The organism is Massilia sp. Masssp93, assembly GCF_059491295.1.
In genome coordinates, this window is the sequence record NZ_CP168502.1 from 2,925,705 (window position 1) to 3,041,047 (window position 115,343).

Here is a 115,343-nt window from a genome sequence, read left to right on the forward strand (position 1 = left end):
TCGGCCATCAGTTCCAGGCGCACGAGCTTCGCGGGCCCGGCGTCCGGGCGCACCTCGATGCCGGTGGCGGTCTGTTCGAAACTGCCCGCGAGGGCGGAGGCGCCGGTGGCGAGCAGCAAGGCTGCGGTTGCGATTCGGGTTAATTGCATGGTCGTCTCCATTTAGTACGTCCCCATCCTTACCTTCAACACGGTCGGCGTGGCCGGCAGGTTCAGGCCGTAGTCGGTCTGGTCGCCGTTCCAGTTGCGTTCCATGATCCATTTGCCGTCGGCGTCGAAATGGCCCTCTTCCACCCGCGCGAACATCGCGGGCTTGCCGGCGTTGGGGCCGGTGCCGGACAATTTGACGCGGATCTGCTGGCCCACGAGGACGAATTCGTCCGGGCCGATCTGCGCGATCGCGACGCCGCCGGACGGATGTTCCGTGCCCTCGGCGTATTCGTTCTTGTCTTTCAGGTATTCGCGTTCGCCGAACTGGAATTCGCGGAACGACAGCTGCGCGTCCCAGCCGTTCATCGCGACGGTCTGCGGCTTGCGGTCGTCGCCCTCGGCCGCGCCGTACGTGCGGCCCTCGTACGCCCATTTCGCCCACACGCGCTGCATCGGTGCGAACACGTCGTAGACCTTGGCGAACGGCTCGACCATGCGGTGGTCGGTAAATTTCGAGCCGAGCGGGTAGTTGCTGTACATGGCATAGTCGATGCCGAACGGCGCCACGCCCAGCGCGCCCTTGCCGATGATCTGGTAGACGTAGCGCGCATAGCCCGCCGCATTGCCCATCTCCGGCACCATCAGCGGATTGTCCGGACGCTGGAACAGCTGCAGCGTGGCGCTGACCTTGTTCGACTCCGGCATGTAGATGTCCGGGCCGGCGAAATCGATGTGCGGCGCAGCCGCCTTGTAGATGCCGATCACGTCGTAGGTCGGACCGCCGCTGGCGAAGTCCGCCTTCCATGGCGGCGTCGCTTCGTTCAGGTGCGGCTCGCGCAGCGCATTGTTCACGTACATCGGCAGGTCGTACACGGCGCGGCCGGCCTTGGCGATGTCTTCGATGTAGCTGGCGATGGCCCAGGTGTGGAAATACTGGTCGGCGTAGTCGCCGTACACCTCGCTCCACGTGCCCTGCTTCGCCCGGCCCTTGGGCGGCGGCTGGTGCGCGAGGACGCTGGCCGGCACCGGCTGCCCGAACGCGGCCTGGGCCCGCGCCGCATAGTCGCGCGCGACGCCGTAGGTGCCGACCTCGTTCTCGACCTGCACCATGATCACGGTGCGCTTGTCGGCGTCGATCTTCCTGATGTGCTCCATCAGCGCCACGAACGCCTTCTTGTCCGCCGCCAGCGTGGCCGTGCCGAACGGCGACAGGCAGTAGCTCGTCTTGCCGTCCTTGGCGATCATGCGCGGAAAGCGCTTGTTGTCGAACTTGACCCACTCCGGCGCATAGGCCGGGCCGGTATTCTTCCAGGTGCCGAACCACAGCAGCACGAGGCGCATCTTGTGCTCGCGCGCCTCTTGCACGAGCTTGTCGACGTAGCCGAAATCGAACGTCCCCTCTTTCGGTTCGATCTGCTCCCATGCGACCGGAATCTCGAGCGTGTTCGCATGCGCATCCTTGAGCGCGGCCCAGACCTTCGGCAAGGCGGCCGGGTAGTTGCTGGAATTCTGGGCCTGGCCGCCCAGTACGAGGAACGGCGCGCCGTCGACCATCAGGGCGTAGTGGCCGTCCTTGCCGACGATGCGGGGCAATTCGGGGGACGGCGTCGCCGCGTGCGCGGCCTGGACGGCGAGGAGCAGGCTTGCCGCCAGCAGGCGGAAGGATACGGTTTTCATGCGCGAACGGGTCTCCAATCGTTATCGTGGTTGAAAAGACGGGCGGCCACGCGGCCGCCCGTCCGCGACTCGCTTAGAACGAGTAACGCAGCGACGCCGTGTAGCGGCGGCCGGACACGAAGACCGCGCGGGTCATCATGCCGATCGACTGCTGCATCAGCTGTCGGTATTTGGCGTTCGTCAGGTTTTGCGCCTCGACGCCCAGCGACAGGTTCTCGCTGATATTGTAGAAGACGGAACCGTCCAGCTGGCCGTAACTGTCGGACCACGTCGGCAGCGCCCACGCGACGCTATGCGTACCGACGGTCGGGCTGGCCGGATTGGTGTCGGTGCCGTCGCCGCCGTTGGTGCCGTTGACGTTCACGTTTTGCAGGCTCTTCGAACGCCACGCGTACGCCAGGCGGGCCGATACCTTGCCCTTGTCGTACAGCAGGGCCAGGTTATACGACTGGCGCGACAGGCCTTGCAGCGGCAGGTCGCCGAACGTCGTGCCGTTGGTGTCGCAGCCGTTCAGGTTCAGGTTGTAGTTCGCCGCCGAGCTGCTGCCCGAGCAGTAGGCCGAGAACACCGGGTGGTAGAGGTCCTGCTTGCTGCCCACATACGTGTAGTTGGCCTGCACGCCGAAGCCCGACATCCAGCCCGGCAGCTTGTCGAAGTACTGCTGGTACGCGATCTCCGCGCCGCGCGCATGGCCGCGCGCGCCGTTGACCGGGCCCGTCACCGTGAACGTGTACGGCTTGCCGTCCGTGCCGGTCACGTTGTAGCCGTAGGACTGGTTGATGATGATGTCCTTGAGCTGCTTGTTGAAGACGGCGAACGTCAGCGAACCGGCCGGCGCGAAATACCATTCGGCCGACAGGTCCATCTGGCGCGACTGGATCGGCTTCAGGTTCGGATTGCCGCTGCCCGTGCCGGTCAGCGTGACGTTATTCACGTGCAGCGTGTTGGTCGGCGTGTCCATCGTCGAATCGACGTTTTCCGACAGCGTCGCATAGCTCTGGAGCTGCGAATAGTCCGGCTTCGAGATGCCCATCGCAGCGGCGAAGCGGAATTGCAGCTTGTCCGTCGCCTTCATGCGCAGGTTCAGGCTCGGCAGGATGTTGTGGTAGCTGTTGCTCGCATCCTGCGCGGCCGAGAAGCCGGCGATGTTCGGGATGGCCGGACCGACCACCGTGGTGCCGGCGGACGGCTGGGTGTAGGTCGGATTGAACACCGTGTAGCCGCGTGCCTTCAGCAGCGTCTGCACGTAGCGCACGCCGATGTTGCCGTCGACCGGATACTTCAGGTCGTCGAAGCCGAAGCGCAACTGCGTGTAGAACGCGCCGGTGCGCTCGGACAGGTCATTCGTGCCTGCCGGATCGGTGCCGAACGTCGCCGGCGCCCAGGGCGTGCACGGGTTGGACGAGCCGGTATCCTTGTTCGCCTGCTGGCACAGGATGTCGTGGTAGCTGTGCAGCGTCGCGTAGCTGCCCGGATAGCCGGTGGCCAGCGCCACGTTCGGGAACACGAGCGCCGGGACCGGCGTGTCGTTGTTGAAGAAGTTCGTGAACTGGTGGAGCTGCGTCTGGTTCGAGAAGCGCGGGTCGCCCAGGTAGGCGAGCTTGCCGTTGACGTCGCCCTGCCACGGCTGGCTGACCGCGGCCCAGTTGAAGCTCGGATTCGAGTTCGTCGTCGTCGAATCGGCCTTCGTCAGGCGCACGCCGAAACGCACGTCGCGCAGGACCGGACTGTCGAACGTGTACTTCGCATCCGTCTTCCACGCCCATTCGCCCGCGTGGCTGTCGTCGAAGTGCTCCTGGGTGAACGCCCAGTAGTAGTTGTTCGGATCGGCCAGGTACGCCGTCTGGTACTGATCGAACGTGAGCTTCGGCACGGAGCCGGACAGGTCGACGTTCTCGTACGGCATCTTGACGGCGGTGGCGACCGTCGAGTCGAAGCTCTTGCTCGTCGCGCGCACGCGCTGCACGTCGGTGTCGATCTGCCAGTCGCTGGTCGGACGCCAGGTCAGGTGCCACGAGATGTCGGTCGTGGCGGAATTGCGGTTCGCGGCGCGCGTGTCGGCGCCGAAGTCGATGCCCTTGTCGGCCGTGTCGGTCAGGGTGCCGGTCAGCAGCTGGCCGTTGGCGCCATAGATGCCGTTCGTGACGCCGATATTGTACGGGCTGGCGGACGAGAAGATCGCCTGTTCGTCCCACTGCATGCGGTACTTCGACTTGAAGTACGTGAGCGTGGAATTCAGCGTGGCGTCCTTCTTCCACTGCAGGGCGCCGTAGATGCCCTCGCGCTTGCGGTCGAAGTTCAGCGTGCGGTATTGCGAGCCTTTCGGCACCCACACGTTCTGGCCGGCGGCGACGTCGCTGCGCGGGTAGTAAGGCTCGACCTGGAAGGCGTCCGTGCGGGTGCCGCTTTCCGAGTACGCGAGGTCGACGAGGGCGCCGACTTCACCGAAGCCGGTCTTCCAGCGGTCCGAGAACATGAAGGAGCCGGACGGCTGGCGCTTGCCCTTCTTGAGTTCCGAATAGGTGTCCTGCAGCGACGCGGCCATCTTGCGGCCCTTGAAGTCGAACGGCAGCGCCGTGCGCAGGTTCACGAGGCCGCCGATGGCGCCTTCGATCTGCTCCGCCGACGGGTTCTTGTAGATGTCGATGCCGGCCATCAGTTCCGGCGGGACGTCTTCGAAGTTCAGCGCGCGGCCGCCGTTCGCGGAGAACGAGTCGCGGCCGTTCAGTTCCGAACGGGTGTACGACAGGCCGCGGATGGTCACGCCCGAACCTTCGACCGAATAGTGTTCCGGGTCGCCCTTGGACATCGTGCGGTCGATGGTGACGCCCACGACGCGCTGCAGCACTTCCGTGATCGAGCGGTCCGGCAGCTTGCCGATGTCGTCCGCGACGATCGAATCGACGATCTCGTCGGAATCGCGCTTGATCGCCTGCGCCGAATCCAGCGCCTTGCGCTGGCCCGTCACGACGACGACATTGCTTGCCGTCGGCGCCCCGGGTCCCGTCTGCGCGACCGCCATGCCGCTGGCCAGCAACGCGATTTGCGTGGCCGCCAGCGCGATGGCCGTTTTCTTGAACTGATACATTCACATCTCCTCTTGACAAACAACAGGGCCCATCGAATGACGGCGCCCGCTCACTGCAAAAAGGCGACCTCTCGGGGTCTGCCTTTGAACTTCTTAAAACTGCGCCGCGTCCAGATGCCGGCTCTCGCCCGGCCGCAGCGTCAACCCCACGGTCCGGTCGCCGTAGCGCACCTTCGCGGTCCCGCCGCCCGCGACCGAACGCACGGCGGCGTCGACGAGGCGGCCGCGCTGCCAGCGCATGTCCACCTCGAATCCGCCGCGTGCACGCAAGCCCTTGACTTCACCGTCCGGCCACGCGGACGGCAGCGCCGGCAGCAGCTGGATCACGCCGGCCTGCGACTGCAGCAGCATCTCCGCGATGCCGGCCGTGGCGCCGAAATTGCCGTCGATCTGGAACGGCGGGTGCGCATCCAGCAGGTTCGGATAGGTGCCGCCCGCATTGTTGTGCTCCGAGCCGGGCCCCGCCTGCTGGGCCGCGCGGGCGCCGGGGCTGGCCAGCAGGCCGCGCAGCATCGTATAGGCGTGGTCGCCGTCGTACAGGCGGGCCCAGAACGCCATCTTCCACGCCATCGACCAGCCGGTGCCGGCGTCGCCGCGCGCTTCCAGCGTGCGCTTCGCGGCCGCGGCCAGCGCGGGCGTGCGCGCGGGGCTGATCTGGCGGCCCGGGTACAGGGCGAACAGGTGCGAGACGTGGCGGTGCGTGTCGCCCGGCGTGTCCAGTACCGGGTCCTTCTTCTCGTCGAGCCACTCGAGCAGCTGGCCCCAGCTGCCGACCTTCGGCGCCGCCAGCTTGTCGCGCATCTGCGCGAGGCGCGCGCGCAGCGGCTTGTCGACGCCGAGGATGCCGGCCGCCTCCACCGTATTGTTGAACAGGTCCCAGACGATCTCCTGGTCGTACGTGACCCCGTCCTCGACCGGGCCGTGCTCGGGCGACCAGCCCTGCGGCGCGACGAGGCGGCCGTCCGGCAGTTCCTTCAGGTAGTCCTGCCAGAACGCGCTGGCTTCCTTCATCATCGGATACGCGACGTTCGCCAGGTAGGCCTTGTCCTGCGTGAACGCGTAGTGCTCCCAGAAGTGCTGGGCATACCAGGCGTTCGCCGTCTTGTTCCACAAATAGCCCATCGCGCCGAACGGATTCGATTCCGTGCGCAGGGTCCAGCCGCGTACCGGCTTGCCGTCCCTGGTCTTGAATTCGGCCGCCGTCGCCTGGCGCCACACCGGCGCGACGCTCGTGACGAAGCCGAAGAACGGCTGCGCCAGCGCGGACAGGTTCGTCACCTCGACCGGCCAGTAATTCATCTGGATGTTGATGTTCGTGTGGTAGTCCGAATTCCACGGCGGCGTGAGGCTGTTGTTCCACAGGCCCTGCAGGTTGGCCGGCAGCGAGTCGCGCGAACTGGAGGCCAGCAGGTAGCGGCCGTACTGGAAGTACTGTGCCTCCAGTTCCGGATCGTTGCCCGCTTTCGTATAGGCCAGCACGCGGGCATCCGTCGGCAGCGCGCGGCGTTCCGGCGCGCTGGCGCCCAGATCGAGCGTCACGCGCCCCAGCAGGCCGGCGACGTCGCGTTCGTGTTCGGCGCGCAGGTCGGCGACGGGCCGCGCGGCCGCGGTCGAGACCTGGGCCGTCACGCGCGCCAGCGGCGCCTCGCCGTTGAAGTGCCGCGCGGCGTCCGCGACATAGCTCGTGCCCGCGCCGAGGATCACGGTGAGCGCATCGCAGCCGCTGAACACGACGCGGTCGCCCTCGACGGCCGCCTTGCCGCCCTCGTTCACGACCTGCACCTGGCTCGCGTAATCCAGCGCGTTCGTGCTGGGCGCCTGGCCCGGCAAGGTCCAGCCGGCGAGCGTGCCCGTCGCGTACAGGCGGTTGTGCGCGGCGGCCAGGTGCGCGCCGTGGCGGTCGGACAGCGCGATCGAGCCGCTGTACTGGCCGGGCCGGTCGGCCGTCAGGCGCAGGACGATCACCTGCGCCGGGTGGCTGGCCCACGTCTCGCGGCGGAAGTGGACGCCGCCGTGCGTGTACGTGACGGCGTGGATGCCGTGCTCGAGGTCGAGCGTGCGGCGATAGTCGCGGGCGTCCGCGTCATGGCCCGGCAGGTCGACGACGACGTCGCCGAACGGCTGGTACGCCCCCATCGTCGTGGCGTCGCCCGACCACAGCGTGATGTCGTTGAACTGCAGGTGCTCGCGCGCCACGCCCCCGAACACCATCGCGCCGATGCGGCCGTTGCCGATCGGGAGCGCCTCGCGTTCCCAGCCCTGGTCGTTGTCCTGGGCCGGGCGGTCGTAGCGCAGCACGAGGCTGGGCGCCGCCAGTGCCGCGCACCCGATGCTTGCCAGCGCCAGCGCGAGAATCGTCTTGTGCGCGGCCTTGCGCGCGACCGTGAGCATTCGAGTTGGCATCATGTTATGAAATCGATTACAAAGAAAGGCCATAAAAAATCGCTGTGCAAGCGCCGTCAATGCGCGGCGGGTCGGCCGTAGACGATGCCACGGCCGGCCGTGCTCATATAGACGACGCCGTAGCGGTTCATGTCGCCCACGATGAACTGGCCGTCACCCGGTCCGCCGTACTGGTGGGCGTCGTCGTTGATGCGCATCCAGCTGGCGCCGGCATCGATCGACCGGTGGATGCCGCGCACGCCGCCGACGTCGCCCCAGATGTAGACGGCCGGGTAATCGTGTCCCGGTGCGGCCTTGCCGAAACCGACGGCGCCGCAGTAACGCACCGGGCCCAGGGAAGCGAAGTGCGCGCCGCCGTCGACCGAGCGTACCAGGCCGCCGTTCTTGAGCGCGACCCACACGTCCCCCTTGCGGCCGGGCGCGACGCGCACGCGGTGCGAACCGCCCGCGGGCAGGCCGGCACGCGGCGCGAACGTCGCGCCGCCGTCCGTGCTGGCGAGCAGCGCCGCTTCGTCGTAGACGTAGAACACGTGCGCGTCGAGCGGGTCGGCCACGGGCCGCATGTCCGGCTTCGCGAGGCCCGCCACCCGCGTCCACGTGGCGCCGCCGTCGCCCGAACGCCAGACGTCCCTCGCCTTTTCGGGCGCGTGCAGGATGACGGCGCCGTCGGCCGACAGCGCGACGTGCCCGCGCCGGCCCATGAGCGCGGCCGTCCTGTTCCAGCCGGCGCCGCCGTCGTGCGTGACGAGCATGCTGTCGCCCACGCGCACCATCGTGCGAACGTCTTTTGCCGCGACGGCGAGGCCGGTCGTGGTGCCGATCTGCGGATCGTGGATGCGGCCGTGGCGCGCCGGGTCGTCGTGCAGGAAGCCGTCGTAATCGCCGATCGCCGACACGAGCGGTCCGCCCGGAATGCTGGCGAGGTCCAGCGGCACCGTCTCTTCCAGGCCGTCCACCGTGAAGGTCCACGTCGCGGGCGCCGCATCGATGTCCGCGGTGCGGAACACGCCGTTGCCGGACGTAACCCACACGGCGTGGGTGTCGGCCGGATCGAATTCGACCGAGCCGGCCCAGTGGATCGCATGGCCCTTCAGCCACGGCACGCCGGCCGCGTCGCGCACGAAGCCGCGCGCGATCACGTCGGTCCAGGAGGCGCCGCCGTCGTGCGAGAGGAAGATGCGGTCGCCCTTGGCGTCGCCCTGCGGCAAATACGTGTTGATGGTCGAGACGACGAGGCGCCGCGGATTCTTCGGGTCGACGCTGATCCCGGCGAACGGCCGCGTCCAGCCGGCCGGCGTGATGTTCGTCCACGCGCCGCTGCCGATCGCGTACTTCCAGACCTGGCCCCGGTCCATCGGTTCGCGGCCGCTGCGGTCCGGATGCGGACCCGCGCCGTTCGCGAACGTGACGATCAGGTTCCCTGCGCCGTCCGGCACGGCGCGCTGCGGCATCAGGTCGACGGGCGCGCCGGCCACCGGTGCGAACGTGGCGCCGCCGTCATCGCTGCGGTACAGGTTGGGCCCGACGGCGCCGAAGCGCGACACGCCGGCGAACACGCGGCGCGCCTGGCCGTCGCGCACGCTGGCCGGATCGGGCACGACGAGATCGATGCCCACGTCGTTCGGCGTGATCGTGACCGGCAGGCCGGCCACGCGTGTCCACGTGCGGCCCGCGTCGACGCTCCTGAACAGGCCGTCGCGGCGCGTGCCGACGTACAGCATCCTGCTGTTGCCCGGATCGACGACGAGGCGCTCGCCGTCCTGGCGGCCCATGCCGTTGCCGTGGGTCTTGAACTGGTGCGTGACGTCGACGACGGAAAAGGTCTTGCCCGCGTCCGTCGAATGCAGGATCGCGGTGCGGCCGCCGTTCAGGTAGGCGATGCCGGCGAGGAGCCAGATATTGTCGGCGTCGCGCGGATCGACGGCCAGCGAATCGATGCCGAGGTAGCCCGTCTGGCCTTCCGCCACCCAGTCGAGCAGCGCCGACCAGCGCTTGCGGCGCGGGTCCCAGCGGTAGGCGCCGCCCACGTCCGTGCGCGCGTACGCGACGCCGGGCGCGGCGCGGCTCGGCACGACGGCCGTCACGAAGCCGCCGCCGCCGATGACGACGCTGTCCCACGCGTACGGCGCCTGCTGCGCGCCCGCGCGGCCCGCCGGCAATGCCAGCGCGAGCGCCGCGACCAGCGCGGACAAATGCGGGGCGAGCTTCAGCGACTTCATCGAACCGTCTCCATCACGCGTACATACACCTTTTTAGCTCTTGAAAACCCGGAAGCTGTGCGCCGGGATCACGACGTCGCTCACGGTGTCGCGGCCGGCGCCCGGCACCCGCTCCGCCGCCGGACGCCGGTCGCCCGGCGCCGCGTGCTTCACCACCTTCACGGTCGTCGCCGTATCGCGGAACGACTCGATCACATACGCGCCGTTATCGTAAGTGAACAGGCTCACGCCGGCCGGCGCCTCGATGCGCACGGGTGCGTCGGCCATCAGGTATTTCTTCACGCTGTTCATCACGCCTGGCGGCATACTATACAGGTCGCCGATATTGCTGGGAATGGACAGGATGTAGAGAATGCCTTTCGAATACCGGTTCATCAGCAGCACCGGGAAACCGCGCGCGCCCGCCACGCCGCGCACGATGGGCCAGGCGTCGTTCGTGAAGTAATGCAGCTCGGGGAACAGCACGTCGCGCGGCGCCACCTTCGGATCGTCGCGCAGCGATTCGCCGTTGCCCGCGCCGTAGCCGTTGTAGTAGTCGTTCAGCAGCACCTGGTTGCCCGTCGCGTAGACCTCGACGAGGTCCTGGAAACCCCGGTCCTTGCGCCTGGGGTCCTGCGTGGCCTTGACGAAGCCCGACGTCACGAACACGGACTTCCCCGCTTCCAGCTGGCGCTTCACTTCGTTCAGCACGTCCGGATCGCTGGCCGAGGCCTGCGTCAGCAGGATCGTCTGCGCATCGTGCGGGAAGCGCGCCGTCAGCGCGATCGGGATCCCCACATTGCCCAGGTAGTTGGGCAGGAAGTCCTCGGCGGACGACGAGTTGGCGGGGCGGTAGGTCGGGATGCCGGTCGGATTGCCCAATTGGTCGAGCGCGGCGTCGATCTGCTTCAGCGCCGCGCCGGCCGCGAGGCCCCAGCCCGGCGGCGCTTTCGCGTCCGGATGGGCGGACGTCCAGTCGGCGACGATGCGGTCCCAGTTGAAGCTCGTGTCCTCGTGCGCCCACGGCCGTTCGCCGGCGACGGCCGGGGTATCCTGCGCGGCCGGGTGCCAGTTGAACAGCGTGATCTCGGGCGCCTTTGCCAGCAGCGTGTCCCACAACTGCTCGGCGTAGCGGTCGACGTAGCGGATCGAATACGTGTCGACCCAGCCGCCGCCGTTCTTTCCGTCGCGACGCAGCGTGCCGTAATAACGGATGATGTTGTACGACTCGTATTGCTGCAGCAGCTGGTCCGTGATGACGGGGTCGCGCGTTTCGGTGCCGGCGTAGATCCCGTCGAACATCTCTGGCTGCTGCGCGAGGTCGAAGCCGAGGCCCTCGAAATGCTCGTACCAGTTCGGGTACTTGATGACGACCTTGACGTTCGGGTTGGCGGCGCGCGCCGGCGCGAGGATCAGGTCTTGCGACACCTTGCGCATCGTCGCCAGCCGATAGTCCGTCCACGTGCGCGCGCCCTTGGCCTTGATGTCGGCGTCCGACTTCGACGTGTAGAACGTGAAGTCGTCGAGGATCACGTGGTCGAAGTGGCGCGCCATCAGCGCCATCGCGCGCTTGCAGGTGTCGCGGTCCTGCGGCGATTCGTAGTCGAAGGTCATGAACTGGCCATTGAAGCCGCCCGCCGCCAGGGTGACGCCGCCCGCGACCTCGATGCCCTTCGCCTGGAACTGGCGCTTGACCGCCTCGATCTCGGCGTCGCTGGCGAAGTGGCGGTCGCGGTAGCCTTCGATATACACCTTGTCGAACGGGACCTGGCTCATGGCGCGCGCGAACTGGTGCTCGAAGACCTGCGGGTCGGCGAGGCTCTGCGTGACGTTCACGGGGATGTAGATCGCGGTCCTGAAGTGCTTGTAGTGACCGGTGCCGGTGGCGGCGGCAGCCTGGACAGGCACTGCGGCGAGCAGGGCCAGCGCGGCGGCGGTGGCGCCGGCAAGGCGGGTGAACGTGGTGCGCATGGCGTCTCCGTATATTTTTCGAGCACTACTTATTGCTATGCTAAGCGAATCGATGTTAGCGACGCAAGGAAAATGTTCGCGCTAACAAGCCGTAACGTCTCCCGGCGCTGTGTTTAGTGTGTTTAGTTGTCCTCCCCGGATACACTGCGCGACGCTGTAAAAAGATAGCGCTTTCAGGTCACAATTGTTGTATTTATCTCACGTACGGAAAATTTTTTTGACGGCCATGAAATCGATTGCGTATAACATTGAATCGTGATCTTACTGCTGGGAACGATTGTGTACGCTATCAGGGCCGCCATCTGAAAATTGCCGTTTTCACTCGCAAATTCAGTACCTTGCCAGCGGTCGGGCGGCGCGCCCTCCCCACCGCGCCGCCCACCAGAGCGAGGACCTTGCGGTGCTGTCTTTTCCACCACACGCAGGCAACAGCGTGTTGCGTTGTCATAAAACATACACGCACGTCAGCTAAGGGGAAAAGATTTATGGTAGCGTACAACAACCAGTGTTAGGCATCACAACAACCCTGGCTTTGTTAGAGCTTGTTATAAAAACACTACCTGTTATCGGGGGAGACAATGAGGAAGTTCCAGAAGACCGCAATCGCGGCTGCGGTTGCGCACGTAGCCGTCCTTTCCAGCGCCGCGGCATGGGCCCAGACGAACGGTGACGCCAACACCGATCCGAACGCCGCCAAGGCTGCCGTCGTCGTCGTCAGCGGCCAGCGCGCCGCGCTGCAGTCGGCACAAAAACTCAAGCAGGATGCGGACGAAGTCGTCGACTCGATCGTCGCCGAAGACATCGGCAAGCTGCCGGACCGTTCGGTGACCGAGGTGCTGCAGCGTATCGCCGGCGTCACCATCGACCGCAACATGGCGGGCGACCCGAACCGCCAGTCCGTCGAAGGCTCCGGCGTGTCGGTGCGCGGCCTGACCTACGTGCGTTCGGAAATCAACGGCCGCGACGCGTTCTCGGCCGGCGGCGGCCGCTCGCTCGGCTTCGCCGACGTGGCGCCGGAGCTGATGGCCGGCGTCGACGTCTACAAGAACCCGTCCGCGGAACAGATCGAAGGCGCCGTCGCGGGCCTGGTCAACCTGCGCACCGCGATGCCGTTCGACTACAAGGGCTTCAAGGGCTCGCTGGGCGCGTCGGAGACGTATTCCACGCTGCGCAAGGGCGCCCCGTCCCCGACCGGCACGATCCTGCTGTCGAACCGCTGGAAGAGCGACACGTTCGGCGAATTCGGCGCGCTGGTCGATTTCGCCAAGGCGAAAAGCCCGACCCGTTCGGACGGCGTGGGCGTCGACCCGTACTGGCCGCACGTGAATTCGACCGATCCGGCCAAGTACGATCGTTCCAAGACGCAGTGGATTCCGCTGGGCGTCGGCTACCGCTCGCAGAATTTCGACCGTGACCGCCGCGGCGACTATGCCGCCTTCCAGTGGCGTCCGAACAAGGACCTGACGGCGTCGCTCACCTATTTCAAGACGCACTACACCGAAGACTTGGACGAGCACGTCGTTTCCTCGTCCGAGGACAAGTGGTACCAGCAGGTTGCCAGCGCCGACGCGGTCTTCAACAGCAATGGCGTGTTCCAGAGCGGCACCATCTCGAACCCGACCTATGGCGGTTCGCCGTTCAACAGCTCGCAGCGCATCAACAAGCGTGTCAACGGCACGGCGGACACCTCGCTGAACCTGCAGTGGCGCGTCACGCCGGACCTGACCTGGACCAACGACTTCCAGCATGTCCGTTCGACCACCGAGGGCTTCGACGCCGACGTCTCGACCGGCTTCATCATGCCGAACCAGACGATGGACATGACCGGCAGGGTCCCGCAGATCACGCTCGGTTCGGCCGCCTACATGGCGGATCCGAACAACTACTACTGGGCCTATACCCAGGAGGCGCTGGACCACGCCCTGGCGACGCAGAACGCATGGAAGTCGGACTTCAGGTACACCTTCGACAACCCGGTGCTGCGCGACGTGCGCTTCGGCGTACGCCTCGCCAACCGCGAGGGCGAGAACCACAAGGCCCAGAAGTTCTACAACTGGCAGGCGATCACGTTCCCGTGGATGGAAGGCTGGCAGATCCCCCACGTTGCCCGCCTCGGCGATCCGCGTTTCGCCGGTGGCGCGTCGCTGCAGCAGATCGACAACTTCTTCGGCGGCAAATACAACCTCCCGCCGATGCTGTTCGCCGACGAGTCGACCGTGCGCGGCTTCCCGGACGAATGGGCCAAGATCCACGCCTACCACGACGTGCTGTGCAAGGAACAGGGTTCGACCTGCGACCCGTGGAAGGCGGCGACCTTCAACGATCCGGCCGCGACCAACACGCAGAGCGAGAAGACCCGCTCCGCCTACGGGCAGCTGCGCTTCGGCTGGGATGACCTGAAGTACCCGATCGACGGTAACATCGGCCTGCGTTACGTGCGGACGAACGACTCCGGCAGCGGCTACGTCGCGTACACGCCGCCGTCCACCATCACGGCGACGGATGGTGCCGCCTTGTCCGGCCAGGAAAACCTGATCACCATCGCCCCGTTCGCGCAGCAGATGTCGGTCCACAATTCGTACAGCAACTGGCTGCCGAGCCTGAACCTGCGCCTGAAGTACAGCGACAAGCTGCAGTTCCGCTTCGCCATCGCCAAGGCGATGTCGCGCCCGGACTTCGGCCAGTTGCAGGTCCAGACGACGCTGAATGCCACGAACCTCCAGACGACCACCAAGGACGCTTCGGGCAAGACGACCGCGGTCCATATCGACGGCACCAGCCTGACCGGCACCAGCGACGGCAATGCCATGCTGAAGCCGACCACGTCGACCAACATCGACCTGACCGCCGAGTGGTACTTCGCCAAGGCCGGTTCGCTGACCTTCGCGGTGTTCAACAAGGACCTGAAGGACATCATCACCACGCAGGCGTACAACTACACGGCGACCGACGTGGCGGGCAAGCCGCAGACCTTCGTCGTCACCGGTCCGGTCAACGGCGCCAAGGGCTTCGCCCGCGGTTTCGAGATCGCGCACCAGCAATACTACGATTTCGTCCCGGACTGGCTGAAGGGCATCGGCACGCAGGCAAGCTGGACCTATGTGTCGAGCGAGCGCACGTTGAATCATCCGGTGTACAACGCCTGGTGCCAGGGTAACGACGCGTCGTCCAACTACAACCTGTTCATCAACGGTTGCGACACGGACGGACGTGCGTTCGGCAAGACGCCGCTGCAAGGCCTGTCGCGCCACACGATCAACCTCGCGGTCATGTACGAGCAGCACGGCCTGTCGATGCGCCTCGCGTACAACTGGCGTTCGCGTTACCTGCTGGGCGTGACCCAGTGGGGCAGCCGCGGCAACAACGGCCTGAACACGAACCCGGACGCACCGGCCGACAAGTACCTGATCCCGACGACCGTCAACGACCAGGCATTCGGCCTGCCGCTGTACCAGGCGCCGTACGGTCAGCTGGACGGTTCGATCTTCTACGACTTCACGGACAAGTTCCGCGTCGGCCTGGAAGCCACGAACCTGACCAATGCGTACACGCGCCAGATCATGGAGCAACACGCGGGCAATTTCACCCGCCAGGTCTTCATGAGCGGCCCGCGCTACACGATCCAGGCGCAGTACTCGTTCTGATGAAACGATTCCCGCGCCGACGGGAATCCGCCTGATTCGATACAATCGACGTTCGATCGCACCGCACCGCCGCCGCGGCCGACAAGGCCCCGGCGGCGCTTTTTTTTAGAGACAGACAAGGAGTCCTCATGACCATCCAAGGCGAAATGATCATCGGTAACCAGGCCGTGCGCGGCACCGCCGCGACGCTGCGCGCCTTCAACCCGGCCACGCGCGCCGAGATCGAACCCGTGTTCGGCGCGGCCACCATGGACGACCTCGCGGCCGCCTGCCTGCTCGCCGAGCAGGCCTTCGACGCCTATCGTGCCGCGCCGCTCGAGCAGCGCGCACGCTTTCTGGAGACCATCGCCGACCGCATCATGGACATCGGCCCACTGCTGATCGAGCGCGCGTCCGCCGAATCCGGCCTGCCTGCGGCACGCCTGGAAGGCGAACGGGGACGCACCTGCAACCAGCTGCGCCTGTTCGCCAAGGTCGTGCGCGACGGGCACTTCCTGGAAGCGACGCTGGATTCCGCCCTGCCGCAGCGCACGCCGCCGCGGCCGGACCTGCGCATGCGCAAGATCGGCCTCGGCCCCGTCGCCGTGTTCGGCGCCTCCAACTTCCCGCTCGCGTTTTCCGTCGCCGGCGGCGATACGGCGTCCGCGCTGGCGGCCGGCTGCCCGGTCGTCGTGAAAGCCCACAACGCCCACCTGGGCACGTCGGAGCTCGTCGCCAAGGCCATCCGCCAGGCCGGCGTCGATTGCGGCATGCCGGAAGGGACGTTCTCCATGCTGATCGGCACCGGCTTCGAGATCGGCCAGGCCCTCGTGTCGCACCCGGCCATCAAGGCGGTCGGCTTCACGGGCTCGCGCGCGGGCGGGCTCGCGCTCGTGAACGCGGCGGGCGCGCGCAAGGAACCGATCCCGGTGTACGCCGAGATGAGCAGCATTAACCCGTTCTTCCTGCTGCCGGGCGCCCTCGCCGCGGACGGCGCGAAACTGGCGCAAGGCTTCGTCGATTCGCTGACCATGGGCGTGGGCCAGTTCTGCACGAACCCGGGCCTCGTGATCGGCCTGGCCGGCGCCGAACTGGACGTGTTCCGCACCGCCGCCACCGAAGCCATGGCCGCCAAGGGCGCGGGCACGATGCTCACGGCCGGCATCCACCAGACCTATGTCGACGCGGTGACGCGCCGTTCCGGGCTCGCCGGCGTGGAACTGGTCGCGCAAGGCAGTGCCGACGGCTGCGGCTGCGCCGCCCAGGCGGCCCTTTACGAGACCGACGCCGCGACCTTCCTCGCCAACAGCGCGCTGGAAGAAGAGATCTTCGGCCCGACCTCGCTGATCGTGACGTGCAAGGACGAGAACGAACTGCTGGAAGTCGCGCGCCACGTCGAGGGCCAGCTGACGGCGACGATCCACGCGACGGCGGCCGACCGCGCACTGGCCGGCAGGCTGATCCCGACCCTGGAACGCAAGGCCGGCCGCATCCTGTTCAACGGCTTCCCGACCGGCGTCGAAGTGTGCCACGCGATGGTGCACGGCGGCCCGTTCCCGGCCACGTCGGACAGCCGCACCACGTCGGTGGGCGCCACCGCCATCGAGCGCTTCCTGCGTCCGGTGTGCTACCAGGACGTGCCGGCCGAGCTGCTGCCGGACGCGCTGCGCGACGACAATCCGCTGGGGTTGGCGCGCATGGTGGACGGGACGCTGCAGGTCGCGCGCTGAGGCGCCTGCGCGCGTGACGTCATCCGTCGACGCGGTGGCGTGACGCGCGGCGCGGCATCCCGGGATGCCGCGAGACGCAGCAGCCTTGGGCCCCTGCCTTCGCAGGGGCGACGGTCCTGCTTCCGGCGACACCAGTCGGCCGGAAGGAACTAGTGCACGGCGCCCGGCGCCACAGCGTCCGCCGGCGCGGCGTCGGCCAGGTGCACGATCTGGCCGCGGCTGGCGGCAAGGGCCACGCGCACCGTGGCGCTGCCGGTCCGCGCCTTGAGCCACTCGTTGATGCGCCGTACCTCGCTCGCGCGCGGCAGCCGGCGGCAGTCGGCACTGAGGATGGGAACCCCGCCCTCCTTGGCGTCGGGCGGCACGGCGGTACCGAACAGGACGTTCCCGCACTGCGGATACTGGGCTTCGAATTCACGCGTCACGGCAGCGGCCTGCTGCACGTGATCCTGCTGGGTCGTCAGCTTGCCCTTGAGGGCGGCGATTTCCGCATCCTTGTCCTGCACCGTCTCTTGACTGCTGCGTACGATCTCGGCGAGGATGTCCGCCTTGAGGCTGCCGACGTCGATCTTGTTGGTGTCGCCGGGTTCGGCCTGGTGCACGCGCAGGCGCGCCTGCTGCAATCCGCCCGCGGCGAGCCGCCCTTCGATCGCCTTGATCGCCGCCGGCGGCATGGGTGCGCCGATCAGGGTGACTTCGATGTCGCGCGACCCCGGAGCCACGCGCGTCTCGAGCACATGCACCTGGGGCGCCGCCTTGAATTCCCTGCGCACGAACTCGCGTGCGCGGCTGCTGAACAATTCGTTGTCGACCAGGCGCGCGGCCAGGAATATGCTCGGCAGGCCAGTCAGCAACACGATGCACAACAAGGCGCGCTTGACCCGGCGCCCCTTGGTGCCATCGACGAATTCGTGCCGCGGCAGGCGCAGGAATTCGATGACGATCACGACGGCGAAGGCAATGAAAACGCAGTTGATCGAGAACAGGTAAAACGCCCCGCCGAACACCGCCCAGTTCCCGTTCGCCAGCCCGAAACCCGCCGTGCACAACGGCGGCATGAGCGCGGTCGCGATGGCCACGCCGGGAATGACGTTGGATTTTTCGCGGCGCGTCTGGCCGATGATGCCGGCGAGGCCGCCGGCCAGCGCGATCAGGACATCCCACAACGACGGCGTGGTCCGTGCCAGCAATTCCGACTGGGCTTCGGCCAGGGGCGTCACCATGAAATACAGGGTGGACGTCAGCAGGCTGATACCGGCCGCGATCGCGAGGTTCGCGAGGGAACGGCGAATCAGTGCGAAATCGAAGATGCCGATGCCGTACCCGACCCCGACGATCGGGCCCATCAGCGGCGACACCAGCATGGCGCCGATGATCACGGCCGTCGAATTGGTGTTCAGGCCGACGGATGCGATCACGATCGCGAGCATCAGGATCCACGGCGTCGCGCCGCTCAGCTCCACGCCGGCGCGCAGGCTGCGGTCGATGTCGGCATCGTCGGCCTTGTCGTCGAGGAGGCTGAAGCGGTGCGCGATGGCGGCGCGCAGGGACGGGTGACTGGGCTTGGTCGAGTGCTCGGGTGCGTTCATGAACTTCGGTTGGCGGCTGAAAAATTCAGCCGAGGAGTCGTTGAGCGGCAATTTTCACCGAGATTCCGCAGGGGCACAAACGTTTTCGTGCCCACGGGCAAATGGCGCCGCGTGCGCGCCACAGCCATTTTGTCATCATTTCCCGCGTCGACAGCGCGAATCCTGGCACTGCCTGCTCCCGGCAGCGTCACGCCTCGCGTTCGCGCAACACGCTGTCCGGCTCCGGTCCGGCCGCGGCAACGGCCGCGAGAAAGTCGTCGCCCCAGCGGGCGACATCGTGCTCGGCCACGATCATGCCCATGCGCGCCGTGCGATAGGCGCGCTCGTCCGCGCCCATCGTCAACGCCTGGTGCAGCGTCGCCGTCATCGCGTTCGCGTCGTAGGGATTGGTGAGCAGCGCGCCGTGCAGTTCGACCGCCGCGCCCGCGAACTCGGACAGGACCAGCACGCCGGACGCGCCGGCCGCCCTCTTGGCGGCGACGAATTCCTTCGCCACCAGGTTCAGGCCGTCGCGCAGGGGCGTGATCCAGGCGACGTCGCAGGCCGCGTAGTGGGCGATGACCTCGTCGAACGGCAGCGAGCGATAGAAGTAGCGTACCGGCACCCAGTCGAGCGTCGAGAAGCGGCCGTTGATGCGGCCCACGGTGCGGTCCACTTCCTCGCGCAGGCTTGCGTAGATTTCCATGCCTTGCGCGGCGGGCGTGATGATGTTGAGCAGCGTGACCTTGCCGATATGTTCCGGGTGCGACTCGAGCAGGCGCTCGAAGGCCTGGAGCTTCTCGAGCGTGCCCTTGACGTAATCGAGCCGTTCGATCGACACGATGCCGGTGGCGCCGCCCAGGTAGTCCTGGATGGCGGCCGTGCGCTGTCGTACGTCGGGCGTCGCGACGACGCGCGCGACCATCGCCGCATCGGTGCCGACCGGATGGGCGCCCAGGCTCACGCGGCGTCCGCCCACTTCCACGGCGGTCGTCATGGTGTCGACGCCGAGCGCGCAGCCATAGGTGAGGAAACGCGGCGCGCAGGCGGCCGTCCCGCACACCTCGACCGGCGCGAACGAGCGCACCGCGTCGACGAAATTCTCGACGTAGCGCGGGATGTGGAAGCCGATGTAGTCGCACTGGAGCAGGCTGCCGATGATGTCGCGCCGCCACGGCAGGATATTGAAGACGTCGCTCGACGGGAATGCGGTGTGGTGGAAGAATGCGATCCGCAGGTCCGGGCGCAGCGGGCGCAGGTAGGCCGGCACCATCCACAGGTTATAGTCGTGGACCCACACGACGGCGCCGTCGGCGGCCTCGCGCGCGGTCTGCTCGGCGAACAGCCGGTTCACTTCCAGGAAGCGTTCCCAGTGCGCCTGCCGGAACTCGGCCTTGTCGGGGAACGAGAAAATGATCGGCCAGAAGGCTTCCTTGGAGAACTTCTTGTAGAACACGTCGACGTCGTCGGCCGTCAGGGCGATGCGCGCCGCCTCCAGATTCGGGTAACGTTCGCGGTCGACATGGACGTGGGAGACGAAGCCTTCCGGGCTCCGGCTGTCCTGCTGCGACCAGGCGACCCATGAGCCGGCGCGGCTGCCGGCGAAGAAGCGCAGCAGCGTCGGGATGATCCCGTTCGGACTCTTCGGGCGGCGGTGGTGCAGCACGCCGTCCTCGACCGCTTCGTCGTAGGGCAGGCGGTGGTAGACCATGACGAGCTCGGCTTTGCCGGACGGGACCTGCGCCGCCGCCTCGGCCCGTTCCTCGCGCAGCGCGCCGTGGTGCGCCAGGCCTTCCAGGATGCCGTCGCAGCCTTCCCCCGCCGCGATATGGACGAGCGGACGCTTGCGCACGCGCTCGACCAGTGCGGGTTCCGCGCCGCCGACGACGATGCCGCGCAGGCCGGTCTCGAACATGGACAGGTCGTTGAGCGTATCGCCGGCGACGACGATGTTCGCGGGCGCGATCCCCGCCGCCTGCGCCAGGCGCAGCACGGCCTGGCCCTTGGCGACGCCGCGCGGCAGCACGTCGAGGTAGCAGCCGGCCGACAACAGCAGATCGCAGCCGAGCGCGTCGACCGCGGCATGCAACTCGGGCGTGACGTCGCTTTCGCTGACGAGGAACGAACAGCGCCGCTCCTGCGGCACGCTCTGGCGCCGCAGGCCCGGAAAACCGGCAAGCGCTCTCAACACGGCTTGCGACCCCGGCCAGCGTGCGGCGATTTCCTGCTGCAATTCGTCGACCGGGCTCAGGTCGCCCCGCACGATGGTGGCGCCGACGTCGGCAATGATGTAGTCCGGTGCCGGGATCGTGGGGTCGCTCAGCAGCGGCAGGATCGATTCGAGGCCGCGGCCGGTCACGAACACGAGGCGCGCGCCGCGCGTCGATTCCGCGGCGGAAAACAGCTCGCGCACGCGGCGCCGGGCCTCGACGCCACCCGCCAGCAAGGTGCCGTCGAGATCGGTCGCAAGAACAAAGTTATCGGGAGACAGGCGTTGGGCCAGCCTGGGCGGAAATGGAAGAGTCATCGTCTTCGGCCTTTCGGATCGATGTGCTCGGCGCTGGCGCGCCGACCTGGTGGGTGCCGGCGCTGCCGGCACAAGGCGAACACAGTCGGGTGCGGCATGGCGCGCTTGCGCCTGCACCTGCGACTGCCAGGGGGATGGACGCGAAGGGCAACGCCGCCGCATCCGGACGGGAACAGGATTCCCGGTTAGAAGCTTGGATTATAGCAAGTTAACAGCATTTGCACAAATGCATATAACATTCACCGCCGCAAGTGCGTGGGCGCGGCGACCGCCTTCCCGCCGACCAGGCGATGCGCTACAATGTTGCAAGGGTGATCATACTGCTCCGGTATGACAGGATTTGCGCTGGTCGGGCCGCCACGCGGCTCGAACACGACCGCATGTCCATCTTTCACTTACTCATTGCCCAGTCACCCGCTTCCCGTCCGGGACCGCGCTCCACGTTTTTCAACGGGAGCCGTCATGGCGATTGACCTCCCGCTATCGGAAGCCTTCAAGGAATTCGCCGCGTCGGGCAAGGCCGGCGGCGCCGTGCTGATCTTCTGCACGCTCGCGTCGCTGGTGCTCGCCAATTCGCCGCTGGGCCATGCCTACCTCGACGTCTGGCATCTGCCGCTCGCCGGCCTGAGCATCGAAAACTGGATCAACGACGCCCTGATGGCCGTGTTCTTCCTGCTGATCGGGCTCGAACTGAAACGGGAGCTGCGCAACGGCGAGTTGTCGGACCTGAAGAATGCGACGCTGCCGATCGTGGCGGCCGCGGGCGGCATCGTCGTACCGGCATGCATTCATTTCAGCATGAACCACGGCACGCCGGCGCAGGCAGGCCTCGGCATCCCGATGGCGACCGACATCGCCTTCGCACTCGGCGTGCTCGCCCTGCTGGGCAATCGGGTGCCGGCGTCGCTGAAGATCTTCCTCACCGCGCTCGCTGTCATGGACGACCTGGGCGCCATCGTCGTGATCGCGCTGTTCTACACGGCGCAGTTGTCGATCGGTTATCTCGCTGCGGCGCTGGCCGTGTTCGTGCTGCTGGCGGGGCTGAACCGCCTGGGTCGCGTGAGGTCCCTGCCCCTCTACCTCGCCGGCGGTGCGCTGATGTGGTTCTTCATGCTGAAGTCGGGCGTGCACGCGACGATCGCCGGGGTGTTGCTGGCGTTCGCGCTGCCCGACGCGGCCACGCGCGACGCTCCCTCCCTGTCGGATCGCCTCGAACATGTCCTGCACAAGCCGGTCGCTTTCGCGATCCTGCCGATTTTCGCGCTCGCCAATACCGGCGTCGTCATCGGCCCCGGCTGGGCGCAGGCGCTGGTCTCGTCCAACAGTCTCGGCATCGTCCTCGGCCTGGCCGTCGGCAAGCCGGTCGGTATCGTGGCCGCCACTGCCGGGGCGGTCGCGACGGGCTTGTGCCGCCTGCCGTCCGACCTGGCCTGGCGGCACGTGCTGGGCGCTGGGCTGCTGGGCGGTATCGGCTTCACGATGTCGATCTTCATTACCAACCTCGCGTTCGGCGACCAGGCCGGCGTCGTCACCGCATCGAAGATGGCCATCCTGCTGGCGTCGCTGGCGTCCGGCCTGGCCGGATTCGCCTGGCTGAAGTGGCATGGCGCGCCGCTGGCCGCCGGCGCGGATCGCGACACCAGCGCATGACCGGCGGCGGTCGCGCCGGGCTCACGGCGCGGCGTTGAAGCGGTGGCCGGGCACATCGGGCGCGACCTTCGCGAACGGGACGAATGCGCCGCTCGTTTCGATGAAGCGGTACAGGCCGTCCTCGAGCGAGACCACGCAGCCGCCGTCGTCGGCGCGCAGCAGTGCAGGCGGCGGCCCTTGATGTCGACGAACCGGGCCAGCTGCTGGCCGGCATCCCACAGGACGCCCTCGCCCAGCGCGGCCACGTCTTCCATTTCCACGCGCCCGGGGATGCACTGGCCGGCCAGGATGCGGGCCTCTTCGTCCGGAACGCGCTCGCTGGTCATCCGCTGCGCGAACGGCGGCACGGCCGCGCGCACCGTGAGCGTCACGCTCAACGACGTCGCTAGCAACGTCGCCTTCCCGGTTACCGGCTCGTGGAACGACTACCAGCAGATGCCCCTCTCGACCCCGCTCAACAGCGGCACGACCAATTCGGCCAGATCCAGTCGACCGGCCAGGACGGACCGGACATCGACGAGATCGGGACGCGCTGGGACGGCCCCGGTAACGGCAGGCGCCCACTTCAGTGAACCGCCCCCAAAAGCCGGACGCCGGCTTTTGGGGATTCGACGCAGCCATCAGTGGCGTCCGCGTGGTCCTTACGCCTTGTCCCGGCCACCTTGCACGATTTGCTTGCACGATCCTTACGTCGACGTGACGAATTAACAACTAGAAGCGGTTGGACCAATTGCCGTCTTTGTTAAACGGTGTAATTATCTTGTCGGACCAGTTCACGAGGCAGGTCCGACCAATTTTCAACGATGGAAGCTGGTCGACGCCCCAGGCCATGCGGAATCCGCGCCGGCGCCTGCACACGGCGACACAACCAATATAAAAAAACCGGAGACCACGTTGAAACGTTCCAACCACTTCACGACCACGCGCCTGGCGCTGACTTCCATCGCCCTGGCGGCGTTGACCCTCGCCGACCAGGCCGGCGCCCAGGTCCAGGAGACGATGACCCGCGTCGAGATCACGGGTTCCTCGATCAAGCGGATCGCGACCGAGAACGCACTGCCCCTGACCACGTACAAGGCCGAGGAACTCGAGGCGCAAGGCCTGACGACGATGTCCGAAGTCGCGGTCTCGCTGGTGACCGCGTCGACCAACGAACCGGTCGGCGGCGGTGGCAGCGGCACCATGATCAACATGCGCGGCCTGAACACCAACCGCACCCTCGTGCTGTTGAACGGACGCCGCCTCCCGAACGAGGCGATCGGCGACAGCTCGATCAACGTCGACGTCGTGCCGATGAGCGCCGTCGAGCGCGTCGAGGTGCTGCGCGACGGCGCCTCCTCGATCTACGGCACCGACGCCATCGCCGGCGTCGTCAACTTCATCACCAGGCGCAGCTACACGGGCGCCAAGGTCGTCGCCGGCTACGTCGACCCCGAGCGCCACGGCGGTGGCCAGCAGCCGAAGCTCTCCGTCATCGGCGGCAAGGGCGACCTCCAGAAGGACGGCTGGAACGTCTATGCCGCCATCGATTCCCAGCGGCGCAACACGCTGATGCAGCGCGACCGCCCGAACATCTGGAACCCGCAGGACATCGTCGCCCTGGGCGGCACGGCGTTCTCCACCAACACCTCCGGCTCGTCCTCGGCGCCCGCCAATTTCACCGTCTATAACAAAGGCAAGGCCACCAGCACCACCGGCAATCCTTACTTCGCCACCGGCTGCACGAGCAATTACGACGCCCGGTACAGCCTGGCCTCGACCAAGGCCTCGGGCTCGGGCACCAAGACCTGCATCCTGGACCCGACCCTGTATCCGCAACTGCTGCCCGAGGCGATGCAGACCACCCTGATGACCAGGGCCTCGCTGCGCCATGGGGACAGCGGCGTGCTGTCGGTCGAGCTGCTGACGACCGAGTCGTATATCGACGCGCTCAACCCGCCGCAAGTGTTCGGCGCCCAGACCGACTACGACAAGCTCCATCCGGGCGTGCGCAAACCCTTGTTCATCCGCAGCGGCAGCAAGTGGTACCCGGGCGGCAGCGGCGGCGTGCCGGCCGTCGCCGGCGTGACCGGCCAGGACCTCGCGCTGACCTGGAGCATGGACGAACTCGGGCCGGCCGGCACCGACGACCGCCAGAACACCCATCGCATCGTCGTCAACGACGAAGGCGTGATCGGCGCCTGGGACTACCGCGTGGGCTTCAACGCCGCGATGAGCCGCCGCCGGGTCGGCTGGAAGACGGGCTTCTCATCCACCCCGGGGCTGTACGCGGGAGTCGAGAACGGCATCCTGAACCCGTTCGGCAAGCAGGACGAGGCCGGCCAGCAGTACCTCGACAGCATCAGCATGGACGGCCAGACCTATCGCAGCGCGCGCGTGCGCTACTTCGGCCCGGACTTCAATCTCTCGCGCTCCCTGATGGATCTGGGCGGCGGTGCGCTGGCGGTCGCCGTCGGCGGCGACCTGCACCGCGAGATGTACGAGGACAGCACCAGCATGGACGCCAACCTGGTCACGTACAAGGTCTCCGGCAGCCCCGGCGCCAGCCCGTCGGGGGCACGCACCGTGGCCGGCCTGTACGCCGAAGTCGATGCCCCGATCACCAAGGGCATCGACCTGACCGGCGCCGTGCGCGTGGACCACTTCAGCGACTTCGGCTCGACGATCAACCCGAAGCTGAGCGTGCGCTGGGAAGCGCACAAGCAGGTGATGTTGCGTGCGACGGCCAGTACCGGCTTCCGCGCCCCTACCCTGCCGGAACTGTATGGCACCCCGCGCGTGAAAACCCCGTCGACCCAACGCTGGGACGACCCGCTGCTGTGCCCGAGCGCGACGCCGTCGCAGCCGAACACCGGCTCGGTGACCACCGATCCCCGGTACGCGGGCCTGAACCTCGACCCGGCAACCGTCTGCAACACGACGCTGCCGATCCTCACGGGCGCGAACCCGAGCCTCGATCCCGAGAAGTCGCGTACGTTCACCGCCGGCGTCGTGATCGAGCCGGTCAAGAACGCAATGGTCTCCTTCGACTTCTGGGACATCCGCATGAAGGGTACGATCGCGCAGCAGACCGAGGACACCATCTTCGGGGATGTGGCGAAGTACCAGAACCTGTTCGTGCGCCTGCCCGACGGGCGGCTGGACTACATCGTCGTCACCCGCCAGAACATGGGCGGCCTGCACACCCAGGGCATCGACACCAGCTTCAATTACCGTATCCCGACCGCGGCGATGGGCAAGTTCGGCATCGCCCTGGACGGCACCTACGTGCGCAAGTACGAGGGCCAGAACGATGCGGGCGGTCCATGGGAAGACAGCGTCGGCCAGCCCGGCGCGCTGGCGACCGGCTCGACCTCGGCCAATACCTACGTGTTCCGCTGGCGCCACAACCTGCGCTTCTCCTGGACCCTCGGCGGCTTCGGCGCGACGCTGACGCAGCAGTGGACCTCACACTACATCGACACCAATGCGCTGCCGACCCAGAAACCCGGCCAGCCGTTCTACCACGTGATCTCGCCGTACAAGCTGTACAACCTGAGCACGAACTACAAGTTCAACAGGCACCTGAAAGGCACGTTCGGCATCAACAACCTGTTCGACGTCGATCCACCGCTGTCGAACCAGCGCCTGTCGTCGCGCGTGGTGTTCGCCCAGAACATCGCCAAGCCGATCGGCCGCACCTGGGTTTATCGCGCCGAGTACACGTTCTGATCTTGCTGTATCAACCAGAAACAAAAAGGAGGAGAGATGAAAAGATTGTTATCCGCCTGGATCGGTACGCTGGTCCTCGCAAGCGGTTTGGTGGCATGCGGCGGGGGCGCCCGGGACGACGGCTCCGCGAGCGGTACCAGGCTGTTATCGACGATGGGTTCGGTCTCGGCGTCGACGGTCCCGACCATTCATATGCTGGGCGACTCCACCATGACGGCCTATACGGAAGACCGCCGTCCGCAAATGGGATGGGGCGAAGCGATGCCCCAGTTTTTCGACGCCGGCGTCAAGGTCGACAATTGGGCCCTTGGCGGCCGCAGCTCGCGAAGTTTCTACTATGAGGCGACGCGCTGGCCCGCCATCCTGCCGAAAATCGCCGCGGGCGATTACGTCATCATCCAGTTTGCCCACAACGACCAGAAAGCCGGGGGCGACTACGCCCAGTTCGGCACCTATGCGTTCTGCAGCGACGGCTCGAGTAATGGCGAGGCCTGTACGGGCCGGCCGGACAAGGTCGATCCCACCGTCGATATTTCAGAGCACTCTTATTACCAGTTCCTGAAGAAATACGTCCTGCAGGTTCGCGCCAGAGGGGCGACGCCGATTCTGATGTCGCCGATCGTGCGCAAATATTTCAGCGGCACGACGATCACGCCGCAGGGCCAGCACAATGTCGGTATCACGGCAAACGAGGCCTATGCGCGCGGCGATTATGTCGCCGCGATGAAGGCGGTCGCCACCAGGTATGGCGTTGCTTTCGTCGACATCACCGCCGAGACCAAGAAGATCGTCGAAAGCTACGGCAACGCGGCGGCGACGGCAAACCTGTACATCGCTGCCGACAGCACTCACCCGCAAGTGCTTTTTGCGAACCTGATCGCCAAGCGCGCCGTCGAAGGCATGCGGGGGCTGAACATCCTTGCCAACCATATGGTGCCCGTCACCTCGCTCATTCCCAGTCCCGGCACGCTCGACTGGTCGACGCGCTACGTGGGCATGCCGACGACCAGGACGGTCACGCTGTCCGCATTCGACCTGATGCCGGCGCAGGGAACGATGACGATATCCGCCCCGGCCAATTTTGACCTGTCGCTCGATAACAGCGTCTGGTCGCGCAACGTGACCGTCGACTATACGAATGGCGCTTTTACACAAGCGCTGTATGTCCGTTTCACCCCGAGCGAAGCAAGGATTTACAGCGGCAGCGTCAGCTTTGCGATCGGCGGCGCCGCCCTGCCCACGACCATCGCCCTGCACGGACAAGGCGTATCGGCCGCCGGCGGCATCGCCTCGTATGCCAGCTGGTTCAAGGCCGGATTCGCATTGGCGCCGGCGACGGACGGCCTGGTGAGCGCGGACGACGCCGTCGTGCACGGACTGGCGGCGTCGACGGCCAAGGTCATCGCGGTGGATGGGCAGGACACGACGGTCGCCCGTTACGTGGCGAATTCCCCCACGCGCGACAACAACCAGTACCTGCAATTCGCCGTCCACGCCGGGACGGCGACACTGTCCGTCGACACGATTTCCGCCTATCTCACCAGCAGCGGCGGTTCGACCGTGGTGGCCGACATCGAGTATTCGCTGAATCCGGACTTTTCCGGTTCGACCAGGCTGAATACCAGTCCGCTATCGTTTGTGAAGGATACGTTCACGGCGAAACTGAGCTACCCCGTCGTCGTTCAGGTTCCCCCGGCGGCAACCCTGTATGTCCGCGTCTATCCGTGGAATTCGGCTGGCGTCACCGGCAAAACGCTTGCCGTCTACGGTGTGACGGTGTCCGGCAGCGCGACCAGCAAACAGTCGACGCCCACTGTCGTCGACGCCACGTCCAGTTTCTCGCTGCTGCGTTCCGGCCTGGCCTGGAACCGTATCACGAACAAATACAGCGCGTCGATCACGCTGACCAACACCAGCGGCGCGACGCTCGACGGGCCGTTCCAGCTGGTCTTCGACAACCTCACGGCAGGCGTCACGCTCGACAATGCGAGCGGCGTGCGCGACGGGGCGCCTTATATCGCCATGACGGGCACGCCGATTGCCGCGGGCGCCTCGTTCACCGTGCCGCTCACCTACAGCAATCCCAACAAGATTGCGATCGGTTACACGAACACGATATTTGCCGGTACTTTTTGAGATCAGGATGCGGACCATGTTCAATTTGAAGACTCTCCTGGCGCAATGCTGCTGCGGGCTCGCCCTGCTCGCGAGCCATGCCGCCCACGCCGTTCCCACTTATCACGTCAGCATCGACACGGCCGGCCTGGCCGGCCACGGACTGATGGACTTCACCTTCCTCGCCAACGCCGGGGCGACGCCGGCAACCGCCGTGTTGAACAACTTCAGCGGCGCCTTCGGCGCGACGTTCGACCGCACGGCCGGCGCCACCGGCGGCATCCCGGACGGCATCGTCCTGGGCAACCAGAACGGCGGCGACTACCTGACCCAGTTCGTCGACCTGGGCGGCCTGTTCAGCTTCGACGTCCGCTTCGACGGCGATTTCGCCACCACCGAAAATATCGACGAATCGCAGTTCGACGCGACGCTCTACAACGACGACCTCACCGCCTACCTCGGCGGCACCGGCAGTTTCGCGGAATTCGTCCTCGTACCGCAGCTGGGCGGTATTCCAGGCGCGGTCCTGGCGTCGTCCCCGACCGGACTGGCGAACGTCACCCAGGCTGCGGCAGTGCCCGAGCCGTCCTCACCGCTGCTGGCGCTGACCGCGCTCTGCATGCTGGGGTTCGTACGCGGCCGGCGTTCGTTCAACCGGCATCACTGAGAGCCCGGCGCCAGGTTCCACTCGACGTCGTCGGCCAGCGCGCCGGCCTGCGCCTCGATCCGGTTCGCACCCGGCGCCAGGCGCACCTGCCAGCGCGCGATGTGGCCGTCGACGGCCTTTTCGCCCAGGTCGACGCCGTTCACGCGCAGGCGCACGCCCGGCTGGTTGCTGTACACCTTGACCTCGACGTCGGCCACGGTGCGCCGCACCGCCCGGCGCGACGTGATGTACACCATCGGCTTCTTCGACCAGTTGGCCTGGTACCAGTAATACGCATCCTTCCTGACCTGGCGGTCCATGCTGACCAGGCCCTTGTCGTTGATGCCGGTCGCCGCGCCCTCGTTGCGGCCGCTGGACGCGAAATCGAAACCCGTCCACACGAAGGTCGCCCACAGCCACGGCGCCGCCTCGATCTGGCGCCACGCCGCTTCGTGGTACAGGGCCTGGTACTGCTCCGGATGCCAGCGGCTGTTGGCCACAGGACGGCGCGGCGGGTCTTCCTGCTGCTGCGCACTCGCACCGGCACCGTATTCGCTCAGCGCCTCGGGCGTGTGCGGGCGCAGTGCGTGATTGGACGCGAGGAACGGTGCGAGGTCGGCGAACTCCTTGTCGTACCAGCCGAAATACACATTCGACGCGATGGCATCCGTGTGCATCGCCTGCGGTCCGTCCAGCGGCACGCAGCAGTTCGCGTACACGGTCGGCCGGCTCGGGTCCTCGTCGTGCACGAGCTTCTGCATCGCGTCGAGCAGGCGGCCGCTCACGTCGTCCACCTTGTAGATCTCGTTGCCGAGTCCCCAGACGAACACGGACGGATGATTGAAGTTCTGGCGCACGAGTTCGCGCGCCTGCTGGGCGGCGTTGGCCGCGAACGCCGCGCTTGCACCGACTTCCGACGTCAGCGGCAGCTCCGTCCACACCAGGATGCCGTTGCGGTCGGCCAGCGCGTAACTGTGCGCATTGTGCTGGTAGTGGGCGAAGCGCAGGCCCGTCACGCCGAGGTCTTCGAGGATGCGGTAGTCGGCATCGATGTCCGCGTCCGCCACCGCCGTGCCCTTGCCCGGCGCCCAGGTCAGGTGCACGTTGACGCCGTGGACGCGGTACGGACGGCCGTTCAGCAACAGGCCGCGCTCCGCGTCGAGCCGCACGGTGCGCACGCCGACCTCGTCGTCCACGCGGTCGAGCGGCGCGCCGCCGCCGGCCCGCGCCACGGTCACGTCGCTCGTGTACAGATACGGATCGTCGACGCCCTGCCACAGGTGCGGCGCGGCCAGCACGGCGTCCATGTCCACCGGCGCGACGCCGTGCGCCGGCACGGCGACGGCCTGCCGCGCCGTTGCCACGACGGCGCCCGCGGCGTCGCGCAGGCGCGCCGTCACGACCACCCGCTCGGCCCGCGCGCGCTCGTTGGCCACGCGCGCGCGCCAGTGCAGGCGGGCCTGCTTGTCCGTCACGTCCGGCGTGCTGAAATAGACGCCCGGCCCGCCGGCATCCAGCATGTCGATGTGGACGTCGGACGTCGTCACGAGCCGCACGCTGCGATACAGCCCGCCGTACAGCGTGTAGTCGCCGCCGAGCGGCGCCACGTCCGGCTGGCGGGCGTTGTCGACCCGCACCGACAAGGCGTTGGCGCCCGGCTTCAGGTGCGCCGTGACGTCGAAGCGGAAGCGCGCGAACCCGCCTTCATGGCGGCCGATGTGCGCGCCGTTCAGCCACACGTCGGTCGTCAGCGCGGCGCCGTCGAATTCCAGGTACACGCGGCCCGCCCCGGCGGCCGGTGCCACGATCGTGCGCCGATACCAGCCGGGCCCGCGGTACGGATGCGGCGTCGTGCCGTCGTCCGCGTTGAACGTGTGGGGCAGCGTTATCTTTGTCCAGCTGCCCGGCGCCGGCGCGACCGCGTCCGGCGCGTCGCCCTTGATGAATTCCCAGCCGTCGTCCAGCGCGACCGTGGCGCGCAGGGATGCGGCGGGGATCGGTGCCGCCGCGTGGGCGGCGGCCATCCAGGTGCAGGCCAGCGTCAGCGCGAGGAGCCGGCAGATGCGAATCGCGAAAGCGCGCATGCGAATATCCGATATAAAAAAAGGGCCCGCGAACGGGCCCTGGTGTTGAACAGGACGATCAGTGGTTATGCCGCGGCATGTCGTGCCCGACGCCGCGATACGGCAGCGCGAGCTCCATGCAGGCGCCCGTGTGCAGCTGGCCGACGGTGGCGCGGTAGATCTGCTGCCACGGCGTCTGGTTCGGCGGGATCGCCGGCGGCGCGTCCTTGCGGCGCGCTTCCAGTTCGGCGTCGGCGATCAGCACGTCGCAGCGGCCCGTGTTCAGATCCACGCGCACGACGTCGCCCGTGCGCAGCAGCGCCAGGTTGCCGCCCGCCGCGCTTTCCGGCGACGCGTTCAGGATCGACGGGCTGTCCGACGTGCCGGACTGGCGGCCGTCGCCCAGGGTCGGCAGCGCCGTGATGCCTTTCTTGATCAGCGCATCGGGCGGCTGCATGTTGACGACTTCCGCCGAACCGGGCCAGCCCACCGGGCCGGAACCGCGGATCACGAGCATCGTGCGCTCGTCGATGTTCAGGGCCGGATCGTTGATGCGGTGGTGGTAATCGTCCGAACCGTCGAACACGACGACCTTGCATTCGAACGCGTTTTCCGACCCCGGTTCCGACAGGTAGCGCTGGCGGAACGATTCCGAGATCACGCTCGTCTTCATGATCGCGAAGTCGAACAGGTTGCCCTTGAGGACCATGAAGCCGGCCTTTTCCTTCAGCGGCGCGTCGAACGGGTAGATCATCTCGCGGTCGATGCTCTCGCGGCCGACGAGGTTCTCGGCCATCGTCCTGCCGGTGACGGTCGGGCGCTGCGAGCGCAGCATGCCCTTCTGCTCCAGTTCCCACATGATGGCGGGCGTGCCGCCGGCGCGGTGGTAACGCTCGCCGAGGTATTTGCCGGCCGGCTGCATGTTCAGCAGCAGCGGCACGTCGTAGCCGTATTCCATCCAGTCTTCGGTCGTGATCTCGACGCCGGCGTGGCGCGCCATCGCGACGATGTGCGGCTGGGCGTTGCTGGAACCGCCGATCGCGGCGTTGACGACGATGGCGTCGATGAACGCCTCGCGCGTGAGGATCTGCGACGGGCGCAGGTCTTCGAACGCCATGCCGACGATGCGCTTGCCCGTTTCATACGCCATCTGGCCGCGCTCGCGGTACGGCGCCGGAATGGCCGAGCAGCCGGTCAGCGACATGCCCAGCGCTTCCGCGACGGCGTTCATCGTCGACGCCGTGCCCATCGTGTTGCAGTGGCCGGCGGATGGCGCCGACGCGGTCGCGATGTCGATGAATTTTTTCTCGTCGATCTCGCCCGCGGCCAGACGGCGGCGGCCCTTCCAGATCGCGGCGCCGGAGCCGACCAGTTCACCCTCGAACCAGCCGTCCAGCATCGGACCGCCGGACAGCACGATGGCGGGGATGTCGACGGTGGCGGCGGCCATCAGCTGGGCCGGCGTCGTCTTGTCGCAGCCGGTCGTCAGCACGACGGCGTCGATCGGGTAGCCGTGCAGGATCTCGACCAGGCCCAGGTACGCGAGGTTGCGGTCCAGCGCCGCGGTCGGGCGGCGGCAGTTCTCGAAGATCGGGTGCAGCGGGAATTCCATCGGGATGCCGCCGGCGTCGCGGATGCCGTCGCGCACGCGCTTGGCGAGGTCGAGGTGGATGCGGTTGCAGGGCGAGATGTCGCTGCCGCTCTGGGCGATGCCGATGATCGGCTTGCCGGAGCGGAGTTCCTCGGGCGTGATCCCGTAGTTCATGAAGCGCTCGAGGTACAGCGCCGTCATGTCGATGCGCTCCTCGTTGTCGAACCAGTCCTGCGACCGGAAGCGCTTCGGTTTGCTGTTCTGTTGTGTCATTCCGTATTACTCCTGCAGCGCCAGCACGTGGTGCGGCAATCCGGCCGTCTCGGCGCGGAAGGTGAACAGCGCGCCCGCGAGCGGCTGCTGGGCCAGTGCCTCGGCCGACAGGCCCTTGCGCGCCGACGTCGCGTACACGGTGCGCAGGTCGTCGCCGGCGAAGGCCAGCTTGGTGATGTTCGAGCACGGGAAGCGCACTTCCCCGACCTTGCGGCCGGCGGCGTCGCGGCGCTCGATGCGCCAGCCGCCGAACACCGCGATCCATACGTGGCCGTCGGCGTCGACCGCCATCCCGTCCGGATGGCCGCCGTCCGTGATGTCCGCGAACAGGCGCTTGTTCGACAGGCTGCCATCAAGCGCGAGATCGAAAGCATACACCCGTTTGTCCAGCGTGTCGGTGTGATACAGCGTGCGCCCGTCCGGGCTCACGGCCGGGCCGTTGGTGATGATGTAGCCGTCGTCCATGCGCACGACGTGCTTGCCGTCGAAGCGGTACAGCACGCCGGTCGGCTCGGCCTCGCCGTCGTCCATCGAACCGAACCACAGGCGGCCCTGCGCGTCCACGTGGCCGTCGTTGAAGCGGTTGCCGGGCACGTCGGCCTCGACCTTCGCGAACGGGACGAATTCGCCGCTCGCTTCGATGAAGCGGTACAGGCCGTCCTCGAGCGAGACAACGAGGCCGCCGTCGTCGGCGCGCACGACGAAGCTCACCTGGCCGGGCGCCGCCCAGCTGCGGCGCGCGCTGCCGTCCGGCGCGCAGCAGTGCAGGCGGCGGCCCTTGATGTCGACGAACCAGACCAGCTGGTGGTCGGCATCCCACAGGACGCCCTCGCCCAGCGTGGCCTCGACTTCCCACAGCGGCGTGGGTACGGTGGCGATGCTGCTCATGCGCCGTACCAGCCCGCGTCGACGAAGTATTCGCGGCCGCTGATGTGGCGCGCGTTGTTCGATGCCAGGAACAGCGCCAGCGCGGCCACGTCTTCCATTTCCACGCGCTCGGGGATGCACTGGCCGGCCAGGATGCGGGCCTCTTCGTCCGGGTTGTGCCACAGCGCCTTCTGGCGCGGCGTCACGACGGCGCCCGGCACCACCGTGTTGGCGCGGATGCCGTGCGGGCCGAATTCGCGCGCCTGGCTGCGGGTCATGCCTTCGATGGCGGCCTTCGCCATCATGTACAGGCCCAGCTGGGTGTGCGGCAGGTGCCACGAAATCGAACCGAAGTTCAGCAGCACGCCGTACTTGCGTTCCTTCATGCCCGGGATCACGGCCTGCGCGCAGAAGTACTGGTGGCGCAGGTTCACGTTCATGCGGCTTTCCCAGTACGCCGGCGTCACGTTCTCGATGTCGTGGCGGTCGTCGTTGGCGGCGTTGTTGAGCAGGATGTCGACGCCGCCCGCCTCTTTCTCGATGCGGGCGAAGGTGGCCTTCAGCTCGTCGATATTGGTCAGGTCGCACTTGATGAAGGTCGGCGCGTGGCGCGAGTTCGCCAGCGCGGCTTCCAGCGTGCGCGACGCTTCCTCGGCGATGTCGAGGAAGTACACGCGGGCGCCCTGGCCGGCGAACGCCGTCGTCAGTTCGCTGCCGATGCCGCTGCCGCCGCCGGTGATCACGACCCGCTTGTCGGCGAGGTCCGGGTACGTCGCGTAGACGAATGCTTGGTTTTGTTCAGACATGTAGTTCTCGTTATATTCGGTTCAAAGCAGGCCGCGTTGGGCCAGGTTGGCGTACAGCGCGCGCACGCCGAAGGTCCACGGTGCGATCGCGTCGCTGCGGTGGACGGTGTTGACCAGGGTCCCCAGCGACGGCGTGGAGATACTCACGCGGTCGCCCGGGTGGTGGGTGAAGCCGCCGCCTTGCGCATCGCGGTCCTTGATCGGCGAGAACATCGTGCCGAGGAAGAGCATGAAGCCGTCCGGGTACTGGTGGTGCTTGCCGCACGTCTGGCTGACCAGGTCGAGCGGGTCGCGGCTGATCTCGCGCATGAAGCTGCGGCCTTCCAGCTCGAAGCCGTCGTCGACGCCCTCGATCAGCATGCGCACTTCCGCGCCGCGCAGCGTGTCGATATCGAAATCGCCGTCGAACAGGCGGATGAACGGGCCGATGGCGCAGGAACCGTTGTTGTCCTTCGCTTTACCGAGCAGCAGCGCGCTGCGGCCTTCGATGTCGCGCAGGTTGACGTCGTTGCCCAGCGTGGCGCCGACCACTTGCGCGCGGCTGTTCACGGCCAGGACGATTTCCGGTTCCGGGTTGTTCCAGTGCGAACTCGGATGCAGGCCGACGGCCGCGCCGTGGCCGACCGCCGACATCGGCTGCGACTTGGTGAACACTTCGGCGTCCGGGCCGATGCCCACTTCCATGTACTGCGACCACAGGCCGCGTTCCGACAGTTCGGCCTTCAGGCGCATCGCGGCCTCGCCGCCCGGTTCCAGCTCCGACAGGTTGGTGCCGATCGTCGCCTGCAGTTGCGCGCGCAGCGCATTGGCGCGGGCCGGGTCGCCCTTGGCCTGTTCCTCGATCACCCGCTCCAGCAGGCTGACGGCGAACGTCACGCCGCAGGCCTTGATCGCCTGCAGGTCGCACGGCGCCAGCAGGCGCACGGGTGCGCCGTCGTCGCCCTGCAGCGCGGCCGCGACCAGCGCGTTCACGTCGCCCAGGTCCTCGCCCTCCGCGCCGCGCACGATGGCGACGAGATCGTCGCGCTCGAGCAGTTCGGACACGGTCGGGACATGGCGGGTGATGTCGACCACGCGGCCCTTGCGCACGGCGACCACGGCGGGTCCCGCGATGCCGTTGTCGTTCTGGGCGGCGCGCCAGACGCGGCCGACCATCAGGGCCTGGTCGAGGTCCTGGGGCAGCGGATTGGCTTGGATAGCTGTCATGTTGTTCTCTCTAGGTTTATGCCACCGTCAGCGTCGTTTTTTTCAGGTCGGCGCTGTTCGGTCCTGCGAAAATGGTGAACGTCCCCGGTTCCACGACGCGTTTCATGTCGGCGTTGTAGAACCACAGGTCGGAAGGCTTGATGTCGAACGTAACCGTGCGCTTTTCGCCCGGTTCGAGCGTCACGCGCTGGAAGCCCTTCAGTTCCAGCAGCGGGCGGGTGACCGAGCTGACGTCGTCGCGGATATACATCTGCACGACTTCGTCGCCGCGGACCGCGCCGGTGTTGTGCACGTCGACCTGCACGCGGGTGCTGCCGCTGGCCGCGATCCGCTCCTTCTCCAGGCGCGGCGCGGAAATCTCGAAGCGCGTGTACGACAGGCCGTAGCCGAACGGGTACAGCGGCGTCGTCACGTCGTCGATGTAGCCGCGGCGGCTGCTCGGCTTGCGGTTGTAGAACATGGGCAGCTGGCCGACGTCGCGCGCGATGGTCACGGGCAGCTTGCCGCCCGGGCTCACGCGGCCGAAGATCAGGTCGGCGACGGCATTGCCGGTCTCCTGTCCCATGTACCAGCATTCCAGCAGCGCGCCCGCGCGCTCGGCCAGCAGGTTCACGGACAGCGGACGGCCGTTCAGCAGCAGCACGACGGTCGGCTTGTTCAGCGCGAAGATGGCGCGCGCCAGGTCGTTCTGCTGGCCGATCAGGTCGAGCGTGGTGCGGTCGCCCAGGTGGTTGTCGGCCCAGGCCTCGCGCGCCGTCTGTTCGTTGTCGCCCAGGACCATGACGATGGTGTCGGCCGATTTCGCCGCTTCCACCGCCTCGGCGATCAGGCGCGCGTTGACTTCGGGCTTGGTCCACACGATCTCGTCCTGGCCCCACACGTGGCCTTCCGTCAGGCGCACGCCTTCGGCATACGCCAGCGGGAAGCCGTGGGCCTGCGCCTCTTTCTGCAACGCCTCGTAGACCGAGACGACGTGGCGCGGCTTGTCCGAATAGCCGCCGATCGGCGTGTCCTTCGCGTGCGTGCCGACCAGCAGCAGCCTGCCGACCTTCTGCGGCGCCAGCGGCAGCAGTCCCTGGTCGTTCTTCAGCAGCACGGCGGTGCGCTGGGCGGCCTTGCGCGCGAGCGCGATGGCTTCCGGCGTTGCCGTGCGGGCGTCGGCCTGGGCGGCGTCCGCGTACGGATTCTCGAACAGGCCGGCCTCGAACTTCAGGCGCAGGATGCGGCGCACCACCGTGTCGATCTCGCGTTCCGTGATCTTGCCTTCCTTGACCAGTTGCGCCAGCGCCGCGTAGCCCGCGGGGTCCGGCGTCTCGATATCGACGCCCGCCTTGAACGCGCGCAGGCCCGCTTCCTGCACGGACGCGACCAGGTGGTGGCGGCTGCCCAGTTCGGCGATGGCCATGTAGTCGGACACGGTCAGGCCCTGGAAGCCCCATTCCTTGCGCAACACGTCCGTCAGCAGCCAGCGGTTGGCGTGCGACGGGATGCCGTCGATCTCGTTATACGACGGCATCACGGCCGCGATCTTCGTTTCCTTGATAATCTTTTCGAACGGCGGGAAGAAGTCCTCGCGCAGCGCGCGCTCGCCCACGTTCGCCGGGCCGATGTTGGTGCCGCTTTCCGGCTGGCCGTGACCCGTCATGTGCTTCAGCGTGGCGTAGACCTTATCCTTGGCCAGCGGCAGCGTGTCGCCGGAGAAGCCCAGCACGGCGGCCTTGCCCATGGTGCCGCACACGTGCGGATCTTCGCCATAGGTCTCCTCGATGCGGCCCCAGCGCGGCTCGCGCGCCACGTCGACGACCGGGGCCAGCGCCAGGTTGGCGCCGCGCGCGCGCATTTCCTTCGCGGCGAACGAGAAGATCTGCTGCACCAGCTCCGGGTCGAACGTGGAGGCCAGGCCGATCGCCTGCGGGAAGCTGGTCGCCTCCGGCGCCACGTAGCCGTGCAGCGATTCCTCGTGCATGAAGGCGGGGATGCCCAGGCGCGTCTGTTCCAGCGCCCACTTCTGCACGGCGTTCACGTATTCCGCCGTTTCCTTCGGACCGCGGTTGCCGACGGCGCCGGAGTTGCCGGCGTTGTTGTCGGCGCCGACCTGGCGGTCGGACGGGCGCGCGAACATGCCCATGCCGTTCGGGTGCACGCGGCTCGCCTTCTCGTGCGAAAAACTCGTGTCGGGATTCTGCAGGTCCTTCTTGGTCAGCCACACGCACTGCATCTGCGCGATCTTTTCGTCGAGCGTCATGCGCCCCAGCAGATCCTCCACGCGCGCCGCGACGGGCGCGCCTGCCTGCTTGTACACCGCCGCGCCACCCTTCACGGCCTTCGCCGCCATCGCGCCCGGCACGACGGCCATGCCGGCCGCACCGCCCACGGTGGCCAGAAACTCCCTGCGTTTGATACCCATCGACTTGTGTCTCCTGCTTGTTTTTGTAGGTGCCGCCGTCGGCGCCGGCGGACTGGTTTGCCTGGCATGCGCTCAACATTCCAATAACAGAAATGTTACCGCAACCATTCCAGTCTAATCGGCAAATTTAGGCCTTGTCAATCAATTATTCGGAAGATGTCCGCCAGAGGCGACGTGACGGGTGCAATACAGGCGCCCGGGGACCCGCGCGATGGCAGAATCGGGTGGGAATGCGGCGAAACGGGATGTTAGCGTGAACAAGCGGCAATGCCCGAGCGGGCGCCGCGCATCATGCGGGATGGGTGATGAAGGAGACGGGCCGGCGCCGCCGGCCCGGAAAATCAGCCGGCGCGCTTGCCGGCGGCCAGCGGCAACAGCGCCGACGGGCGGGTGCGCGGCGCGGCGTCGGACTGGCGGCGCACCAGCTCGAAGTCCATGCGCACCTGTTCCGGCTCCGCGGCCTCGCCTTCGCGCAGCGCGCGCACCCGGCGCACGAGCGACTGCACGGCTTCGCGCGCCATGCCGGCGATGGGCTGGCGCACCGTCGTCAGCTCCGGCCAGATGGTGGTGGCCAGGGCCGTGTCGTCGAAGCCGGTGACGGTGAGGTCGCCCGGCACGTCGAGCCCCAGGCGGTGCGCGACGGCGACGGCGGCCGCCGCCATGTCGTCGTTGCTGGCGAAGATGGCGGTGGGGCGCTCTTCCAGCGCCAGCAGGTGTTCCGCGGCGTCGAGGCCGGAGCGGTAGGTGAACATGCCCTGCACGATGAGCTCTTCGGACGCGTCCGCGCCCTGCTCCGCGATCGCCGCGCGATAGCCTTCGAGGCGGCGCGCGCTGGCCGTCTGGTTCGGATGGCCGACGACGAAGCCGATGCGGTGGTGCCCCAGGTTGATCATGTGGCGCGTCATCGCGTGGGCCGCCTCGAAGTCGTCGATGCTGACGGCGCCGACGCGGCTGTCCGGCAGGCCGCAGGCCACCACGACGGCGGGGATGTTCGCGTCCGCGATGGCGGCAAGCACCTCTTCGCTGTCGCACAGGGGCGGCGGCAGGATGATGCCGTCCAGGCCATTCTCGACGAGGCGCCGGGTCTGCTCCGCCTCGTGCTCGCCGGCCTCGCATTTTTCGACGAACAGCTGGACGTTGTTCAGGCCGGACTGGCTCAGCAGGCCGACGAGGAACTCGCTCAGGTAGGCCGCGCTCGGGTTACTGTACAAGAAGCCGACGCGGATCGGCTTGGAACCGGCGAGATTGCGCGCTTCCTGGTTCGGCGTGTAGTTCAGCGCAGCCACGGCTTCCGCGACCTTGCGCCGCGTGCTTTCGCGCACGAGGCCCTTGCCGTTCATGACGCGCGACACCGTCATCGCGGACACGCCGGCGAGCTTGGCCACGTCGGCCATCGTCGGCTGACCCCGGCGTTCCGCCTCTTCCTGGACGGACTCTACTTTGGCTTTGGTCATGTTCTCCCGGTTCCCCATCCTTTTGTTTGCGCTATCTTAACACTTCACGGGCACGCAAGGATAGCTGTAAAGATAGACGTAAACACCCAGAAATCGATTTCCCATTTCGAAAGTTTGCGCTAACATTCTTGCGCCGGACGGGCCGCCGCATCCGGCAACCATAAATACAACGGAGACTACGATGCAGCATTTCCTGCGCCATGCCCGCGCATGGCTGACGGCGGCGCTCGCGCTGACCGCCCTCCTCGGGCTGCCCTGCGCCCACCTCGCCCATGCCGCCGACGAAGACGGCTACGACCTGTGGCTGCGTTACCGCCCCCTTCCCCCCGCCGCGCAGGCCGCGCTGGCGGCGTCCGCCACCGGCATCGTCGCGGCGGACGACGCCCCGACCGTCCACGCGGCGGCGAACGAACTGCGGCGCGGCCTGGCGGGCCTGCTCGGGCGCGCGCAGGACGCGATACCGTCCGCCACGCAGCCGCGTGCCGGCGCCATCGTCCTCGCCCGCGCCGCCCTGCCGGCTGGCCTGCGCGAGGCGGACGCGGTGCGCCGCGAGCTCGCCACGCTCGGCGCCGAAGGCTATGTCGTGCGCCCGGCGCACATCGGAGGCGCCCCCGTCACCCTGGTCGCCGCCAACACGGACATCGGCCTCCTGTACGGCAGCTTCGCATGGCTGCGCCAGTTGCAGCTCGGCGTCGCACCGGCCCGTATCGCGCTCGTCGACAAGCCGGCGTTGCCGCTGCGTGTGCTGGACCACTGGGACAATCTGGACCGCACCGTCGAACGCGGCTACGCGGGCGAATCGATCTGGAACTGGTGGGAGCTCCCCAACATCGTCGACCCGCGCTACACCGATTACGCGCGCGCCAACGCGTCGCTGGGCATCAACGGCACGGTCCTGAACAACGTCAACGCGAAGGCGGAGGTATTGAGCCCCGCGTTCATCGCCAAGACGGCCGCCATCGCCGACGTGCTGCGGCCATACGGCATCCGCGTGTACCTGTCGGTGCGCTGGTCGACGCCGCTGGAACTCAAGGAGACGAAGACGGCCGACCCGCTCGATCCGGCGGTCGCCGCCTGGTGGGCGCGCAAGGCCGACGAGATCTACCGCAGCATTCCCGACTTCGGCGGTTTCCTCGTCAAGGCCAATTCGGAGGGCCAGCCCGGCCCGCAGGACTATGGCCGCAACCACGCGGACGGCGCCAACATGCTGGCGCGCGCCCTCGCGCCGCACAAGGGCATCGTCATGTGGCGCGCCTTCGTCTACAGCCCGCCGGCGCAACCGAACCAGGTCAGCGACCGCGCCGCGCAGGCCTACGACCAGTTCAAGCCGCTGGACGGGAAGTTCGACAGGAACGTGCTCGTGCAGGTGAAGAACGGCGCCATCGACTTCCAGCCGCGCGAACCGGCGCACCCGCTGTTCGGCGCCATGCCGGCCACGCCGCTGATGATGGAATTCCAGGTGACGAAGGAATACCTCGGCTTCGCCACGCACCTCGTCTATCTCGGCGCCCTGTTCCAGGAAACGCTGCGCTTCGACACCCGCGCCGGCAACAAGCCGATGACGGTCGCGCGCGTGCTGGAAGGCGCACAGGCCGGCCGCGTGGGCGGCATCGCCGGCGTCGCGAACATCGGCAGCAGCCGTAACTGGACGGGCTCCACGTTCGACCAGGCCAACTGGTACGCCTACGGCCGCCTCGCCTGGAACCCGGACCTCGACAGCCGCGCCATCGCGCGCGAATGGGCCGGCCAGACGTTCGCGCCGGACGCGCGCGTGGTCGATCCGGTCGTCGACATGATGATGCGGTCGCGCGAAGCGGCCGTCGACTACATGACGCCCCTCGGCCTGCACCACATGATGGGCACCGGCCACCACTACGGCCCCGCGCCGTGGGTCGACGACCTGGCGCGGGCGGACTGGAACCCCGTGTATTACCACCGTGCGGGCAAGGACGGCATCGGCTTCGACCGCACGGCCACGGGCAGCAATGCCGTGGCCCAGTATGCGCCGGAAGTCGCGCGCCGCTTCGCCGACCCGGCCACGACGCCGCCCGAACTGCTGCTGTGGTTCCACCACCTGCCGTGGGACTACCGCATGCCGTCCGGCCGCACCCTGTGGGACGAGCTGGTCGCACGCTACGACCACGGCGTGGCCGAGGTGGATGCGATGCAGGCCGAGTGGCAGCGCCTGCGCCCGTTCGTCGACGCGCGCCGCTTCGCCGACGTCGCCCAGCGCCTGGCCCAGCAGCGCCGCGAAGCGCAGTGGTGGCGCGACGCGTGCATCGCCTACTTCCAGCACCAGTCCGGCCTGCCGCTGCCGGCCGGCGTGCGTGCGCCGGCGCAATCGCTCGACTATTACCGCAAGCTCGAATTCCCGTTCGCGCCCGGCCACGGATAGACACGCAATTGCCACCGTCATACCACCACACAAAACAGAAGGACTACACACAATGACATCGAGACGAGAGATCATCAAGGCGCTCGCCGGCGCCGCCCTGCTGCCGTCCGCGGCGCCCCTCGCGCGCGCGCAGGGGCCGGCGGGCGAGACGCTGAAGGACGCCGCCGCGCGCAAGGGCATGCGCTTCGGCACCGCCATCAGCCACGGACGCAACCAGTTCGGCGACCCGGCCTACCGCGCCCTCGTCGAACGCGAATGCAACCTGATCGTCCTGGAAAACGAGATGAAGTGGCAGGCCGTGGAGCCGGCGCCGGGCAAGCCGAACTTCGGCCCGGCCGACGACGTGATCGCGTGGGCGAAGGACAAGGGCATCGCCGTACGCGGCCACAACCTGTTCTGGCAGGCGGAAAAATGGCTGCCGGCGTGGGTCGCCAAGCAGAACTTCGGCGCCCAGCCGGGCAAGGCCGTCGAGCAGCTGATGCGCACGCATGTGAGCACCGTGTGCGGCCACTTCGGCAAGGCGATCAAGAGCTGGGACGTCGTCAACGAAGCCGTCGACCCGGCCGACGGCAAGCTGCGCCAGAACGCGCTCACGCGGCCGCTGGGCGCCGTCGAACAGATCGACCTGGCATTCCGCCTGGCGCGCGAATACGCGCCGCAGGCGCAGCTGGTCTACAACGACTACATGCGCGGCGACGCCGGCAGCGCGCGCCATCGCGCGGGCGTCCTGTCCCTGCTCGCCGAACTGAAAAAGCGCGGCACGCCGGTGGGCGCGCTGGGCTTGCAGAGCCACATCGGCTCGTGGGATGAAACGGACCGCGGCCGTGCGGACCTCGTGGAATGGCGCAAATTCCTCGACGAGGCGAGCGCGATGGGCTACGACCTCCTGATCACGGAGCTGGACGTGAACGACCGCCGCCTGCCGGGCGACATCGCCAAACGCGACGCCGGCGTGGCCGCCGCGACCCGCGACTACCTGGACGTGACGCTGTCCTACCCGCGCCTGCGCGACATCCTCGTGTGGGGCCTGGCCGACAACGTCAGCTGGCTCCAGACCTGGGACGAGGCGCCGCGCAAGGACAAGCTGCCGATGCGCCCGACGCCGTTCGACGACCACCTCAAGGCCAAGCCGATGCGCCAGGCCATCATCGACGCGATCAAGGCGGCGCCGGCGCGCCGGGCCTGAGCGGCGCGATATCGGTTTTGGGATCGGTCGGCACAAACAAGTGATTGGTGCGCCGGCCGATCCGTCCCTATACTCGCGCGAACCCTTTCAACCACCTGACCTGCCAATGGATTCCAACCGCCGCCGCCTGCTCTCCGCTTCCCTCGCCACCGCCGCCGTCGCGAGCCTGCCCTCCATCGCCGCCGCCGCGTCCAGGACCGCGCCATCCGGCGCGGGTCTCGCGCCCACGCCGCCCATGGGCTGGAACAGCTGGAACTCGTTCGCCACGACGATCACCGAAGCGCAGACGCTGGAAACCGCGGACATCATGGCCGCCAAGCTGCTGCCGTTCGGGTACAACGTGCTCACCGTGGACATCCAGTGGTACGAGCCGAACGCGACCAGCTATGAATACCGCAAGGATGCCGAGCTGACGATGGACCAGTACGGCCGGCTGCTGCCCGCGCCGAACCGGTTCCCGTCCGCCCGCGACGGTGCGGGCTTCAGGAAGCTCGCCGACCAGATCCACGCGCGCGGCATGAAGTTCGGCATCCACGTCATGCGCGGCATCCCGCGCCAGGCCGTGCGCCTGAACACGCCGATCCTCGGCACGAACCTGCACGCGCGCGACATCGCCGACACCGAATCGATCTGCGCGTGGAACCGCGACATGTACGGCGTCGACATGACGAAGCCGGGCGCGCAGGCCTATTACGACTCGGTGTTCAAGCAGTTCGCGGCGTGGGGCGTCGACTTCGTCAAGATGGACGACATGTCGCGCCCGTACGAAAAGAACTGGCGCGAGATCGAGGGCGCGCACAAGGCCATCGTGGCCAGCGGCCGCCCGATCGTCCTGTCGCTGTCGCCGGGCGAGACCGACCTGCGCTGGGCCAGCCACGTGCCGCATTACGCCCAGATGTGGCGCATCTCGGACGACTTCTGGGACGAGTGGCGCCTGCTCGCCGAACAGTTCCAGCGCCTGGAAAACTGGAACCCGACCATGCGCGAGAACGCCTGGCCCGACGCCGACATGCTGCCGCTCGGCCGTCTCGCGCTCGGCGCGCGCGACACCAAGTTCACGCCCGACGAGCAGCAGACCCTGATGACCCTGTGGAGCATCGCCCGCTCGCCGCTGATCATGGGCGGCGACCTGCGCCACCTGGACGCGAAGACGCTCGCCTTGCTGACGAACCCGGAGGTGCTGGCCGTGAACCAGCGCAGCCGCGAGAACCGTCCGCACCGCGCGGATGCCGGCACGCGCATCTGGAGCGCGCGGCCCGTGGACAAGCGCGGCCTGCAGTACCTGGCGCTGTTCAACACGGCCGATGCGCCGGCCGACATCGTGTTCGACCTGTCGCGCCTCGACCTGGGCGGCCGCACCGTTGGCGTGCGCGATCTGTGGGCGCGGCGCGACATGGGCAAGGTCAAGGGCGCGATCCGCGCGACCTTGCCGCCGCACGGGTCGACGCTGCTGGGCATCACGGCTTGAGTGACAAAGGGTGGATATCCGCGCCGCATGAGCGTGGGAGAATAGCGACGGTATAAAAATTAGAACATGATGGCTGCGCGGGACACCGTCCCCTGATAAGATCACCCGGCCATCACCGTTCCGTCCGTCGACTCATGAGATTCCACCCGCTCACTGGCGAGTTCGCGCTGCCCGCGAACGAAGCCGCGTTCCTCGTCCACAAACTGCCGCAGACCCGCGCCCTGCTCGTGTTCACGCTCGTGTTCTGCACGGTGTTCTACCTGGCGTTCACCGTCTCGGACCTGACCGCGCTGGGCTACGGTCCGGGCTTCGTGCGGTTGTGCGCGGCGCGCGCGGTCGTCGCCGCGACGGCCGGCACCTGCGCCTGGCTCGCCTACCGCCGGCCGCTCTCCGTCGCCGCGACGCGCAGCGCGGCGTCCGCCGCGGAAGCCGTCGCGCTGGCGTGCTTCATGTTCATCGCGGTGCAGCGGCCCGGCGAATTCCACTGGCACGCGATGTCGCTGGCGATCATGCTGATCGTGATCTACCTGTACATCCCGAACAGTTTCGCGGGCGCCCTCGCGCTGGCCTCGATCGCGACGGTCGCGTTTCTGGGCCTGGCCCTGAAATACGGGCGGCTGACGGCGGCCGACGTCGTCACGATGATCATGCTGCTGGTGCTGGCGAACGCCTTCGGCGCGCTCGCGGCGCGGCGCTTCAACCAGGTGTCGCGCGAGGAATACCTGGCGCGCGCGCAACTGCAGCACGCGGCCGCGCGCGACCACCTCACGGGCTGCTTCAACCGGCGCCACCTGCACGACAACCTGATGCGGCCCGGCCAGGTGCGCACGCCGCACGGCGGCGGCCTGGTGACGGTCGTCCTGTGCGACATCGACAATTTCAAGCGCATCAACGACACCTACGGCCACGCCAGCGGCGATGCCGTGCTGCGCACGTTCGCCGAACTGCTGACGCAAATGACGCGCGACGGCGTGGACAGCGTCGTGCGCTACGGCGGCGAGGAATTCCTCGCCATCCTGCCCGACACGGATCTCGACGGCGGCATCGGCCTCGCCGAGCGCCTGCGCACGCGTTTCGCCGGCACGAGCGTCGCGACGGACGACGGCACGGCGCAGGTCCGTACGACCGCCAGCTTCGGCGTCGCCTGCGCCGACCTCACGGCCGGCGCAGGCGACAACGTCGTGCGCGACCTCATCGCCGCGGCCGACAAGCTGATGTACGACGCCAAGCGCGGAGGACGCGACCGCGTGCACGCGCGCTGCGTCTGCGACGGCGGCGCGGGCCGGGCCGCGCCGCTCCGCGCCGGATCCGTCAATAGGCGGTGACGGAGAAATTCCGCGCGGCGTAATCCATGCCGCCCGACGACGACGTGATCTCGAAGCCGTACTGGACGTCGCCGACGGTAACGTTGCCCATCCAGCCGAGGTTCTGCAGATAGCGCATGATGGCCAGGACGTCGACGGTCGTGTTGTTGGTCTTCGACGTGCGCAGGAACGAGAACACCATGTTGCCGCCGTTATTGCCGCGATAGACGTTCCACGTGGCGCCGCCGACGTTCACGTTCGTGTACACGGGGATCGCACAACCTTGCGCCGTCCAGTTGTACGAGACCGGCTTGACGTTGCCGCAGCCGGCCGACGTGCCCGTGTAATTCAGCCACAGCATGATCTCGTTGGCGTGGTTCGAGTCCCAGATGTCGTACGTCGATTCCCATGCGCCGCCGGACGGCGTCGTGGCCGACACGACGGACGTCAGGCGCGACAGCGAACTCAATGACTTGCCGACGTAGTAGCCGATATGCGGATAGGACTTGATGCCGCCGGTGTTCGGCTGGTTCGACCACACGCCCCAGTCGGTGGGCGAGTTGGCCCACAGCGTCTGCGGACCGGCCCCCGCGCCCCACACGTCGTTGTTGAAGCTGTACGCGCCCATCGTGGTCGACCCGTACTGCGCGGAAGTCGCCCAGGTTGCCGCTTGCGCCGGGGCGGCCAGGATGGCTGCAAGTACTACTGCGGACATGCAAAATGTCTTCTTCATATAGTCTCCTTGATGTTCGCCCCGCATAGGGCGGACCGGGCGTGCCGGTATCCGCGGGCGGCGTCGGGGGCGTTGGCGCCGCATTCTTATGATATCGATTTCATCGTAAGGACACTGATACGGGGAGTCAATCGAACTAACAGTTTTGTTAACCGCTATCATCGAGGCATGCCATCTTCGTATGGCAAATGCGGATTTCGATATGGCTGAATGGAACGGTTACTCGCGCACCTTGCCGCGCAGCGCCTTGACCTGGCCGCTGCGCGACTTGGCCTCGAGCCTGCGCCGCTGCGAGCCGCGCGTGGGACGCGTGGGCTTGCGCACCGTCGGCACCTCGGCCGCCGCGTCGACCATGGCTTGCAGCCGCGCGAGCGCATCCTCGCGGTTGCGCTCCAGGCTGCGCGCGCGCTGCGCCTTGATGACGACGACGCCCTCGCGCGTGATGCGCGCGTCCGCCAGCGCGCGCAGGCGCTCTTTCACGAACGAAGGCAGCGACGACGCGCCGATGTCGAAGCGCGCCTGCACGGCGTTCGACACCTTGTTCACGTTCTGGCCGCCCGGGCCCTGGGCACGGATCGCGCTGAACTCGACGTCGTCCGGATCGATCACGATGGCCATGCCCGGGTCCCGCGCGTCAACGAACCTGCGTGCCCAGGACCGCGCCGTTCGCCGTGCCGTAGACGTACGGGCCGTTCAGCGACGACCCGTCGCCGAAGGTCTGCGCGCTCTGCTGCGTCCAGTCGGACAGGTTGAATGCCGCCTGCACCTTGAAGCTGTACAGGGGCGCGGCCGGATACGGCGACGGCTGCGTGGGCTGGGCGCTCAGACGGTACACCTGGATGCCGCTGTTGTCGTTCAAGGGCAGTCTGGCGGCGCATTGCGACGGCGCGCGGACGATCCTGGCGAAGTAGGCGGAGTTCTGCGGCGTGTATGGCGCGGTGGTGTTCTCCGCGTTGTACGGGTTGGCGACCAGCTGCGCCCTGGCGCTCCCGCGCGGGCCGGACACCAGCACGGCGGTCTCCTCGTCGATGCCGATGCCCAGCACCGAACCGGACGCCTCCAGCCCGCCGGGGCAACCGTTGCCGATGCGCGCGACGAAGCCGAACAGCCGGCCCAGGCGGTCGCGCGTGTTGAAATGGTCGTCCGTGATCGTCTTTTCCAGCGTCGGGATGGCGAGGAAGCTTCCGGTCTGGACGAACTTCTTCGACGAAGTATTGAGGGGATCGATCGTCATGTATTTGTTGAACGGATCGGCCAGCGCCTGGTCCGACGTGACGCTGCCGTTCAACGCGGCGAACGCGTACTGCCCCAGCATCGCGTTGCCGGCGCTCGTGCCGCCGACCGGAATGCCGGCGTTCACCGCCTGCTGCAGTGCCGTGTCCAGCGCGGTGCCCTGCCAGTTGTTGTAGTAATCCGCCTGGTCGCCGCCGGCGATGAAGATCGCGCTGGCCCTGGCGATCACGCCCAGCACGAACGGGTCGGCGGCCGCCTTGCGGGTGGGGATCACGAGCGTCTCGACCGACGTCACGCCCAGGTCGATGCCGCCGACCGTTTCGTAATTCCTCGGCGTCGTCGTATCGACCTGCCCGATCCGGCTGTAGATGTACGGATTGTACGCATCGGTCCCCGTCGCGCGGATGATGACGAACCGGCCGCCCGTGGCGCGCGTGATGCCCGCCCGGGCGATCATCCAGCGGAACGCCTCGGCCACGTCGTAGCCGCCGCCCATCAGCACGACGGACGGGGTGCAGGCCGTTCCCCAGCACGACGCCGGCTTCGCGCTCACGGGCGCGGACGGCGTGCCGAGATAGCTGTAGGTGTAGGTCGAGCCGGCGACGGCGGGCTGGATGGCGAGGAACGGCACAGCCGCGAGCAATACCTGGCCGGCCTTCGTTCTGAGATTGGATGTCATGCGGGCTCCGTGTGGTTGGCAGGCCCAGCATATTATCTTTTTCATACCGTTGGAACCAGCGTTTCGATGTATCGTCACGTCTGGCCCCATTTTTCACCGAAAGCACCACACGATGAGTTACGACCTGATGGTATTTGCCCCGGAAGCCGCGCCGGCCAAGCGCCCCGACTTCCTCGACTGGTATGACGAACAGACGGAGTGGGACGACGATCTCGCCTACGACGACCCGGCCGTCGCCACACCGGCCCTGCAGGCGTTCTACGCCGACCTGGCCGCCGAATTCCCGCCGATCACGGACGACGGCACCGACGCCGACGGGGCAGCGGACTACACGATCGCCCCCGCCCTGATCTACATGAACTTCGTCGACTGGGACCGGGTGGACGCGGCCTGGGAGGCCGTGCATCGCCTCGCGGCGAAGCACGAACTGGGCTTCTTCGACGTCAGTTCCGACCTCGGCGAAGTGTGGCTGCCCGACCGCAAGGGCGGCCTGCGCATCGCGAGTTCCGATTAAGCGCGCGGATCAATTCGCGCCGACGCGCGGGCTCTCCTGCGGCCCGAGATAGCTCGGCTTCAGGCCGCCCGCGTCGATCACGAGCCGCTGCAGCACGAGGCCGGGGTCGAGCGCCCAGAACTTCAGCGTGTGGCGGCCCGGCGCCTTCACGTCGAGCGCCGTCGTGAACTGGGCCACGCCGTCCGACACGATCCTTTCCCAGTGCCGCTGCGATTCGTCGGCATGCACGTCGACGATCTGCGGCGCGTCGCCATCGATCGAGACGGCATACCGGAAGCCCGCGCCCGGCCGGAATTTCAGCGTGGGCGCCAGCGTCGCCTGCACGTTCACCTTGCCCCCTTCGAACAGGTACACGTCGTATTCCAGGTGCATGCCGTCGGCGAGCGTGGCCGCGGATGCATCGACGGGAAGCGTCGTCATGCCGGACAGCGTGCGGCCCAGGCCCGGCACGCGCAGCCATTCGCGGCCGTTCGGCGCGAACGCGCGGCTGTAGTGCTCCGCCTCGATGGCGACCGTGCCGCCCGTCTCGACGAAGCCGGCCACGTCGGCGCCGCGCTGGTCCGCATGGCGCAGCACGACGTCGACGCTCGCGCTCTGCCCGTCCGCGCCGCTCACGATCACGTGGCCGGCCGTCGCTCCCGCCGGCACCTGGTCCCAGCGCACGTCGACCGGGATCCGCTTCGTCCCGGCCGTCGTCCCCGCGGACTCGCCCAGCACGATCCAGGGCTGGTCCGCACGGGCGCTCCAGGCCAGTGGCGCCGCGCCGCGGTCGAACACCTCGATGTAGCGCGCCGATTTGTCGAACGGCTCGAACGCCGGCAGGCGCAGGCCGGGGGCGGCCGGCCACGCGGCCTCGCTGCCCTCCGCCGCCACGCCCAGTGCCGCCGCGGCGGGCAGCGCAATCTCGCGCACGTCCGGCATGATGTTGGTCGCGGGATCGCGCCAGCTGGTGTAGCCGATGTGCGTCTGCGCCATCATGTGATTCCACTTGCCGCCGTTGATCTCGTGGTACTCGCGCGAGATCGCGGCGTCCCGCGCGAACAGGTCGCGGGCCCGCGCCGCGAGGTCGTTCGTGTCGGCGCGGCCCTGGGCGGCGTGGATGCGGTTGGCCTGCACCGTCGCATACAGTTCACCGAGCGTGCCGGCCGCGCGCACGGGATGTTCGACGAGCTGGAAAAAGGCGTCGCGCTGGGCCGGCGCCAGTTTCGCTTTCACTTTCTCCGCGCGTGCGGCCAGGTCGCGCCAGTCGGCGACGATGCGCTCGGACTCGCGGTAATTCGTCGCGCTGTACGTGCCCGGCTCCAGCTGCTCCGGTTTGCGGCGGCCGTTGTAGCGGGTGTACGTCGCGACGATGTCGGCGATTTCGGCGGCATCGTCGGCGCCGAACTCGCGCGTCGCCCACAGCTTCAGGTACTCGGGCAGGCGCGCCGCCGGCCACGCGGCCGGGTTCCACGCGTAGGTGAGGAAGAATTCCGTCGGCACTTCCATCGGCTTGAGATCGCCCACGTTCACGACCCACAGGCGGTCCGCGCCGAGGCGCCAGGCCAGGTGCATCTGTTCCCAGACCTTGGGCAGCGGCGTCACGTTGATCCACTTGTACGAACGCGGGCCGCCGACGTAATCGAAGTGGTAATAGATGCCGGCGCCGCCGCTGCGCTTGCGCTCGTCGGGTGTGGGCAGGCGGCGGATATTGCCCCAGTTGTCGTCGCACCACAGCAGGGTGACGTCGTCCGGCACGCGCATGCCCTTCTCGTAGTACTCCTGCACTTCCTTGTACAGCGCCCAGACCTGCGGCACCGCGGCCAGCGGCTTGCCCGTCGTCTTCGCGATCATCGCGCGCTGGTCGGCCACGATCTTTTCCAGCAACGCGACGTTGGACTGTTCAGACATCGGCTCGTCGCCGTCGCCGCGCATGCCCAGCGTGATGACCTTCTCGAAGTCCTTCGAGCGGTCCAGGCCCTGCTGCCAGAATTCGCGCAGCACCTGCTCGTTGCGGCTGTAGTCCCACGGCCCCTTGCCGTACCTGGCCCATTCCGCGTGGGCGCGCATCAGCGGTTCGTGGTGCGACGTGCCCATCACGATGCCCATTTCGTCGGCCAGCGGGCCGTTTTCCGGATCGTCGTCGTAGAACGCATTGCCCCACATCGCGGGCCACAGGTAATTCCCGCGCATGCGCAGGATCAGTTCGAACAGCTTCCCGTAGAACTTGTGATTGAAGCCGCCGAATTTTTCCTTGGCCCAGCCGGACAGCGCCGGCGCCTCGTCGTTCAGGAAGATGCCGCGGTAGCGCACGACCGGGGCGTCGGCGACGCGCGTGCCGGCCGCCACGGCCAGCACGTCGTGATGCGGCGCCGGCACGTCGGCCCACCAGTTCCACGGCGAGACGCCGATCTGCTCGGACACCGTGTACAACCCGTAGATCGTGCCGCGCTTGTCGCTGCCCGCCACGACGAGCGCGCGGGCGACGCCCGGCAGCGGATTGCGCACGGTCTGCACGAGATAGCCTTCCCACTTGCCGCGCAGCCGCTTCGCGTCGATCTTGCCTTCGCGCGCGAGGCGGTCGACCAGCGCGCTTTTGCCCAGCGTACCCACGATGACGACGTCGCTGCCGCGCGCCACCGCGCCGCCCGCGTCCAGCAGCGCGGGACGGGTGCCCGACACGCGCGCGATGTCGCCCTGCAGGTCGGCCGCCGCCCGGCGCACGCCGGCGAAATCGTTGCGGTCGACGACGATGCGCGCGGCCTGGCCGGCGCGCGCCAGCACGACGGCGTCCTTGCCCGCATCGAACGTCACGAAGGGGTGCTCGCCCAGCGCCCATGCCGGGTGCGCGGCCACGAGCGCCAGCACGGCGGCGGCGACGAGTGATTTCATAAGTCTCCTGATGTGATGGGTGTTCGTGCGGCGGTCAGCGCGCGCCGATGTGGCATGCCTTGAGCTGCTCCAGCGGCACGGCGTCGGCCATCGCCTGGTAGCCCGCCGGCGCCGACGGATGCAGACCGTCGTTGTCCAGCGCCTTGCGCAGATGGTCGGGGCGGGCCGGATCGCGCAGCGCCGCATCGAAGTCGACGACGCCGTCGACGACGCCGGCGCTGCGGATCCAGCGGTTGTACGCGAGACGGTCCGCCTCGTTGTCGGGACCGGGCGCGTAATAGCCGCTGCCGCCGTACGGCGTGATCGTGGCGCCCAGCACGCACACGCCGCGCTCGTGGGCGCGCGCGACGATCTGGCGGTACGCCTGTTCGAGGTCGCCCACCAGGCGCGCCCGTTCGGCCGGGCTGTCTTCCTTGTTCCGGTGCTGCACCCCGAAGTCGTTCACGCCGATCATGACGATGGCGTGCGACACGCCCGGCCGCGCCAGCACGTCGCGTTCGAAGCGCGACACGAGATTCGGGCCCAGGCCGTCGCGCAGCATGCGCCCGCCGCCGATGCCCGCGTTGACGACGCCGACGTCCGTCATGCCGGCGGCGCGCAGGCGCGTGGCGAGGCCGTCGGTCCAGCGGGCATAGGTGTCGGGCTGGACGCCGTAGCCGTCCGTGATGGAGTCGCCGATCGCGACGACCGTGTGCGCAGCGGGGCCGGACAGCACCTCGACGCCCGCAATCTGGTACCAGCGCGTGAACGTGTCGGCATGCGGCCAGCTCGCGGCCTGCACCTGGTTGCCCGGTACGCGGAAGCTCGTCGCGCGCGCGCCGGGGTGGCCGGTCTGGCGCGCCGGCGCCTGGGCGAAGTGCAGCGAGATGGCGAGATCGGCGCCCGCCGCATGCGGCAGGTCCACCGGATCGCTCAGGTATTCGCCGCCGGCGGGAATCGTCACGCTCGCGCCGCCGCCGAATCGCAGCGCGCGCAGGCTGGCCGCGTCGACGTCGGCGCGGCCGGGTGCCGTCGCCAGCGCGACGCTGCCGGCGTCGATCACGAGGGGCGCCGTGCCGAACGCGTTGCTCAGCTTGACGCGCAGTTGGCGGCCGCCCAGCGACACGCGCACGACCTGGCGCAGGCTCGCGTCCTGCCATTGCGCGGCGGGCAGCTCGTTCTGGCCCTCCGGCACCAGTTGCGCACTGCCCCAGGAAGCGACCCAATGCTCGCCGGCGGGTGGTTGGGAAGCCGTTCCGCCAGCGAGGGCGGCGCAGCCGGCGAGGGATACGGACAGGAGGCTGGCAGCCAGAATCGATTGACGCGACATCGTTATTCCTTCACACTGGGAAAAAATGGTTGCGCTACCATTCTAGTGTAGATAAATGTTACGAGCAACCGGATATATCGATCATTTATGCCGGTTATTACCAGGAGACCCCCATGACCCCGATCCAGCGCGCCGCCAGCCCGACCATCACCGCCATGCAGGTGATCCCCGTGGCCGGCCGCGACAGCATGCTGCTCAACCTGTGCGGCGCCCACGCACCCTACTTCACCCGCATCCTCGTCCTGCTCAAGGACAGCGCCGGCAACACCGGCATGGGCGAAGTGCCCGGATCGGACGGCATCCTCCGCGCGCTGGAAAAGCTCGTGCCGCTCGTCACGGGCACGGAAGTGGCGCGCTACAACCGCACCTTGAACACGCTGCGCGCCGCCATCTCGGGCGTCAGCCACCAGGTGACGTCGAGCGCCGAGGAAGCCGTCATGAAGCAGCCGCACGAGATCAACCTGCGGCTGGAAAACGTCGTCACGGCCGTGGAAGCGGCGCTGCTCGACCTGCTGGGCCAGCACCTGGGCGTGCCGCTGTGCGAACTGCTCGGCAACGGCCAGCAGCGCACCCACGTGACGATGCTGGCGTACCTGTTCTACATCGGCGACCGCGCGCGCACCGACCTGCCCTACGACGGCGGCGCCGCGCCGGACGGCTGGTATCGCATGCGCGACGAGGAAGCGTTGACGCCGGAGCAGATCGCCGACCTCGCCGCCGCCGCCGTCGACAAATACGGCTTCCGCGACTTCAAGCTCAAGGGCGGCGTGATGCGGCCGGAAGAGGAAGTGGCCGCCGTCGCGGCGATCAAGCGGCGCTTCCCGGACGCGCGCGCGACGCTGGACCCGAACGGCGCGTGGTCGCTGGCGGAAGCCGTCGCCGCCTGCAAGGGCCACGGCCACGTGCTGGCGTATGCGGAAGATCCGTGCGGGCCGGAGAACGGCTACTCTGGCCGCGAGATCATGGCCGAGTTCAAGCGCGCCACCGGCATCCGCACGGCGACCAACATGGTGGCCACGGACTGGCGCCAGATGGCCCATTCGCACCTGCTGGGCGCCGTCGACATCCCGCTCGCCGACCCGCACTTCTGGACCATGCAGGGCTCCGTGCGCCTCGCGCAGCTGTGCCACGACTGGGGCCTGACGTGGGGCTCGCACTCGAACAACCACTTCGACGTCTCGCTGGCCATGTTCACGCACTGCGCCGCGGCCGCGCCGGGCGCCATCACGGCGATCGACACGCACTGGATCTGGCAGGAGGGCCGCGAACGGCTCACCACGGAGCCGCTGCGGATCGTCGGCGGGCAGGTCGCCGTGCCGGAGGCGCCGGGCCTCGGCGTCGCGCCCGACATGGCGCGCATCGAGGAAGCGCACGCGCTGTACAAGAAGGTCGCCGGCGGTGCCCGCGACGACGCGATGGCGATGCGCTACCTCGTGCCCGGCTGGACGTACGATCCCAAGAAGCCCAGCTTCGCGCGCTAGGCCGCGCCGGCCGGCGCGCCGGCACAGAGCTCGTACACCCAGCGCCGCAGCCAGCGGTGCGCCGGGTCGGCTTCCATGCGCGGGTGCCACATCATCGACACGGTCAGCGCCGGCGTCGCCACCGGCAGGTCGAACGTGTGCATGCCGTCGCGCAGCCGGGCCGTGTGGCGCTCGGGGACGTTGGCGACGAGGTCGGACGCGCGCGCCAGCGCGAGCGCCGTCGCGAACGAGCCGACCATCACGGCCACCGGCCGCTCCAGCCCGAGCGGCGCCAGCGCCGCATCGATGGCGCCGCGCTCGCGCCCGCGGCGCGACACCGAGACGTGCCGGCAGGCCGCGTACCGCGCCGGCGTCAGCGCGCCGCTTGCCAGCGGATGGCCGCCCCGCACGGCGCCCACGAAGCGGTCGCGGAACAGCGCGCGCGTGCGGATCTCCGGTCCTGTTTCTTCCCCGATCACGCCGATTTCCAGGTCGATGAGACCCTCGCGCAGCGGCGTGCTGTCCTTGTTCACCTTTTGCAGGAAGCACAGGCGCACGCCGGGCGCGTCGCGGTCCAGCCGCGCCAGCAGCGCCGGTCCATAGTTTTCCACGAAGCCGTCGGTGACGCGCAGCGCGAACACGCGCACGATCGTGGCCGGATCGACGTCGTCGAAGGGCCGCAACATGTGGCCGGCTTCCTGCACCAGCCGGCCGGCCTGTTCGCGCAATGCGAGCGCGCGCGGCGTGAGCACGAGGCCGCGGCCCGCGCGCACGAGCAGCGGATCGCCGGTCGCCGCGCGCAGCCGGGCCAGTGCGCGGCTCATCGCCGACGGACTCAGTTTGAGGCGCCGCGCGGCGCCGGCCACGCTGCCCTCGGACAGCAGTACGTCGAGGGTCAGGAGCAGGTTCAGGTCGGGCATCGTCATCCGCGCACGATAGCACAGCCGCCGCGCCGCGGCGGCCACATGGCGCCGCACGCACGGTGTCATTGCGTCGGGCGCGCCTTCCGCCCGCGCGCCGCGTGGCCTACGCTAGAGGCCATCGCAGACCAGGAGCCTTCATGCCCACCTCGACCACCCTTTCCCTGCCCGTCCGGACACGCACACCGCTGCCCGGCCTCGCGCTGTGCGTGCTGCTGGCGTCGTTCGGCGCGAGCAGCGCCAACGTCGCCCTGCCCGCCCTGCAGCGCGCGTTCGGCACCGGCTTCGCGGCCGTGCAATGGATCGTGCTCGCCTACCTGCTGGCGGCAACGGCCGCCGCCGTCGGCGCGGGCCGCCTCGGCGACATGATCGGCCGGCGCCGCGTGCTGCTCGGCGGGATCGCGCTGTTCGCGGCGGCATCCGGCCTGTGCGCGCTGGCGCCCACGCTGCCGCTGCTCGTGGCCGCACGCGCGCTGCAGGGCCTGGGCGCCGCCGTGATGCTGGCCCTCGGCATGGCGCTGGCCGCCGCCAGCCTCCCGCAAGGCCGCACGGGCAGCGCGATGGGCCTGCTGGGCAGCATGTCGGCCGTCGGCACGGCGCTCGGGCCGGCATTGGGCGGGCTGCTGCTGGCGGGTCCGGGCTGGCGCGCCGTCTTCGGCGCGACGCTGGCGCCGGCCGTGCTGGCCCTTGCGCTGGTGCGGCGGCTGGCGGACGACGCGCCGGGCCGCGCGTCCGCGCCGCGGCCCCCGTTCGACCTGGCCGGCCTGCTGCTGCTCGTCGCGGCGCTGCTCGCGTTCGCGCTCGCGGCCACCGGCGCCGGCACGCTGTCGCGCGGCTGGCTGTTCGGCGCCGCCGCGCTGGGCACCGGGCTGTTCGTCCAGACCGAGGCGCGCGCCGCGGCGCCCCTCGTGCCGCTGGCGCTGCTGCGCGACCGCGTGCTGGCGTCGGGTTTCGCCATGAGCGCGCTGGCGATGGCATTGATGATGACGACGATGCTCGTCGGCCCGTTCTATCTCGGGCACGCGCTCGGGCTTGCGCCGGGCGGGGTCGGGCTCACGCTGGCGGCCGGTCCGTTCGTCGCGGCGCTGGCGGGCGTGCCGGCCGGGCGCCTCGTGGACCGGCGCGGCGCGCGCGCGGTGTGCGTGGCGGGGCTCGCGGCGATGGCGCTGGGATCGGGCCTGCTGGCGCTGGCGCCGCTCGCGGCCGGCGTCGCCGGCTGGATCGCGCCGCTGGCCGTGCTGACGGCGGGCTATGCGCTGTTCCAGGCCGCGAACAACACGACCGTGATGGAAGCCGCCGGCGGCGCCCGGCGCGGCGTGGCGGCGGGACTGCTGAACCTCGCGCGCCAACTGGGTCTGATCGCCGGGTCGGCCCTGCTGGGCGCCGCGTTCGCGGCCCGTCCGCGCGGGACGGCGCTGGAAGTCGCGGCCGCGGCCCACGCGACGTTCGCGCTGGCCACGCTGCTGCCGCTGCTGGCGCTGGCCACGGCCCGGCCGGGCAGGCGGACGCGCGCGGAATGACTCAGGCGGCCATGCTGCCGGGGACTTCGCACTGCAGGAATTTGTCGAATTCCGGCAGGGCCATCGGGCGCGCGAACAGATAGCCCTGCGCTTCGTCGCAGCGGCAGTCGCGCAGGGTCTCCATCACCTCTTCCGTCTCGATGCCTTCCGCGACCACCTTCAGGCCGAGCGCATGGGCCATGTGGACGAGGGCCGCGACGATTTCGTCGCCGTTGGCGTCCTGCGACTGCTCCAGGAAGAACGAGCGGTCCAGCTTGAGCACGTCGACGGGGAAACGCTTCAGGTACGACAGGCTCGAATAGCCGGTGCCGAAATCGTCCAGCGCCAGCGTCAGGCCCAGCCCCTTGAGGCGCCGCAGCACGTCGACGGATTGTTCGGTGTCCTCGATCAGCGCGCTTTCCGTCAGCTCCAGCTCCAGCGCGCGCGCCGGGAAACCCGATTCGCGCAACGCCTGCTCGACCTCGGCCACCAGGCTCGCCGTGCGCAGCTGGCGGGCCGACACGTTCACGGACACGTGGAGCTGCGTCCCGTATTTGTCGCCCAGGCGCTTGCCCACGCGGCAGGCTTCGACCAGCACCCATTTGCCGATCGCCTCGATGTGGCCGCGCTCTTCCGCGATCGGGATGAATTCGAGGGGCGACACCTGGCCGAGCTCAGGATGCTTCCAGCGCAGCAGCACTTCCACGCCGCGCAGGCGCAGGGTGCGCACGTCGATGCGGGGCTGGTAATGAAGTTCGAACTGGCCCAGTTCCAGCGCGCGCCGCAGCGCGGCCTCGATCTGCAGGCGGCGCCGCGCCTCCACGCTCATCTCGCGCTCGAAGAACTGGTACGAGCTCTCGCCCAGCGCCTTCGCCTTGTACATCGCCGTGTCCGCGTTCTGGAACAGCAGTTCGGGCGTCGGCGCATCCTGGCCCGACAGGCTGATGCCGATCGACGCGCCCACGCACATCTCCAGGCCGTCGATGTAGAACGGGACGGTCAGCGTCTTGAGCAGCCGCTGGGCGATGCCGGCGGCGGCCTCGCGGCCGGCGCAGTGGGCGGCCACGACGAATTCGTCGCCGCCCAACCGCGCCACGACGTCGCCCGGCCGCATGCACGATTGCAGCCGCTGGCCCACCTGCTGCAGCAGCACGTCGCCGGCCGCGTGGCCCAGCGAATCGTTGACTTCCTTGAAGCGGTTCAGGTCGATGAACATCACGGTCGTCGCCGCCTGGCTGCGCGCCTGCCCCAGCATCGCCTTCAGGTGGCCGTTGAGCCAGGCGCGGTTCGGGAGGCCCGTGAGGTCGTCGCGCGTGGCCAGCTGCTCGAGGCGCTCTTCGGCGCGCTTGCGGTCCGAGATATCGTGGAAGAACACGGACAAGCCGTCCTCGCGCGCATAGACGCGCAGGCTGAGCCACACGCCGGCGGGGTCGTAGAACGCTTCGAACGACGTGTTCTCGCGCCGCTCCATCGCGCGCCGGTAGGTGCTGGCGATCCCGGTGCCGGCCAGTCCTTCGGCCAGGTCCCACAACACGCGGCCCGTCGACGTGCCGGGCGTGACGCCCGCGAACACCTCGGCCAGCGTGTTCGCGTACGTGATCTCCCAGTTCCGGTTGACGGAGAAAAAACCGTCCTCGATGCTTTCCAGGACCGTGCGCACGTGCGCATGCGCGTGCTCGACCCGGTGCAGCATCTCCCGTTCGCGCGTGATGTCGCGCGAGACCAGCACGGCGCCGAACACGGCGCCGGTCGCGGGGTCCGTGACCTTGCGCACCTTCGTGCCGAGCGAGACGTAGTGGCCGTCCCGGTGCTGCTTGCGGACCTCGATCACGTCGTCGATGTCGCCGCCGGCAAGGATGCGCGCGAGCGCCGCGGTGGCCGCGCCCCGGTCGTCGGGATGCAGGAAGCACGTCACCAGCTCCCCCACCATCTCGGCCGCCTCGCGTCCGATCACGGTCTCGTACGACGGCGATACGTAGATGTAGCGGCCGTCGATGCCGCAATGCGCGATCAGGTCCATGCTGTGGTCCACGATCAGCCGGTGTTCCGCCTCGCTCCTGAGCGCGCGGTCGAGCGTCGCTTTCTGTTCCGTGACGTCGGCGAAGGCGCCGCTGAAACCCGCGCAACGTCCGTCGGCTGCGACGCGCGGCAGGCCGGACACGACGACCCGGCGCGCGCGCCCGTCCCCGCACCGGACCTGGACTTCGTGATCGAACGGCGCATGCCGCGCCAGCGCATCCGCGACGCCGCGCGCGGCCTCGTCCCCGGCCGCGTCGCCGCAGCCGCGCAGCCAGTCCAGCAGGCTCGCCGCGGCGGCGAACGGCGGCAGCACGTCCGGCCGGTGGTCGACGACCGACGTGCAGTTGCCGTGGAGATCCGTTGTCCAGATGCTCGCGATGAACGATGTGGGCTGTGCCATGGGATTCGAAAAAGGTGGGAACCGGAGGTTTTAGCCACCATTATGCGGCAGGGATGTTGCCGCATGAAAACTCTCACCGAGAATCTGTGGAAGCTGTTGCCCGGCTACAACTCAACAGGCAAGGCACGCGGACGCCCGCCGGCGCGACGGCGCGGGCCGGTCGGAGGGAGGCGTCGTGGAGAGGCGCGGCCCGGCCACCGGGGCCGGCACCGCGTGGCGGAGGGATTACTGGCGCAGCAGCGTGCGCAGCGTGCGCGACAAATCCTCGGCCGAGAACTTGGCGACGTAGGCGTCGGCGCGCACGTTCTTGACGTGTTCCTCGTTCGTCGTGCCGGACAGCGACGAGTGGATCACGACCGGCATGTTGCCGAAGCGCGCGTTGGACTTGATGTTGCGGGTCAGCGTGAAGCCGTCCATCTCCGGCATCTCGAGGTCGGTCAGCACGAGCGCGACCTTGTCGTGCACCGTCTTGCCTTCGGCCTCGGCGGCGGCGGCGATGTGGTTCAGCTGGTCCCAGCATTCCTTGCCGCTCTTGGTCATCACGAACGGCAGGCCCATCGCGTCGAGGCCCTGCTCGATCAGCGCGCGCGCGACGACGGAGTCGTCGGCCGCCAGGATCACGGCACCCGGCTTGAGCTTCATCTTGGCGCCGACCGCCTGTTCGATGTTCTCGCCCTCCGACTCCGGATTCAGGTTGCGCAGGATCGTCTCGACGTCCAGCACCTGGGCGAGGCGGGCCGGCTGGCCGTCGAACGCTTCGAGGCGCGCGATGCTCGTGACCATGCCGCTGCCGGCGCTCTTCTCGGCCGACATCACCTGGGTCCAGTCGAGGCGCACGATCTCTTCCACGCTTTCCACGGCGAACGCCTGCGTGGTGCGCGCGAATTCCGTCACCAGCATGATGTTCAGGCCGGTCTTGGGCGTGACGCCGGCGATGCCGGGCAGGTCGAGGACCTGGATGATCTGGCCGCGCAGGTTGACCACGCCGAGCACGTGGTCGGGTGCGCCGGCCACCTTGGTGATCGTCGGCATGGCGACGATTTCCCGGATTTTAAAGACGTTGATGCCGAACAGCTCGCTGTGCTCGCCGCTGGCGTCGCCGCCGAGACGGAAGAGCAAAAGCTCGAATTTGTTCGTGCCCGTAAGGTTGCTGCGCTCGTCGACTTCCTGCTGAACCGATTTCATGTCCCATCCCAAAAAGGTTGATTCTTTTGGGAAATTTTAGACGTGAACCGGCCGGCGGTGTAAAGACCAGCTTGAATCTTGGTAACTTTCTGGCGATTCCGTTCCAAAAAACCACACACATTTGACGAAATCGTAACGGGCCGGCGCGGCGGCCCCGGCTTTCCGCTCAATGCCCCGTGTAAGGCAGATAACTGATTCCGTTTTCGAGGGTGCCGACGAGCGCCGCCACGTTTTCCGGGCTTTCGCTGAACTTGACGAGCACCTCGGCGACGGTGGCCAGGTGCTGGTCCAGCGCGTTCGTCCAGAACGCCTGCCCCGTCGCGTCGGGCGCGCGGTGCAGGATGTTGGCGTAGAACTGGTTGACCAGCGCCCCGTTGCCGCTCAGGGACGCGTACCTGGCCTTGAACTCGTCGGATGCGACGAACGCGTTCGCCACGTCGGTCAGGGCGACGCCCATGTCGAGCCGGCTGATCCAGAAGCCGATGCCGAAGTCGTCGGGCGTCCGGTCGAACGCGGCCTGGTACAGCCGGTACGCCTCGCCGGCGGCGCCGTCCACGTCGAATGCCGTCCCCGTCGTGCCGAGCACGACCCGCTCGACGTTCACGAGGCTGGCCCCGTACCCGCCTTCGTCCCACACGTTGGTCGTGCCCACGCCCGGGCCGGGCGTATGCAGCATGTACAGGCCGGCGCCGATGAACGTGTCGACGCCGCTGCCGCCGTCGACGGTGCCGAGCGTGCCGCCACTCTCGAGGATGGTGTCGTTGCCGGCGCCCAGGTCGATGGTGTCGCCGGCGTTCAACGCGACGGTATCGGCCGCGGCGCCGCCGAACACGAGCCGGTGATCCTCGACGTAGCCGCGGTTGTCCGCGTATTCGACGCGCGCGCGCAGCAGTTCCGACGCCGCGGCGCCCACGGCGAAATCGGGGCCGGTGGCGCCGGGCAGCGCGGTCCAGGTCTTGCCGTCCGTGCTGCTCTCCCAGCCGTAATACACGGTGCCCAGCCCGTCCGCATCGGTCGCGGCGGCGTGCAGGGTCTGGCCCGGCGCATACGTGCCGGAAATCGCGACGCTGCCCCAATGATTGTTGTAGATGTTCAGGACGTCGTCGCTCGCCACGGATTCCGCGTGGCCGCGGCCATCCACGTAGCTGGCGACGACCGTGACCTTCTTCCCGACCTGGTCGGGCGTCATGGTGAAGTCCGTGCCGGTGGCACCCGCGATCGCCTGGCCGTCGACTTTCCACTGCCAGCTGACCGTTCCGACGCCGTCCGCGTCGTCCAGGCCGTTGAAGACATGCACCAGGTTCGGATCGGTCTCGGCAGGCACGACCCAGACGACGCCGGTCGGCCGGTCGTTGACGTCGAGCACGGACAGGCTGTTGCTGCCGTCGACCTGATGCGCCGCGCCGGCCGGGTCGGTGTACAGCAGCTTGACGGACATCGCCTTGCCGACCTGCTGCTCGGCCGGGTAGAACGTGGCGCCGTCCGTCGTGGCGACGACCTGGCCGTCGGCCAGCCATTGATAGCGGACCGTCCGCACATCCTCCCCGTCCGTCGTCAGGCTGGCGGTCAACGCCGAGTTCTCGAAAACCATGCCGGCAGGAATGCCGCCTAATGTCACCTTGATCAATGGATCCTCCCGATATGCGTGTTGCGCGACGGCGCGAAGACCCGCATTGTTACATCGGGCGCCACCGAAAAGTTGCACACATTGTCACACCGCGGACCCGACGGCGCTGCCCGCATCGACCTCGCGCAGCGCCTGCCGGGCCATCTCGAGGATGCCGTCGAACGATTTGGCAGCCGCGATGAAGCGCCCGTTATGGCAGAAGCCCGCGTCCGGCACGCCCGTGACGGCCGCCAGGTCGGCGTCGCGCAGGCCGGCCCAGGCCGCCGGCAGGTCGGCGCGCGCGTCGAAGCTCTCGGCGCTGACGGGCACCGTGTGGATCATGTGGCGCTGCTCGGCCAGGTTGTAGCTGATGACGAACAGGACCTTCGGCATCTCCTTGCGCACGACGGCCGTCCACGGCAGCGCCGCATTCCTGAGGAACAGCACGCGGCCGCCCTCCAGCACCTCGGCATGGCGCACCTGCTCGACCGCGAGCACCGCGCCCACGCGGTATTTGACGGCATTGATCATCAGGTCCGTCAGCAGGCCCAGCACGCGGCGGAACTGCGCGTCGCGGTACGCTTCCGCCGCGGCGCCATAGCCGAGGCGCTGCTCGTCCATCCAGTTCGGATTGAAGCCGGACACGATGGCCGACAGGCCGTAGCTGCCGGGCGCGTTGCGGGCCGCGCCGACGTCGGACAGGTCGAGGTATTGCACGACGTCGGCGTCGATCGCGTACGCCATCTGCTGGGCGGCCTCGTCCGACAGTCTGTGGCCCGCGTGGCGCTCGGCCAGCAGGGCGACGCAGCGCGCGCCGTGTTCGCGCCACACGAGGCCGGCGCTGGCATACGGCACGCCGCTGACGCGGGCGCCGTCGAAGCCTTTCTGGTGGTGGTCGAAACGGCCCGCGGCCGGGTCCCACACGCCGCCCACGTCGATCGCGACGTCGGCCTTGGCGATGATGGCCGGGTCGCGCGTGCGCACGAGTTCGGCCTCGGGGTACAACAACATCAGGACGGCCACCGCCCACGCATCGTCCGCGTGGAATTTGCCGCCATGGGTCACGATCAACATGCTTGCTCCAGTGTGAATGCCCGGCACCGCGCCGTCGTGCACACGCCCGGCATGCGCACCGCATGCCAGATGATACCGGCTTTGGCCGCAAGGCCGGGCACGGGTATGATGACAGCAAAGGAGGCGCCATGCCGATCCGCTTACCCGTCCTGCCCCTCGCCTTCATGCTTGCGTTCGGCCTGGCGCCCGCCGCCGCGCGCGCGGACGCGCAGGCGGGCGCCGGCGCGGCGAAGGGCTCGCTCGTGATCGCCGGCGGCGCCCTGCGCGCCGACAACGCCCCGGTCTGGAAAAAGATCGTCGAGCTGGCCGGCGGCCCCGGCGCGCGCATCGCCGTGTTTCCGACGGCGTCCGCGAATCCGGAGCGCTCCGGCCGCGCCACGGCCGCGATCCTGGCGGACTACGGCGCCCGGGCCTTCGTCGTGCCGGTGTCCGCGCACCTGGCCGGCACCGACGTACGGCGCGCCGCCGACGATCCGCAACTGGCGGCCAGCGTGCGCGCGGCCGGCGGCGCGTTCTTCGTCGGGGGCGACCAGGGCCGCATCACGGCCGCGCTGCGCCACGCCGACGGCACCGACAGCGCCCTGCTGGACGCGCTGTGGGACATGTACCGGCGCGGTGGCGTCATCGCCGGCACGAGCGCCGGCGCGGCCATCATGAGCAAGACGATGTTCTACGAAGGCCGCGCGCCCCTGCCCACGCTGCGCGACGGCGTCACGGACGGCCGCGACATCGCGCCGGGCCTCGGCTTCATCGGCGACGACGTGTTCGTCGACCAGCACCTGCTCATCCGCGGCCGCTTCGCGCGCATGCTGCCCGCGATGCTGGCCAAGCACTACCGCCTCGGCCTGGGCATCGACGAGAACACGGCGGCCGTCGTCGCGCCGGACCGCTCGATCGCGGTCATCGGCTACAAGGGCGCGCTGCTGCTCGACCTCGGCCAGGCCAGCGTCGACCCGGCGCACGCCGGCTTCAACGTCGCCGGCGCCCGCATCAGCTACCTCGACAGCGGCGACCGCTACGACCCGGCCAGCGGCCGCTTCACGCCCGGCCCGGACAAGGAGCACGTCGACGCCGCCGACCCGTCGTACCGCGGCCCGCTGTTCGCCCCGGACATCCTCGGCAACACGGCGGTCGTCGACCTGCTGATGAAGCTGTGCGACAGCGATCAGGTGCGGGCCACCGGCATCGCGTTCGGCGACCCGGCGGGCGCCGCGCCCGAGCGCGGTTTCGAATTCACCTTCACGCGCACGCCGGAGAGCGAAGGCTGGGAGTCGAACCGGGCCGACACCTATTCCGTGTACCGCGTGCGCATGGACGTGCGGCCGGTGCGGCTGGCGTTGCCGCTGTACCGCGTCGAATGACGCTCAGCGCGCGATCGACACGGCCAGCGTTTCCTTGACCTCTTCCATCACGACATAACTCTTCGACTGGCCGCCGTCCGCCACGTGCAGGATCTCGCCCAGCAGCCTGCGGTATTCCGTCATCTCCGGAATGCGCGCCTTGATCAGGTAATCGAAATCGCCCGACACGAGGTGGCACTCCATCACCTCGGGCAGCGCCAGCATCGCGCGCCGGAAGCGCTCGAACGCCTGCTCCGATTTCTGGCGCAGGGTGATCTCCACGAACACGAGGATCTGCAGCCCGAGCAGGCGCGGCGCCACGCGCGCGTGGTAGCCGGCGATGACGCCGTCGCGCTCCATCCGCTTGACCCGTTCGATGCAGGGCGTCAGCGACAGGCCGACGCGCTCGGCCAGGTCCTTCATCACGATGCGGCCGTCGTCCTGCAGGATGGACAGGATGTGCAGGTCGATGCGGTCCAGCACACGGTTCGAGTCTTTTTGCACGCGCATGATTTTTCACTAAAAAGTAAATCGCAAACCGAAACTATTATGGCAGTCCCACAACTAAAATGAAAACATATTCTAATTCCTAAACAACTAGAGACACAGGGAAAGCTATGCGCGTCATCGTACTCGGCAGCGGCGTGGTCGGCGTGACCACCGCTTACTATCTGGCCAGGGCCGGCCACGACGTCACCGTCATCGACCGCCAGCCGGGTCCGGCCCTCGAGACCAGTTTCGCCAACGCCGGCCAGATCTCGCCGGGCTATGCGTCGCCCTGGGCCGCGCCGGGCATTCCGCTGAAAGCCTTCAAATGGCTGTTCCAGCGCCACGCGCCGCTGGCCATCCAGCCCGACGGCTCCCTCTTCCAGCTGCAATGGATGTGGGAGATGTTCAGGAATTGCGACGCCGGCCGCTATGCCGTCAACAAGGAACGTATGGTACGCCTCGCGGAGTACAGCCGCGATTGCATCCGTGCGCTGCGCGCCGAGACGGGCATTGCGTACGAAGGCCGCCAGCAAGGCACCCTGCAGCTGTTCCGCACGCAGGCGCAGTTCGACGGCGCCGCCAAGGACATCGAGGTGCTGAAGGAGGCCGGCGTGCCGTTCGAGGCGCTGACCCGCGACCAGCTAGCCAATGCCGAGCCGGCGCTGGGCCACGTGCGCGACAAACTGGTCGGCGGCCTGCGCCTGCCGAACGACGAAACGGGCGACTGCCAGCTGTTCACGACGCGCCTGGCGCAGATGGCGCGCGACCTCGGCGTGCGCTTCCAGTTCGACACGGCGATCGAACGCCTCGACATCGCGCACGGCCAGGTCGTCGGCGTGCAGACGGACAAGGGCCGCGTGACCGCCGACCGCTACGTGCTGGCGCTGGGCAGCTATTCGCGCCTGCTGCTGCAGGGCCGGTTCCGCGTGCCGGTCTACCCGCTCAAGGGTTATTCGATCACCGTGCCGATCGTCGACGCGGCCAGGGCGCCCGTGTCCACGATCCTCGACGAGACCTATAAAATCGCCGTCACCCGCTTCGACGACCGCATCCGCGTGGGCGGCATGGCGGAGATCGCGGGCTACAGCCGCGTGCTGAATCCGCGCCGCCGCGCGACGCTTGAACTGGTCGTGAACGACTTGTTCCCGGGCGGCGGCGACGTGTCGCGCGCCAAGTTCTGGACGGGCCTGCGTCCGATGACGCCGGACAGCACGCCGATCGTCGGCGCCACGCCGCTGTCGAACCTGTTCCTGAACACGGGCCATGGCACGCTGGGCTGGACGATGGCATGCGGCTCGGCCAGCGTCATCGCGGACCTGGTCAGCGGCAGGGTCCCCGCGATCCACGCCGACGACCTGGCCGTGTTCCGCTACGCCGGCACGCGCACGGCCGCCATGCGCCCGGCGCTGGCCAAGGCATGAACGCGGCCGCACACCCCGCCCACGTGGCCCGGGCTGCGCGGGCCGGCGCCGTGCTGACGGTCGACCTGGATGCCGTCGCGGCCAATTATCGCTTGCTGGTGGAACGCGCCGGCGGCGCCGTCGTCGCCGGCGTGATGAAGGCCGATGCCTATGGCCTCGGCATGGCGCACGTGGCGCCGGCCCTCGTGCGCGCGGGCTGCCGCGTGTTCTTCACGGCCCACGTCGAGGAAGGCATGCGGCTGCGCGCCATCGTCCCGCCCGACCTCACCGTCTACGTGCTGCACGGGCCGCCGCCAGGCACCGCGGCCGACTTCATCGAACACGGTTTGATCCCGGTGCTGAACGACCCCGGCCAGGTGCGCGCGTGGAGCGCCGCGTGCACGCGCGCGGGCCGGCGCCTCGCCGCGGCGGTGCAGGTCGACAGCGGCATGTCGCGCATGGGGCTGTCTCCCGCCGACCTGGAGGCGCTGGGCGACCCGCGCGACTGGCTGGCCGCATTCGAGCCGGTCCTGCTGATGAGCCACCTGGCCTGCGCGGACATGCCCGGCCATCCGCTGAACGCGCGCCAGCGCGCGCGCTTCGACGCCATCCGCGCGCGGTTCCCGGCCATGCCGGCGAGCCTCGCGAATTCGTCGGCCATCTTCCTCGGGCCGGACTTCCGCCATGACCTCGTGCGTCCCGGCGCCGCGCTGTACGGCATCAATCCGCAACCGGGACATGCGAATCCGCTGCGCCAGGCGGTGTCGCTGGATGCCCGCATCGTGCAGGTGCGGACGATCGGGGCCGGCGACGCCGTCGGCTACGGCGCCCGCTACGTGGCGGACGGCACGCGCCGCATCGCCACCATCGCCGTCGGCTACGCGGACGGCTGGCTGCGCGCGCTGTCCGGCCGCGGCTGCGCCTGGATCGACGGCGTGCGCGTGCCCATCGCCGGCACGGTCTCGATGGACAGCATCACGCTGGACGTCACCGGCATCCCCGAGGCGCGCCTGCAGCCGGGGATGACGGTCGAACTGCTCGGCGCGCACCAGCACGTGGACGCGGTCGCGGCCGACGCCGGGACGATCGGGTACGAGGTGCTGACGCGCCTGGGCAGCCGCTTCGAACGGCGCTACTCGCCGATGCGCTGATCCAGGATGTCCGTGCCGTAGGAATTGTCGACCGTGCACACCCAGCGCGCGCCGGCATCCCTGCGGAACACATAGGTGGCGCGCCGCCTGGCGCTCACCTTCTCCCCCGCTTCCAGATAATCGAGCGTCGACTCCATGATGACGAGGGCGGTATCGCCGCCCTCGATCACGTCGATGCGCCCCTGCCCGACCACGAGGCTGTGCCGGACGTGCTCGGCGATCTTCACGAACGCCGCGCGGATCTTGTCCTTGCCCGTGACGTGCAGGCCGGGCTTGACGACGAGCGTCGCGTCGTCGGCGTAAAAATCCATCAGCGCGTCGAAATCCTCCGCCGTGATGGCGGCATCGGCGGCGCGGATGACGTGTTCGAGGGGATGGGAAGCCATGGTGTCTCCTTGTGGACGGGCCGTGGAGACTGGCTTGCTGCAGACCCGCCTCCAGGCGGGTTGCAATAAAAAGCGCTAACCCACCATCCGGTTGATGGTGGTAATAATCGCTTGAGGGGTAAGACGTACTCGGTTCATGACACGATACTAACAAAGAGATGTGCCGGAAGCAACGCCGACCCGTTGCGGCCATGAGTCGACCCAAGTGCAAATCGACGAACTATCCTTACATATTTCGGACACGATCCGGTTTATATTGTCGTCCACGCAATTCCATTTTCCCGACAACAAAGGAGTCTTCCAGCATGATGAAGCGTTTCTTGATCGCCGCCGGCGCGGCATGTGTCCTCAGCGCGTGCGCCCAGGACCCGGGCACCGAGGGGCAAAAGCTCTCGCGCGAGGACCGCGAGGCGCCGACCGGCAGCATGCTGCCGCGCCGCCACGCGCCCAACAATGCACAGGTGATCAACAAGGACCAGATCGACACCAACCAGATCCTGAACCCGGGCGCCATCCAGCCGCACGTGAAGCCCTGAGCGTGCGCTTCCGATCGGCCGGACCTGTCACAAACGTCCGGCCCGTTCCGTCTAATGGACAGGAGGCTGCATTTCGCACCCCGTCCATTCGAAAGGAACCATCATGTCGCACGCTGCCCGCCTCAATCTGTTCGCCCTGCCCACGCCCGGCCTGAAGGCCATGATCAACCTGTCCCAGGCCGTCAAGCAGGGCGCGCTGGGGCCGCGCCTCGTCGAACTCGTCAACCTGCGCGTGTCGCAGCAGAACGGCTGCGGCCTCTGCGTGGACATGCACTGGCGCGACCTCGTGAAGCAGGGCGCCGACCCGCGCCACCTGAACAGCGTGGCCGCCTGGCGCGAATCGCCGTTCTTCAGCGAGCGCGAACGCGCGGCGCTGGCCTGGGCCGACGCCGTCAACGCCCTGCCCCGCCGCGACGACACCGACGCCGCGTGGCCGGCCTTGCGCGAGCATTTCACCGAGAACGAGATCGCGGAACTGGGCTATACGATCGCCGTCATCCGCGGCTGGAACGCCATCAACCTGTCGGTGCGCACCCAGATCCCGGTCGAACCGCCGGCCGGCATGTGATCAGCGTACGGTCGCGGCGTCGAACAGCGGATTCTCGATGAGCCCGAGGACGTTGCCGAACGGGTCCTTCAATTCCGCCACCTTGATGCCCTCGCCCACTTCCTGGATGGCCGCGTGGACGGTGGCGCCCAGGCCGACGATGCGCTCGACCTCGGCCGCGATGTCGTCCACGCCCCAGAAGGTCGTGGAGCCGGCCGTGCCAGGCGTACCGTCGGGCACGAGGCCCAGTTCGAAGCCGCCGACGGCGAAACCGGCGTAGAACGGCTGGTCGAAATATGGCTGGACGCCGAACACGGCGGCGAACCAGGTCTTGGCGCGGCCGAGGTCGGCCACGGGGTAGGTCACGGTACGCAGTCCCTTGATCATGGAAGTCTCCTGTCGAAAACCGACATGATGCCTGTTCCGCGCGGCCGTGGATTGGAAAAATGGAAGATGCGTTCCTTCACATCGGCCGGCCTCAGTTGCTGTAGAGCAGACCGCGGCCCGTTCCGGTGACGTAGATGCGGCCGTAGGTGTTCCAGTCGCCGGCCATCACGCCGATGCCGCCGAACTGGTGCGCGTCGTCGTTGAAGCGCGTCCACGTTGCGCCGGCGTCGTCGGAGCGGTACACGCCCCACACGCCGTTCATCGTGCCCACCACGTACACCGCGGCCGTGTACCTGGCGCCGGATCTGGCCTTGCCCAGGGCGATCACGCTGGCGCCCTGCGCGCCGGCGCCGGTCGCAAAACCGCTCAGCTTCGTCCAGGTCGCCCCCGAATCCACCGAGTGGTAGACGGTGTTGCCGTCGGCCAGCCAGACGTCGCCCTCGGCGTTCGGATTGACCGCCATCGAGGTGGCCCACCAGGCGTTGGGCGCCAGGTTCGCCGTCGTCGCGCCCTGGCTCGCCGTGAAGGTGTGTCCGCCATCGGTCGAGACGTAGACCTTGCCCGCCGTGCCCCACGATGCGCCGCCCGAATCGTACGCATAGACCTTGTTCGGGTTCTTGCGGTCGGCCGCCAGGCGATAGGCGCGATCCCAGCCGGAGGCGACGCTGGGCAGCGACGGCAGGTTGGTCGGGACCCAGCTGGCGCCATTGTTCGTGGTGTAGGACGGCACCGAGTTGGCCGGCGCCCAGACGGCATTGTTGCGAGCCGTGACCACGAGGTTCCCGGTGCCGCCCCGGTTCGACTGGGCGCCGGCCGGCAGGGCCGCGAAGTTCGACCACGTGTTGCCGCCGTCGCCGGACCAGAAGCCGAAGGCGGTGGAGGACCCGTTCAAGACGCCCGTACCCGCGATGTAGAGCGGGTCGGCCCACGCCACGTCGGCCGAATTGCCGTTGCTCCATTGGGTGGTGGGGCCCTTGGCCGGCTTCGCCGCGAGGTCCGTCTGGACCCATGTGCCGATGTCGCCGGCGCTGTTGACGAACTTGTACGATGCGCCGGCCGGCGGCGTGACGACGGCCTGGGTGGCGGTCTCCTCGAGGCCTGCGACCGCGTCGCTCCAGCTCGGCGTGGCCGACGAGGCGTTCCTCGTTTCCGTGACGCCGCCGCCGGTGATGTGGGAGATGTGGTCGCGGTTGGCCGGATCGATCTCGATGTCGTCCACCCAGCCCCCGCCGGTGCCGGCCGGCGTGTGCGGCATGCCGGCCTCGATTTCGCGCCAGGTGCTGCCGCCGTCGTCCGACAGCTGGACGACCTGGCCGAAGCCCCAGGTGTTGGAGACGCCCAGCGCGATGCGGGTCGTGGCGCCGCTGCCGTAGACCGACAGGCCGCCGTAGCCCGCGGAATCGTTGCTCGCGAGCAGGGTCCAGTGGGTGCCGTCGAACTTGTACAGTTTGGCGGGACCGGCGACCGAGGGGCCGGCGCCCTGGCTGAACGGCACGTACAGCATGCCGTCGGCGGCGCGCACCATGTGCGGGATGTGGTAGCCGGAGACCGGGACCGCGACCGGCTTCCACGACGTGCCGCCGTCGGTGGACTTGTACAGGTTCGAGGCCAGCCCCGCCGCCGCGACGTAGTCGGGCGCGATGGCCGCGTAGATGGCCTGGGTGGCCGTGCCGCCGCCCTTGGTGCCCGTGTCGAAGACGATCGTCTCGACGCCCATCGCGGTGCCGCCCGCGGCATTGATCTGGTCCTGCGTCATCGTCACGGACGACAGCGACGTGACCTGCGCCCAGGTGCGGCCCGCGTCGGTGCTCTTCCACAGGCCGGCCGTGCGCGAGCCGTAGAACAGCGTCGACGGCTTGTTGGGGTCGACCATCAGGCGTTCGCCGAGGGCCCGGCCGGGATTGTTGCCGCCCAGCGCGAACGGCAGGTCGTAGTGGGTCCAGGTGGTGCCGCGGTCGCTGGAGACGTAGATGCGGCCGTTGCCTTCGAACGTGTACATGCCGGTGGCCATGTAGACGAGCTGGTCGTTGTTCGGATCGAGGGCGATGCTTTCGACGCCGTGGAACCGGCTCTCGACCCCGCTGAAGCCCACGCCGTCGGTGATGGGCGTCCACGACATCGTGGCCTGGTTCCAGCGATACGCGCCGCCGATGTCGGTGCGGGCATACAGGACGTTCGCGGACGTCGGATGATAGACCAGGCCGGTGACGTAGCCCCCGCCGCCCCACTTCACGCTCGTCCAGGTGGCCGCCGCGGCGCTCGTCCCGCCCTGCGCGGCCGTGCCGGCCGGGTCGGTCGCGGTGCCGGTGCTGCCCGTGCCGCCTGTCGTGCCCGTGCTGCCTGTGCCGGCCGTCGCGCCGCTGCCGCCCGCGTTGGCCGCGGGGCCTGTGCCGGCCGTCGCGGGCGCGCTTCCCGTGCCGCCCGAGCCGCCGCCGCAACCCGCGGCAATGGTCATCGAGAGAATCGCCACGACGACGACACGTTTCCTGTAATTGTTCATGATGTCACTTCCCAGAGGAAAAGTAATCGGCCGTCGGGGAATCCGGCTTTGGCGCGATGACGGCATCCAGTCGTCGCGGGCATTGTGCGAGACGCCGCATGCGTCCGCAATTATCAAGACCGCCAGAACGCTGAATGAAATTTCACAGGACGCCGGCGCGCCCGGCTTGCGATCAGCGTGCCGGCCTGACGAACGATTGCGGCGGCGCGCCGGCGAACTGGCGGAACGCGTGGATGAGGTGGGACTGGTCGTAGTAGCCGCAATCGCCGGCCAGCCGCGCCCAGTCGACGGCGGCCGGCTGGCCGCGCACCGCGGCGTGCGCCGCGCGGAAGCGGCACACCATCGCGAACGTCTTGGCGCTCAAGCCCACGCGTTCGCGGAACAGCAGCGCCAGGTGCTGGCGCGTGACGCCGAGGCTGGACGCCAGCGCTTCGACGCGGACGGCGCCGCGCGTCGCTTCCATGCGCGCGACGGCCGCCCGCGCCAGCGTGTCCGCGCGCACGGGCGCGTGCGTGCGGACGCGCGCGAGCAGTGCCCGTTCGATGATGCCGAGCCGCTCGGCCGCCGTCCGCTCGCGCTCCCACAGCAGCGCCGCCAGCGCCTCCGCCTGCGCGCGCGGCCACAGGTCGGCCAGCGCCGGATGGCCGTCCTGCAGCTCGCACAGGGGCAGGTCGAAGAAGGCGCGCGCGGCGCCGGGCAGGAAGCGCACCGCGACCGTCAGCAGCGGCGCGGCCATCTCGACGTGGTGGGGGCGCGACATCATGCCCGCCACCTTGCCCAGCGGCGCGCCGTCCTGCCACAGGATGTCGATGCAATTGTCGGGCAGGACGCGCGTGCGCACGCGTGCGCCGTCCGGAACGGCGTGGCTCGTCCACAGGCAGGCCACGTGGCCGGCGAGCGCGGGATGCGGGGGGAATTCGCGGTACAGGTGCATGGGGGCGTCAGTTGCGACCGCGCCGCGCGCCCGCGCAGCCCAGCGCGAAGCCGATGCCGGCCAGGCCCCAGGCGATCGCGGCGACCACCTCGAATGTGTTGCGCAGCGCGGGATGCAGCACGGCCAGCGGCGGCAGGAGCAACGCGCGTACCAGGCAGATCGCGGCCATCACCGCCAGCCCGGTGCGCAGCAGGGGCGGCCGGCGCACCATGTCCAGCGCCGCGCACGCATACCACGCGCAGGTCGCCATCAGGCCGGCGATGGCGACGGCGCCCACCGGCGCGGGCCAGGTGCCGGCCCGCGCCGACGCCACGACGGCCGGCGGCGCGCCGAAATACGCGTACCAGGACGGGCCGGCCGGAATGGCCGCCACGTGGATGAGCGCTCCGACGGTCGCGATGGCGGCAGCCAGGAGGATCCACGGCCTGGAGGATGCGGTCATGCTGTCTCCCGATGTCGAAACCGCCATGATGTCACGGCAGCCACCGGCAAAGTGCGCGCATTGTCACGCCCGCCCTATCAGAATCGACGGGCCCGCCGTGCTGGCGCCGCCGGGCCCGCCGCCTATACTGGGTAGATTCGTCCGTTGCGGATGCGCCGGCCGTACCGCGGCGCTTGTCCTTTCCCACAGGAGACACAGCATGCACGCCACCCACCCGACCCGCCGTCCCACCTGGCCGGCGATCGCACTCGCCCTCGCCGTCGTGGCACCCGCCGCGGCCGCGCCCGACATCGACTCGGACGCCGCCTCGGCCCTGAGCGACACCAACAGCCGCGCCATGCGCGGGCGCGAGATCGTGCCGCCCGGCGTGATCCTGAACCTCAAGGGCAAGCAGCGCAACCTCGTGTGGCAGGGCAGCTACATCGTCAACACGTCGGGCTGCATCGACTGCCACACGCATCCGAGCTATTCGCCCGGCGGCGATCCGTTCCAGGGCCAGCCCGAGCGCGTCAACGCGGAACAGTACATGTCGGGCGGACGCCAGTTCGGTCCCTTCACGGCGCCGAACCTCACGCCCGACAACGCGGGCCGCCCGGCCGGCCTCACGCGCGACGAATTCGTGCGGACGCTGCGCACCGGCCACAATCCACACGACCCGGCCGGCCAGATCCTGCAAGTGATGCCGTGGCCGGCCGTCGGCAAGCTGACGACGCGCGACCTGTACGCCGTCTACGAATACCTGCGCGCGATCCCGTCACTGCCGGACAACCCGAATCCGGGGCCGTGACGGGGCCGGCGGTCACTGCATCGTGCAGGTCTGCAGGGCCGTATCGACTGCGTAGTTGCGTGCCGTGTCCCAGTACGTGAAGCTGTAGCGCACCACGTCGCCGATCTTCAGCCCGCCCGCGCTGTACGTATTGGTCGTGCCGTCGAGCCGCATGCGCACGTTCTGCTGGGTGCCGTTGTTCACGGTGTAGTGGACGTCGGCCCAGCTGCCCGTCGTCGTCGTGAACTGCAGCGTGGTCGCCGACGTCTGCGTCGCGTACGTCGGTCCGGACGGCGGCGGCGGCGGCGCCGTCGTGCCGGAATCCCACACGATGTCGTCGATGGCGAACTGGAAGGTCGATGCCGGCAGCTTGTTCGCGTCGCTCGAGATCATGAAGACGTCGAGCAGCGACTGCAGCGCCACCTTGGGCCCGATCAGCGTCGACACGGGAATGCTCCCCTGCGCCCAGTCGCCGTTGCGCACGAGGCCATATTGCGTCGTGTTCGCCGGGAAGTTCACCCAGTTCTGGTTCGTGTAGGTGTCGCCCACGCCGATGTTGAACGAGACGTTGGCCGGGATCTTGATGCGGAACTTCATGGTCCCGTTGCGGTAGTTCGTCAGGTCGTGCGCCTGGCGCGCCTGCACGCCGCCGCCGAACCACTGGCCGGGCGCCGTGTAATTCCAGGCGATGACGTTGGCGCCCTCGTACGGCGGCGTGTTGCCGGCGCCGGACGAGGCGCTGTTCCACAGGAAGATGTCGGAACTCGTGCCGGCCACCAGCTTGCCGTTCACGGCCGTCGTGTCGGTGAACACGCCGAACTTGCCCGCCACCTCGGGGACGGTCTGGTTGCCCAGCTTGACGGTGCCCTTGCCGTCCAGTTGATAGACGCGGACGTAGTCGACGTACATCGTGCCCGGCAGCGGCGCCGTCACCTGGCCCGGCGTGGCCGCGTCGGTGAAATTGCCGCCGACGGCGAGGTTCAGCAGCAGGTAGAACGGCGCCTGCAGCGCCGTCGAATTCACCGGCAGCGGCGCGTCGTACATATCGTGCTCGACGCCGTTGTCGACCGTCGTGAAGCGCATCTGGCTCTCCGTCCAGTACAGGCGGTAGGTGACGAAGCGGTTCGCCAGCGACGTCGCCGGCACGTACCAGTTCTTCGTCTGCCAGGCGGTCGAGGCGGCGCAGCTCTCGTTGCCGGGCACGCAGGCGGCCTGCTGCCACGTGATCACGTTCGAGCCGACGAAGTTGTTGGCCGGCGGCGACCCGGCCGCCGTGCGCGCCGACGCCTTGTGGCCCATCTCCATGATGTCGATCTCGCCGTTGCGCGGCCACGTCTGCGGGCTCGTGCCCAGCATCCACCCGGCCGGCCACAGCCCGGTCGCGACGTTCGGGGTGCTCATGCGGATCTCGATCATCCCGTACTGCACCTGCACCTTGCCGTGGCTGTCGATCTTCCCGGACGTGAAGACGTTGCTGCCCACCGTCTGGTTCTGCGCGCGGATCGCGAGCGCGCGCGTGCCCGGTTCGAACGGCACGTCGGCGATCGAGACGTTGTTCGGGCTGTAGTACTCCAGTTCCGCATTGCCGTAGCCGCACAGGTTGATCTGGCAGCCGTTGCCGTCGGTGGCGGTCCAGCGCGACGTGTCCAGGCTCGGGCCGTTGAATTCTTCCGACCACAGCAACTGGCCGATGGCCGGGCTGGTGACGCTCGCCGATGCGTGCATGCCGCACGCGAGCAGCAGCCCGGCCGTCGCCGCGTGGAAAGCTTTCCATTTCAAGTGATATTTCTGGTTTTCTTTATTCACTTCGACTCCTCTGTTTCACTGCGAAGAATTGTGGACGCCCTTGCCGGACGCACCACGCCGGGCCGGCTCGGTCGCCGGTCTTGTTGGGATTCTTGTGGAGACTGGAGTTGGAAACGTTTCCAACGCGGAAACGAAAATATAGTCCTGTTTTGTCGAGGCGTCAAATCATATCGTGCGGGCGACGGCCGACGCCCGCCTGCTCAGGTGACGATCGTCCCCTGGTGGTAGATCGCCTGCCATTGCCCGTCGCTGCGGCGCCATACGGTCAACCTGCGCGTGACGCGGCCCGGCTGGTGCAGCGTGTAGGTGAGCAGATAGTGATCGGCGCCGGCCGGTGCGACATGAAAATCCTCGGCGCGCCAGTCTTCCGGCTCCGGCCCGGCGGCGCGCTCGCGCAGGACGCCGAGCACATACTCCCTGCCATAACGCCGTCCCGATGCGCCGACTTCCCAGAACGTGGGCGCGGCGATACATTCCGCATCGTGTCCGGTGTGGAACAACGGTTCGAGCAGGCGCAATTCTGCAAGAACATGCGTCAATCCGGGCGGCGTGGCGGGTGTGGCATCCATCATGAATCGCCCGGGACGCTAGCGCCGCAACGACGGAAACAAACGATTCGTGCGCAATTTATAGTCCGCGTACGCGTTTCCAAAATGGGCCAGCATCATGTCTTCTTCACGATCGATCCTGGAAAAATACAGGAGCCCGAACGCGATCAGGAAAGCCGGACCCACGACAAAATTCCCGATCAACAGCAGTTGCGCGGCCGCGATGGCGTAGACGGCCGTGTACATCGGATGCCGGATCTTGCTGTAGATGCCGTCTGAAATGAGGTGATGCGCTTCCTTGACCTCGAGCGTCGGCGAAAACTGGCGGCCGAGATCGCGGTGCGATTTCCAGAACAGGAAAATGCCGACCACTGCGAGCGCACTGCCCACGAGGCCGGGACCTGTTGCGACTTCGTAGTCGGCGAAATCGAACAGGCGGGTAAAGAGGTATAACAACGGCATGGTCGTCGAGCCGGTCAACACCAGGATCAGGCAGAATTTGCCGAATGCGCCTTCGCGCGATTCGACGGCCTTGATCTTCTTGTTCCGGTATTCCAGCGGCGCGCGGATGATGAAACACAGCGCGAACATTGCGATGAAAACGGCGTCGAAGATCCCGGCATGATGCATGGCAGCTCCCTTGTTGTACGGACTGCGCAGGATAGTAGCATCCGGACCGCCTTGCGGATAAACTCGTGCGCGTCAAATGTCATCGATACCCGAACAACATGAAGCATACAAACAGCGGCCTCGTATATTCCACCGACGGCGGACGCATGTGCCCCGATTGCCGCCACCCCGTCGCGGCGTGTGCCTGCAAGGCCGCGGTCGTGCCGACCGGCGACGGCGTCGCGCGCGTGTCGCGCCAGACCAGGGGCCGCGGCGGCAAGACCGTCACGCTCGTCAAGGGACTCGCGCTCGATGGCGCCGCGCTGATGGCCTTGGGCAAGCAGTTGCGCACGGCATGCGGTTGCGGCGGGACCGTGAAGGACGGCGCGATCGAGGTCCAGGGCGACCACTGCGACCTCATCATGGAAGTGCTCGGAAAACACGGACTTCATGCGAAGCGCGTCGGCGGGTAAGCCGGCTCGAAGCGAAGGTGCCCGTCCGGTTCGGGGCCGGACCATTCGTCGGCCCAACTGATCAGAACAACGCCCCCTGCGGGCTGGTCAGCCGTGCGAAGCTGTCGTCCAAAAACGGCAGGATGCCGTCCGCGACGGGTTCCAGCTGCTTCGTCAGATAGTGTTCGTAGTCGATGGGCGTGCGGCGGGTGTCCAGCGTGTCCAGCGGTTCCGGGCCCGCCGTCGTCATCACGTAGCGGATCCAGCCGCCGTTGCGGTAAGGCGCGGGCCGGCCCTGGCGCACGTGGAACTCGTCGGCCGCGCGCGCCGCGCGCACGTGCGGCGGCACGTTGCGCTCGTACTCGACCAGCGGCCGGCGCAGCCGCTTGCGGTACACGAGCTGCTCGTCGAGCTCCCCCCGCAACGTGCGCGCCACATAGTCGCGCACATACTCCTCGTACGGTTCGCCGCGGAACACGCGGCCGTAGAGCTCCTGCTGGAACGCCTGCGCCAGCGGCGTCCAGTCCGTGCGCACCGTCTCCAGGCCCTTGAAGATCACTTCCTCGCTGCCGTCCGCCCGGCGCACGAGGCCCGCGTAGCGCTTCTTGCTGCCCTCCTCCGACCCGCGCACGGTCGGCATCAGGAAGCGCCGGAAGTGGGTCTCGTATTCCAGCTCCAGCGCGCACTCCAGTTGCAGTCCGGCGCGCAGATGGTCGCGCCACCAGCCGTTCACGTGGTCGACGAGCGCGCGCCCGATGCGCTCGGCTTCAGGCCCGTCGTGCGCGCGCCCGAGCCACACGAACGTCGAATCCGTGTCCCCGTAGATCACCTGGTAGCCCTGCGCCTCGATCAGCTCGCGCGTGCGGTGCATGATCTCGTGGCCGCGCATCGTGATCGACGACGCGAGGCGCGGATCGAAGAAGCGGCATCCCGTCGTGCCCAGCACCCCGTACATCGAATTCATGATGATCTTGAGGGCCTGCGACAGCGGCGCGTTGCGTTCGCGCTTGGCGGCGTCGCGGCCCTGCCACACGCGCGTGACGATGCCGGGCAGGCAGTGCCGCGTGCGCGAAAAGCGCGCGCCGCGAAAGCCCGGCACCGTGTCGCTTTCCGGCTCCTCGAGGCCGGCGACGAGGCCCACCGGATCGATCAGGAAGGTGCGGATGATCGACGGGTACAGGCTCTTGTAGTCCAGCACGAGCACCGAGTCGTACAGGCCGGAGCGCGAATCCATCACGAACCCGCCGGGGCTGTCCGCGCCCGGCACGTCGCCGATGTTCGGCGCCACGCGCCCGAGGCGGTGCATCAGCGGCATGTACGCGTGCTCGAACGCGGCGACGGAACCGCCGCTGCGATCCGCCGCGAGGCCCGTCACGCTGGCGCGCTCCAGCAGGAAGGTCATCAGCCCGGACTTGGCGAAGATGCGCGTGACGAGCACGCAGTCCTGCAGGTTGTAGCGGGCCAGGGCCGGCTTGTCCTCGGCGAACATGCGGTCGATTTCCGCCATGCGGTCGTACGGGTTGTCGATGGACTTGCCTTCGCCCAGCAGGCTTTGCGCCACGTGCTCCAGCGAGAACGACGGGAAGCTCCACGTGGCCGAACGCAGCGCCTCGATGCCGTCGATGACGAGGCGCCCGGCGATCGCGGCGAACCAGTGTTCCTGGCGCCCGCCGTGCTCGCGCCATTCGATCGCGCTGCCGTCGCGGCCCAGGCGCAGCGGGCGCTGCATCTGCTGCGCGTGCTGTTGCAGGATGCGCAGGTCGAACTGCACGAGGTTCCAGCCGATGATGGCATCCGGGTCGTGGCGGCGGACCCAGTCTTCCAGCCGGTCGAGCAGGTCGCGCCGCGTCGCGCACACCTCGTAGTCGAAGTCGAGGCCGGACGCGTCGCCGTTCGCGGGGCCCAGCATGTACACCTGGCGCTGGCCGCAGCCTTCCAGCGCGATCGAGCGCAGTTCGCCCTGCATCGTCGTCTCGATGTCGAGCGAGACCGTCGACAGCGCCGGCCGGTAGTCGTCCACGGGTTTCAGATGGGCGTCGACGAGGAGCCGCGGATCGGCGGCATCCAGCGTGCCCGCGTACGCGACGGGGGCCATGATGAAGCGCTCCATCAGGTAGCGCTCGGGCGGGCGGACGTCCGCTTCGTAGACGTCGACGCCATGCTCGCGCAGCCGTTTTTCCAGGCGCAGCAGGTGGCGGTACTGGGTGCAGTACAGGCCCAGCACGGGACGGTGGCGGAAGTCGCACAGCGCCAGTTCGCGCAGTTCGGCGCCCCGTTCGCGCTGCAGCAGCAGGCGCGCGGTGTCGCCCTGCTCCACCGGGATGAACGCGACGGCCGGCTGCGGCGCGAGGCGCACGCGGCGCGGCCCGTCCGGCGTCGCGAGCCAGAACTCGACCTCGACGCCGGCGTCCGTGTCGCGCCAGTGGCGCGTCAGCAGGAAGCCCTGCGCGTCCATGACGTCAGGCACCCGCGAAACGGGCGAGTTCCGCTTCGGTAAAGCCGGCCTGGCGGCGGGCGTCGACGTTGAACGGTCCCTTGAGCACGGGCGCCCTGTACTGCACCGTCAGCGCGTCGTACGTGGCCACCGGCTCCAGGCCGCGCAGCGCGCACAGGTAAACATACCAGCGGTTGCCGATCTCCACGTGGCCCACCTCGTCGCGCAGCAGCACGTCGAGGATGCGCGCGGCCGCCTCGTCGCCGGCCTGCGCCAGCTTGGCGCGCAGCGGCGGGATGGCGTCCAGGCCGCGCGCTTCCATCGTGCGCGGCACGAGGGCCATGCGCGCGAGGATGTCCCCGCTCGTCTTCTCGACCATCTCCCACAGGCTGTCGTGGCCGGGAAAGTCGCCGTAGGCCCAGCCGAGCGTGCGCAGGTGCGCCGCCAGCAGGGTGAAATGATGGGCCTCCTCGGACGCCACGCGCAGCCAGTCGCCATAGTAATCGTCCGGCATGCCGGGGAAGCGCCAGACGGCGTCCAGCGCGAGGTTCACGGCATTGAATTCGATGTGGGCGAGCGCGTGGACGAGCATCGCGCGGCCTTCCGGCGTAACCATGGAGCGGCGGCCGACGAGGCGCGGCGGCACCAGCTCCGGCCGCGCGGGGCGGCCCGGGATGGCGGCGGCGTCCGCGTCGAGGACCGCGGCCGCGTCCAGCGTGCAGGCGCCGGCGCGGCAGCCTTCCGCAAGCTGCGCCACGCCCTGCGTCTTGGCGACCGGATCGGTCTCGATCAACAACTCGAGCGCGCGTACGCGCAGCGCCAAAGTGAGCGCCATCGTGGTCCCCTGCGACAAAAGCCGGCAGTTTACCACCCGGCGCCCGCCGGGGCGAGGACGGCCCCCTACTGCTGCTGCACGGCCGGCGAATTGCCCTGCGGCGGCTGCGCCGGTGCCTGCATGTCCTGCTCGTCCATGCGCGGCGGCGGCAGGCCGCTCGTCTGGCCGCTGCTCGGCGGGACCGCGTCGTCCTTGCCGCTCACGCTCCCCGCACCCGAGCCGGTGGCGCCCGTGCTCGAGCTGCCGTAGGCGGTGGCGCCCGGCTCGGCGGTCGTCGCGGGCGTGGCCGGCGTCGTGGACACGACGCGCTCCGTCACCTCACCCCTGGGCGCCGCGGCCAGCAGTTGCGGCGCGTGCGCCATGTCGTGCTGGTAGACCTGGCGTGCTTCCTTCAGGCAGCTGGCGCGGCTGCCCGACGACTTGTGTCTGCACGCCGACTGCTGCTCCGCGTACGCGGCGTTGATCTCCTTCTTCAGCGTGGCCATGCGCTGGGCCTTCGTCTTGTCGCCGGTGGTCCAGCGCGCCGGGTCTTTCGCGGCCTTGGGGTGACTGTCGGCCAGTGCGGGCACGCTGGCCGCGCACAGCGCGCATGCGATCCACGCGCCCCGCAGGATACTTGATGCTTTACTCATCTCGACCTCCTGATACCGTAGAAAAAGCGACGCCGGACGGCGTCAACCGAAACACGGGTTCAGTATAGTGCCAGCGGGCGGATGACCTGCGTTCCTTTCCTCTTGTCAAATAAACAGCTGAAGTTTCAACCGAAACAACGCCGCCATACGAATATTTCATAGGAGACGCGAAAAATGAATGGGGTCGGCGGCGCGATTCCTGCCTAGAATCCGGGGCTTAGTGGCTTGACAATAACAATCCCGGAGACCGATGAAGCATTTTCTTTCCGCCCTGGCGGCCGGCCTGGCGCTGGGTTCCGCCCCGGCGCACGCGGACCCGCACCCGACGTTCGCCAAGGGCGCCGACGTCGGCTGGGTCAGCGAAATGGAAGCGTCGGGACGCGTCTTCCGCAACCGTGACGGCAAGGCCGAAGACCTGTACGCGATCCTCAAGGAACAAGGGATGGACGCCATCCGCCTGCGCGTGTGGGTGAATCCGCAGGACGGCTGGAACGGCGTCGCCGACGTCGTGGCGAAGGCGAAGCGCGCGCAGGCCGCCGGCATGCGCATCATGATCGATTTCCATTACAGCGATTCCTGGGCCGACCCGCAACAGCAGACGAAGCCCAGGGCCTGGGCCGGTTACACCGCGCCGCAGCTGGCCGCCGCCGTCGCGGCGCACACGCGGGCCACCCTCGGCGCGCTGCGCGACGCCGGCGTCGCGCCCACGTGGGTCCAGGTCGGCAACGAGACGCGCACCGGCATGCTGTGGCCCGAGGGCGACGCGACGCGGCACATGGACAACTATGCGCGCTTCGTCGACAGCGGCTACGGCGCCGTCAAGCAGGTGTTCCCGGACGCGATCGTGATCGTCCACGTGGACAACTGCCACGACAACGCCACGTTCCGGTGGAACTTCGACGGCCTCAGGGCGCACGGCGCGCGCTTCGACATGATCGGCGCGTCCTCGTACCCGACGACGGCGAAGAACCTGACGTGGCAACAGGCGACGACCGCGTGCCTGGCCAACCTGAACGACATGGTCCACCGCTACGGCAAACCCGTGATCCTGTCCGAGGTCGGCGTGCCGTGGGACCACCCGGACGGCAAGGCCGTCATCGCCGACCTGATCGCCAAGGCCCGCGCCGTCGATGGCGGCGGCGCGGGCGGCGTGTTTTATTGGGAGCCCGAGGCTTACGACTGGAAGGGCTATCCGATGGGCGCCTTCGACCGCGGCGGCAAGCCGACCGCGATCATGGACGCCTTCCTGGAGCGCTGATCCCCGGCGCGCCATTTACGTTTCTCCGTTTGACGAGACAAACTCTATGAATCTGATTTCCCGCCTCGACTTAATTGTCTTCCTGTTCTACTTCATGGTCGTCGCCGGCTACGGCCTGTGGGTCTACCGCCGCAAGAAGAGCGCGAACACGTCCGCCTCGCACGACTACTTCCTGGCCGAAGGCTCCCTCACCTGGTGGGCCATCGGCGCGTCGCTGATCGCGTCCAACATCTCGGCCGAGCAGTTCATCGGCATGAGCGGCTCGGGCTTCCGCATCGGCATGGCCATCGCGGTGTACGAACTGATGGCCGCCGCCACGCTCGTCATCGTCGCCGTGTTCTTCATGCCGGTGTACCTGAAGAACCGCATCTACACGATGCCGCAGTTCCTCGAACAGCGCTACGGCAAGGCCGTCGCCACGACGATGGCGCTGTTCTGGCTCGGCCTGTACGTCGTCGTCAACCTGACCTCGATCCTGTACCTGGGCGCGCTGGCCATCGGCAGCGTCACCGGCGTCGGCGTGCTGCCCTGCATGCTGTTCCTGGCCGTCTTCGCCGCCATCATCACGCTGGGCGGCATGAAGGTCATCGGCTACACGGACGTCATCCAGGTGACCTGCCTCGTCATCGGCGGCCTCGTGACCACGTGGCTGGCGCTGGACCTCGTCGCCAAGCTGGGCCAGGGCCACGGCGCGCTGCAGGGCTTCTCGACCCTGTACAACACGACCCGCGACCACTTCGAAATGGTGCTGGGCCGCGACAACAAGAACTACATGGACCTGCCGGGCCTGTCGACGCTGATCGGCGGCATGTGGATCGTCAACCTGAACTACTGGGGCTGCAACCAGTACATCACGCAGCGCGCCCTCGGCGCCGACCTGCCGACCGCGCGCAAGGGCCTGCTGTTCGCCGCGTTCCTCAAGCTCCTGATGCCGATGATCGTCGTCATGCCGGGCATCGCCGCGTTCGCGCTGGACCGTGCCGGCGTGCTGGGCGACGCCATGCGCGTCGGCGGCGAACTGAATCCGGACCGCGCCTACCCCACGCTGCTGGCGATGCTCCCGTCGGGCATCAAGGGCATCGCGTTCGCCGCGCTGACGGCCGCCGTCGTCGCGTCGCTGGCCGGCAAGGCCAATTCGATCGCCACGATCTTCACGCTCGACATCTACCAGAAGCGCCTGCATCCGGACGTCAGCGAGAAGAAGATGGTGTGGATCGGCCGCATGACCGTCATCGTGTCGATGCTGCTGGCCATCGTGATCGCCCCGTTGATGGGCATCGACAAGAAGGGCGGCTTCCAGTACATCCAGGAATACACGGGCTTCGTCTCGCCGGGCATCCTGGCCATGTTCCTGCTGGGCTTCTTCTGGAAAAAGACAACGGCGGACGCGGCGATGTTCGCGACCGTCGGCGGCCTGGTGTTCTCGATCATCCTGAAGTTCCTGCCGACGATGATGGACCTGCACTTCCTCGCGCCGATCGGCTTCGCCGTCGACAACGGCACGGGCGTGTACGAGATCCCGTTCCTGGACCGCATGTTCATCGTGTTCTGGCTGGTCGTCGCCGGCATGGTGCTGCTCAGCACCGTGTTCGCCCGCGGCAAAGTGAAAGCGCTGATCGTCGACACCAAGCTGTTCAAGGTCGACGGCGCGTTCGCCTTCGGCTCGGCCGTCATCTGCGTGGCGCTGGCCACGATCTACGGGATGTGGTGGTAACGATCCGCCGATCGTCGTAGGGCGGGCTCCCCGAGCCCGCGCGGACGTTCGCGTCACGCATACGCTACGCGTGGGCACAGGGTGCCCACCCTACGTACTGTAACCCGTCGTCCCCGCGCAGGCGGGGATCCAATCTTGCAAGCGTTTCGATGCGCGCAAAACTTGGGTCCCCGCCTCCGCGGGGACGACGTTTTTTACGTATATGAACTTCGTATACACACGACCAAAAATCCTAATGGTTGTGCATGCGACAACGCGACAGAATGCCGGTCAGTCGCCTGATTGGTTCGCTGCGCGCACCAACGACGACACACACCAATAAGTCTAAACGACAAAAGCAAGGAGATTACATGCAGCCAAAGACCCTGAGCGTACTCGTACGCTCGCTTTTCCCATTGTTCGTCCTCCCCGCCATGCCGGCGGCCTTCGCCCAGCAGGCGCCGCAGACCGCACCGGCCGAAACCGCCGCGGGCGGCGACACGGCCGTGCAGCAGGTCGTCGTCTCGGGCATCCGCGCGTCCGTGCGCAGCGCGCTCTCCGTCAAGGAGAATTCCAACAGCATGGTCGAAGTGGTCGCTTCCGAAGACATCGGCAAGCTGCCCGACACCACCATCGCCGAATCGCTCGCGCGCCTGCCCGGCCTCGCTGCCGGTCTGGATCGCGGCAACGCGAGCCAGATCGTCGCGCGCGGCATGGGCGAGCGCTTCATCGGCGCCACGCTGAACGGCCGCGAACTCGCGTCGTCCGAGCCGAATCGCGCCGTGCGCTTCGAGCAGTTCCCGTCCGAGTCCCTGTCCGGCGCGATCGTCTACAAGACGCAGAACGCCGACCTCGTCGAAGCCGGCGTCGCGACGACGATCGACCTGCAGACCGTGCAGCCGCTGAAGTACCACGGCCGCCAGGCATCGATCAAGGCCGACGCGCTGTACTATCCGCTGGCGAAGGACGTCGACGCGCAGTCGGTGCGCCCGCGCCTGGGCGGCAACTGGATCGACCAGTTCGCGGACAGGACGATCGGCGCGGCGCTGGCGTTCAGTTACCAGAAGCAGCCGTCGATCGAGGAACGCAAGAACCACTGGGGCTTCAACGAAGACCATTCCGCCGGCCTGAATGGCGACGGCAAGGTCGACAAGACCCCGTGGGGCTTCGAGGATGAACTCAAGCGCGGCACCAATGAACGCAGCAGCGTGCTGGGCAAGCTGGAATGGAAGGCCAGTCCGGACGCGCTGATCACGGCCGACCTGTACTTCGCCCGCGACAAGATCCGCGAGCCGAGCGTGCAGCACTGGACGGGCGACGTCGGCAACTGGGACGGCTGGCAGACCGCGAATTACGCGAACGCCGACATCCGCAACGGCTACGTCGTCGGCGCGACCGTCAAGGACGTGGGCCTGTCGACGCACAGCACGCGCTGGATCCAGGACATGGACAACGTCGCCGGTGGCCTGAACGGCAAGTTCAACGTGGGGGACTGGAAGGTCGAGGCGGACGTCGCCACGTCGCGCGCGAGCCGCGCCAGCCAGTGGGCCGACGTGCGCAACTCCACCGCGAACAACGGCACGCTGTCCTGGGCCTTCACCGGCAACGAACAGCAATCGTATTCGTTCAGCGAAGACACCGGCAACCTGGCCAACTTCGGCGCGCCGCAGCTCTATATCGACAACGACGGCCATGTGCACGACCGCCTCGACTCGGCCCAGCTGAGCGCCGCGCTGCCGCTGGAGCTGGGGCCGCTGAGCCGCATCAAGGTAGGCGCCCGCTTCGCCGACCGCGAGAAGTCGTACCACCAGACCACGTGGAACATCTCGCCGGCGAACGCGGCGATCCCGGGATCGGCCTACACGACCATCAACGTGCCGGGCTACTTCCCCGCGCTGATGCTGAACGATTTCGAAGGCACCGTGTCCTCGACATTCGGCGGCGGCGCCCTCGATCCGAGCGGCCGCACGCAGACGGCGAACGACCTGCTGGCAGGCTGGAAGGTCAAGGAACGCACGAGCGCCCTGTACGCACAGGCCGACCTGGACGGCGAACTGTTCGGCCTCAGATACCGCGGCAACGCGGGCGTGCGCCTCGTGCACACGCACCAGACGGGCAGCGGCATGGAATCCGTCAACGGCGCGGCGCCGACGCCGCTCGAAGGCGGCGCATCGTACACGAAGGCCCTGCCGAGCACGAACCTGATCTTCAGCCTCGACCAGGAACAGCAGCACCAGCTGCGCTTCTCGCTGGCCCGCGCCATGTCGCGCGCACCGATGGACGAGATGCGTGCGTCACGCCAGATTTCGATCGACACGACGCCGGGCTCGCAGCAACCGCTGACGGGCAGCGCCGGCAATCCGGGCCTGCTGCCGATGATGGCCAACCAGGCCGACCTGGCGTACCAGTGGTACTTCGACAAAGGCTCGCTGTTCTCGGCCGCCCTGTTCTACAAGCAGATCGGCAGCTACATCGGCATCACGACCGACAACACGACCATCGACGGCCGCCAGGCCGTGATCACGCGCTCCGTCAACGGCGAAGGCGGCTACGTGCGCGGCCTGGAGCTCGTGTACCAGCACGCGTTCACGCGCCTGCCGGCACCGTTCGACGGCCTCGGCGTCGCCGCGAACTGGTCGTACAACGAGAGCGACATCCACGAGTACACCAACAACTACCCGATGGAAGGCCTGATGCGCAACAACGGCGGCGTCACGCTGTGGTACGAGAAGAACGGCTTCGAGGCGCGCCTCTCGGCCAACTACCACAGCCCGTTCGTGCGCATGCCCAAGTGGACGGCCGGCTACATGGCGGAAAACGGCGAGGAGACGTACGTCACCGCGAACTTCTCGTACTACCTGACGCCGCAGCTGCAACTGCGCGTGGGCCTGGACAACATCACGAACCAGAAGGTCGTCTACACGCAGGCCGGCAACCAGTACAACCAGAACGTGATGGAATACGGCCGCCGTTATAATGTCGGCCTGAGCTACAAGTTCTGACGATGACATTCACGCGACCCACACTGTTGCGCACCGCCCTGCTGCTGGCCTTCGCCGGCCCCGGCATGGCAGGCGCGGAACAACTCCTCAACGTCGACGCGAGCGCGTCCGCGCCCGAACCGCGCACCGGCTACATCAAACTGGGCACGGCGATGGCGCCGGGCGGCCACACGCTCGGCATCAACAACCAGTACCTCACGCGCGACGGCAAACCGTGGCTGCCGGTGATGGGCGAATTCCATTATTCGCGCAGCCCGGCGGCCAGTTGGGATGCGGAACTCGCGAAGATGAAGTCAAGCGGCATCGACATCGTCGCCAGCTACGTCATCTGGAGCCACCACGAGGCCAGCGAAGGCCATTTCGACTGGTCCGGCAACCGCGACCTGCGCCGCTTCGTCCAGCTGGCCCACAAGCACGGCCTGTCGGTCGTCGTGCGCGTGGGTCCGTGGTCGCATGCGGAAGTGCGCTACGGCGGCTTCCCGGACTGGGTGGTCGACGCCATGCCGACCCGCGGCAACGACCCCACGTACCTGCATTACGTGGCGCGTTTCTACCGCGAGATCGGACGCCAGCTCGACGGCCTCCTGTACAAGCAGGGCGGCCCCGTGATCGGCGCGCAGATCGAGAACGAGTACAACCTGGCCGGCCCGGGCCACGGCGCGGAGCACATCCGCACGCTGAAGGGCCTGGCCGTGAAGGCGGGCATCGACGTGCCCTACTACACGGTCACGGGCTGGGACCAGACCCTGTACCCGTCCGGCGAAGTGACGCCCGTGTTCGGCGGCTATCCGGACGAACCGTGGGCGACCAGTACGAAGGAACTGCCGCCCAAGGAGACGTACGCCTTCCGCTTCGACACCCGCGTGAGCGGCGACCTCGGTGCGCAAACGCGCGCCAGCCACCAGGGCACGGCGGAAACGGACATGGACAAGACCCCGTTCCTCGGCGCGGAATACGGCGCGGGCCTGCCGGCGATGTACCGCCGCCGCACGCTGGTGTCCAGCGACGACATCGCGGCCATGCTGCCCGTGCAGCTGGGCTCCGGCGTCAACCTGATGGGCTACTACATGTTCCACGGCGGGAGGAATCCCGTGGGCGGCACGACGCTGGAAGAAAGTACGAAGAGCGGCGGCTACAACGACGTCCCCGCGATCAACTACGACTTCAACGCGCCGCTCGGACCGGACGGCCAGCAGCGTCCCGTGCTGGCGGCGCTGCGGCCGTTCCACTGGTTCCTGCACGACTTCGGCGCGCGCCTGGCGCCGATGACCGTGCGCAGGCCCGACGTCGTGCCGAAGGATCCGGCCGACCTGGGCCCGCCGCGCTGGTCCGTCCGCAGCCGCGGCGATGCGGCGTTCCTGTTCTACGATGGCCACATCCGCCAGTACCCGACGCCGGCGCGTGCACAGGTCCGCTTCGGCATCAAGCTGCCCGGCGGGACGGTGACGCTGCCGCGCCATCCGGTCGACCTGCCGGCCGGCGCCTACTTCGCCTGGCCCGTCAACTTCGACATGGACGGCCAGCGCCTGACCTATGCGACGGCGCAGCCGCTGGCGAAGCTGGACGACGGCACGTGGGTGTTCGCCGCGCAGGACGGCGTGCCCGTCGAATTCGCGTTCGGAGATCGCGCCCGCGGCTGCGTGCGGGCCGGCCGCGCCCACGTCGACGAAACGGAAGGCGTGGTCGTCGACCGCATCGAGCCCGGCCTGGACGCGGCGTTCACGCTGCGCTGCCAGGGCCAGGCGCCGCTCACGGTGCTCGTGCTGTCGCAGGCACAGGCGCGCCAGGCGGCGCTGGGGACGTTCGAGGGCCGGCGCCGCCTCGTGCTCAGCGACGCGCAGGCGTACTTCACGGATGGCCGGCTCGTGCTGCGCAGCGCGGGCCAGCCGCACATCCGGGCGGCCGTCTACCCGCCGCTGGCGGCGTCGCCACAGGCCAGCAGCACGCTCGGGAGCGATGGGCGCGACGGCCTGTTCCAGGTGCTGGAAGCCGCGCTGCCGGCGCGCGACGTGGCGGTGGCCGTCAAGCCGCTGCGCCCGGCCGGGACGGCGCGGCCGGTGCGCATCGGCGGCAACGCCAGGGCGGCGGTGGAGCCCGATCCGGAAGCGTTCGGCGCCTCGGCCGCATGGCAGCTGGACGTGGGCGCGGCCGGCCGGTCGAAGGACGTGGACAGCCTGCTGCTCGACATCGACTTCACGGGCGACGTGGCCCGCCTGTTCGACGGCACGCGCATGGTCGACGACTGGTATTACAACGGCCAGCGCTGGCAATTTGATCTCGCCAACCTGCCGGCACAGCGCCAGGGTCCGCTCACGCTGACCGTGCTGCCGCTGCGCGCGGACGCGCCCATCTACCTGCCGCGCGAGCACCGGCCCGACTTCGGCGGCAAGCCGCAGCTGGCCGAGGTGAACGCCGTGAAGGTGGTGCCGGTGTACCGGGTGGAGATCGGGAAGTAAGGCGAAGGCGCGCCTGTCGACACGCGCGCCTTCGACACGTCAACGGCCGCTGTCGGCCATCCCGTCCACGTCCTGGAGCGCGAGGCCGCGCACCCCGGTCTGCCGCAGCGACGGCACGCCGGCGGCGCGGCCGAGCCGCACGTGATCGAAACGCGCGCCGGCCACGTCGTCCAGCACGATGGCCGGCCGCGCATCCGGCGCCGCCGTCCGCAGGTCGGCGTGATGCACCTCGACGTTGCGCGCATGGCGGCAATACAGGCCGTACGCGGGCGTCGCGCCGAACATGCTGGGCTCCGGATAGTGGTCCGGCTGCTCGGGCGGCACCCGCGCCGCGTCGGCGGCCGTGCCCCCGCCGCCGTACACGATGGTGATGTTCGACAGCCGCACGTCCTCGACCGGCGCCTCCGGCAGCCCGGCGACGATGGACGCATACGGCGCGTTCGCCTGCGACACGACGACGTTGCTGATGTTGACGCGGCGGATCGCACCGACGGGTGTGCCCGCGGGTGCGCGCATGCGCCGGCCCAGGCGGATGAACAGCGGGGCCGTCGTCAGGTCGCGCATGGCGAGGTTGTCGACGGTGACGTCCTCGATGACGGCGCCGTCCACGCTTTCGATGGCGAGGCCGCGGCAATGCTCGAACACGCAATTCGAAATCGCGATGTTGCGGAAACCCCCGTTCGACTCGGTGCCCAGCTTGATGCGGCCGCATACGCCCTCTTCGTCCGGCGCCTTGACCTGCGTGGTCTTGAACGTGCCCTCGAGGTAGCTCCCCAGGTCGAAGCCGGACACCTGGCACCCGGTGATCGTCACGTGTTCCGTGAAGCGCGCGCGGCCCAGCGCGTAGGAACTCTTCAGGCAGATGGCGTCGTCGTTCGGCGTGTTCACGGCGCAGTCGCTGATGCGCACGTTGCGGCAGCAATCGATGTCGAAGCCGTCGCGCTCCGTGTCGACGGTGAGGTTCGCGATCGTCAGGTTGTCGACGCCGGTCGCCAGCACGGCAAAGTGGCCGCACTTGAGCATCGAAAAGTCGCGCAGCAGCACATTGCGGCAATTCTTCAGCGCGATCGCCTTGTTTCCCTTGCCGTCCATCTCGGCGCCGAACACGGTGCCGGCGCGCGCTCGCTCGCCCATCGGGTCCTTGCCGCCGAGCGAGGACGGCATGTCGCCCGCCTTCATCGGCCGGTTGGCGCCCGGTCCGGAACGGGTCAGGCCGCGGCCCCAGATGCGGCCCGGCCCGAGGATCGCGACGTCTTCCAGGTTGTCGCCCCAGATCAGCGAGTTGTGCCAGTGGCTGTGGCCGAAGTCCTGGTAGGCGTCGTACGCGTTCGGCTCGGCCGGATCGTAGCGGCCGGGGGCCCGGGCCGGATCGGCCGCGACGATCACGCTGCCCGCGTCGAGATACAGCGCGACGCGGCTTTGCAGCCGGATCGAAAAGCTCAGGTAGCGGCCGGCCGGAAAGTGCACCGTGCCGCCGCCCGCCGCACTGGCGGCCGCGATGGCGGCGTTGATGGCGTCCGTGTCGAGGGTCGTGCCGTCGCCGCGCGCGCCTACCGCGCGCACGTCGAACCCCGCTGACGACGTGGCGGCAAAGGCGGGACCGAACGTGGAGGCGCAGGCGCCCGCGCCGAGGGCGAGCAGGAGACGGCGCCGGGCCGCGGCGGTGGGGGTCATCGGATATTCATTTTTCATGATACGCACAAACATAACACCGCCGCGCGGCACCGAACGCGCAAGTTGCTGAGCGGTTGGCAGGGTAATTTTCTTCAATACCGGCTTGGGGCCGGCCGCTATCGTCTGCCGCATCCCTCACCACGAAAGGAAACGCAGATGAACATCATCGCCTCGATGGCCGCTTTCGCCCTCGCCACCTCCATTTCTCCCGGCCCCGTCAACGTCGTCGCCCTCGGCAGCGGCGCGCGCCACGGCTTTGCCGCCAGCCTGGCGCACGTCACCGGCGCCACGGCCGGCTTTTGCCTGCTGCTCGTGCTGGCCGGCCTCGGCCTGCACGAAGCCGTCGCCGCCTGGCCGCAGGTCACCGCCATCGTCCGCTGGGCCGGCGTCGCCTTCCTGCTGTACATGGCCTGGAAACTGGCTGCGGACACGGGCGAGCTGGGCGCCGGCCAGACCCCGGCGCGCCCGTCGCTGCTGCAGGGAGCCGCCATGCAGTGGCTGAGTCCCAAGGCATGGCTGGCCGCGCTGGCGGGCATGGGCACGTACGCATCCGACGGCGACGCGGCGGCCGTCCGGCTGTTCGCGCTGATTTATTTTATCGTGTGCTGGCTGTCGGTCGCCGCGTGGGCGTGGGCCGGCAGCCGCCTGCAGGGCTGCCTGCGCACGCCGCACCGGGTGCGCGTCTTCAACCGCACGATGGCCGGCATGCTCGTGATGAGCGTCGTCTATCTGGCGGCAAGCTGAGATTCAATCGCGGTACTGGCCGGGCGTCGCGGCCGTCATGCGCTTGAAGACGCGCTGGAAATGGGCCTGGTCGGAAAAGCCCACGTCCAGCGCCACCTGGGCGATCGGCGCCCCGGCGCGCAGCCGCGCTTTCGCGTACTGGATGCGGCGGTTGGTCTGGTATTCGTGCGGCGCGACGCCGTAGCGCTTCTTGAACGCACGGATCAGGTAGGAGCCGGACAGGTGCGCGGCGGCGCACAGGTCCTGCAGCGGCAGGGCATGGGCGAAATGCGTATCGATGTAGCGCGCGACGCGTTCGACCTTCGGCGTGGCGGCGGCCTCCGGATGCCGTCCCGGCGCGAGCTCGCCGTCCAGCAGCGCGACGAAGTCGACGACGGCCGCCTCGCGCGCTGCCGCGCCGCGCCGTGCATCCGTGAGCAGCGCAAGCAGCCGCACGCCGGCGTCGACGACATGCGGCGCGCGCAGCGCCGCCAGGTCGTACGGTCGAAACGCACGATCCGCGTCGCCGCGCAGGCGCGCCTGCACGCGGCCCAGCCAGGCCGGATCGATATAAAACATCACGTACGACCACGGCGCGTCGCCGACCGGATTGCAGCCGTGGACGTCGCCCGGATTGACGACGACGACGGCGCCCTGCTCCACCACTTCCGCATGCGCCCCGTTGACGTAGGTGCTGCGGCCGCCCGTGATGACGCCGATGGAATGCGTTTCGTGCCAGTGCCGCCCGTAATCCAGGCCGCGCCCGTCGGCCACGCAACGCGCTTCGATGAACGGCAGGGCGGGGTCGCGCCAGAAGGCCTGGTGCGCGCGCGGTCGGTCGGATCGGGTCATGGGCTCCATTCCAGCAACGCCTCCGCCGTCATATCAGAAGACGATCCGGCTCCACTCGCCGCCGGCGGGGCCGTGCGAATATTCGATGCAGCCCGGTCCGCGCGGCTGCTCGGTCTGGATAAAGTAGAGACGCCCCCCGGCCGTACGCACGTCCGTGGCCGCAAACGTGCCTCGCACATGGGTCAGGTGGCCATCGTAGAACCAGGCGCCGTCGGCACTGGCCGCCGCCAGCCCGCCGCGCCACGGCGCCAGCCCCATGAAGCGGGCGCCCTCCGCTTTCTCCACCAGCGCAAAACGGTCGCGTTCGCGCCTGAGCAATTCCCCACGATTCGTCACCGCGAACACCTCGCCCGTCGCGCGCAGCGCAACGATGCCGGTGACGATGGTGACGGCGTCGATCATGTCCGGTGCGGGGACGACCGACCAGCGCCCGCCGTTCCAGTGCAGGATGGTGCCGCGGTATCCCACGGCATACACATCGTCCTGCGAAAAGCCGTGCACCTTGGTCAGGCTCGCGCCCGTCCCGGCATCGAATTCCCGCCACGCGCGGCCATTCCAGTGATAGACCGACCCGGACGCGGTCGCGAGGAACACCGCATCGTCCGATGGGCACCAGACGGCGGTGACGTTCGGCGGCAGGCCGCAACCGGCCAGCGGCGGCAACCACATGGCCGTCCAGCGCAGCCCGGCGTCGTGCACGTCGAAGGCGGGGCCGCCGGCAGGCCAGTTGACCTGCGCCGTCGTCCACACCGAGCCGTCGCTTCCACCGAGCCAGAGATTGTGCCGCGGCGATTGCCACATCGCAGCCAACGGACTGCCGGTGCTCAGGACGGAGCGTGTCTCCCGGTCACCGCTCAGGCTGTGAAGGAGTAACTGTCCACCCGCATTGAGCGGGTCCGACTCGCGATAGGCGGTGGTCAGGACGAACAGGCCGTGGTGTTCCGCGTACGTCACCGACAGGCTGTTCCTGATCCAATCGTCTTCAGCCATGGATTCTCCGGTTAGATGTCTTTGTATATCTGGGCCTTGGTGACGACCTTGGGCGGCGCGCTGCCGCCCACGATGCCGTTCGCCAGATACGTTTGCGTACTCGCCTTGAGATTATTCTCGAAATGCGCCTGCATCTTGTAGCGAATCGCATACGCAGCCTGCTGCGCCGCGAGCACCTGCCTGTTCGCGATCTCCTGCGTGGTCAGGTTCGACACGTTACCCGCGTAGGTACGGTGCGCCGCGATCGACTCCGCCGTGACGGCCTGCATGAAATCGCACCACTGCCCGATCGTCGGGTACTGCCCCTTTTTTGCGACCTCGTTGCAGAACGCCCGTTCGCGGTCGGTAAGGTATTTGTGCTCGGTGCCCGCCATCTGGTCGTCTTCGACCCAGTAGGTCAGGGCCTTGCCTTCCGAATACTTGCCGGCGCCGTGGACCGTGGCGCCGGAACGCCCGGTGCCGGCGATGAAGCATGAATTGGGTATGAAATGCTCGGCCTGCACGTTTGCGGGTCGTACGCCCTTGCCGCCGGCAGCCCTGCTTGGCTGCATCGGACACTCTGAACAAAACGGCTCCCCTCCATGCTGATCGCCCTTGCCTGGACTGCTTGAAACAGCAGGCTAACGAGCGCTGTCCGGCAGGTCAACCTCACAGGAGAACTAGGTGCGCCAGGCCAGCGCAAACGCTGCCGCGCGCGCGGCCAGCGCGTCCGGGGCCACGCCCGGCGCAAACAACTGGCCGCCGATCCCCGCCCCCGTCGCGCCGGCCGCCTTCCACGCGGGGATCTGCTCGGGCGTCACGCCGCCCACGGGCCACAACGGCGTCCCGGCGGGCAGCACGGATGTCAGCGCCTTCAGTCCGGCGGGGCCGATGGACTCGGCCGGGAACAGTTTCAGGGCATGCGCCCCCGCGTCCAGCGCCGCGAACGCCTCCGTCGGCGTGGCGACACCGGGCGCGCACAGCATGCCCGCCGCGCGCGCATGCGCGATCGCGGCCGGATTGCAGTTCGGCGCGACGAACAGGCGGCCGCCGGCCTGCGCGACGGCGTCGACGTCGGCCACGTTCAGCATCGTGCCGCCGCCGACGATGGCGTCAAGCGGCGCCATGTCGACGAGGATGCGGATCGCGGCCAGCGCGCCCGGCCGGTTCAGCGGCACTTCGAGCAGGCGCCAGCCGGCGTCGAACAGCACGTGGCCGACGGTGGCGGCGTCCTTGGGGTCGAGGCCGCGCAGGATGGCGACGAGGGGCAGGTCAGGGAGATTCATGAGGGTATCCGGTCCAGGAAGCGCGCCAGCGCCGCGCAGTACACGCGGTCGGGATCGAGCCCGGCGAGCGTCACGCCGAAGTGGCCGGCCGCGCGCGCGTAGCGGGCCTGCAGCGCCGGCGACCCGATGCAGGTCAGCGGCGCGGCGCGCCCGGCCGCGACGAATTCAGCGCCGACGAGCAGGCCGCTCACGAACGACCGCGCCTGCGCGGCGGGCATGGCGCCCGTGACGACGCGGGCCCGCACGCCGAACAGCGCGTTCGACAGCGGCGCGCCAAGGCGGGCTTCGTCCAGGCCGGCGACGAAGGCCGCGTCGTCGTCGTCACCCGTCATCAGCGGCGCCAGCGTGCCGTGCGCGGACAGCGTCGCGAACAGCTCGCCCGTCATGAACGTGGCGATGCGGCGCATGATGCCGTCTTCGACGAGCACCCATTTGCTGTGCGTGCCGGGCAGGACGAACCAGCCGTCGCGCCGGCCCAGCGCCACGGCGCCCAGCAGCTGGGTTTCTTCGCCGCGCATCACGTCCACGTGTGCGCCGCGCTGGGCGTAGCCGGGCACGATCAGGCAGGGCCGCCCGGCGCGCGGGTCGTCGATGCAAACGAGGCGGTCCGGCAGCGCTTCCAGCGGCACGCCGATGTCGAGATAAGGGATGTCGCGCCAGCCCTGGGCGCTGCCCACCATGCCGGAGGCGACGACGGGAACGTCGGCATCGACGTCCATGACCGCCAGCAGCCGTGCGAACGAACCGGCGAAATCGGGCCGCGCCGCCAGCATGCCCTGGTCGTCGGCCCGTTCGGCCAGGCGGGCGCCCGCCGCATCGACGAGGTAGGCGCGGCGGTTGCTCGTGCCCCAGTCGATGCCGAGCAGGCGGCGGGTCGAAGTCGGCGCGCAGGTATCCATGGCGCCATGCTACCCGCTATGCGCCGCGCCGACCCATCGCGTGTGCGCGCCCTGCTATCCCGATTTGATATACGTGACGCGCGCCGTCGGCTTGGGGCGCGTGGCCGTCTCGCGCAGCGCGCCCAGCATCGCTTCCGCCGCCGGCGACAGCTGGTGGTGGCGCCGGGTGATGATGCCGTAGACGTCCATGCGCAGGTTCAGCTCGTACGGCAGCACGGCCAGCAGGCCGTTGTCCAGGTACGGCTTGACCAGTTCCACCGACATCGGCGCCACCATGTCGCTGCCCAGCAGCAGCGTCGTCACGACCGGCAGTTCGGCCGTCGACACCGTTTCCGCCGGCTGCTCCAGCCCCTGCGTGAGGAACAGCGACGCGATCCGGTCGCGCACCATGCTGCCGGCCGGCGGCACGATCCACGCCTGGCGCGCCAGGTCGGCCAGGTCGAGGCCGCGCGCGCCCAGCAGCGGGTGGCCGGCGCGCACGATCAAGCAGTGCGGCTCGTCGGTGATCGGCTCGAAATGGAATTCGTCGGCGATGGCGCCGTCGACGACGCGGCCGATCACGATGTCCAGGTCGCCCGCGCGCAGGTGCTCGACCAGCTGCTTGCTGCTGTTGACTTCGATCGACACGTTCAGGCGCGCATGCCGCGTCTTGAGCAGGGTGACGGCGGCGGGCACCAGCGTCGTCGACGGCGTCAGGATGGCGCCGACCGCGACCCGCCCGCGCAGGCCGGACATCAGTTCCATCACTTCCTGGTAGGCGGCGTCCATCTCCGCCAGCGAGGCGCCGGCGCGGCGGATCAGCACCTTGCCGTACCACGTCGGCTCGACGCCGCGCGGCAGGCGCTCGAACAGGGTGACGCCCAGCGCGTGTTCCAGCTCGCCGAGCAGCTTCGACGCGGCCGGCTGGGTCAGGTTCGCGGCCTGGGCGGCCTGCATGATCGACCCGTGCCTGCCCAGTTCGACGAGCAGGACGAGGTGGCGCGTCTTGAGGTAGGCGCGGACGAAGCGGTCGGAACGGGGATCGGACATGGCGGTGCGGCGTGGGCCTCGTAAGTTTCCGTAATGATAGTTGCCCATCCGTTCAGGGTCAAACAACATCGGCGCCGCACGCCTCCGGCGTCGCCGGACGCTGGTGCCGGCGACCTCGTGCGACAATGAATCCACCATCACGCAGCACCAACTTCGGGAGGCACCCCATGGCCGGCCAGTGGAGCGACGATTTATTGCTTGGCGTTGTCGAGGATGCGAAAAAGGCGAACCAGGACATCGCCGACGCCGTCGACGGGCTCGAGGATGCGCCGAAGCGGCGCGTGCTGCAAGCGGTACTGAAAGGCCGCGACGAGATCGAAGATGCGGCACGCGACGAGTTCGCGACGTGGAATGAATTGCTGAAGCAGCGCGCGGACGACAGCGAGAAGGTCCGGTCGGCCGGCTGGAAGAAGCCGCTCGGCTTCGCGATCGTCTATTACGGCAGCGGCACGCTGGTCACGTTATGGTGGGTGGCCTTCCTGGTCGTCTATCCGATCAACGCCATCTTTTTCACCAGCTTCGGACTGCCCTGGACCACGCTGCTCGCGGCCGGCGGCTGGCCGCTGGTGGCCGGCATCGCGGCCGTGATCGCCGTCGTCCACGCCCTCTGGATCTGGTTTTCGTCCCGCCACGACGCCAACGTCAAGAAAGAACAGGTCAATTTGCGCGGCACCCTCGACATCGCCGGCACCCAGGCCCGCATCGACGCCATCAGGCTCAAGCTGCGCCAGCGCGGCGTCGACGCGGCGGCGCACGTCTGGCGCAAGGTCATCAACGAGCGGCTCCGTCCCGTCTACCGGACGGAGCACGGTTTCGTCGCCGACTTCACGCTGGAGGCGGCCATCCAGCGCAGCCAGATGGTCCGCACGCCCGCCTACGCCAACCTGATGTTCATGCTGGAAAACCTCACCGGCGGTGCCATCGGCGTGGCTGGCCCGCGGGGCGCGGGCAAGTCCACCCTGCTGCAGTGGGTCTGCGACGACCGCCAGACCAGGCTGGGAAACCGCGACGTCCTGACCGTGCTGACCGCCGCCCCGGTCGATTACCAGACGCGGGATTTCCTGCTGCATCTGTTCGCCTCGCTGTGCCACCGCACCATCGAACGCCTGGCGCCCGGCTACGAGCGCACCGACTGGAAACGGCATGTGGCGCCGGCGCTCGCCTCGGGGGCCGAGGTGTGGCGCGCCTTGTTCACCGCGGCGCTGACGGCGTTGCTCGCCGGCGCGATCGTCTGGAGCATCGGCGTTGCGTGGGCCATCGGACGCGCTTACGGGCCGGCCGCCGTACCGGCCGGATCGCCGGTCGCGGCGGCGGCAGCGGCCGGCGCCGCCCCGCCCCAGCGGCTATCGGTCGCCGCGGAGCTGGGCCTGACGCCCGCCAGCCTGCTGGGCGCATCGCTCGCGCTGCTGTGCGGCGGCGGGGTGGCGCTGGTGGCCGTGACCATCCGGGCGCACCGGACCATGCCCGCCCGCGCCCCGGCCGCGAACCCGTCTCCCGCCGGGGACGCGCCGCGCAGGTTCGAGCTGCCCTGGCGCCGGTTGCTGCGCTGGCATGCCTCGATCCGCCGGGCGTTGACGCCGCAGGCCGACGCGTTGCCGCCGTCGGACATCGTGCAGGAAGCGTTGAACTGGCTGCAGGAGATCAAGTTCCAGCAGAGCTATACGCTGGGCTGGACCGGCGCGCTGAAGATGCCGCTGGGCGTCGAAGGCTCGCTCACGCAGGCCCGCTCGCTGGCGCAGCAGCAACTCACCCTGCCCGAGCTGGTCGACGCCTACAAACGGTTCCTCGCCAAGGTCGCCGCGCGCGACACCGTGGTGATCGGCATCGATGAGCTCGACAAGATCGAATCGGACGAGAAGGCGCAGCGCTTCCTCAACGATATCAAGGTCGTGTTCGGCGTCTACAACGTGTTTTTCCTCGTGTCCGTCTCCGAAAACGCGATGAGCCAGTTCGAGCGCCGCGGGCTCCCGTTCCGCGATGCCTTCGACTCCGCGTTCGACGACGTGGTCATCGTCGACCATCTGCGGTTCACCCAATCTCGGCGCCTGCTGGAAGAACGCATCGTGGCGCTGCCGGTCCAGTTCCAGGCCCTGTGCCACGTCATGTCGGCCGGACTGGCGCGCGAGCTGGTCCGGACACTGCGGGACCTGGTGCGTGCCGCCAAGGACGCGGGCGGCAACACGCCCGTCGCGCTCGACGACGTGGCCAGGCGGCTGGTCGAGGCGGAGATCGGCGCCAAGGTCGCGGCGTTCCGCACGCTGGCGGAGCGGTTGCCGCCGTCCCCGGACCGCGCGGCCTTGCTGCTGCAGGTGCACCGCATCGCCAGCGTCGCGCCCACGGCCGCGGCGTTGTACGACAGCCACCGCGCGCTGCTGCCGCCGGCGCCCGCGCGACGGCGCTGGTTCCGCGCGGCGCCTGCGCCCCGGCCGGCGCAGGACGCCACCGTGCTGGCCCTGAACGAGGAACTCGCGACCTACCTGCAGTTCCTCGCCGCCGTCGTGTGCATCTTTACGTCGCGCCTGGACGAGGCGGCGACGCGGCAAGCCGACGACCGCGGCGCCTTCGACGAACTGGCCGCGGCGCGGCGTGCGCAAAGCATCAACCAGTCGCTCGCGCGCTCACTGGTCGACAAGGTCCTGGGCGATATGCGGTTGTCCGCCGCTCAATCGTGATAGACCTGGCTCCGGCCGCCGTCCACCAGCAGGTCGGTCGCGTTCACGAACCGCGCTTCGTCGCTGGCGAGGAACAGCGCCGCGTTGGCGACGTCGTCCGGTTCGCCGATCCAGCCGCACGGCAGCAGCGCGGCCTGGCGCCGGCGTTCCGCTTCCGGATCGGGGAAGCCGGCCAGCCACGCCTCGATGCGCTCGGTCAGGATCAGGCCCGGCGAGATCGAATTCACGCGGATGCCGCGCGCCGCGTACTCGACGCCGAGCGAACGCGTGAGCCCGATCAGCCCGTGCTTCGCGACGGGATACGGAAAACAGCCCTTGATGATCTTGTGGCCGTGCACGGACGCGATGTTCACGATGCTGCCGCCGCCTTGCGCCAGCATCGCCGGCAGCACGGCGCGGCAGGCGTTCCAGGCGCCTTCCAGGTCGAGCCCCAGGCAGCGCCGCCAGCCTTCCGTGTCCAGTTCGAGCGGGTCGGCGAATACGTTCACGCCCGCATTGTTGACGAGGATGTCGATGCGTCCGAAGTGCGCCAGCGCGCGCCCGGCCAGGCGTTCCACCGCGGCGCTGTCGGTGATGTCGGCCTGCACGAACAGGCTGCGCGCACTGCCCAGTTCCTCCTGCAGCGCCCGCGCGGCGGCATCGATCACGTGGCTGTTGATGACCACCCGCGCGCCTTCGCGCGCAAACCGGCGCGCGACGGCCGCGCCGATGCCCATGGTGGAGCCGGTGACGATCGCCACCTTCCCTTCGAGTCGTCCGTTCATCTCTTCCTGCCGCTTCCCCGGTGATGCATGTTTTTATATACCATGCATCGTACACCACGGGCCGGCAGGTCTACCACTCCGCGACGCTGCCGTCGGCGTGGCGCCAGACGGGATTGCGCCAGTCCGGTGCCTGGCGGCTCGCCTCGATCACGCGTTCCTCGTCGATCTCCACGCCGAGGCCGGGCTTCGGCAGCGGCCGGATCCAGCCGCTGCTCAAGCGGAAATCGTCCTTGTTCTTCACATAATCCAGCAGCTCCGCGCCCTGGTTGTAGTGGATGCCCATGCTCTGCTCCTGCAGCACGGCGTTGTGGGCGACGAAGTCGACCTGCAGGCAGGACGCCAGCGCCACCGGCCCGAGCGGGCAATGCGGTGCGAACGCGATATCGTGCGCCTCGGCCATCGCGGCGATCTTGACGCATTCCGTGATGCCGCCCGCGTGCGACAGGTCGGGCTGGACGATGGCCAGGCCGCCCCGGTCGAACACGCGCTTGAAGTCGAAGCGCGAGTACATGCGCTCGCCCGCCGCCAGCGGAATCGCGGTGGCGTCGGCCAGCGCGCGATAGTACTCGTCCTGCTCGGCCAGCACCGGCTCCTCGACGAACAGCGGGCGGAACGGCTCCAGTTCGCGCAGCAGCACCTTCGCCATCGGCGCCGACACGCGTCCGTGGAAGTCGACGCCGAACTCGATCTCGTAGCCGAATTTCGAACGCACCTCGGCCACGCGGGCGACGGCCTGGTCGACCTTGCGCGCGCTGTCGACGATGCCCAGTTCCTCCGTGCCGTTCATCTTGAACGTATCGAAGCCGGCTTCGCGCAGCGCCTGGATGCCGGCGATCAGCTCGGCCGGACGGTCGCCGCCGACCCAGCTGTACGTCTTCATCCGGTCGCGCACGAGGCCACCCAGCAGCTCGTAGACCGGCTGCCCCAGCACCTTGCCCTTGATGTCCCACAGCGCCTGGTCGATGCCGGCGATGGCGCTCATCAGGATCGGCCCGCCGCGGTAGAAGCCGGCGCGGTACATCGTCTGCCACAGATCGTTGATCCGCGCGGGGTCCTTGCCGACCAGGTAGTCGGACAGCTCGTGCACGGCCGCCTCGACGGTGCGCGCGCGGCCCTCGATGACGGGTTCGCCCCAGCCGGCGACGCCCTCGTCGGTCTCGATCTTGAGCAGCATCCAGCGCGGCGGGACGCGGTAGGTGGTGAGTCGGGTGATTTTCATGGCGGCCAGTGTAGCCGCGGTCGTGCCGTCGCATGCATGCGCAATCGCGGGAGACCTATACAGTTCCGATATAGACCCTGCCGCCGGGCGGCGCCTGCCTGAAATTCAGATCTTGAACTCGTCCAGCGACCGCCCGCTGGCCAGCGCCTCGGCGATCCAGCGCGGCTGGCGTCCGCGCCCCGTCCAGGTCTGGCCGCTGTCGGCCGGGTTGCGGTAGCGCGGCAAGGCCTTCTGCACGAGCGCGTCCAGCGGGATGCCCGCGTCGGCCGCGAGCGCGTGGATACGGGCGCGCGCCTGTTCGCGCTCCTCGCGGACGCGGCGCTGGAGCTCCTGTCCGATATCGAAGTACAAACCTTTCAGTTCGGCCAGGTCATAACCGGTGAGATCGATCGGCGCCATGGGTCGGTAGTCCTTTGCCAGGAAAGTTGCGCGGAGCTCCATTTTACTCTGTTGCGGCCGCGCCGATATGTGAACTGCAACGTAGCCGGCGCGCCACAATTCGCCCAATCGCTGAACTTTCTGTAAGGCATTACGTGTTACGATTCCTCACTGGCGTCCGTCCCAATCCCCGACGGCGCCTTCTTTTGCGGCCCCTGCCCCGCCGCCGTTCATATTTCCGGAACGGCCATGCTGATGACCTCGACGACACCCGAAACTTCACGCCTCGCGGCCCTGGCCGCGCTCGACCTGCTCGACACCGGGCCGGAGCCCCGCTTCGACCGCTTCACGCGCCTGGCCGCGCTGACGTTCGGCGTACCCATCGCGCTGATCACGCTCGTGGACGAGAACCGCCAGTGGTTCAAGTCGCGCTGCGGGCTGGACGTCGAAGAAACGCCCCGCTCCGTCGCGTTCTGCGGCGACGTCGTGGCACAGCGCGCCATGCTCGTCGTCGAGGATACGGCGCTGGCCCCGCGTTTCGCCGACAATCCCCTCGTCCGGGGCGAACCGCACATCCGTTTCTATGCCGGCCAGCCGCTGTTTTGCGACGGCCATGCCGTCGGCACGCTGTGCATCGCCGACCGCAACCCGCGCCGCTTCGACGATGGCCAGCGCCAGTGCCTGCGCGACCTCGCCGACCTGGTCGAAGTGGAACTGAACCAGGCGCGGGTCGCGACGGCGCGCGTGATGGCCGAACAGGGCCTCAAGTCGCTCAACGCCGAACTGGAACAGCGGGTCGCGCAGCGCACGGCCGAACTGGAAACCCGCCTCGCCGAACTGTCCGCCGAAGCCTCCCAGCGCAAGGCCGCCGAAACGTCGCTGCGCGATGCCCAGTCGTGGAACGACACGATCGTCGCGACGTCGTACAGCGCCTTCGTCGGCGCCGACGGCGAGGGGCGGATCATGGAATGGAACCCCGCGGCCGAGCGCATCTTCGGCTGGAGCCGCGGCCAGGCCGTCGGCCGTCCGCTGGCGGAACTGATCGTGCCGCAAGAACTGCGCGCCGCCCACACAGCCGGCATGGCGCGCTTCCTCGCGACCGGCGTCAGCACCGTGGTCGACCGCCGGATCGAACTGCCCGCGCTGACGGCGAACGGACGCCGCCTCACCGTCGAGATGCGGGTCGGCGCCTACGAATGGCAGGGCCGGCGCTGCGTCGGCGCGTTCCTCGACGACGTATCGGAACGCAACCGCACGCGCCAGCAGCTCGAGGAAAAGCAGGAACTGCTGGACGCCGTGCTGGAATCGATCGACGTCGCCGTCGTCGCCTGCGACGCGGAAGGCAACCTCACGCTGTTCAACAAGAAGGCCCGCATGCTGCACGGCCTGGGCCAGGAATGCGTCACGTCGTCCGACTGGCCCACGTATTACTCGCTGTTCGAAGCCGACGGGCACACGCCGCTGCCGGCCGACGAGGTGCCGTTGGCGCGCGTGCTGCGCGGCGAGGTGGTGCGCGAACAGGCCATGACGGTCGCGCCGGCCGGCCGCCCCGCCGCCACGCTGCTCGCCAGCGGCCGCCCGCTGCGCAGCAAGAGCGGCCGCGCGCTCGGCGCCGTCGTCGCCATGCAGGACATCACGGAACGCAACACCGCGCGCGAACAGATGGAAACGAGCGAACGACGGCTGCGCGCCGTCACGGAAAACCTGCCGGCGCTGATCGGCAAGGTCAACGCGGCCGGCAAATTCGTGTTCCTGAACGGCCGCGCCATCCAGTTCTACGGCAAATCGGCCGCGGCCCTCATCGGCCACGACGTGCGCGACGCGTATTCCGAGGCCGAGTACACCAAGCTGCAACCGCATCTACGGCGCGTCCACGCGGGCGAGCGCAGCACGTTCGAAGACGTCATCGAGGTGAATGGCCGCCAGTTGTACTACCAGTGCGTGTTCGTGCCGCAGCGGACGGTGGACGGCACCCCGGACGGCTACTACGCGATGGCCTTCGACATGACCGCCCGCAAGCTCAGCGAGCTGCGCCAGGCCGAGAGCGAGGAGCGGCTGCGCACCATCACGGACAACGTGCCGGTGCTGATCGCCTACCTCGACGCCGACCGCCGCTATGCCTTCGCCAACGCCGTGCACGCGTCGTGGCTCGGCGTGCGCCCGGAACAGGTGATCGGGCTGACCGTCGAACAGGCGTTCGGCCCGGCCTTCCACGCCCCGCAGGCCAAGGCGCTGGAACAGGCCTGGCTCGGCACCGCGTCGCAATGCGAGCACGAGATCGTGCGCAAGAGCCAGACGCGCATCGTCCATTCGACCTTCCTGCCGCAGATGCGCGCGGGCCGCGTGGTGGGCGTGTACATCCTGACGACCGACGCGACGGCCTCGCGCATGCACGAGCGCAGCCTGCACGCGCTGGCGCATACGGACCCGCTCACGCAGCTGCCGAACCGGCGCCGCTTCGAGCAGGCGCTGGCCGGCACCGCCGGCCGCGCGCGCCAGGGCGACCGCGATTGCGCGCTGCTGTACCTGGACATCGACTTCTTCAAGCAGATCAACGACCGCTACGGCCACGCGACGGGCGACGACGTGCTCGTCGAATTCGCGCACCGCCTGCGCGCCGCCGTGCGCGCGTCCGACCTCGTGGCGCGCCTCGCCGGCGACGAATTCACGGTGCTGCTGCACGACGTGCGCAGCGAGGCCGACGTCGAGCGCGTCGCGCGCAAGATCCTGGACGCCGTTGCCGAGCCATTCGTGCTGGGCGCGCACACGCTCAAGGTCGGCACGACGATCGGCGTCGGCCTGGCGTCGGGCGGCGGCCTCGACCCGCGCGCGCTGATGGAAACGGCCGACCGCGCGCTGTACGCGGCCAAGGAAGCGGGCCGCCACACCTACGCGATCCTGCACATGGGCGAATACGTCTGACCCGCCGCCGGCGCCGGCTACAGCGCGAGGCGGGTATCGCGCCGCAGCATCTCCTGCAACCCGTCCTGCGCGATGGCGGCGCTGAAGTAATAGCCCTGCATCTGGTCGCAGTCGTGGTCGCGCAGGAACTTCAGCTGCTCGTGCGTCTCGACCCCTTCCGCGATCACCTGCAGCTTGAGGTTGTGGCCGAGGGCGATGATGGCGCGCGTGATGACGGCGTGGCCGTTGTGGAGATCGGTGGACCCGCCGAGGAAGGACCGGTCGATCTTGATGCAGTCGACGGGGAATTTCTGCAGGTGGCTGAGGCTCGAATAGCCCGTGCCGAAGTCGTCGATCGACAGGCGCACGCCCAGCAGCTTGAGCTGGGCCAGCGCTTCGAGCGCTTCCTCCGGGTGGTCCATCAGTTGGCTTTCCGTCACTTCGAGTTCCAGGCGGTGGGCGGCCACGCCGTAGCGCGCGAGCGTGTCCGCGAGGCGGTGCACGAAGCGGCGCTGGCGCAACTGGCGCGCCGACAGGTTCACCGCGATCGTGAAATCGTCGATCCCCAGCGCGCCGAGCGTGCGCAAGGTGGCGCATGCTTCATCGAGCACCCAGTCGCCGAGCGGGACGATCAGCCCGGTCTGTTCGGCCACGGGAATGAACACGTCCGGCGGAATGATGCCGTCGACCGGATGCTGCCAGCGCACGAGTGCCTCCGCGCCGACCACCTTGCCGGTGCGCAGGTCGACCTTGGGCTGGTAGCCGAGCACCAGCTCGCGGTTGCGGATCGCGCGGGCCAGGCTCGCTTCCAGCAGCAGGTGCTGGTGCACGACCTGGTTCAGCTCGACCGAGTAGAACTGCACGTTGTTGCGGCCGAGCGTCTTGGCGTGGTACATGGCGGCGTCGGCGGCGCGCATGATGTGGTCGACCGTGCGGCCGTCCTGGGGAAACAGGCTCACGCCGATGCTCGTGCCGGGCAGGATCTCCTTGCCGCCCACGTGGATCGGCGCCGATACGCTCTGGCGGATGCGCTCGACGAGCCCGGCCAGCTGCGCCACGTCGGGCTGTTCGGCGATCACGAGCACGAACTCGTCGCCGCCCAGCCGCGCCACCGTGTCGTCCTCGCGCATGCTGTCGCGCAGGCGGGCCGCGATCTCGCGCAGGACGGCGTCGCCGGCTTCGTGGCCGAAGGTGTCGTTGATGTGCTTGAAGTTGTCGAGGTCGAGGAAGGCGAGCGCGCCCTGCTTGTGGTGGGCCGCGGCGGCATCGATCGCGGCCTTCAGGCGCTCCTGCAGCAAGGTCCGGTTGGCCAGGCCCGTGAGCCCGTCGTGGTGCGCCAGGTGCTGCAGCCGGCGCTCGTAGTGCCGGGCCTCCGTGATGTCGTTGATCACGGCGACGAAGTGCGTGACCTCGCCGTCGATGCTGGCGACCGGGTCGATGCGCAGGTCGTTCCAGAAGATCTCGCCGTTCCTGCGCCGGTTGCGCACGATCGCGCGCACGCTTTCCTGGCGCGCCAGCGCGCCGTGGATCCGCTGCCGCTCCTCCACGTCGCAGTCGTCGACGCGCAGGAAGCGCGGATTCTTGCCCTTGACCTCGGCCAGCGTGTAGCCCGTGATCTGTTCGAACGCGGGATTCACGTACTCGATGATATTGTCGGCGTCGACGCAGCACGTGATCACGATGGCGTTGACGCTCGCATACATGGCACGCTCGCGCACGCGCAGGCCGTGCTCGGCTTCCTTGCGCGCCGAGATGTCCAGCCCGGTGCCGAACACGACCGGCAAACTGCCGAGGCTCGCGCGGGCGCAGTGGAACAGGAACGGCGTTCGCTTGCCCTGGCGGCCGACGAGTTCCGCCTCGTGGGACGACGCGCCGCGGTCGAACGCTTCCAGGATCTTTTGCACGATGCCCGCCTGGGCCCGCTCGTCGAAGAAATTCTTGACGTTAAACGTCGGCAGATCCTCGCTCGACAGTTCGAGCGCCGCTTCCAGCTGGTGGTTCCACAGGAGCAGATGACCGCTCTGGTCGACCACGTAGAACACGCAGGGCAGTTCTTCGATGATGTCGGCGATGGGCAGGTCCTGGATCAGCGCGTAGCGGGTCGGCGCGAGGCCGGAGCGCGGCACGATGATCACGCTGAAACTGCCGGGCTGGTCGGGATCGAGCGACTGCGGCGCCACCGTCACCCGCACGGGCACCCGGTGCCCGTCCGCGCAGATCAGCTCGCCCGTTGAATCGGCGTTGGCCCGGTCCCGCAAGGCCGCCACGGCGGACGCGTCGTCGAAGGCGATGATGGTGTCGAGGCCGCGATTGCGGATATCGGATGCGTCGTAGCCCGCCAGCTTTTCGCAGGCGCGGTTCCAGCTCGTGATGGCCCCTGTCGCGTCGACGACGAATACCGCGAGGGGCAAAGGCGAAAGGTTCACGGGCTCCTCCTGAGAACCTGCCGGGGCTGCTTCGGATGTCGTCCGGCGGGCAAATATCATAGCGCAGTCGTAAAGTATGGGGCGCCATATTCAGGCTGCAAGGTGCCAGGTCCCGCCGGGCCTGGTTGCGGGTTTTGTTTTTGGTGGCGGACACATGTCGGTTAGTTGCATAATTTTGGCAGGGACCGGCCCCTCCGGACCGGACGCCGGACGCCCGGTCCGGCCTCCGTCAGCGCACTGCCTGCGGCGCCGCCAGCGTCGCGGCGCCGGCGCCCCCGTCCGCCTGCGCGGCGGCCGCCTCGTCCGGCACGGCATCGCGCCGGCGCAGCGCATAGCGGTTCAGTCCCGCCATGTGGACGCGGCACAGGTAGTCTTCCCAGTCGATCAGGCGCGCGTCGACCGGATACAGCCGCCGCGCCTCCTCCCCGCAGCGCGCGGCCAGCGCCAGCAGCCCCGCGTTGTGGAAGCGGTAGCGCGGATGCGCGTAGAAGGCGAACGTCAGCGCCAGCAGGCGCGTGGTGCGCAGTTTGTCGAGCGCGCGCGTGGCGCCCGGCGCGCCCGCGAGCCGGCGCAGGCCGTTCCACGCGGTGGCGCCGAGGCCGAACGCGCCCAGCACGAAGCGGAACGTGCCCTCCCCGACCGTGCGGAAATCGTGCTTCGGCTCGGCATGGAACAGGCGGTCGTAGTTGCGCCAGTTGCGCTTGGCTTCCGCCTGCAGCAGGCGGATCAGTTCGCCGAGCGCGAGCGGATTCGTCGAGCCGCTGCAGCACTGGTAGATGCGGTGGCGCGGCGCGCCGGACAGCGCTTCGGCGCCGGCCAGCACGATCGCGTTGGCGACCAGGTCGACGGGGACGATGTCGATGATGCCGTCGCGCCGCGCGGGAAAGAAGCTCGTCTTGCCGCGCGCGTAGGCGAGGATGACGGCGTCCGCCACCTTGACGCCCTCGATCCAGCCGGGCGCCGGCTCGCGCAGCGTGCTTTCGATGATGGACGGGCGCACGATCGTGAGCATGCGCCCGTGCATGACGCGCAGCGCGACCTGCTCACCGAGCCATTTGGTGAACGTGTAGGTGTCGTTCCAGCCGTGGCGCTGGGCCTGGGCGATGCCGAGGTCCGTCAGGCGCCGGCGCAGCCGTTCCGGGTCGGCGCAGCTGGAGCGCACGCGCTCGATCTTGCGCTGCAGCGAATCGATCAGGGCGTCGACGTCGTACCAGCCGTCGCGGTGGCGCGGGATCGCGTCGCGCGCCGCGCCGGCCGGCGCCACGACCTCTTCGCGCATCTCGCCGCGGTTGTAGCCGTTCACATAACAGGTCGAGACGTGCACGAGCGGCGCGCCGGCCACGCGCGCGAAGGCCGTCACGTGGCGCAGGCTGAGCGTGTTGATGGCCAGCGCCTGGTCGAGCGGTTCGCGGAAATCGACGCTGGCCGCCGCGTTCACGACGACGTCCACCTCGCGCGCCAGCGCCTCGAAACGCGCGGGCGGCAGGCCGAAGCCGGCCTCCGTGATCTCGCCGGTCACGCATTCCACGCGCTCGGCCAGGAAGCGCTCCAGCCGGGCCGGCCGCACGCCGCGCAGGTGGTCGAAGACGGTCGACGGCGCGATCTCGCGTTCGAAGCGCGCGCGGGCGTCGCCGTGCCCGCCCGCGCGGACCAGCAGCACGACGCGCCCCAGGTCGGGCACCGTGCGGATCAGCTTTTCCAGCAGGACCTTCGCGACGAAGCCGGTGGCGCCCGTGAGCAGGATGCACTTGCCGGCATAGGCGGCGCGCACGTCCGGCACGGCCGCGGCGGTCTCGTTGATTGATGTCGTCATGGCGTCTCCGGTGAATATTGGCTCAGATGATCCGCGTCAGGCGGAACATGGCCGTCATGGCGAGGGCCGGCAGCGCGTGCCGGTGGCAGCAATACGTCTTTTCGACGCGCCCCTGGAAGCGCGACTTGGCGAATTCCAGCCCCTTGAAGTTGTACAGGAAGTCCATCCGCTCGCGGGTCACGGACAGGGTCGCGCGCAGCAGGCGCGATTCCTGCGGCTCCAGCTGATCGGACAGCATCAGCGGCGTCAGGCCCAGGTCGACGAACGGCACGCCTTCTTCCTGGAAGCGCGCGATGGCATGCGCCATCAGCGCATACCACAGGCCCTGGCGGAAGTTGGCGGACGAGCGCGAGATGTTCGGCACGTAGCCGGCGAGGCGCCCGTCGCGGTATAACGGATCGAAGAACACGAAGCCCACGGCCTCGCCATCGCGATAGGCGTAGAAGTAGCGCGTGCCTTCGCGGTAGTCGACGATCATCGGCCGGATCAGGAAGCGGATCTCGTTGTTCTTGCAGCGGCGCGTGCGGATCCACGCCTCGGAAATCCGGCGCACGTCGTGGTCGAAGCCGCCCTCGCGGATCTCGATGCCGTCCTGGCGCGCCGCGTTGATCGCGGTACGGATCACCTGCTTGCGCGCGCCGCGCAGCGACCAGCCGGCGAGGTCGATGCGCGCTTCGCTGCCGAACTGGGTGCCGTAATAGCCGTGGCGGGCGTGCAGGTGGTCGACGACGCCCTTGCCCACCTGGACGAAGACGGCGTCCGGATGGCGGTCGAGGAAGGCGTCCAGCATCGCGTCGCGCAGGTCCGGCGGGCACACCGGCTCGCCCAGCGCGAAGCGCATGCCCCAGTACTTCGCGTACGCGATATAGCCGACGCCGGGCACGTCGAAATACGACATCCCCGGCTGCATGGTGCAGAACGACAGCGCATGGCTGCCGAACTGCCGCAGGCAGGCGGCGCGCCTGGCCGTATCGTGATGGGACAGGTCGGCGACGATGCGCCGCTCCAGCGCGGCAGCGTGTTGGCTCATGTGGGCTCCGGTTGGAATCGATGGACGTGCCGCACCGTCGTCCCCGCGCAGGCGGGGACCCAAGGACGACGCGTCACCGGTCGATCAAACTTGGGCTCCCGCTCGCGCGGGAGCGACGGTTGCTCTCAGGCCGGCTTGCGGCCCAAAACCGACCAGTAGCAGTCGAGCACCAGCAGCTTGTAGTGCTTCTGCTCGCTGACCTGCAGGCCGAACTTCTTCATCCACTCCGGATAGTTGTAGATGTTATGGAAGGCGTTCCCGGCGAACAGCCAGAAGAAGCCGACGGCCCCGTACCAGTACAGGGTCTTGACGACGCGGGTCACCACGTTCCCGGTCGGGAACGAGAAATCGCCGACGACGATGTGGGCGCCCGGGCGGCCCTGGCGGATCAGGTGCGCCAGCACGCGCAGCATCATGTCCTGGTCGAACACGTTCAGGAAGAAGTTCGCGACGACCATGTCGTACTGCTCGAATTCCTCGACGAGCATGATGTCGCTGTGCACCTGGCGGATGCGCACGGCGACGCCTTCGCGGTCGAGGTTCGCCTGGAATTTCTTCAGCATGGTGGCGGACAGGTCGACCACCGTGACGTCGGCGCCGAGGCGCGCCGCATGGACCGCGTCCCTGCCGTGGCCGACCCCGGCGAACAGCACCCGGTCGCCCGGTCGCAGCTTGTCCAGCATCGCGACCTTGCAGCGGTGGATCGATTTGCCGCTGTAGAAAGCGCTGAGCCAGTCGTAGATCGGCCCCACGAACTTGTACTTGTCTCTCATGTTTGCCCCTTCCGGTCTTTCCGACCTTTGTTTTTTACCGCGTGTCTCCCGGTGCCAGACCGTTGCATGAACGGCAAGCACCATTAGAGTAATGGAAAGCACGCGCCGCCCAGGGTGCGGCGCCCTGTCCTTGCGAGCCAAAACACTGGCTTTGCGGGTCAGCGCCGTCAATACCTCCGCTCAACGCGCTGACTAAATGCCGCGCTCCGCCGCCCGGTCGTTGACACCCGCGCCGCGCCGAATCGATACTCGTCGGGCATACTCCCGTGAGACCCTCCACCGCCACCGAACGAACGATGAACCTTCCCATGCACCTTCGCCTGTCGCTGTTCGCACTCGCCGCCGTCGCCACCGCGGCCTCCGCCGCCGAGCGCCTGACCATCACCGTCACCCAGGACCTGGCCATCGCGCGCCCGTCCGAGACCATCGCCGTGCCGTGGAAGAGCGTCAACGACGCGCTGCCGCACGCCGGCGTCCAGCACATCGTCGTGAAGGACGCCGCCGGCCGCGTGCTGCCGCACCAGGTGACGAACGTGGCGCCGGAAGCGAAGGACCCGCAGCGCAACGGCGTGGCGTACGGCGAACTGCTGTTCCAGCACGACTTCGCGCCCGGCGAAAAGAGCGCCACGTTCACGGTCGAGAAAAGCGACGCCGTCGTGGCGCCGTTCCCGACCAGGGTCTCGGCACGCATCGTGCCGGAACGCCTGGACGACTTCGCGTGGGAAAACGACAAGATCGCGCACCGCACCTACGGCCCCGCGCTGGCCGCCCCGGCGCCGGCCGGCTCCGGCAAGGAAGTCCTCAAGACGAGCGGCCTCGATATCTGGTTCAAGCGCGTGCCCTACCCGATCGTCGACCGCTGGTACAACATCGGCCACGACCACTACCACCACGACGAGGGCGAAGGCATCGACATGTACAACGTCGGCACGACCCTCGGCGCCGGCGGCACCGGTATCTGGGCCGGGGGCAAGCTCTATTCCGGCATCAACTTCACGCACTGGAACGTCCTCGCCAACGGCCCCGTGCGCGCCATCTTCGAGCTCACCTACGACGGCTGGGACGCGGCCGGCACCAAGGTCGCGGAAGTCAAGCGCTTCACCGTGGACGCGGGCCACTACTTCGACCGCATCGACAGCACCTTCACGTTCGCCGGCGGCCATCCGCTGCAGGTGGCCGTGGGCCTGAACAAGGAACCGGCCGACAAGGGCGAGCAGGCCAAATCCACGTTCGTCGAGGACAAGGCGTCGAAAGCGCTCGTGCAATGGGTCGCGCAAAAGCAGAACGGCGATTTCGGCGTGGCCGTGATCCTGCCGTCGGCCGGCGCCAGCGCGTACGGCGCCGACGCCCGCAATGCGTTCATGCTGGCCCCGGCCACGTCCGGCCAGCCGCTGCGCTACTACGTCGGCGCCGCCTGGACGCGCGCCGGCGAGATCAGGTCGGCGCAGCAGTGGCAGCGCACCGTGGCCGACGAGGCCGCGCGCGTGGCCGCGCCGGTGCACGTGAGCCTGTCCGCGCACTGACCATGGACAGCGCCACAAAAGGCTACACGCGCCGCGACTTCTTCCGGGCCACCACCTTGGCGGCGGCCCTGCCGCTGGGCCGCAGCGCGCCCGCCGCACCCGCGGCACCCACCCCGTCGCCTGCCGCCGCGCCCGCGGATGGGGCGTCGCTGGCCTGGCTCGAAGGCCGGCCCGACTTCATCGCCGGCACGACGTTCGGCGTGCCCTGGCCGCGCGGCGCGTTCCAGCCGGACCAGCCGTTCATCGTGCAGGGCGAATCGGGCGAGCTGCCGGCCCAAGGCTGGCCGCTGGCGTACTGGCCGGACGGCTCGCTGAAATGGACGGCCCATGCCCTGGGCGCGGGCGCCCATCCGGATGCGGCCCTGCGCGTGCGCCCGGGCACGGCGCGCGCCCGCGCAGACCTGGCCGTGACCGTGCGGCGCGGCGCCGACGGGTATGTCGTCGGCACCGGCGTCATCGAGTGCGTGGTGCCGCTGCGCGGTCCCGCGCTCGTGCAAACGATCCGCCGCGGCGGCCGCGACATCGCGCACGACGTCCGCCTCGTCGCGCTGTGCGACGACCAGCCGGAAGGCAGCACGCGCCGGTCCGAATTCGAAAGCGCGGTCGAGCAGGTGACCCTGGAGCAGGAAGGACCGGTCCGCAGCGTGCTCAAACTGCAAGGCAGGCACCGCAACGAGGCGCGCGGCTGGCTGCCCTTCACCGTCCGCCTGTATTTCCATGCCGGCGCGGAATCGGTCCGCGTCATGCACACCTTCGTCTTCGACGGCGACGAGCACAAGGATTTCGTGCGCGGCATCGGCCTGACGCTCGACGTGCCGATGCGCGACGAGATGCACGACCGCCACGTGCGCTTCGCCGGCGAGAACGGCGGCCTGTGGGCGGAAGGCGTGCGCAATCTCACCGGCCTGCGCCGCGATCCGGGCGAAGACGTGCGCCGCGCGCAGCTCGCGGGCCTGCGCTGCCCGCCGGTCTCCGACAGGGTGCGTCCGCTGCTGCACCTCGTGCCTGCCTGGGGCGACGTCTCACTGGCGCAGCTGTCGGCCGACGGTTTCCGCATCCGCAAGCGCACCAAGGCCGGCTGCGGCTGGATCGAGGCCGCGTGGGGCCGGCGCGCGCCGGGATGCGGCTACGTCGGCGGCGTCTCGGGCGGCATGGCGTTCGGCCTGCGCGACTTCTGGCAGCGCCACCCGACGCAGCTGGACATCCGCGACGCGCACACGGACGTGGCCCGCGCCACCGTCTGGATGTGGTCCCCGGACGCGCCCGCGATGGACCTGCGCTTCTACCACGACGGCATGGGCATGGAAACCCACGCGCAGGAACTGCAGGGCCTCGACATCACGTACGAGGATTACGAAAAAGGCTTCGGCACCCCGGCGGGCGTCGCGCGCAGCAGCGAGATCACGCTGTGGGCATTCGAGGCGACGCCGCCGCGCGAGCGCCTCGTGCAGATCGCGCGGGCCGTGCAGACGCCGCCCCAGCTGGCGCCCGCGTCCGCGCACATCCTCGCCACCGAAGTCTTCGGGACGCTGTGGTCGCTGCCCGACAGGAGCACGCCGGCCCGCGCCGCCATCGAGGACCAGCTGGACGCCCGCTTCGATTTCTACCGCCGCGAAGTCGAGCAGCGTCACTGGTACGGCTTCTGGGACTACGGCGACATCCGCCACACCTACGACGCCGACCGCCACGAATGGCGCTACGACGTCGGCGGCTTCGCCTGGGACAATTCGGAACTGTCGCCCGACCTGTGGCTCTGGTATTCGTTCCTGCGCACCGGCCGCGCCGACATCTTCCGCATGGGCGAGGCCATGATCCGCCACACGAGCGAGGTCGACACCTACCACCTGGGCCGGTTCGCGGGCCTCGGCTCGCGCCACAACGTGCAGCACTGGGGCTGCAGCGCCAAGCAGGTACGCATCAGCACCGCGGTGTACCGGCGCTTCTATTACTACCTGACGGGCGACGAGCGCATCGGCGACATCATGCGCGAAGTGCTGGACGCCGACCGCAAGCTGGACGCGGTGGACCCGGTCCGCAAGCTGGCGAACCAGCCGCCCAAGGGGCCGTATCCAGCACGGATCAGCTTCGGCACCGACTGGGCGTCGCTCGTCGCCAACTGGCTGACGGAATGGGAGCGCAGCGGCAGCGCGCATTATCGCGACAAGATCCTGACGGGCATGCGCGACATCGCCGCCATGCCGCACGGCTTCTTCAACGGCGACCGCATGGGC

General features: G+C 68.5%; 81 protein-coding genes (2 of these 81 cut by a window edge). 29 read left to right on the top strand and 52 right to left on the bottom strand.

Annotation, left to right across the window (positions count from 1 at the left end; translation table 11 throughout):
• From ACEN9Q_RS12095 to ACEN9Q_RS12125, 7 genes are all read right to left on the bottom strand, one after another.
• A protein-coding gene (locus tag ACEN9Q_RS12095; RefSeq protein ID WP_495628588.1) for a glycoside hydrolase family 31 protein crosses the window boundary here: on the bottom strand, positions 1-149 show its 5' end (the start). 2,725 nt of this gene lie to the left of the window's left edge; 149 of the gene's 2,874 nt are visible here — the first part of the coding sequence; the start codon lies at positions 147-149; its stop codon lies off the left edge, out of view.
• A gap of 12 nt (positions 150-161) precedes the next feature.
• Positions 162-1,826, bottom strand: a complete 1,665-nt coding sequence (locus ACEN9Q_RS12100) for a GH35 family beta-galactosidase (RefSeq protein ID WP_056444186.1) — start codon at positions 1,824-1,826, stop codon at positions 162-164.
• 73 nt (positions 1,827-1,899) lie between these two features.
• A complete protein-coding gene (locus tag ACEN9Q_RS12105) occupies positions 1,900-4,914 on the bottom strand; it encodes a TonB-dependent receptor (protein WP_495628589.1) in 3,015 nt (1,004 codons plus the stop codon).
• Between the two features lie 93 nt (positions 4,915-5,007).
• A complete protein-coding gene (locus ACEN9Q_RS12110; RefSeq protein WP_495628590.1) occupies positions 5,008-7,320 on the bottom strand; it encodes a glycoside hydrolase family 95 protein in 2,313 nt (770 codons plus the stop codon).
• A 53-nt stretch (positions 7,321-7,373) separates the two neighbouring features.
• Positions 7,374-9,536, bottom strand: a complete 2,163-nt coding sequence (locus ACEN9Q_RS12115) for an exo-alpha-sialidase (protein ID WP_495628591.1) — start codon at positions 9,534-9,536, stop codon at positions 7,374-7,376.
• A 33-nt stretch (positions 9,537-9,569) separates the two neighbouring features.
• A complete protein-coding gene (locus tag ACEN9Q_RS12120; protein ID WP_495628592.1) occupies positions 9,570-11,486 on the bottom strand; it encodes a hypothetical protein in 1,917 nt (638 codons plus the stop codon).
• Between the two features lie 173 nt (positions 11,487-11,659).
• Positions 11,660-11,941: a hypothetical protein gene (locus tag ACEN9Q_RS12125; RefSeq protein ID WP_495628593.1), complete on the bottom strand. Its 282-nt coding sequence runs from the start codon at positions 11,939-11,941 to the stop codon at positions 11,660-11,662.
• A 123-nt stretch (positions 11,942-12,064) separates the two neighbouring features.
• On the opposite strand from ACEN9Q_RS12125, the gene ACEN9Q_RS12130 reads away from it, so the two are divergent.
• Together ACEN9Q_RS12130 and ACEN9Q_RS12135 are read left to right on the top strand one after the other, a co-directional pair.
• Positions 12,065-15,130: a TonB-dependent receptor gene (locus tag ACEN9Q_RS12130; RefSeq protein ID WP_495628594.1), complete on the top strand. Its 3,066-nt coding sequence runs from the start codon at positions 12,065-12,067 to the stop codon at positions 15,128-15,130.
• Positions 15,131-15,258: 128 nt separating this feature from the next.
• Entirely contained in the window at positions 15,259-16,839 is a 1,581-nt protein-coding gene (locus tag ACEN9Q_RS12135) for an aldehyde dehydrogenase (NADP(+)) (RefSeq protein ID WP_495628595.1), read from the top strand.
• A 149-nt stretch (positions 16,840-16,988) separates the two neighbouring features.
• On the opposite strand, the gene ACEN9Q_RS12140 is transcribed toward ACEN9Q_RS12135, so the two are convergent.
• Together ACEN9Q_RS12140 and ggpS are read right to left on the bottom strand one after the other, a co-directional pair.
• Positions 16,989-18,428, bottom strand: coding sequence for a DUF389 domain-containing protein (locus ACEN9Q_RS12140; protein ID WP_495628596.1), 1,440 nt, complete (start codon positions 18,426-18,428; stop codon positions 16,989-16,991).
• A gap of 187 nt (positions 18,429-18,615) precedes the next feature.
• Entirely contained in the window at positions 18,616-20,934 is a 2,319-nt protein-coding gene (gene ggpS / locus ACEN9Q_RS12145) for a glucosylglycerol-phosphate synthase (RefSeq protein WP_495628597.1), read from the bottom strand.
• A 462-nt stretch (positions 20,935-21,396) separates the two neighbouring features.
• On the opposite strand from ggpS, the gene nhaA reads away from it, so the two are divergent.
• The 4 genes from nhaA (at position 21,397) to ACEN9Q_RS12165 (ending at position 29,077) form a co-directional block, all read left to right on the top strand.
• A complete protein-coding gene (nhaA, locus tag ACEN9Q_RS12150) occupies positions 21,397-22,584 on the top strand; it encodes a Na+/H+ antiporter NhaA (protein ID WP_495628598.1) in 1,188 nt (395 codons plus the stop codon).
• Positions 22,585-23,478: 894 nt separating this feature from the next.
• A complete protein-coding gene (locus ACEN9Q_RS12155; RefSeq protein WP_495628599.1) occupies positions 23,479-26,295 on the top strand; it encodes a TonB-dependent receptor plug domain-containing protein in 2,817 nt (938 codons plus the stop codon).
• Between the two features lie 36 nt (positions 26,296-26,331).
• Entirely contained in the window at positions 26,332-28,431 is a 2,100-nt protein-coding gene (locus ACEN9Q_RS12160; RefSeq protein ID WP_495628600.1) for a rhamnogalacturonan acetylesterase, read from the top strand.
• A gap of 16 nt (positions 28,432-28,447) precedes the next feature.
• Positions 28,448-29,077 carry an NF038129 family PEP-CTERM protein gene (locus ACEN9Q_RS12165; protein WP_495628601.1) on the top strand — a complete coding sequence of 210 codons (630 nt, stop codon included), beginning with the start codon at positions 28,448-28,450 and terminating at the stop codon, positions 29,075-29,077.
• Here the strand turns inward: ACEN9Q_RS12165 and ACEN9Q_RS12170 are convergent.
• The 7 genes from ACEN9Q_RS12170 to ACEN9Q_RS12200 form a co-directional block, all read right to left on the bottom strand.
• Entirely contained in the window at positions 29,071-31,140 is a 2,070-nt protein-coding gene (locus ACEN9Q_RS12170; RefSeq protein ID WP_495628602.1) for a glycoside hydrolase family 2 protein, read from the bottom strand. The genes ACEN9Q_RS12165 and ACEN9Q_RS12170 overlap by 7 nt on opposite strands.
• A gap of 58 nt (positions 31,141-31,198) precedes the next feature.
• Complete coding sequence (locus tag ACEN9Q_RS12175; RefSeq protein ID WP_056444132.1) at positions 31,199-32,983, bottom strand: IlvD/Edd family dehydratase; 1,785 nt, start codon at positions 32,981-32,983, stop codon at positions 31,199-31,201.
• A 6-nt stretch (positions 32,984-32,989) separates the two neighbouring features.
• A complete protein-coding gene (locus ACEN9Q_RS12180) occupies positions 32,990-33,871 on the bottom strand; it encodes an SMP-30/gluconolactonase/LRE family protein (protein ID WP_495628603.1) in 882 nt (293 codons plus the stop codon).
• Positions 33,868-34,656 (bottom strand): D-xylose 1-dehydrogenase, encoded by a 789-nt coding sequence (xylB, locus tag ACEN9Q_RS12185; RefSeq protein ID WP_495628604.1) that lies wholly within the window; start codon positions 34,654-34,656, stop codon positions 33,868-33,870. The genes ACEN9Q_RS12180 and xylB overlap by 4 nt, the downstream gene beginning before the upstream one ends.
• 21 nt (positions 34,657-34,677) lie before the next feature.
• Positions 34,678-35,862, bottom strand: coding sequence for a fumarylacetoacetate hydrolase family protein (locus ACEN9Q_RS12190; protein ID WP_495628605.1), 1,185 nt, complete (start codon positions 35,860-35,862; stop codon positions 34,678-34,680).
• Positions 35,863-35,878: 16 nt separating this feature from the next.
• Positions 35,879-38,269 carry a glycoside hydrolase family 3 N-terminal domain-containing protein gene (locus ACEN9Q_RS12195; protein ID WP_495628606.1) on the bottom strand — a complete coding sequence of 797 codons (2,391 nt, stop codon included), beginning with the start codon at positions 38,267-38,269 and terminating at the stop codon, positions 35,879-35,881.
• A gap of 341 nt (positions 38,270-38,610) precedes the next feature.
• Positions 38,611-39,723 carry a LacI family DNA-binding transcriptional regulator gene (locus ACEN9Q_RS12200; protein WP_056444116.1) on the bottom strand — a complete coding sequence of 371 codons (1,113 nt, stop codon included), beginning with the start codon at positions 39,721-39,723 and terminating at the stop codon, positions 38,611-38,613.
• A 181-nt stretch (positions 39,724-39,904) separates the two neighbouring features.
• Between ACEN9Q_RS12200 and ACEN9Q_RS12205 the strand changes: the two genes are divergently transcribed.
• The 4 genes from ACEN9Q_RS12205 (at position 39,905) to ACEN9Q_RS12220 (ending at position 46,097) form a co-directional block, all read left to right on the top strand.
• Positions 39,905-42,118: an alpha-glucuronidase family glycosyl hydrolase gene (locus ACEN9Q_RS12205; protein ID WP_495628607.1), complete on the top strand. Its 2,214-nt coding sequence runs from the start codon at positions 39,905-39,907 to the stop codon at positions 42,116-42,118.
• Between the two features lie 52 nt (positions 42,119-42,170).
• The gene (locus tag ACEN9Q_RS12210; RefSeq protein WP_495628608.1) at positions 42,171-43,304 is read left to right on the top strand and encodes an endo-1,4-beta-xylanase; all 1,134 of its coding nucleotides are present in this window, start codon (positions 42,171-42,173) and stop codon (positions 43,302-43,304) included.
• Between the two features lie 106 nt (positions 43,305-43,410).
• Positions 43,411-44,772 carry a glycoside hydrolase family 27 protein gene (locus ACEN9Q_RS12215; RefSeq protein WP_495628609.1) on the top strand — a complete coding sequence of 454 codons (1,362 nt, stop codon included), beginning with the start codon at positions 43,411-43,413 and terminating at the stop codon, positions 44,770-44,772.
• A 134-nt stretch (positions 44,773-44,906) separates the two neighbouring features.
• Positions 44,907-46,097 (top strand): GGDEF domain-containing protein, encoded by a 1,191-nt coding sequence (locus tag ACEN9Q_RS12220; protein ID WP_495628610.1) that lies wholly within the window; start codon positions 44,907-44,909, stop codon positions 46,095-46,097.
• Here ACEN9Q_RS12220 and ACEN9Q_RS12225 read toward each other — a convergent pair.
• From ACEN9Q_RS12225 to ACEN9Q_RS12235, 3 genes are all read right to left on the bottom strand, one after another.
• On the bottom strand, positions 46,084-46,809 hold the full coding sequence (locus tag ACEN9Q_RS12225; protein ID WP_495628611.1) for a GH12 family glycosyl hydrolase domain-containing protein: 726 nt from the start codon (positions 46,807-46,809) through the stop codon (positions 46,084-46,086). The two genes, ACEN9Q_RS12220 and ACEN9Q_RS12225, sit on opposite strands and share 14 nt — an antisense overlap.
• 219 nt (positions 46,810-47,028) lie before the next feature.
• The gene (gene arfB, locus ACEN9Q_RS12230; protein WP_495628612.1) at positions 47,029-47,427 is read right to left on the bottom strand and encodes an alternative ribosome rescue aminoacyl-tRNA hydrolase ArfB; all 399 of its coding nucleotides are present in this window, start codon (positions 47,425-47,427) and stop codon (positions 47,029-47,031) included.
• Positions 47,428-47,443: 16 nt separating this feature from the next.
• Positions 47,444-48,721, bottom strand: coding sequence for a cyanophycinase (locus ACEN9Q_RS12235; RefSeq protein ID WP_495628613.1), 1,278 nt, complete (start codon positions 48,719-48,721; stop codon positions 47,444-47,446).
• 112 nt (positions 48,722-48,833) lie between these two features.
• Between ACEN9Q_RS12235 and ACEN9Q_RS12240 the strand changes: the two genes are divergently transcribed.
• Positions 48,834-49,235, top strand: a complete 402-nt coding sequence (locus ACEN9Q_RS12240) for a hypothetical protein (RefSeq protein ID WP_495628614.1) — start codon at positions 48,834-48,836, stop codon at positions 49,233-49,235.
• A gap of 9 nt (positions 49,236-49,244) precedes the next feature.
• On the opposite strand, the gene ACEN9Q_RS12245 is transcribed toward ACEN9Q_RS12240, so the two are convergent.
• Positions 49,245-52,106 (bottom strand): glycosyl hydrolase 115 family protein, encoded by a 2,862-nt coding sequence (locus ACEN9Q_RS12245; protein ID WP_495628615.1) that lies wholly within the window; start codon positions 52,104-52,106, stop codon positions 49,245-49,247.
• Between the two features lie 34 nt (positions 52,107-52,140).
• Positions 52,141-53,415, bottom strand: a complete 1,275-nt coding sequence (locus ACEN9Q_RS12250; protein WP_495628616.1) for an SGNH/GDSL hydrolase family protein — start codon at positions 53,413-53,415, stop codon at positions 52,141-52,143.
• Positions 53,416-53,528: 113 nt separating this feature from the next.
• On the opposite strand from ACEN9Q_RS12250, the gene ACEN9Q_RS12255 reads away from it, so the two are divergent.
• Positions 53,529-54,896, top strand: a complete 1,368-nt coding sequence (locus tag ACEN9Q_RS12255; protein WP_495628617.1) for an enolase C-terminal domain-like protein — start codon at positions 53,529-53,531, stop codon at positions 54,894-54,896.
• Here ACEN9Q_RS12255 and ACEN9Q_RS12260 read toward each other — a convergent pair.
• A complete protein-coding gene (locus tag ACEN9Q_RS12260) occupies positions 54,893-55,801 on the bottom strand; it encodes a LysR family transcriptional regulator (RefSeq protein WP_495628618.1) in 909 nt (302 codons plus the stop codon). The genes ACEN9Q_RS12255 and ACEN9Q_RS12260 overlap by 4 nt on opposite strands.
• Positions 55,802-55,935: 134 nt before the next feature.
• On the opposite strand from ACEN9Q_RS12260, the gene ACEN9Q_RS12265 reads away from it, so the two are divergent.
• Complete coding sequence (locus ACEN9Q_RS12265; protein WP_495628619.1) at positions 55,936-57,315, top strand: MFS transporter; 1,380 nt, start codon at positions 55,936-55,938, stop codon at positions 57,313-57,315.
• A gap of 1 nt (position 57,316) precedes the next feature.
• On the opposite strand, the gene ACEN9Q_RS12270 is transcribed toward ACEN9Q_RS12265, so the two are convergent.
• The 4 genes from ACEN9Q_RS12270 to ACEN9Q_RS12285 all read right to left on the bottom strand — a co-directional run bounded on the left by ACEN9Q_RS12270 (position 57,317) and on the right by ACEN9Q_RS12285 (position 63,578).
• Positions 57,317-59,713, bottom strand: a complete 2,397-nt coding sequence (locus tag ACEN9Q_RS12270) for a putative bifunctional diguanylate cyclase/phosphodiesterase (protein WP_495628620.1) — start codon at positions 59,711-59,713, stop codon at positions 57,317-57,319.
• A 225-nt stretch (positions 59,714-59,938) separates the two neighbouring features.
• Positions 59,939-60,898 carry a chemotaxis protein gene (locus ACEN9Q_RS12275; protein ID WP_056444083.1) on the bottom strand — a complete coding sequence of 320 codons (960 nt, stop codon included), beginning with the start codon at positions 60,896-60,898 and terminating at the stop codon, positions 59,939-59,941.
• Between the two features lie 166 nt (positions 60,899-61,064).
• Positions 61,065-62,489, bottom strand: coding sequence for a DUF4214 domain-containing protein (locus tag ACEN9Q_RS12280; RefSeq protein WP_495628621.1), 1,425 nt, complete (start codon positions 62,487-62,489; stop codon positions 61,065-61,067).
• 120 nt (positions 62,490-62,609) lie between these two features.
• Positions 62,610-63,578, bottom strand: a complete 969-nt coding sequence (locus ACEN9Q_RS12285; RefSeq protein WP_056444078.1) for an MYG1 family protein — start codon at positions 63,576-63,578, stop codon at positions 62,610-62,612.
• Between the two features lie 128 nt (positions 63,579-63,706).
• On the opposite strand from ACEN9Q_RS12285, the gene ACEN9Q_RS12290 reads away from it, so the two are divergent.
• Positions 63,707-64,939: a cyanophycinase gene (locus ACEN9Q_RS12290; protein WP_229412751.1), complete on the top strand. Its 1,233-nt coding sequence runs from the start codon at positions 63,707-63,709 to the stop codon at positions 64,937-64,939.
• A gap of 3 nt (positions 64,940-64,942) precedes the next feature.
• Here ACEN9Q_RS12290 and ACEN9Q_RS12295 read toward each other — a convergent pair whose 3' ends face one another.
• Positions 64,943-65,428, bottom strand: coding sequence for an Lrp/AsnC ligand binding domain-containing protein (locus ACEN9Q_RS12295; RefSeq protein ID WP_056444075.1), 486 nt, complete (start codon positions 65,426-65,428; stop codon positions 64,943-64,945).
• Between the two features lie 107 nt (positions 65,429-65,535).
• Here ACEN9Q_RS12295 and ACEN9Q_RS12300 point away from each other — a divergent pair, with 107 nt between their 5' ends.
• Together ACEN9Q_RS12300 and alr are read left to right on the top strand one after the other, a co-directional pair.
• Positions 65,536-66,828, top strand: coding sequence for a D-amino acid dehydrogenase (locus ACEN9Q_RS12300; protein WP_495628622.1), 1,293 nt, complete (start codon positions 65,536-65,538; stop codon positions 66,826-66,828).
• Complete coding sequence (gene alr, locus ACEN9Q_RS12305) at positions 66,825-67,958, top strand: alanine racemase (protein WP_495628623.1); 1,134 nt, start codon at positions 66,825-66,827, stop codon at positions 67,956-67,958. Before ACEN9Q_RS12300 ends, alr begins: the two co-directional genes overlap by 4 nt.
• Here alr and ACEN9Q_RS12310 read toward each other — a convergent pair.
• Positions 67,940-68,344 carry a YybH family protein gene (locus ACEN9Q_RS12310; RefSeq protein ID WP_495628624.1) on the bottom strand — a complete coding sequence of 135 codons (405 nt, stop codon included), beginning with the start codon at positions 68,342-68,344 and terminating at the stop codon, positions 67,940-67,942. The genes alr and ACEN9Q_RS12310 overlap by 19 nt on opposite strands.
• Before the next feature lie 305 nt (positions 68,345-68,649).
• Here ACEN9Q_RS12310 and ACEN9Q_RS12315 point away from each other — a divergent pair, with 305 nt between their 5' ends.
• Together ACEN9Q_RS12315 and ACEN9Q_RS12320 are read left to right on the top strand one after the other, a co-directional pair.
• Positions 68,650-68,880, top strand: a complete 231-nt coding sequence (locus ACEN9Q_RS12315) for a hypothetical protein (protein ID WP_495628625.1) — start codon at positions 68,650-68,652, stop codon at positions 68,878-68,880.
• A gap of 103 nt (positions 68,881-68,983) precedes the next feature.
• Complete coding sequence (locus ACEN9Q_RS12320; RefSeq protein WP_495628626.1) at positions 68,984-69,448, top strand: carboxymuconolactone decarboxylase family protein; 465 nt, start codon at positions 68,984-68,986, stop codon at positions 69,446-69,448.
• On the opposite strand, the gene ACEN9Q_RS12325 is transcribed toward ACEN9Q_RS12320, so the two are convergent.
• The 4 genes from ACEN9Q_RS12325 to ACEN9Q_RS12340 all read right to left on the bottom strand — a co-directional run bounded on the left by ACEN9Q_RS12325 (position 69,449) and on the right by ACEN9Q_RS12340 (position 73,690).
• Entirely contained in the window at positions 69,449-69,814 is a 366-nt protein-coding gene (locus ACEN9Q_RS12325) for a VOC family protein (protein WP_495628627.1), read from the bottom strand.
• Between the two features lie 91 nt (positions 69,815-69,905).
• On the bottom strand, positions 69,906-72,314 hold the full coding sequence (locus ACEN9Q_RS12330; RefSeq protein WP_495628628.1) for a dockerin: 2,409 nt from the start codon (positions 72,312-72,314) through the stop codon (positions 69,906-69,908).
• A gap of 172 nt (positions 72,315-72,486) precedes the next feature.
• On the bottom strand, positions 72,487-73,248 hold the full coding sequence (locus tag ACEN9Q_RS12335; RefSeq protein WP_495628629.1) for a DUF6597 domain-containing transcriptional factor: 762 nt from the start codon (positions 73,246-73,248) through the stop codon (positions 72,487-72,489).
• A 7-nt stretch (positions 73,249-73,255) separates the two neighbouring features.
• The gene (locus ACEN9Q_RS12340) at positions 73,256-73,690 is read right to left on the bottom strand and encodes a hypothetical protein (protein WP_495628630.1); all 435 of its coding nucleotides are present in this window, start codon (positions 73,688-73,690) and stop codon (positions 73,256-73,258) included.
• Positions 73,691-73,889: 199 nt separating this feature from the next.
• Between ACEN9Q_RS12340 and ACEN9Q_RS12345 the strand changes: the two genes are divergently transcribed.
• Entirely contained in the window at positions 73,890-74,477 is a 588-nt protein-coding gene (locus tag ACEN9Q_RS12345) for a hypothetical protein (RefSeq protein WP_495628631.1), read from the top strand.
• 12 nt (positions 74,478-74,489) lie between these two features.
• Here ACEN9Q_RS12345 and ACEN9Q_RS12350 read toward each other — a convergent pair whose 3' ends face one another.
• The 3 genes from ACEN9Q_RS12350 to ACEN9Q_RS12360 form a co-directional block, all read right to left on the bottom strand.
• Positions 74,490-76,262, bottom strand: coding sequence for a glycoside hydrolase family 16 protein (locus tag ACEN9Q_RS12350; RefSeq protein ID WP_495628632.1), 1,773 nt, complete (start codon positions 76,260-76,262; stop codon positions 74,490-74,492).
• A 200-nt stretch (positions 76,263-76,462) separates the two neighbouring features.
• Complete coding sequence (locus ACEN9Q_RS12355) at positions 76,463-76,834, bottom strand: nuclear transport factor 2 family protein (RefSeq protein WP_495628633.1); 372 nt, start codon at positions 76,832-76,834, stop codon at positions 76,463-76,465.
• A gap of 15 nt (positions 76,835-76,849) precedes the next feature.
• Positions 76,850-77,440 carry a protein-S-isoprenylcysteine O-methyltransferase gene (locus ACEN9Q_RS12360; protein WP_495628634.1) on the bottom strand — a complete coding sequence of 197 codons (591 nt, stop codon included), beginning with the start codon at positions 77,438-77,440 and terminating at the stop codon, positions 76,850-76,852.
• A 98-nt stretch (positions 77,441-77,538) separates the two neighbouring features.
• Between ACEN9Q_RS12360 and ACEN9Q_RS12365 the strand changes: the two genes are divergently transcribed.
• Entirely contained in the window at positions 77,539-77,892 is a 354-nt protein-coding gene (locus tag ACEN9Q_RS12365) for a translation initiation factor Sui1 (RefSeq protein WP_495628635.1), read from the top strand.
• 61 nt (positions 77,893-77,953) lie between these two features.
• Here ACEN9Q_RS12365 and ACEN9Q_RS12370 read toward each other — a convergent pair whose 3' ends face one another.
• From ACEN9Q_RS12370 to ACEN9Q_RS12380, 3 genes are all read right to left on the bottom strand, one after another.
• Positions 77,954-80,326, bottom strand: coding sequence for a DNA polymerase II (locus ACEN9Q_RS12370; protein WP_495628941.1), 2,373 nt, complete (start codon positions 80,324-80,326; stop codon positions 77,954-77,956).
• Between the two features lie 4 nt (positions 80,327-80,330).
• Positions 80,331-81,140, bottom strand: a complete 810-nt coding sequence (locus tag ACEN9Q_RS12375; RefSeq protein ID WP_495628636.1) for a ferritin-like domain-containing protein — start codon at positions 81,138-81,140, stop codon at positions 80,331-80,333.
• A 65-nt stretch (positions 81,141-81,205) separates the two neighbouring features.
• Positions 81,206-81,772, bottom strand: a complete 567-nt coding sequence (locus ACEN9Q_RS12380) for a hypothetical protein (RefSeq protein ID WP_495628637.1) — start codon at positions 81,770-81,772, stop codon at positions 81,206-81,208.
• Positions 81,773-82,022: 250 nt separating this feature from the next.
• Here ACEN9Q_RS12380 and ACEN9Q_RS12385 point away from each other — a divergent pair, with 250 nt between their 5' ends.
• The 4 genes from ACEN9Q_RS12385 (at position 82,023) to ACEN9Q_RS12400 (ending at position 90,181) form a co-directional block, all read left to right on the top strand.
• Positions 82,023-83,030 carry a glycoside hydrolase family 53 protein gene (locus ACEN9Q_RS12385; protein ID WP_056444018.1) on the top strand — a complete coding sequence of 336 codons (1,008 nt, stop codon included), beginning with the start codon at positions 82,023-82,025 and terminating at the stop codon, positions 83,028-83,030.
• 46 nt (positions 83,031-83,076) lie between these two features.
• Positions 83,077-84,744 (top strand): sodium:solute symporter family transporter, encoded by a 1,668-nt coding sequence (locus ACEN9Q_RS12390; protein ID WP_495628638.1) that lies wholly within the window; start codon positions 83,077-83,079, stop codon positions 84,742-84,744.
• 350 nt (positions 84,745-85,094) lie between these two features.
• Positions 85,095-87,725, top strand: coding sequence for a TonB-dependent receptor (locus ACEN9Q_RS12395; RefSeq protein ID WP_495628639.1), 2,631 nt, complete (start codon positions 85,095-85,097; stop codon positions 87,723-87,725).
• A gap of 2 nt (positions 87,726-87,727) precedes the next feature.
• The gene (locus ACEN9Q_RS12400) at positions 87,728-90,181 is read left to right on the top strand and encodes a beta-galactosidase (protein WP_495628640.1); all 2,454 of its coding nucleotides are present in this window, start codon (positions 87,728-87,730) and stop codon (positions 90,179-90,181) included.
• A gap of 39 nt (positions 90,182-90,220) precedes the next feature.
• Here ACEN9Q_RS12400 and ACEN9Q_RS12405 read toward each other — a convergent pair whose 3' ends face one another.
• Positions 90,221-91,855, bottom strand: coding sequence for a rhamnogalacturonidase (locus ACEN9Q_RS12405; RefSeq protein WP_495628641.1), 1,635 nt, complete (start codon positions 91,853-91,855; stop codon positions 90,221-90,223).
• Between the two features lie 156 nt (positions 91,856-92,011).
• On the opposite strand from ACEN9Q_RS12405, the gene ACEN9Q_RS12410 reads away from it, so the two are divergent.
• Positions 92,012-92,599 carry a LysE family translocator gene (locus tag ACEN9Q_RS12410; RefSeq protein WP_495628642.1) on the top strand — a complete coding sequence of 196 codons (588 nt, stop codon included), beginning with the start codon at positions 92,012-92,014 and terminating at the stop codon, positions 92,597-92,599.
• Between the two features lie 3 nt (positions 92,600-92,602).
• On the opposite strand, the gene ACEN9Q_RS12415 is transcribed toward ACEN9Q_RS12410, so the two are convergent.
• From ACEN9Q_RS12415 to ACEN9Q_RS12440, 6 genes are all read right to left on the bottom strand, one after another.
• Entirely contained in the window at positions 92,603-93,430 is an 828-nt protein-coding gene (locus ACEN9Q_RS12415; RefSeq protein WP_495628643.1) for an AraC family transcriptional regulator, read from the bottom strand.
• Positions 93,431-93,463: 33 nt separating this feature from the next.
• Entirely contained in the window at positions 93,464-94,420 is a 957-nt protein-coding gene (locus tag ACEN9Q_RS12420) for a WD40/YVTN/BNR-like repeat-containing protein (RefSeq protein ID WP_495628644.1), read from the bottom strand.
• A gap of 11 nt (positions 94,421-94,431) precedes the next feature.
• Positions 94,432-94,971 (bottom strand): hypothetical protein, encoded by a 540-nt coding sequence (locus ACEN9Q_RS12425; protein WP_495628645.1) that lies wholly within the window; start codon positions 94,969-94,971, stop codon positions 94,432-94,434.
• 108 nt (positions 94,972-95,079) lie between these two features.
• On the bottom strand, positions 95,080-95,685 hold the full coding sequence (locus ACEN9Q_RS12430) for a 2-dehydro-3-deoxy-6-phosphogalactonate aldolase (protein WP_495628646.1): 606 nt from the start codon (positions 95,683-95,685) through the stop codon (positions 95,080-95,082).
• A complete protein-coding gene (locus tag ACEN9Q_RS12435) occupies positions 95,682-96,584 on the bottom strand; it encodes a 2-dehydro-3-deoxygalactonokinase (RefSeq protein ID WP_495628647.1) in 903 nt (300 codons plus the stop codon). The genes ACEN9Q_RS12430 and ACEN9Q_RS12435 overlap by 4 nt, the downstream gene beginning before the upstream one ends.
• Positions 96,585-96,638: 54 nt before the next feature.
• Entirely contained in the window at positions 96,639-97,613 is a 975-nt protein-coding gene (locus ACEN9Q_RS12440) for a LysR substrate-binding domain-containing protein (RefSeq protein WP_056451174.1), read from the bottom strand.
• Between the two features lie 125 nt (positions 97,614-97,738).
• Here ACEN9Q_RS12440 and ACEN9Q_RS12445 point away from each other — a divergent pair, with 125 nt between their 5' ends.
• On the top strand, positions 97,739-100,285 hold the full coding sequence (locus tag ACEN9Q_RS12445) for a P-loop NTPase fold protein (RefSeq protein WP_495628648.1): 2,547 nt from the start codon (positions 97,739-97,741) through the stop codon (positions 100,283-100,285).
• Here the strand turns inward: ACEN9Q_RS12445 and ACEN9Q_RS12450 are convergent.
• The 3 genes from ACEN9Q_RS12450 to ACEN9Q_RS12460 all read right to left on the bottom strand — a co-directional run bounded on the left by ACEN9Q_RS12450 (position 100,276) and on the right by ACEN9Q_RS12460 (position 102,667).
• Positions 100,276-101,049, bottom strand: a complete 774-nt coding sequence (locus ACEN9Q_RS12450) for an SDR family oxidoreductase (RefSeq protein WP_056451168.1) — start codon at positions 101,047-101,049, stop codon at positions 100,276-100,278. The genes ACEN9Q_RS12445 and ACEN9Q_RS12450 overlap by 10 nt on opposite strands.
• Positions 101,050-101,119: 70 nt before the next feature.
• Positions 101,120-102,268, bottom strand: a complete 1,149-nt coding sequence (dgoD, locus tag ACEN9Q_RS12455) for a galactonate dehydratase (protein WP_495628649.1) — start codon at positions 102,266-102,268, stop codon at positions 101,120-101,122.
• A gap of 105 nt (positions 102,269-102,373) precedes the next feature.
• Entirely contained in the window at positions 102,374-102,667 is a 294-nt protein-coding gene (locus ACEN9Q_RS12460) for an H-NS histone family protein (RefSeq protein WP_056451164.1), read from the bottom strand.
• Positions 102,668-102,895: 228 nt separating this feature from the next.
• On the opposite strand from ACEN9Q_RS12460, the gene ACEN9Q_RS12465 reads away from it, so the two are divergent.
• Entirely contained in the window at positions 102,896-105,568 is a 2,673-nt protein-coding gene (locus ACEN9Q_RS12465; protein ID WP_495628650.1) for a sensor domain-containing diguanylate cyclase, read from the top strand.
• A gap of 17 nt (positions 105,569-105,585) precedes the next feature.
• On the opposite strand, the gene ACEN9Q_RS12470 is transcribed toward ACEN9Q_RS12465, so the two are convergent.
• From ACEN9Q_RS12470 to ACEN9Q_RS12485, 4 genes are all read right to left on the bottom strand, one after another.
• Positions 105,586-107,973 carry a sensor domain-containing protein gene (locus tag ACEN9Q_RS12470; protein ID WP_495628651.1) on the bottom strand — a complete coding sequence of 796 codons (2,388 nt, stop codon included), beginning with the start codon at positions 107,971-107,973 and terminating at the stop codon, positions 105,586-105,588.
• A gap of 229 nt (positions 107,974-108,202) precedes the next feature.
• Complete coding sequence (locus ACEN9Q_RS12475; protein ID WP_495628652.1) at positions 108,203-109,786, bottom strand: SDR family oxidoreductase; 1,584 nt, start codon at positions 109,784-109,786, stop codon at positions 108,203-108,205.
• Positions 109,787-109,808: 22 nt separating this feature from the next.
• Entirely contained in the window at positions 109,809-110,816 is a 1,008-nt protein-coding gene (locus ACEN9Q_RS12480) for a DUF2156 domain-containing protein (RefSeq protein ID WP_056451149.1), read from the bottom strand.
• A gap of 125 nt (positions 110,817-110,941) precedes the next feature.
• A complete protein-coding gene (locus ACEN9Q_RS12485) occupies positions 110,942-111,589 on the bottom strand; it encodes a class I SAM-dependent methyltransferase (RefSeq protein ID WP_056451146.1) in 648 nt (215 codons plus the stop codon).
• A gap of 296 nt (positions 111,590-111,885) precedes the next feature.
• On the opposite strand from ACEN9Q_RS12485, the gene ACEN9Q_RS12490 reads away from it, so the two are divergent.
• Both ACEN9Q_RS12490 and ACEN9Q_RS12495 read left to right on the top strand, forming a co-directional pair.
• Positions 111,886-113,112 (top strand): DUF4861 family protein, encoded by a 1,227-nt coding sequence (locus ACEN9Q_RS12490; protein WP_495628653.1) that lies wholly within the window; start codon positions 111,886-111,888, stop codon positions 113,110-113,112.
• A 2-nt stretch (positions 113,113-113,114) separates the two neighbouring features.
• Positions 113,115-115,343 carry the 5' portion of an exo-rhamnogalacturonan lyase family protein gene (locus tag ACEN9Q_RS12495; RefSeq protein ID WP_495628654.1) on the top strand. The gene runs 477 nt beyond the window's last position, so 2,229 of the gene's 2,706 nt are visible here — the first part of the coding sequence; its start codon is at positions 113,115-113,117; the stop codon falls past the right edge of the window.

Coding starts and splice junctions, on each gene's coding strand:
- ACEN9Q_RS12100 (WP_056444186.1), bottom strand. CDS start 1,826: ATGAAAACCGTATCCTTCCGCCTGCTGGCGGCAAGCCTGCTCCTCGCC.
- ACEN9Q_RS12105 (WP_495628589.1), bottom strand. CDS start 4,914: ATGTATCAGTTCAAGAAAACGGCCATCGCGCTGGCGGCCACGCAAATC.
- ACEN9Q_RS12110 (WP_495628590.1), bottom strand. CDS start 7,320: ATGATGCCAACTCGAATGCTCACGGTCGCGCGCAAGGCCGCGCACAAG.
- ACEN9Q_RS12115 (WP_495628591.1), bottom strand. CDS start 9,536: ATGAAGTCGCTGAAGCTCGCCCCGCATTTGTCCGCGCTGGTCGCGGCG.
- ACEN9Q_RS12120 (WP_495628592.1), bottom strand. CDS start 11,486: ATGCGCACCACGTTCACCCGCCTTGCCGGCGCCACCGCCGCCGCGCTG.
- ACEN9Q_RS12125 (WP_495628593.1), bottom strand. CDS start 11,941: ATGTTTTATGACAACGCAACACGCTGTTGCCTGCGTGTGGTGGAAAAG.
- ACEN9Q_RS12130 (WP_495628594.1), top strand. CDS start 12,065: ATGAGGAAGTTCCAGAAGACCGCAATCGCGGCTGCGGTTGCGCACGTA.
- ACEN9Q_RS12135 (WP_495628595.1), top strand. CDS start 15,259: ATGACCATCCAAGGCGAAATGATCATCGGTAACCAGGCCGTGCGCGGC.
- ACEN9Q_RS12140 (WP_495628596.1), bottom strand. CDS start 18,428: ATGAACGCACCCGAGCACTCGACCAAGCCCAGTCACCCGTCCCTGCGC.
- ggpS (WP_495628597.1), bottom strand. CDS start 20,934: ATGACTCTTCCATTTCCGCCCAGGCTGGCCCAACGCCTGTCTCCCGAT.
- nhaA (WP_495628598.1), top strand. CDS start 21,397: ATGGCGATTGACCTCCCGCTATCGGAAGCCTTCAAGGAATTCGCCGCG.
- ACEN9Q_RS12160 (WP_495628600.1), top strand. CDS start 26,332: ATGAAAAGATTGTTATCCGCCTGGATCGGTACGCTGGTCCTCGCAAGC.
- ACEN9Q_RS12165 (WP_495628601.1), top strand. CDS start 28,448: ATGTTCAATTTGAAGACTCTCCTGGCGCAATGCTGCTGCGGGCTCGCC.
- ACEN9Q_RS12170 (WP_495628602.1), bottom strand. CDS start 31,140: ATGCGCGCTTTCGCGATTCGCATCTGCCGGCTCCTCGCGCTGACGCTG.
- ACEN9Q_RS12175 (WP_056444132.1), bottom strand. CDS start 32,983: ATGACACAACAGAACAGCAAACCGAAGCGCTTCCGGTCGCAGGACTGG.
- ACEN9Q_RS12180 (WP_495628603.1), bottom strand. CDS start 33,871: ATGAGCAGCATCGCCACCGTACCCACGCCGCTGTGGGAAGTCGAGGCC.
- xylB (WP_495628604.1), bottom strand. CDS start 34,656: ATGTCTGAACAAAACCAAGCATTCGTCTACGCGACGTACCCGGACCTC.
- ACEN9Q_RS12190 (WP_495628605.1), bottom strand. CDS start 35,862: ATGACAGCTATCCAAGCCAATCCGCTGCCCCAGGACCTCGACCAGGCC.
- ACEN9Q_RS12195 (WP_495628606.1), bottom strand. CDS start 38,269: ATGGGTATCAAACGCAGGGAGTTTCTGGCCACCGTGGGCGGTGCGGCC.
- ACEN9Q_RS12200 (WP_056444116.1), bottom strand. CDS start 39,723: ATGACCAAAGCCAAAGTAGAGTCCGTCCAGGAAGAGGCGGAACGCCGG.
- ACEN9Q_RS12205 (WP_495628607.1), top strand. CDS start 39,905: ATGCAGCATTTCCTGCGCCATGCCCGCGCATGGCTGACGGCGGCGCTC.
- ACEN9Q_RS12210 (WP_495628608.1), top strand. CDS start 42,171: ATGACATCGAGACGAGAGATCATCAAGGCGCTCGCCGGCGCCGCCCTG.
- ACEN9Q_RS12215 (WP_495628609.1), top strand. CDS start 43,411: ATGGATTCCAACCGCCGCCGCCTGCTCTCCGCTTCCCTCGCCACCGCC.
- ACEN9Q_RS12220 (WP_495628610.1), top strand. CDS start 44,907: ATGAGATTCCACCCGCTCACTGGCGAGTTCGCGCTGCCCGCGAACGAA.
- ACEN9Q_RS12225 (WP_495628611.1), bottom strand. CDS start 46,809: ATGAAGAAGACATTTTGCATGTCCGCAGTAGTACTTGCAGCCATCCTG.
- arfB (WP_495628612.1), bottom strand. CDS start 47,427: ATGGCCATCGTGATCGATCCGGACGACGTCGAGTTCAGCGCGATCCGT.
- ACEN9Q_RS12235 (WP_495628613.1), bottom strand. CDS start 48,721: ATGACATCCAATCTCAGAACGAAGGCCGGCCAGGTATTGCTCGCGGCT.
- ACEN9Q_RS12240 (WP_495628614.1), top strand. CDS start 48,834: ATGAGTTACGACCTGATGGTATTTGCCCCGGAAGCCGCGCCGGCCAAG.
- ACEN9Q_RS12245 (WP_495628615.1), bottom strand. CDS start 52,106: ATGAAATCACTCGTCGCCGCCGCCGTGCTGGCGCTCGTGGCCGCGCAC.
- ACEN9Q_RS12250 (WP_495628616.1), bottom strand. CDS start 53,415: ATGTCGCGTCAATCGATTCTGGCTGCCAGCCTCCTGTCCGTATCCCTC.
- ACEN9Q_RS12255 (WP_495628617.1), top strand. CDS start 53,529: ATGACCCCGATCCAGCGCGCCGCCAGCCCGACCATCACCGCCATGCAG.
- ACEN9Q_RS12260 (WP_495628618.1), bottom strand. CDS start 55,801: ATGACGATGCCCGACCTGAACCTGCTCCTGACCCTCGACGTACTGCTG.
- ACEN9Q_RS12265 (WP_495628619.1), top strand. CDS start 55,936: ATGCCCACCTCGACCACCCTTTCCCTGCCCGTCCGGACACGCACACCG.
- ACEN9Q_RS12270 (WP_495628620.1), bottom strand. CDS start 59,713: ATGGCACAGCCCACATCGTTCATCGCGAGCATCTGGACAACGGATCTC.
- ACEN9Q_RS12275 (WP_056444083.1), bottom strand. CDS start 60,898: ATGAAATCGGTTCAGCAGGAAGTCGACGAGCGCAGCAACCTTACGGGC.
- ACEN9Q_RS12280 (WP_495628621.1), bottom strand. CDS start 62,489: ATGGTTTTCGAGAACTCGGCGTTGACCGCCAGCCTGACGACGGACGGG.
- ACEN9Q_RS12285 (WP_056444078.1), bottom strand. CDS start 63,578: ATGTTGATCGTGACCCATGGCGGCAAATTCCACGCGGACGATGCGTGG.
- ACEN9Q_RS12290 (WP_229412751.1), top strand. CDS start 63,707: ATGCCGATCCGCTTACCCGTCCTGCCCCTCGCCTTCATGCTTGCGTTC.
- ACEN9Q_RS12295 (WP_056444075.1), bottom strand. CDS start 65,428: ATGCGCGTGCAAAAAGACTCGAACCGTGTGCTGGACCGCATCGACCTG.
- ACEN9Q_RS12300 (WP_495628622.1), top strand. CDS start 65,536: ATGCGCGTCATCGTACTCGGCAGCGGCGTGGTCGGCGTGACCACCGCT.
- alr (WP_495628623.1), top strand. CDS start 66,825: ATGAACGCGGCCGCACACCCCGCCCACGTGGCCCGGGCTGCGCGGGCC.
- ACEN9Q_RS12310 (WP_495628624.1), bottom strand. CDS start 68,344: ATGGCTTCCCATCCCCTCGAACACGTCATCCGCGCCGCCGATGCCGCC.
- ACEN9Q_RS12315 (WP_495628625.1), top strand. CDS start 68,650: ATGATGAAGCGTTTCTTGATCGCCGCCGGCGCGGCATGTGTCCTCAGC.
- ACEN9Q_RS12320 (WP_495628626.1), top strand. CDS start 68,984: ATGTCGCACGCTGCCCGCCTCAATCTGTTCGCCCTGCCCACGCCCGGC.
- ACEN9Q_RS12325 (WP_495628627.1), bottom strand. CDS start 69,814: ATGATCAAGGGACTGCGTACCGTGACCTACCCCGTGGCCGACCTCGGC.
- ACEN9Q_RS12330 (WP_495628628.1), bottom strand. CDS start 72,314: ATGAACAATTACAGGAAACGTGTCGTCGTCGTGGCGATTCTCTCGATG.
- ACEN9Q_RS12335 (WP_495628629.1), bottom strand. CDS start 73,248: ATGCACCTGTACCGCGAATTCCCCCCGCATCCCGCGCTCGCCGGCCAC.
- ACEN9Q_RS12340 (WP_495628630.1), bottom strand. CDS start 73,690: ATGACCGCATCCTCCAGGCCGTGGATCCTCCTGGCTGCCGCCATCGCG.
- ACEN9Q_RS12345 (WP_495628631.1), top strand. CDS start 73,890: ATGCACGCCACCCACCCGACCCGCCGTCCCACCTGGCCGGCGATCGCA.
- ACEN9Q_RS12355 (WP_495628633.1), bottom strand. CDS start 76,834: ATGATGGATGCCACACCCGCCACGCCGCCCGGATTGACGCATGTTCTT.
- ACEN9Q_RS12360 (WP_495628634.1), bottom strand. CDS start 77,440: ATGCATCATGCCGGGATCTTCGACGCCGTTTTCATCGCAATGTTCGCG.
- ACEN9Q_RS12365 (WP_495628635.1), top strand. CDS start 77,539: ATGAAGCATACAAACAGCGGCCTCGTATATTCCACCGACGGCGGACGC.
- ACEN9Q_RS12370 (WP_495628941.1), bottom strand. CDS start 80,326: ATGGACGCGCAGGGCTTCCTGCTGACGCGCCACTGGCGCGACACGGAC.
- ACEN9Q_RS12375 (WP_495628636.1), bottom strand. CDS start 81,140: ATGGCGCTCACTTTGGCGCTGCGCGTACGCGCGCTCGAGTTGTTGATC.
- ACEN9Q_RS12380 (WP_495628637.1), bottom strand. CDS start 81,772: ATGAGTAAAGCATCAAGTATCCTGCGGGGCGCGTGGATCGCATGCGCG.
- ACEN9Q_RS12385 (WP_056444018.1), top strand. CDS start 82,023: ATGAAGCATTTTCTTTCCGCCCTGGCGGCCGGCCTGGCGCTGGGTTCC.
- ACEN9Q_RS12390 (WP_495628638.1), top strand. CDS start 83,077: ATGAATCTGATTTCCCGCCTCGACTTAATTGTCTTCCTGTTCTACTTC.
- ACEN9Q_RS12395 (WP_495628639.1), top strand. CDS start 85,095: ATGCAGCCAAAGACCCTGAGCGTACTCGTACGCTCGCTTTTCCCATTG.
- ACEN9Q_RS12400 (WP_495628640.1), top strand. CDS start 87,728: ATGACATTCACGCGACCCACACTGTTGCGCACCGCCCTGCTGCTGGCC.
- ACEN9Q_RS12405 (WP_495628641.1), bottom strand. CDS start 91,855: ATGACCCCCACCGCCGCGGCCCGGCGCCGTCTCCTGCTCGCCCTCGGC.
- ACEN9Q_RS12410 (WP_495628642.1), top strand. CDS start 92,012: ATGAACATCATCGCCTCGATGGCCGCTTTCGCCCTCGCCACCTCCATT.
- ACEN9Q_RS12415 (WP_495628643.1), bottom strand. CDS start 93,430: ATGACCCGATCCGACCGACCGCGCGCGCACCAGGCCTTCTGGCGCGAC.
- ACEN9Q_RS12420 (WP_495628644.1), bottom strand. CDS start 94,420: ATGGCTGAAGACGATTGGATCAGGAACAGCCTGTCGGTGACGTACGCG.
- ACEN9Q_RS12425 (WP_495628645.1), bottom strand. CDS start 94,971: ATGCAGCCAAGCAGGGCTGCCGGCGGCAAGGGCGTACGACCCGCAAAC.
- ACEN9Q_RS12430 (WP_495628646.1), bottom strand. CDS start 95,685: ATGAATCTCCCTGACCTGCCCCTCGTCGCCATCCTGCGCGGCCTCGAC.
- ACEN9Q_RS12435 (WP_495628647.1), bottom strand. CDS start 96,584: ATGGATACCTGCGCGCCGACTTCGACCCGCCGCCTGCTCGGCATCGAC.
- ACEN9Q_RS12440 (WP_056451174.1), bottom strand. CDS start 97,613: ATGTCCGATCCCCGTTCCGACCGCTTCGTCCGCGCCTACCTCAAGACG.
- ACEN9Q_RS12445 (WP_495628648.1), top strand. CDS start 97,739: ATGAATCCACCATCACGCAGCACCAACTTCGGGAGGCACCCCATGGCC.
- ACEN9Q_RS12450 (WP_056451168.1), bottom strand. CDS start 101,049: ATGAACGGACGACTCGAAGGGAAGGTGGCGATCGTCACCGGCTCCACC.
- dgoD (WP_495628649.1), bottom strand. CDS start 102,268: ATGAAAATCACCCGACTCACCACCTACCGCGTCCCGCCGCGCTGGATG.
- ACEN9Q_RS12460 (WP_056451164.1), bottom strand. CDS start 102,667: ATGGCGCCGATCGATCTCACCGGTTATGACCTGGCCGAACTGAAAGGT.
- ACEN9Q_RS12465 (WP_495628650.1), top strand. CDS start 102,896: ATGCTGATGACCTCGACGACACCCGAAACTTCACGCCTCGCGGCCCTG.
- ACEN9Q_RS12475 (WP_495628652.1), bottom strand. CDS start 109,786: ATGACGACATCAATCAACGAGACCGCCGCGGCCGTGCCGGACGTGCGC.
- ACEN9Q_RS12480 (WP_056451149.1), bottom strand. CDS start 110,816: ATGAGCCAACACGCTGCCGCGCTGGAGCGGCGCATCGTCGCCGACCTG.
- ACEN9Q_RS12485 (WP_056451146.1), bottom strand. CDS start 111,589: ATGAGAGACAAGTACAAGTTCGTGGGGCCGATCTACGACTGGCTCAGC.
- ACEN9Q_RS12490 (WP_495628653.1), top strand. CDS start 111,886: ATGAACCTTCCCATGCACCTTCGCCTGTCGCTGTTCGCACTCGCCGCC.